The sequence below is a fragment of the Microbacterium sp. AC215 genome (assembly GCF_979258645.1).
The window spans coordinates 1231540-1344852 of record NZ_OZ409869.1; the positions used below are offsets into that span (position 1 = coordinate 1231540).

Annotated in this window: 102 protein-coding genes and 1 riboswitch (1 of these 103 only partly in view); of the genes, 59 read left to right on the plus strand and 43 right to left on the minus strand. The window is 69.3% G+C overall.

The window, feature by feature from the left end; all coding sequences use genetic code 11:
* The 3 genes from ACZZZF_RS06230 to ACZZZF_RS06240 form a co-directional block, all read right to left on the minus strand.
* Nucleotides 1-899: the 5' portion of a CPBP family intramembrane glutamic endopeptidase gene (locus tag ACZZZF_RS06230; protein ID WP_320491283.1), read on the minus strand. It extends 52 nt beyond the left edge of the window; 899 of the gene's 951 nt are visible here — the first part of the coding sequence; the start codon lies at nucleotides 897-899; its stop codon lies beyond the left edge, outside the window.
* 91 nt (nucleotides 900-990) lie between these two features.
* On the minus strand, nucleotides 991-2010 hold the full coding sequence (locus tag ACZZZF_RS06235) for a DUF1648 domain-containing protein (protein WP_463497550.1): 1020 nt from the start codon (nucleotides 2008-2010) through the stop codon (nucleotides 991-993).
* The gene (locus tag ACZZZF_RS06240; RefSeq protein ID WP_463497552.1) at nucleotides 2007-2357 is read right to left on the minus strand and encodes a GntR family transcriptional regulator; all 351 of its coding nucleotides are present in this window, start codon (nucleotides 2355-2357) and stop codon (nucleotides 2007-2009) included. The genes ACZZZF_RS06235 and ACZZZF_RS06240 overlap by 4 nt, the downstream gene beginning before the upstream one ends.
* A gap of 100 nt (nucleotides 2358-2457) precedes the next feature.
* Between ACZZZF_RS06240 and ACZZZF_RS06245 the strand changes: the two genes are divergently transcribed.
* Entirely contained in the window at nucleotides 2458-2928 is a 471-nt protein-coding gene (locus tag ACZZZF_RS06245; protein ID WP_072590964.1) for a PaaI family thioesterase, read from the plus strand.
* Nucleotides 2929-2976: 48 nt separating this feature from the next.
* Nucleotides 2977-4203, plus strand: coding sequence for an APC family permease (locus ACZZZF_RS06250; RefSeq protein ID WP_372984285.1), 1227 nt, complete (start codon nucleotides 2977-2979; stop codon nucleotides 4201-4203).
* Here ACZZZF_RS06250 and ACZZZF_RS06255 read toward each other — a convergent pair whose 3' ends face one another.
* Nucleotides 4204-5007, minus strand: coding sequence for an AraC family transcriptional regulator (locus tag ACZZZF_RS06255; protein WP_072590962.1), 804 nt, complete (start codon nucleotides 5005-5007; stop codon nucleotides 4204-4206).
* A gap of 155 nt (nucleotides 5008-5162) precedes the next feature.
* Here ACZZZF_RS06255 and ACZZZF_RS06260 point away from each other — a divergent pair, with 155 nt between their 5' ends.
* The gene (locus ACZZZF_RS06260; protein ID WP_463497554.1) at nucleotides 5163-5687 is read left to right on the plus strand and encodes a VOC family protein; all 525 of its coding nucleotides are present in this window, start codon (nucleotides 5163-5165) and stop codon (nucleotides 5685-5687) included.
* Here ACZZZF_RS06260 and ACZZZF_RS06265 read toward each other — a convergent pair.
* The 4 genes from ACZZZF_RS06265 to ACZZZF_RS06280 all read right to left on the minus strand — a co-directional run bounded on the left by ACZZZF_RS06265 (nucleotide 5656) and on the right by ACZZZF_RS06280 (nucleotide 9704).
* Complete coding sequence (locus tag ACZZZF_RS06265; protein WP_463497557.1) at nucleotides 5656-6468, minus strand: SGNH/GDSL hydrolase family protein; 813 nt, start codon at nucleotides 6466-6468, stop codon at nucleotides 5656-5658. The two genes, ACZZZF_RS06260 and ACZZZF_RS06265, sit on opposite strands and share 32 nt — an antisense overlap.
* Nucleotides 6469-6521: 53 nt before the next feature.
* A complete protein-coding gene (locus ACZZZF_RS06270; RefSeq protein WP_056277920.1) occupies nucleotides 6522-7772 on the minus strand; it encodes a histidine--tRNA ligase in 1251 nt (416 codons plus the stop codon).
* 65 nt (nucleotides 7773-7837) lie between these two features.
* Nucleotides 7838-8452: a nucleoside triphosphate pyrophosphohydrolase gene (locus ACZZZF_RS06275; protein WP_053099038.1), complete on the minus strand. Its 615-nt coding sequence runs from the start codon at nucleotides 8450-8452 to the stop codon at nucleotides 7838-7840.
* A gap of 85 nt (nucleotides 8453-8537) precedes the next feature.
* Complete coding sequence (locus ACZZZF_RS06280) at nucleotides 8538-9704, minus strand: Na+/H+ antiporter NhaA (protein ID WP_463497560.1); 1167 nt, start codon at nucleotides 9702-9704, stop codon at nucleotides 8538-8540.
* Between the two features lie 86 nt (nucleotides 9705-9790).
* Here ACZZZF_RS06280 and ACZZZF_RS06285 point away from each other — a divergent pair, with 86 nt between their 5' ends.
* The gene (locus ACZZZF_RS06285) at nucleotides 9791-12478 is read left to right on the plus strand and encodes a phosphoenolpyruvate carboxylase (RefSeq protein WP_285363101.1); all 2688 of its coding nucleotides are present in this window, start codon (nucleotides 9791-9793) and stop codon (nucleotides 12476-12478) included.
* Nucleotides 12479-12629: 151 nt separating this feature from the next.
* Nucleotides 12630-14000 carry an NADP-specific glutamate dehydrogenase gene (gene gdhA / locus ACZZZF_RS06290; RefSeq protein ID WP_463497563.1) on the plus strand — a complete coding sequence of 457 codons (1371 nt, stop codon included), beginning with the start codon at nucleotides 12630-12632 and terminating at the stop codon, nucleotides 13998-14000.
* 85 nt (nucleotides 14001-14085) lie between these two features.
* Here gdhA and ACZZZF_RS06295 read toward each other — a convergent pair whose 3' ends face one another.
* The 4 genes from ACZZZF_RS06295 to ACZZZF_RS06310 form a co-directional block, all read right to left on the minus strand.
* On the minus strand, nucleotides 14086-15519 hold the full coding sequence (locus tag ACZZZF_RS06295; protein WP_082297762.1) for an APC family permease: 1434 nt from the start codon (nucleotides 15517-15519) through the stop codon (nucleotides 14086-14088).
* A gap of 157 nt (nucleotides 15520-15676) precedes the next feature.
* A complete protein-coding gene (locus ACZZZF_RS06300; protein ID WP_463499925.1) occupies nucleotides 15677-17134 on the minus strand; it encodes an aminotransferase class III-fold pyridoxal phosphate-dependent enzyme in 1458 nt (485 codons plus the stop codon).
* Nucleotides 17135-17370: 236 nt separating this feature from the next.
* Nucleotides 17371-18741 (minus strand): phosphotransferase, encoded by a 1371-nt coding sequence (locus tag ACZZZF_RS06305; RefSeq protein WP_463497565.1) that lies wholly within the window; start codon nucleotides 18739-18741, stop codon nucleotides 17371-17373.
* Nucleotides 18738-19364: a gamma carbonic anhydrase family protein gene (locus ACZZZF_RS06310; protein ID WP_072590958.1), complete on the minus strand. Its 627-nt coding sequence runs from the start codon at nucleotides 19362-19364 to the stop codon at nucleotides 18738-18740. The genes ACZZZF_RS06305 and ACZZZF_RS06310 overlap by 4 nt, the downstream gene beginning before the upstream one ends.
* A gap of 152 nt (nucleotides 19365-19516) precedes the next feature.
* Between ACZZZF_RS06310 and ACZZZF_RS06315 the strand changes: the two genes are divergently transcribed.
* Entirely contained in the window at nucleotides 19517-20398 is an 882-nt protein-coding gene (locus tag ACZZZF_RS06315; protein ID WP_053095491.1) for an SDR family oxidoreductase, read from the plus strand.
* 25 nt (nucleotides 20399-20423) lie between these two features.
* Here ACZZZF_RS06315 and mfd read toward each other — a convergent pair whose 3' ends face one another.
* A complete protein-coding gene (gene mfd, locus ACZZZF_RS06320; protein ID WP_463497568.1) occupies nucleotides 20424-24002 on the minus strand; it encodes a transcription-repair coupling factor in 3579 nt (1192 codons plus the stop codon).
* A gap of 80 nt (nucleotides 24003-24082) precedes the next feature.
* Here mfd and ACZZZF_RS06325 point away from each other — a divergent pair, with 80 nt between their 5' ends.
* The 7 genes from ACZZZF_RS06325 (at nucleotide 24083) to ACZZZF_RS06355 (ending at nucleotide 29665) form a co-directional block, all read left to right on the plus strand.
* Nucleotides 24083-24646 carry a GNAT family N-acetyltransferase gene (locus ACZZZF_RS06325; RefSeq protein WP_463497571.1) on the plus strand — a complete coding sequence of 188 codons (564 nt, stop codon included), beginning with the start codon at nucleotides 24083-24085 and terminating at the stop codon, nucleotides 24644-24646.
* A gap of 33 nt (nucleotides 24647-24679) precedes the next feature.
* Nucleotides 24680-25543 (plus strand): Fpg/Nei family DNA glycosylase, encoded by an 864-nt coding sequence (locus tag ACZZZF_RS06330; protein WP_056277894.1) that lies wholly within the window; start codon nucleotides 24680-24682, stop codon nucleotides 25541-25543.
* Between the two features lie 54 nt (nucleotides 25544-25597).
* Nucleotides 25598-25743: riboswitch (FMN riboswitch) on the plus strand.
* A gap of 71 nt (nucleotides 25744-25814) precedes the next feature.
* Nucleotides 25815-26849: a bifunctional diaminohydroxyphosphoribosylaminopyrimidine deaminase/5-amino-6-(5-phosphoribosylamino)uracil reductase RibD gene (gene ribD, locus ACZZZF_RS06335; RefSeq protein ID WP_463497574.1), complete on the plus strand. Its 1035-nt coding sequence runs from the start codon at nucleotides 25815-25817 to the stop codon at nucleotides 26847-26849.
* Nucleotides 26849-27478: a riboflavin synthase gene (locus ACZZZF_RS06340; protein ID WP_463497577.1), complete on the plus strand. Its 630-nt coding sequence runs from the start codon at nucleotides 26849-26851 to the stop codon at nucleotides 27476-27478. Before ribD ends, ACZZZF_RS06340 begins: the two co-directional genes overlap by 1 nt.
* Complete coding sequence (locus ACZZZF_RS06345; protein ID WP_053095485.1) at nucleotides 27475-28743, plus strand: bifunctional 3,4-dihydroxy-2-butanone-4-phosphate synthase/GTP cyclohydrolase II; 1269 nt, start codon at nucleotides 27475-27477, stop codon at nucleotides 28741-28743. Before ACZZZF_RS06340 ends, ACZZZF_RS06345 begins: the two co-directional genes overlap by 4 nt.
* Nucleotides 28740-29213 (plus strand): 6,7-dimethyl-8-ribityllumazine synthase, encoded by a 474-nt coding sequence (gene ribH / locus ACZZZF_RS06350; protein WP_053095484.1) that lies wholly within the window; start codon nucleotides 28740-28742, stop codon nucleotides 29211-29213. Before ACZZZF_RS06345 ends, ribH begins: the two co-directional genes overlap by 4 nt.
* Nucleotides 29214-29305: 92 nt before the next feature.
* Nucleotides 29306-29665, plus strand: coding sequence for a Fe-S protein (locus ACZZZF_RS06355; RefSeq protein ID WP_295101330.1), 360 nt, complete (start codon nucleotides 29306-29308; stop codon nucleotides 29663-29665).
* A gap of 173 nt (nucleotides 29666-29838) precedes the next feature.
* On the opposite strand, the gene ACZZZF_RS06360 is transcribed toward ACZZZF_RS06355, so the two are convergent.
* Both ACZZZF_RS06360 and ACZZZF_RS06365 read right to left on the minus strand, forming a co-directional pair.
* The gene (locus tag ACZZZF_RS06360; protein WP_463497581.1) at nucleotides 29839-30657 is read right to left on the minus strand and encodes an endonuclease domain-containing protein; all 819 of its coding nucleotides are present in this window, start codon (nucleotides 30655-30657) and stop codon (nucleotides 29839-29841) included.
* 166 nt (nucleotides 30658-30823) lie between these two features.
* Nucleotides 30824-32011, minus strand: coding sequence for a LacI family DNA-binding transcriptional regulator (locus tag ACZZZF_RS06365; protein ID WP_463497584.1), 1188 nt, complete (start codon nucleotides 32009-32011; stop codon nucleotides 30824-30826).
* Between the two features lie 109 nt (nucleotides 32012-32120).
* Here ACZZZF_RS06365 and ACZZZF_RS06370 point away from each other — a divergent pair, with 109 nt between their 5' ends.
* From ACZZZF_RS06370 to ACZZZF_RS06390, 5 genes are all read left to right on the plus strand, one after another.
* Nucleotides 32121-33038: a carbohydrate ABC transporter permease gene (locus tag ACZZZF_RS06370; RefSeq protein ID WP_056277859.1), complete on the plus strand. Its 918-nt coding sequence runs from the start codon at nucleotides 32121-32123 to the stop codon at nucleotides 33036-33038.
* Nucleotides 33039-33084: 46 nt separating this feature from the next.
* Nucleotides 33085-33930 (plus strand): carbohydrate ABC transporter permease, encoded by an 846-nt coding sequence (locus ACZZZF_RS06375; RefSeq protein ID WP_056277856.1) that lies wholly within the window; start codon nucleotides 33085-33087, stop codon nucleotides 33928-33930.
* A gap of 68 nt (nucleotides 33931-33998) precedes the next feature.
* On the plus strand, nucleotides 33999-35357 hold the full coding sequence (locus ACZZZF_RS06380; protein ID WP_320491256.1) for an ABC transporter substrate-binding protein: 1359 nt from the start codon (nucleotides 33999-34001) through the stop codon (nucleotides 35355-35357).
* A 65-nt stretch (nucleotides 35358-35422) separates the two neighbouring features.
* Nucleotides 35423-37165, plus strand: a complete 1743-nt coding sequence (locus ACZZZF_RS06385; RefSeq protein ID WP_463497586.1) for a glycoside hydrolase family 35 protein — start codon at nucleotides 35423-35425, stop codon at nucleotides 37163-37165.
* 37 nt (nucleotides 37166-37202) lie between these two features.
* The gene (locus ACZZZF_RS06390; RefSeq protein WP_053099033.1) at nucleotides 37203-37568 is read left to right on the plus strand and encodes an HNH endonuclease; all 366 of its coding nucleotides are present in this window, start codon (nucleotides 37203-37205) and stop codon (nucleotides 37566-37568) included.
* Between the two features lie 9 nt (nucleotides 37569-37577).
* Here ACZZZF_RS06390 and ACZZZF_RS06395 read toward each other — a convergent pair whose 3' ends face one another.
* Both ACZZZF_RS06395 and ACZZZF_RS06400 read right to left on the minus strand, forming a co-directional pair.
* Nucleotides 37578-38099 (minus strand): GAF domain-containing protein, encoded by a 522-nt coding sequence (locus tag ACZZZF_RS06395; RefSeq protein WP_072590948.1) that lies wholly within the window; start codon nucleotides 38097-38099, stop codon nucleotides 37578-37580.
* Nucleotides 38096-38593, minus strand: a complete 498-nt coding sequence (locus ACZZZF_RS06400; RefSeq protein WP_463497588.1) for a metallophosphoesterase family protein — start codon at nucleotides 38591-38593, stop codon at nucleotides 38096-38098. The genes ACZZZF_RS06395 and ACZZZF_RS06400 overlap by 4 nt, the downstream gene beginning before the upstream one ends.
* Nucleotides 38594-38740: 147 nt before the next feature.
* Between ACZZZF_RS06400 and ACZZZF_RS06405 the strand changes: the two genes are divergently transcribed.
* Nucleotides 38741-40201 (plus strand): MFS transporter, encoded by a 1461-nt coding sequence (locus tag ACZZZF_RS06405; protein WP_463497590.1) that lies wholly within the window; start codon nucleotides 38741-38743, stop codon nucleotides 40199-40201.
* 62 nt (nucleotides 40202-40263) lie between these two features.
* Here ACZZZF_RS06405 and ACZZZF_RS06410 read toward each other — a convergent pair whose 3' ends face one another.
* A complete protein-coding gene (locus ACZZZF_RS06410) occupies nucleotides 40264-41295 on the minus strand; it encodes a S66 family peptidase (RefSeq protein WP_463497593.1) in 1032 nt (343 codons plus the stop codon).
* A gap of 93 nt (nucleotides 41296-41388) precedes the next feature.
* Between ACZZZF_RS06410 and ACZZZF_RS06415 the strand changes: the two genes are divergently transcribed.
* Both ACZZZF_RS06415 and ACZZZF_RS06420 read left to right on the plus strand, forming a co-directional pair.
* On the plus strand, nucleotides 41389-41595 hold the full coding sequence (locus ACZZZF_RS06415) for a hypothetical protein (protein ID WP_053095473.1): 207 nt from the start codon (nucleotides 41389-41391) through the stop codon (nucleotides 41593-41595).
* 78 nt (nucleotides 41596-41673) lie between these two features.
* The gene (locus ACZZZF_RS06420; RefSeq protein ID WP_056277840.1) at nucleotides 41674-43557 is read left to right on the plus strand and encodes an ABC transporter ATP-binding protein; all 1884 of its coding nucleotides are present in this window, start codon (nucleotides 41674-41676) and stop codon (nucleotides 43555-43557) included.
* 161 nt (nucleotides 43558-43718) lie between these two features.
* Here ACZZZF_RS06420 and ACZZZF_RS06425 read toward each other — a convergent pair whose 3' ends face one another.
* On the minus strand, nucleotides 43719-45581 hold the full coding sequence (locus ACZZZF_RS06425) for a phosphoenolpyruvate carboxykinase (GTP) (RefSeq protein ID WP_053095471.1): 1863 nt from the start codon (nucleotides 45579-45581) through the stop codon (nucleotides 43719-43721).
* Between the two features lie 109 nt (nucleotides 45582-45690).
* Here ACZZZF_RS06425 and ACZZZF_RS06430 point away from each other — a divergent pair, with 109 nt between their 5' ends.
* A complete protein-coding gene (locus ACZZZF_RS06430) occupies nucleotides 45691-47133 on the plus strand; it encodes an XRE family transcriptional regulator (RefSeq protein ID WP_056277833.1) in 1443 nt (480 codons plus the stop codon).
* 19 nt (nucleotides 47134-47152) lie between these two features.
* On the opposite strand, the gene ACZZZF_RS06435 is transcribed toward ACZZZF_RS06430, so the two are convergent.
* Both ACZZZF_RS06435 and ACZZZF_RS06440 read right to left on the minus strand, forming a co-directional pair.
* Nucleotides 47153-48214, minus strand: coding sequence for a winged helix DNA-binding domain-containing protein (locus ACZZZF_RS06435; RefSeq protein ID WP_463497596.1), 1062 nt, complete (start codon nucleotides 48212-48214; stop codon nucleotides 47153-47155).
* Between the two features lie 36 nt (nucleotides 48215-48250).
* Nucleotides 48251-49699, minus strand: coding sequence for a glyceraldehyde-3-phosphate dehydrogenase (locus ACZZZF_RS06440; protein ID WP_463497599.1), 1449 nt, complete (start codon nucleotides 49697-49699; stop codon nucleotides 48251-48253).
* Nucleotides 49700-49903: 204 nt separating this feature from the next.
* Between ACZZZF_RS06440 and ACZZZF_RS06445 the strand changes: the two genes are divergently transcribed.
* Together ACZZZF_RS06445 and ACZZZF_RS06450 are read left to right on the plus strand one after the other, a co-directional pair.
* Nucleotides 49904-50275, plus strand: coding sequence for a DMT family transporter (locus ACZZZF_RS06445; protein ID WP_372984271.1), 372 nt, complete (start codon nucleotides 49904-49906; stop codon nucleotides 50273-50275).
* Nucleotides 50272-50595, plus strand: coding sequence for a DMT family transporter (locus ACZZZF_RS06450; protein WP_372984270.1), 324 nt, complete (start codon nucleotides 50272-50274; stop codon nucleotides 50593-50595). Before ACZZZF_RS06445 ends, ACZZZF_RS06450 begins: the two co-directional genes overlap by 4 nt.
* Before the next feature lie 215 nt (nucleotides 50596-50810).
* Here ACZZZF_RS06450 and ACZZZF_RS06455 read toward each other — a convergent pair whose 3' ends face one another.
* Nucleotides 50811-51476 (minus strand): SDR family oxidoreductase, encoded by a 666-nt coding sequence (locus tag ACZZZF_RS06455; RefSeq protein ID WP_463497602.1) that lies wholly within the window; start codon nucleotides 51474-51476, stop codon nucleotides 50811-50813.
* Nucleotides 51477-51505: 29 nt separating this feature from the next.
* Entirely contained in the window at nucleotides 51506-52054 is a 549-nt protein-coding gene (locus ACZZZF_RS06460; protein WP_463497604.1) for a hypothetical protein, read from the minus strand.
* A gap of 58 nt (nucleotides 52055-52112) precedes the next feature.
* Here ACZZZF_RS06460 and ACZZZF_RS06465 point away from each other — a divergent pair, with 58 nt between their 5' ends.
* Both ACZZZF_RS06465 and ACZZZF_RS06470 read left to right on the plus strand, forming a co-directional pair.
* Nucleotides 52113-52706 carry a TetR/AcrR family transcriptional regulator gene (locus ACZZZF_RS06465; protein WP_222839151.1) on the plus strand — a complete coding sequence of 198 codons (594 nt, stop codon included), beginning with the start codon at nucleotides 52113-52115 and terminating at the stop codon, nucleotides 52704-52706.
* A gap of 152 nt (nucleotides 52707-52858) precedes the next feature.
* Nucleotides 52859-54838: a primary-amine oxidase gene (locus tag ACZZZF_RS06470; RefSeq protein ID WP_463497606.1), complete on the plus strand. Its 1980-nt coding sequence runs from the start codon at nucleotides 52859-52861 to the stop codon at nucleotides 54836-54838.
* Nucleotides 54839-54917: 79 nt separating this feature from the next.
* Here ACZZZF_RS06470 and murQ read toward each other — a convergent pair whose 3' ends face one another.
* Together murQ and ACZZZF_RS06480 are read right to left on the minus strand one after the other, a co-directional pair.
* Entirely contained in the window at nucleotides 54918-55853 is a 936-nt protein-coding gene (gene murQ, locus ACZZZF_RS06475; RefSeq protein WP_463497609.1) for an N-acetylmuramic acid 6-phosphate etherase, read from the minus strand.
* A complete protein-coding gene (locus ACZZZF_RS06480) occupies nucleotides 55843-56793 on the minus strand; it encodes a BadF/BadG/BcrA/BcrD ATPase family protein (RefSeq protein ID WP_463497611.1) in 951 nt (316 codons plus the stop codon). The genes murQ and ACZZZF_RS06480 overlap by 11 nt, the downstream gene beginning before the upstream one ends.
* 79 nt (nucleotides 56794-56872) lie before the next feature.
* Between ACZZZF_RS06480 and ACZZZF_RS06485 the strand changes: the two genes are divergently transcribed.
* Complete coding sequence (locus ACZZZF_RS06485; RefSeq protein WP_187249329.1) at nucleotides 56873-57727, plus strand: MurR/RpiR family transcriptional regulator; 855 nt, start codon at nucleotides 56873-56875, stop codon at nucleotides 57725-57727.
* A 10-nt stretch (nucleotides 57728-57737) separates the two neighbouring features.
* Here the strand turns inward: ACZZZF_RS06485 and ACZZZF_RS06490 are convergent, their stop codons facing one another.
* Nucleotides 57738-58880: a DUF998 domain-containing protein gene (locus ACZZZF_RS06490; RefSeq protein ID WP_394194377.1), complete on the minus strand. Its 1143-nt coding sequence runs from the start codon at nucleotides 58878-58880 to the stop codon at nucleotides 57738-57740.
* Nucleotides 58881-58992: 112 nt separating this feature from the next.
* On the opposite strand from ACZZZF_RS06490, the gene ACZZZF_RS06495 reads away from it, so the two are divergent.
* Nucleotides 58993-59949, plus strand: a complete 957-nt coding sequence (locus ACZZZF_RS06495; protein ID WP_053095460.1) for an AraC-like ligand-binding domain-containing protein — start codon at nucleotides 58993-58995, stop codon at nucleotides 59947-59949.
* A 25-nt stretch (nucleotides 59950-59974) separates the two neighbouring features.
* Here the strand turns inward: ACZZZF_RS06495 and ACZZZF_RS06500 are convergent, their stop codons facing one another.
* Nucleotides 59975-60367 (minus strand): hypothetical protein, encoded by a 393-nt coding sequence (locus ACZZZF_RS06500; protein WP_285363124.1) that lies wholly within the window; start codon nucleotides 60365-60367, stop codon nucleotides 59975-59977.
* Nucleotides 60368-60584: 217 nt separating this feature from the next.
* Here ACZZZF_RS06500 and ACZZZF_RS06505 point away from each other — a divergent pair, with 217 nt between their 5' ends.
* From ACZZZF_RS06505 to ACZZZF_RS06535, 7 genes are all read left to right on the plus strand, one after another.
* A complete protein-coding gene (locus ACZZZF_RS06505; protein WP_463497614.1) occupies nucleotides 60585-61376 on the plus strand; it encodes a MoaF C-terminal domain-containing protein in 792 nt (263 codons plus the stop codon).
* Between the two features lie 31 nt (nucleotides 61377-61407).
* Nucleotides 61408-61797, plus strand: coding sequence for a nuclear transport factor 2 family protein (locus ACZZZF_RS06510; protein WP_072590934.1), 390 nt, complete (start codon nucleotides 61408-61410; stop codon nucleotides 61795-61797).
* Between the two features lie 36 nt (nucleotides 61798-61833).
* Nucleotides 61834-63003, plus strand: a complete 1170-nt coding sequence (locus ACZZZF_RS06515) for an ABC transporter substrate-binding protein (RefSeq protein WP_463497617.1) — start codon at nucleotides 61834-61836, stop codon at nucleotides 63001-63003.
* A gap of 72 nt (nucleotides 63004-63075) precedes the next feature.
* On the plus strand, nucleotides 63076-63936 hold the full coding sequence (locus tag ACZZZF_RS06520) for an ABC transporter permease subunit (RefSeq protein WP_053095455.1): 861 nt from the start codon (nucleotides 63076-63078) through the stop codon (nucleotides 63934-63936).
* The gene (locus ACZZZF_RS06525) at nucleotides 63923-65695 is read left to right on the plus strand and encodes a branched-chain amino acid ABC transporter ATP-binding protein/permease (protein ID WP_463497619.1); all 1773 of its coding nucleotides are present in this window, start codon (nucleotides 63923-63925) and stop codon (nucleotides 65693-65695) included. Before ACZZZF_RS06520 ends, ACZZZF_RS06525 begins: the two co-directional genes overlap by 14 nt.
* On the plus strand, nucleotides 65692-66384 hold the full coding sequence (locus tag ACZZZF_RS06530) for an ABC transporter ATP-binding protein (RefSeq protein ID WP_053095453.1): 693 nt from the start codon (nucleotides 65692-65694) through the stop codon (nucleotides 66382-66384). Before ACZZZF_RS06525 ends, ACZZZF_RS06530 begins: the two co-directional genes overlap by 4 nt.
* A 45-nt stretch (nucleotides 66385-66429) precedes the next feature.
* A complete protein-coding gene (locus ACZZZF_RS06535) occupies nucleotides 66430-67080 on the plus strand; it encodes an HAD-IA family hydrolase (protein ID WP_463497621.1) in 651 nt (216 codons plus the stop codon).
* Between the two features lie 61 nt (nucleotides 67081-67141).
* Here ACZZZF_RS06535 and ACZZZF_RS06540 read toward each other — a convergent pair whose 3' ends face one another.
* The 3 genes from ACZZZF_RS06540 to ACZZZF_RS06550 form a co-directional block, all read right to left on the minus strand.
* Nucleotides 67142-68671, minus strand: coding sequence for an HNH endonuclease signature motif containing protein (locus ACZZZF_RS06540; RefSeq protein WP_463497624.1), 1530 nt, complete (start codon nucleotides 68669-68671; stop codon nucleotides 67142-67144).
* Between the two features lie 295 nt (nucleotides 68672-68966).
* Nucleotides 68967-69782: an SDR family NAD(P)-dependent oxidoreductase gene (locus ACZZZF_RS06545; protein ID WP_463497627.1), complete on the minus strand. Its 816-nt coding sequence runs from the start codon at nucleotides 69780-69782 to the stop codon at nucleotides 68967-68969.
* 72 nt (nucleotides 69783-69854) lie between these two features.
* Nucleotides 69855-70601 carry an SDR family NAD(P)-dependent oxidoreductase gene (locus tag ACZZZF_RS06550; RefSeq protein WP_463497630.1) on the minus strand — a complete coding sequence of 249 codons (747 nt, stop codon included), beginning with the start codon at nucleotides 70599-70601 and terminating at the stop codon, nucleotides 69855-69857.
* Nucleotides 70602-70844: 243 nt separating this feature from the next.
* Here ACZZZF_RS06550 and ACZZZF_RS06555 point away from each other — a divergent pair, with 243 nt between their 5' ends.
* From ACZZZF_RS06555 to ACZZZF_RS06565, 3 genes are read left to right on the plus strand one after another with little or no spacing between them, the layout of a single operon-like run.
* Entirely contained in the window at nucleotides 70845-72302 is a 1458-nt protein-coding gene (locus ACZZZF_RS06555; protein WP_053095448.1) for an APC family permease, read from the plus strand.
* 32 nt (nucleotides 72303-72334) lie between these two features.
* Nucleotides 72335-73174 (plus strand): molybdenum cofactor biosynthesis F family protein, encoded by an 840-nt coding sequence (locus tag ACZZZF_RS06560; RefSeq protein ID WP_463497632.1) that lies wholly within the window; start codon nucleotides 72335-72337, stop codon nucleotides 73172-73174.
* 1 nt (nucleotide 73175) lies between these two features.
* Nucleotides 73176-74819, plus strand: coding sequence for an amidohydrolase (locus ACZZZF_RS06565; RefSeq protein WP_463497634.1), 1644 nt, complete (start codon nucleotides 73176-73178; stop codon nucleotides 74817-74819).
* Nucleotides 74820-74997: 178 nt separating this feature from the next.
* Here ACZZZF_RS06565 and ACZZZF_RS06570 read toward each other — a convergent pair whose 3' ends face one another.
* The 3 genes from ACZZZF_RS06570 to ACZZZF_RS06580 form a co-directional block, all read right to left on the minus strand.
* Complete coding sequence (locus ACZZZF_RS06570) at nucleotides 74998-76461, minus strand: GMC family oxidoreductase (protein WP_463497637.1); 1464 nt, start codon at nucleotides 76459-76461, stop codon at nucleotides 74998-75000.
* A complete protein-coding gene (locus ACZZZF_RS06575) occupies nucleotides 76458-77903 on the minus strand; it encodes an aldehyde dehydrogenase family protein (RefSeq protein WP_463497640.1) in 1446 nt (481 codons plus the stop codon). The genes ACZZZF_RS06570 and ACZZZF_RS06575 overlap by 4 nt, the downstream gene beginning before the upstream one ends.
* A gap of 134 nt (nucleotides 77904-78037) precedes the next feature.
* Nucleotides 78038-78475: an Lrp/AsnC family transcriptional regulator gene (locus ACZZZF_RS06580; RefSeq protein ID WP_187250130.1), complete on the minus strand. Its 438-nt coding sequence runs from the start codon at nucleotides 78473-78475 to the stop codon at nucleotides 78038-78040.
* A gap of 151 nt (nucleotides 78476-78626) precedes the next feature.
* Between ACZZZF_RS06580 and pdhA the strand changes: the two genes are divergently transcribed.
* From pdhA to ACZZZF_RS06600, 4 genes are all read left to right on the plus strand, one after another.
* Nucleotides 78627-79727: a pyruvate dehydrogenase (acetyl-transferring) E1 component subunit alpha gene (pdhA, locus tag ACZZZF_RS06585; RefSeq protein WP_463497643.1), complete on the plus strand. Its 1101-nt coding sequence runs from the start codon at nucleotides 78627-78629 to the stop codon at nucleotides 79725-79727.
* Entirely contained in the window at nucleotides 79724-80752 is a 1029-nt protein-coding gene (locus ACZZZF_RS06590; protein ID WP_363522041.1) for an alpha-ketoacid dehydrogenase subunit beta, read from the plus strand. The genes pdhA and ACZZZF_RS06590 overlap by 4 nt, the downstream gene beginning before the upstream one ends.
* Complete coding sequence (locus tag ACZZZF_RS06595; protein WP_463497646.1) at nucleotides 80749-82149, plus strand: dihydrolipoamide acetyltransferase family protein; 1401 nt, start codon at nucleotides 80749-80751, stop codon at nucleotides 82147-82149. Before ACZZZF_RS06590 ends, ACZZZF_RS06595 begins: the two co-directional genes overlap by 4 nt.
* Nucleotides 82150-82298: 149 nt before the next feature.
* Nucleotides 82299-83618 (plus strand): MFS transporter, encoded by a 1320-nt coding sequence (locus tag ACZZZF_RS06600; RefSeq protein ID WP_056277770.1) that lies wholly within the window; start codon nucleotides 82299-82301, stop codon nucleotides 83616-83618.
* A 53-nt stretch (nucleotides 83619-83671) separates the two neighbouring features.
* On the opposite strand, the gene ACZZZF_RS06605 is transcribed toward ACZZZF_RS06600, so the two are convergent.
* The 4 genes from ACZZZF_RS06605 to dhaK all read right to left on the minus strand — a co-directional run bounded on the left by ACZZZF_RS06605 (nucleotide 83672) and on the right by dhaK (nucleotide 89204).
* Nucleotides 83672-84961 (minus strand): hypothetical protein, encoded by a 1290-nt coding sequence (locus tag ACZZZF_RS06605; protein WP_463497649.1) that lies wholly within the window; start codon nucleotides 84959-84961, stop codon nucleotides 83672-83674.
* 144 nt (nucleotides 84962-85105) lie between these two features.
* The gene (gene ptsP / locus ACZZZF_RS06610) at nucleotides 85106-87571 is read right to left on the minus strand and encodes a phosphoenolpyruvate--protein phosphotransferase (RefSeq protein ID WP_463497652.1); all 2466 of its coding nucleotides are present in this window, start codon (nucleotides 87569-87571) and stop codon (nucleotides 85106-85108) included.
* Nucleotides 87571-88212 (minus strand): dihydroxyacetone kinase subunit DhaL, encoded by a 642-nt coding sequence (gene dhaL, locus ACZZZF_RS06615; protein ID WP_463497655.1) that lies wholly within the window; start codon nucleotides 88210-88212, stop codon nucleotides 87571-87573. Before dhaL ends, ptsP begins: the two co-directional genes overlap by 1 nt.
* Entirely contained in the window at nucleotides 88212-89204 is a 993-nt protein-coding gene (gene dhaK / locus ACZZZF_RS06620) for a dihydroxyacetone kinase subunit DhaK (RefSeq protein WP_463497658.1), read from the minus strand. The genes dhaL and dhaK overlap by 1 nt, the downstream gene beginning before the upstream one ends.
* Nucleotides 89205-89362: 158 nt before the next feature.
* On the opposite strand from dhaK, the gene ACZZZF_RS06625 reads away from it, so the two are divergent.
* Nucleotides 89363-90130 carry an IclR family transcriptional regulator gene (locus ACZZZF_RS06625; protein WP_053099028.1) on the plus strand — a complete coding sequence of 256 codons (768 nt, stop codon included), beginning with the start codon at nucleotides 89363-89365 and terminating at the stop codon, nucleotides 90128-90130.
* Nucleotides 90131-90136: 6 nt separating this feature from the next.
* Here ACZZZF_RS06625 and ACZZZF_RS06630 read toward each other — a convergent pair whose 3' ends face one another.
* The gene (locus ACZZZF_RS06630) at nucleotides 90137-90748 is read right to left on the minus strand and encodes a TetR/AcrR family transcriptional regulator (protein ID WP_053095438.1); all 612 of its coding nucleotides are present in this window, start codon (nucleotides 90746-90748) and stop codon (nucleotides 90137-90139) included.
* 111 nt (nucleotides 90749-90859) lie between these two features.
* Between ACZZZF_RS06630 and ACZZZF_RS06635 the strand changes: the two genes are divergently transcribed.
* From ACZZZF_RS06635 to paaK, 6 genes are read left to right on the plus strand one after another with little or no spacing between them, the layout of a single operon-like run.
* On the plus strand, nucleotides 90860-92047 hold the full coding sequence (locus tag ACZZZF_RS06635) for a thiolase family protein (protein WP_463497659.1): 1188 nt from the start codon (nucleotides 90860-90862) through the stop codon (nucleotides 92045-92047).
* Nucleotides 92044-92772 (plus strand): enoyl-CoA hydratase/isomerase family protein, encoded by a 729-nt coding sequence (locus tag ACZZZF_RS06640; protein ID WP_187250123.1) that lies wholly within the window; start codon nucleotides 92044-92046, stop codon nucleotides 92770-92772. Before ACZZZF_RS06635 ends, ACZZZF_RS06640 begins: the two co-directional genes overlap by 4 nt.
* Complete coding sequence (locus ACZZZF_RS06645) at nucleotides 92769-93635, plus strand: 3-hydroxyacyl-CoA dehydrogenase family protein (protein WP_463497662.1); 867 nt, start codon at nucleotides 92769-92771, stop codon at nucleotides 93633-93635. The genes ACZZZF_RS06640 and ACZZZF_RS06645 overlap by 4 nt, the downstream gene beginning before the upstream one ends.
* Nucleotides 93632-95713: a phenylacetic acid degradation bifunctional protein PaaZ gene (gene paaZ / locus ACZZZF_RS06650; protein ID WP_463499926.1), complete on the plus strand. Its 2082-nt coding sequence runs from the start codon at nucleotides 93632-93634 to the stop codon at nucleotides 95711-95713. The genes ACZZZF_RS06645 and paaZ overlap by 4 nt, the downstream gene beginning before the upstream one ends.
* The gene (gene paaI, locus ACZZZF_RS06655) at nucleotides 95710-96102 is read left to right on the plus strand and encodes a hydroxyphenylacetyl-CoA thioesterase PaaI (RefSeq protein WP_463497664.1); all 393 of its coding nucleotides are present in this window, start codon (nucleotides 95710-95712) and stop codon (nucleotides 96100-96102) included. Before paaZ ends, paaI begins: the two co-directional genes overlap by 4 nt.
* A gap of 44 nt (nucleotides 96103-96146) precedes the next feature.
* Nucleotides 96147-97442, plus strand: coding sequence for a phenylacetate--CoA ligase PaaK (paaK, locus tag ACZZZF_RS06660; RefSeq protein ID WP_463497666.1), 1296 nt, complete (start codon nucleotides 96147-96149; stop codon nucleotides 97440-97442).
* Between the two features lie 24 nt (nucleotides 97443-97466).
* Here the strand turns inward: paaK and ACZZZF_RS06665 are convergent, their stop codons facing one another.
* Entirely contained in the window at nucleotides 97467-99587 is a 2121-nt protein-coding gene (locus ACZZZF_RS06665) for a RecQ family ATP-dependent DNA helicase (protein WP_463497669.1), read from the minus strand.
* A gap of 94 nt (nucleotides 99588-99681) precedes the next feature.
* Between ACZZZF_RS06665 and ACZZZF_RS06670 the strand changes: the two genes are divergently transcribed.
* The 8 genes from ACZZZF_RS06670 (at nucleotide 99682) to ACZZZF_RS06705 (ending at nucleotide 106406) form a co-directional block, all read left to right on the plus strand.
* On the plus strand, nucleotides 99682-100101 hold the full coding sequence (locus tag ACZZZF_RS06670; protein WP_053095430.1) for a hypothetical protein: 420 nt from the start codon (nucleotides 99682-99684) through the stop codon (nucleotides 100099-100101).
* A gap of 122 nt (nucleotides 100102-100223) precedes the next feature.
* Nucleotides 100224-101201, plus strand: a complete 978-nt coding sequence (gene paaA, locus ACZZZF_RS06675; RefSeq protein WP_285363146.1) for a 1,2-phenylacetyl-CoA epoxidase subunit PaaA — start codon at nucleotides 100224-100226, stop codon at nucleotides 101199-101201.
* Nucleotides 101201-101506, plus strand: coding sequence for a 1,2-phenylacetyl-CoA epoxidase subunit PaaB (gene paaB / locus ACZZZF_RS06680; RefSeq protein WP_053095429.1), 306 nt, complete (start codon nucleotides 101201-101203; stop codon nucleotides 101504-101506). Before paaA ends, paaB begins: the two co-directional genes overlap by 1 nt.
* On the plus strand, nucleotides 101503-102345 hold the full coding sequence (paaC, locus tag ACZZZF_RS06685) for a 1,2-phenylacetyl-CoA epoxidase subunit PaaC (protein WP_056277468.1): 843 nt from the start codon (nucleotides 101503-101505) through the stop codon (nucleotides 102343-102345). The genes paaB and paaC overlap by 4 nt, the downstream gene beginning before the upstream one ends.
* A complete protein-coding gene (gene paaD / locus ACZZZF_RS06690; protein ID WP_056277465.1) occupies nucleotides 102339-102845 on the plus strand; it encodes a 1,2-phenylacetyl-CoA epoxidase subunit PaaD in 507 nt (168 codons plus the stop codon). Before paaC ends, paaD begins: the two co-directional genes overlap by 7 nt.
* Nucleotides 102845-104023: a 1,2-phenylacetyl-CoA epoxidase subunit PaaE gene (gene paaE, locus ACZZZF_RS06695; protein WP_320491194.1), complete on the plus strand. Its 1179-nt coding sequence runs from the start codon at nucleotides 102845-102847 to the stop codon at nucleotides 104021-104023. The genes paaD and paaE overlap by 1 nt, the downstream gene beginning before the upstream one ends.
* Nucleotides 104024-104033: 10 nt before the next feature.
* On the plus strand, nucleotides 104034-104804 hold the full coding sequence (locus ACZZZF_RS06700) for an enoyl-CoA hydratase/isomerase family protein (RefSeq protein ID WP_463497672.1): 771 nt from the start codon (nucleotides 104034-104036) through the stop codon (nucleotides 104802-104804).
* Between the two features lie 78 nt (nucleotides 104805-104882).
* On the plus strand, nucleotides 104883-106406 hold the full coding sequence (locus ACZZZF_RS06705) for an ATP-dependent DNA ligase (protein ID WP_463497674.1): 1524 nt from the start codon (nucleotides 104883-104885) through the stop codon (nucleotides 106404-106406).
* Between the two features lie 6 nt (nucleotides 106407-106412).
* Here ACZZZF_RS06705 and ACZZZF_RS06710 read toward each other — a convergent pair whose 3' ends face one another.
* From ACZZZF_RS06710 to ACZZZF_RS06725, 4 genes are read right to left on the minus strand one after another with little or no spacing between them, the layout of a single operon-like run.
* Nucleotides 106413-106922 carry a phosphoribosyltransferase gene (locus ACZZZF_RS06710; RefSeq protein ID WP_053099026.1) on the minus strand — a complete coding sequence of 170 codons (510 nt, stop codon included), beginning with the start codon at nucleotides 106920-106922 and terminating at the stop codon, nucleotides 106413-106415.
* A gap of 48 nt (nucleotides 106923-106970) precedes the next feature.
* On the minus strand, nucleotides 106971-107816 hold the full coding sequence (locus ACZZZF_RS06715) for a transglutaminase family protein (RefSeq protein ID WP_053095423.1): 846 nt from the start codon (nucleotides 107814-107816) through the stop codon (nucleotides 106971-106973).
* Nucleotides 107813-108739: an alpha-E domain-containing protein gene (locus tag ACZZZF_RS06720; RefSeq protein WP_056277450.1), complete on the minus strand. Its 927-nt coding sequence runs from the start codon at nucleotides 108737-108739 to the stop codon at nucleotides 107813-107815. Before ACZZZF_RS06720 ends, ACZZZF_RS06715 begins: the two co-directional genes overlap by 4 nt.
* Entirely contained in the window at nucleotides 108733-110424 is a 1692-nt protein-coding gene (locus ACZZZF_RS06725) for a circularly permuted type 2 ATP-grasp protein (protein ID WP_463497676.1), read from the minus strand. The genes ACZZZF_RS06720 and ACZZZF_RS06725 overlap by 7 nt, the downstream gene beginning before the upstream one ends.
* Nucleotides 110425-110627: 203 nt before the next feature.
* Between ACZZZF_RS06725 and ACZZZF_RS06730 the strand changes: the two genes are divergently transcribed.
* Together ACZZZF_RS06730 and ACZZZF_RS06735 are read left to right on the plus strand one after the other, a co-directional pair.
* Nucleotides 110628-112391 (plus strand): thiamine pyrophosphate-binding protein, encoded by a 1764-nt coding sequence (locus tag ACZZZF_RS06730; protein WP_463497679.1) that lies wholly within the window; start codon nucleotides 110628-110630, stop codon nucleotides 112389-112391.
* A 27-nt stretch (nucleotides 112392-112418) separates the two neighbouring features.
* Nucleotides 112419-113273, plus strand: coding sequence for a PhzF family phenazine biosynthesis protein (locus ACZZZF_RS06735; protein ID WP_463497682.1), 855 nt, complete (start codon nucleotides 112419-112421; stop codon nucleotides 113271-113273).
* Nucleotides 113274-113313: the final 40 nt, after the last annotated feature.

Consider the following 113313-nt stretch of genomic DNA (forward strand, 5'->3'; position numbering starts at 1 on the left):
GGCGCGCCCGCGAGCTCGGGCTGACGACGGAACTGGCCCGTGAGTGCCAATGCGGCGATCACCGCCGCCGCGACGATCCATCCCGCGACGCCGAGAGGTCCGGCGAGTGCGAGATCGGGCTGCGATGCGGCGAAGATGAGGACGAGTCCGGCGGCCGCGTTCAGCGAGCCGTGCGCGAGGACGGCGGGCCAGACCGATGCGGAGCGCAGACGCAGCCAGCCCAGCAGCACACCCCAGGCCATGCAGCCGCCGATCATGAACAGCACGCCGGTGATGTCGGTGCGCCCGAAGTTGTAGCCCAGCAGGATCACCGGGCTGTGCCAGAAGCCCCAGATCGCTCCGCTGATGAGGAGTGCCGGCCACGTGCCGAGCGGTCGCAGGGCCGGGACGAGCCACCCGCGCCAGCCGAGTTCTTCGCCGAACGCCAGCACACTGTTGATCAGGGCGCCGACAGGGATCATCACGATCTGCGAGATCACGATGAGCTCGATCGGGGGCATCGGCGCACCGGCGGGCAGCGACCTCGCGATCTCAGCGGAGAACGCCGAGAACGTCGGGTCGAGCTGCACCCATCCGAAGGCCGCCGCGACCACGATGCCGAGCGCGACGAGAACCGGAGGGACGAGCCAGCCCGCCACCATCAGCCAGACGACCCGCCTGGCCGGGCGCAGGGGCCAGATGCCCAGGAAGCGGAGCCGCTCCCCCGGTGCCGGCACACGCAGGGCGAGGGTGACCACGAGCGCGGCGAGCGCGGGGGTCAGCATCATCACGGGCAGCAGGAACCAGGCGCTGGGCTCGGCGAGGCCGTCGCCCAGCCACAGCGGCAGGGCGACGAGCCAGGCGAGCCCGCACGCGAGCGCGACGAAGAGGACGACGGATGCGGCTCTGATGCGGGTCATGGATTGACTCCCGGTTCGGTGTCGATGTGCTGTTCGGTGTCGATGTGCTGTTCGGTGTCGATGTGCTGTTCGGTGTCGATGTGCGGAGCGATCATCGGGATGCTGCGGAAGCGAGGACGGATGCCGCTGTGGAGGCGTCGTCGACGGTGACGACGAACACGCGACCGTCTGTGCGGGTGATCTCGAGGGCCTCGCCGGTGCGCAGCACGAATCCGCGCCGCCCGTCGGTGCCGATTCGGTAGCCCCAGCCGCCGAACTCGGCGAACGGGTCGACCTGCACAGCGCGAGCGCTGGCGATATCGGCCGCGGCGATCTCGAGACGCGGCCATCCGGCGACTGAGCGCACCCGAAGGCCAGCGGTGCTCGCCCGCACCCGGAACGACAGACCGGTCGCCACGACGATGACGAGGACCACAGTGATGCCCGCCACGATCCACCCGGCGGCGATGCCCCGGGCGAGCAGCAGCACGCTCACGGCGACCGTGAAGAAGACGCTGATCCCGAGGACGACCTGGCCACTGCGGGCCACGTTCACGGTCTTCATCCACACGGCGCGCTCGTGGTCGGCGAGAGGCAGAGGTGCCGCCGGATCCGCGGACGCGACGGACGCGACGGGCACCTTCGGCTGCGCGAACCATCCGATCACCCCGAGGCCGGCGGCGATCGCGACGATGACCGGGACCCAGGGGGCGATGTCGGGCGCCTCGGTCGCATCGGAGAGCCCTCGCTGGGAGCCGGTCGTCGTGATCGCGAGCATGGACATCAGGCCCGCCATCGCGAGGCCGGCCGCTCCGAGCAGACGGGCGGTCGTCGACCACGGCGACTGAGGATGCGGCCCGCCCGAGCCCCGTGGGGGCAGCCTGTGCGAGACCAGGACGATGATCGCGAACATCGCCACGATCCCTCCGCCCAGGCCGATCAGCATGACCAGTGGTGTCCACCGCGGCGCGAAGCCATCGGCCCCGTCGAGGCCCCAGTGGATCGCCGCAGGATCGGGGATGTCGGGCAGCCACGCCAGGACGATGACGGCGGCGAGCACGATCAGAGCGGCGGGGACGATGACCCCGACCCACCAGAAGGCGGTGCGGGCGCGGCGGATCTCGGGGGTCATGCGTCGGTCTCCTTGATGAGCGCGGCCAGTGTCGAGGAAGAGAGTCCTAGGGATGCGGCGCGGGCGACGAGCGCGGCGATGTCCTGTGAGAGCTCGGCGAGCGGAGATGCACCAGCGGACACCACCGCTCCCCTGCCACGGCGCAGATCGATCAGCCCCTCGTCGCGCAGCTGCTGATAGGCACGGAGCACGGTGTGCAGGTTGATCTCGAGCGCCTCGGCGAGTTCACGGGCGGCAGGCAGCCGGTCACCCGGCACGAGACGTCCGGCGAGGACATCGGCGCGAACGGATGCCGCGACCTGATCGAAGAGCGGCCGAGCGCTGTCGGCGTCGATGCGGATCAGCATCCCGTCCTCCAATCTTCTAGTAGTTCTACATAAACTATAACAACTGTCGCAACCCTCCAGCGAGCTTTGTCCGGATCAGGCCGTCGGCCACACTGACCTCATGCGCATCACTCCCCGTCGTCTCGCCACGGGCATGAGCCTGTGGGTCCCCAATCTGTTCAGCGGCATCCGCATCCGCCGCTTCAGCGAGGACTGGACGCACGCCACGGTCGAGCTGCACGTCAACGTGTTCACCCGCAATTACGTGAAGACGGCATTCGGCGGCTCGATGTCCGCGATGACGGACCCGTACTTCTTCATGCTCGTGATGCATCAGCTCGGCCGGGACTATGTCGTCTGGGACACCCGGGGCGAGATCGAGTTCCTCAAGCCCGGGCGCGGGGTGCTGACCGCCGAGTTCGAGGTCAGCCGCGAGCGGGCCGAGGAGATCCGCGAGCGGGCGCACGGCGGTGCGAAGGTGCTCGAGTGGTTCGAGACCGTCATCACCGACCGCGACGGAGACGTCGTCGCCAGAGTCCGCCGACAGGTCTACATCCGCGAGAAGCAGCGCGTCACCGCCGCTCGGAGCTGATGGTGACGGCGATACCGGACGTTCACCCGGACGTGACACGATGACGGGATGCCTCTCGCCCGCCGCCTGACACTGGTCGACGCCGTCGCGATCGGTCTCGGTTCGATGATCGGCGCCGGCGTGTTCTCCGTGTGGGCACCGGCCATGGGAGTCGCCGGAAGCGGCATCCTGATCGCCCTGGCGATCGCCGCGATCGTCGCCTACTGCAACGCGACCGCCTCGGCGCAGCTCGCCGCGGCGCATCCCGTCGCCGGCGGCACCTACGCGTACGCCCGCGCCGAGATCGGCCCGTGGTGGGGCTTCGTCGCCGGATGGAGCTTCGTGATCGGCAAGATCGCCAGCTGCGCGGCGATGGCCATGACCTTCGCCGCCTACGCGGCACCGGAAGGCTGGGAGGTGCCGGTCGCCGTCGCTGCCGTCGTCGCTCTCGCGGCGGTCAACTGCTTCGGCGTGACGCGAACCGCCCTCGTCACGCGCATCCTCGTCGTGTGCTCGCTGCTCGGACTCGCCGTGGTGGTCGCGGTGGGCCTCGGCGGTTCCTCGTCTACCGCCCCGGCTCCCCTTCCGGATGCCTCCGCGTACGGGGTGCTGCAGGGCGCAGGCCTGCTCTTCTTCGCGTTCGCGGGATACGCGCGCATCGCGACGATGGGCGAAGAGGTCGTCGACCCCGCCCGGACGATCCCCCGGGCGATCGCCCTGGCCCTCGGCGGCACGGTCGTCGTCTACACGCTCGTCGCGATCACGGTCGTCGTCGTGCTCGGCGGCGACGCGGTCACGAGCACCACCCCCCTCGCCGATGTCGTCACGGCCTCGGGGTGGACGGCTCTCACTCCTGTCGTCCGCGTGGCCGCGGCCGCCGCCTCGCTCGGAGCTCTGCTCGCCCTCCTGACCGGCATCGGTCGCACCACACTGGCGATGGCCCGCGAAGAGGATCTGCCGCGCTTCCTCGCGAAGGTCGACGAGCGTTGGCACGTACCCCGTCGGGCCGAGATCACGATCGCGGTCATCATCGTGATGATCGTGCTCGTCGCCGATCTGCGCGACGCGATCGGCTTCTCCTCGTTCGGTGTACTGCTGTACTACCTCATCGCCAATGCGGCGGCATTCCGCCAGCGCACTGCGGCTCGCCGCTATCCGCGGGTGCTGCAGGTCGTCGGTGCGCTCGGGTGCCTCGTGCTCGTGAACACGCTGCCGGTGGTGGCTTCGGTGGTGGGTACCGCGGTCGTGCTGGTCGGTGTGCTCTATCGGATGATCCGGCTGCGGCTCGCGCGCTGATCAGGGTGGCGCGGCAGCGCTCCGAACGTCCTGCGCGGAGGACGCCCGGTACGCGCGGGGCGCGATTCCGAGCACGTTCCGGAAGTCGCGGGTGAGATGGGCGTGATCCGCGTACCCCAGGTCGGCGGCGAGATCCGCCAGATCGACCGATGGGTGCAGACGCAGGTGCTCCGCGGCCTCCTGCAGCCTGCGGCGCCGGATCATGGCGGCCGGCGACACTCCGACGTGACGATGGGCGAGGCGCTGCAGCGTGCGCAGCGAGACCGCGAGTCGGGTCGCGGCCTCCTCGACCGAGTCGGCGGCGCCCTCCTCCATGAGCACCTCGACCAGCGCGTTCGCATGCCTCGCACTGTCGTCGAGGGGTCCGACCCGACGAGCGAGCCACTCCGAGAACACCGCGACGGCGCGTTCGCGATGCCCCTCCCCCGACGCCATCGCAGCACTGACCCCGTCCGCGAGCTCGGGAGCGACGACCGGCTGCTCGGAATCGACGAGTGCGGCAGGGTCGTCGATGAGGGCCGCGACAGCTGCGGGTCGCAGCAGGGCGCCCACTGCCCAGCCCGTGCCGGTCAGCTCGCGATGCGAAGCCCGTGTCGTCGCCCCGGACAGACTCACGTCACCGTTCTCGACGACGAGGTTCAGCGCCGGGTAGCCGACGATCTCCTGGCGAGACGATCGAGCGGGCTCGATGCTCCACTCGGGGATCCAGAACCACACCGCGAGGTCCCGCGCGGCGGTCGCAGGCGGCAGACGATGGAAGTCCGGCAGCCGGGCCGGATACAGCACACCGCGGGTCGCACGCATCGCTAACCGCCGGCGAGGATCGCCACGGTGACCCGCATGGCGGACACGGTCGGTCCGAGGTCGTCGACGTCCATGCCTCGACCCTATGACCCCGGCGCACGATCGTGTCGCGCAAGTTCAAGCGCGCGTCTGCGACTGCTCCTTACTGTGGCTGCATGAGCACCGAGAACAGGACCGGCGTGACCGGCGAGCACACGACGGACGGCCGACCGAACAGCGCGACCTCCCTCACTCCCTTCCTCGCGGTCCCCCGGGCGCGGGAGGCGATCGAGTTCTACCGGGACGTCCTCGGCGCTCGCGTCATCGATGTCACGGAGTTCGGCGGTGTCGTCGCCCATGCGGACCTCGACTTCGGGTTCGGCCACCTGCAGCTGGGCGAGCCGAGCCCCGACTATCATCTGGTTTCTGCGCCGTCGGGAGACGACGACTGCTACTCGATGGGACTCTATGTCTCGGACGTCGACGCCGTCGTCGAGCGTGCCGTCGCCGCGGGCGCAACCGTGCGCGAGGCTCCGTCGGCGTTCGTGTCGGGAGACCGATTCGCCAGCATCCGGGATCCGTTCGGCGTGCGATGGTCGGTGATGACCCGGGTCGAAGACCTCTCGGACGAGGAGAGCGCACGGCGGGTCGCCGACTGGGCGGCGTCCTTCAGTGCTGCCCCGTCTGACGGCGCGAGCTGAGCGCGGTCTCGGCAGCCCGACACGCGGCCGGGAGCAGTGCCTCCGCCGTGCGCCGATAGCCGAGCGGACTCGGGTGGAAGCGATCGAGGCTGAACATCGCCTCCGGATCGTCGAAGAACATCGGGCCGACGGCGCGGCGGAGGTCGACGGGGTGCGCGCCCTCGGCACGAGCGGTCTCGGCCTGTACCCTGGCGAGTCGACGGGACATGCTCGACATCAGGCGCCGCAGAGGCTGCGGAACCGGGCGGAGGGCTCCGAGATCGGGACAGGTGCCGACCACGACCTCCGCACCCCGAGCACGCAGCCGTCGGACGGCCTCCCGCAGGTGCTGCGTCGAGACGGCGACGGGGATGCGGTGCGTCACATCGTTGCCCCCGACCACGATCACGGCGACATGCGGGGCGTAGTCCTCGGGCAGCGCGTCGAGCTGGGCGGCGAGGTCGGGCGATTCGGACCCGACGACGGCGGCCGTGCGCAGATGGACCGGTCGTCGCATCCGTCGCGCCAGACCCTTGGCGAGTCGTCCGCCCAGTGTCTCCTTGCGCCGCTCGGCGCCGAGGCCCGCCGCCAGCGAGTCTCCGAGCACGAGCAGATCGATCGGCATGCCGTCGAGCGAACGACGCCAGACGCGGTCGGCGTCGATCGACTCCTCACCGAGCGGCTTGCCGATGCGTCGACGCGCGATCGCGGCCTGTCGGGTGAGGACGACCCGGACTCCGGCGGCGGCCACCGCGGTGGCGACACCCACCGCCGCGACGGCGACGAACGGCGGTCGGCTCATGTCCCGATTCGACCGGAACGGCGTGAACGCCGAGTGAACGGCATCTGCCGAACTCAGGAGAGGGGCTTGAGCTCCAGCTCCGAGGTGCCCGACGAGACGGTCGCGAACTCCGTGTATCCGTCGGCGGCCGAGCGCTCGAGCAGGGCTTTCACGTTCTTCGTGCGCCGTTCCAGCCGCACTCGCGCCCCGGAGCCCACGAGACCCGCCTTGTGCATGACGAGCTCGGCGACCGGCACGTCGGCGTCATGGATGAGCACGACGGCGCGCTCGCCGGCATCCGCGCCCGCCGTCACGAGGTCGACGAGGCGCTCGAAGCCCAGCGAGAACCCGACGGCAGGGACCTGCTGGCCGAGGAAGCGGCCGATCATGCCGTCATAGCGACCGCCGCCGCCGAGCGAGTACGACACCGAAGGGTGGGCCAGCTCGAAGATCGTGCCCGTGTAGTAGCCCATGCCGCGCACGAGGAACGGGTCGAAGACCAGCGGGATGTCGGTCGCGCCTCGGCCGGCGGCGACGGCCTCGCCGATCGCGACGAGGTGTCCGACGATCTCGTCCGGGGCACCGTCGGGAAGCGCCTTGCGGATCTGACGTTCGCCGAAGGGGTTGTACTCCATGGTCTGCGGGCGCAGGAGGAAGGCTTCGAACGCGTCGACGGCCGATGGCGCCGAACCGCGCTCGCGCAGCTCGGCGGCGACGCCGTCGGGCCCGATCTTGTCGAGCTTGTCGATCGTGATGAGGACCCCGGGACGTTCGTCGCCCGTGAAGCCGAAGCTGTCGAGCATCCAGTCCAGCGCACGGCGGTCGTTGATGCGCACGGTGGCGCCCTCGAGACCCAGTGCGTCGACCGCATCGAGCGAGGCGACCATGAGCTCGGCCTCCGCGCGCGACGAGTCGTCGCCGATGATGTCGATGTCGCACTGCACGAACTGGCGGTAGCGCCCCTTCTGCGGTCGCTCAGCACGCCAGACCGGACCGATCTGGATCGCGCGGAACACACCGGGGAGCTGAGCGCGATTGCTCGCGTAGAAGCGCGCGAGCGGAACCGTGAGGTCGTATCGCAGACCGAGGTCGGCCAGGGCGCCCTGGTCGTCGGCGGCGTCGCGGATGGCATCCGCATCGAGGCCGCGGCGCAGCACGTTGTAGGCGAGCTTCTCGTTGTCGCCGCCGATGCCGGCGTGCAGTCGCGAGTACTCCTCGAGCGCCGGTGTCTCGATCTCGTCGAACCCGTGCGAGCGGTAACGATCACGGATCACGGAGAGGACGCGCTCGCGGCGAGCCTTGTCGGCGGGGAGGATGTCGCGCATTCCGCGCGGCGGGTTCACAGTAGCCACGCCTCCATCTTTCCAGGTCTGCGGGCCAGGCCGTGGACTCAGGCTTCGGATTCCGCCTCGCGGACCTCGGCCTCGACCGCTCGGAGCCGTTCGCGCAGCGCTCGTTCGGCATCCCAGCCCTCGGCGCGCGCGACCGCCACGAGGCGGAGAAGTGCGTCGCCGAGCTCTGCTTCCGAGGAGGGCGCCGGTCCAGCCCCGTCCGCGTCGGTCCGGGCGACGACGACGCCGGCCCCCTCGGCTCGACCGGCGACCTTCTGTGCCAGCGCGAGCGCCGGCATACCGCGCGGGATCCCGTCGAGGACGCTGCGTCTCGCGCGTTTCTCCGCCGCCTTCGCGGCGTTCCAGTGCACCAGGACCTCTTCAGGGGTCGTCGCGACCTCGTCCGCGAAGACGTGAGGATGCCGCCGCACCATCTTCTCGGTGAGCGTGGCCGCGACATCGTCGATGTCGAACGGGTCGTCGGGGTCCTGCGCGGCGATCGCGGCGTGGAACAGCACCTGCCAGAGCAGGTCGCCGAGCTCCTCACGCAGGTCGGCCCGTGAGCCGTCCTCGACGGCGTCGATCACCTCGTGCGACTCCTCGATGAGATACGGCACGAGATCACGATGGGTGATCTGCTGCGACCAGACGCAGCGATCCCGGACCTCGCGCATAGTCTCGGCTGCGGCGCGCAGCGGGTCTCGGGCGGGCTCTGCACTCACCGGTCCTCCTTCGAACGCCACTCGGGTCGCCTCGCGGTCACGAGGTCACGGCGCCGCGTCGTCGGTACGTACGGGCGCGGAGTGACACGATCACACCCGAGAGCACGAGAGCCACGAGCGAGCCGACGAGCACACCGAGGATGGCCTGATCGCGGGTGCCGGCGTCGGCCGCGAAGGCGAGGTTGGCGAGCAGAAGCGAGACGGTGAAGCCGATGCCGCCCAGCGCACCGGCGGCGAAGAGGTCGGCGAACGGCAGGGCCGGCGCCGCGCCTCGGGGCCGGATCCGCATCGCGAGCCACCCGAACAGGGAGATGCCGATGATCTTTCCGACGGGCAGCGCCACGACGATCCCCCAGAAGGCGGGAGAGAGCTCCGACGGTGCGAGGGCGGGGATCACCACGAAAGCGGCGACGAACGCGAAGATCGGCAGGATCGCGCCGTTCACGGTCGGTTCGAGCACGTGCCTGGTGCGCGCGGCAGGAACGGGCGACATCACGAGCCCGAGCATCACGCCGGCGATGGTGGCGTGGATGCCCGACGAGGCCACCAGGCCCCAGGCGACGACGCCGACGATGATCATCGCGACGGCCACCGCCGGATGCCCCTTGGCGTGGAGCAGTCTGCTGAGCAGCCAGAACGCGACGACGGCGGCGACGGCGAGCGCGAGGAACAGCCACTGCACGTCGTGCGCGAAGAGGACCGCGATGAAGATGATGCCGATGATGTCGTCGAGGATCGCGAGCGCGAGCAGGAAGACGCGGACGTTCGACGGAAGCCCCCGTCCGAACATCGCGAGCACGCCGAGCGCGAAGGCGATGTCGGTCGCCGTCGGGATGGGCCAGCCCGTGGCGGTCGCGGAGTCGCCCGCGATGAGCAGATAGACAGCGATCGGCACCAGCACACCGCCGGCGGCGGCGATGGCCGGCTGCACGGCCTTGCTGGGCGAATCGAGCTCGCCGTGGGTGAGCTCGTGCCGCAGCTCGATCGCCACCACGAGGAAGAACACGGCGAGAAGCCCGTCGGACACCCAGTGCTCGATCGAGAGATCGAGCACTGTGCCGGGCACGGCGATGTGGAAGTCGAGCACCGCGGCGAGCGCATCATGCGAGGGAAGATTCGCTAGCAGGATGCCGAGCCCTGCCGCGACGAGGAGCAGGACAGCAGGGAACTGCTGGCCACGGAGAGGGTTCGCGGAGATGCGCATCGCCCCCATGGTAGTTGCGAGCGCCCCGCACGTCTCACATCGTCATGCGTTCAGAGCACGACCCCGACCCGGGATACTCTCGAACGGTGACCCCCGAACACGCCTTCCCCGAGCCCACTGACACCTCGGCCATCCGCATCATCGGCCGTTTCGAAGCGGGCCGCGGCATTCCGGATGCCATGCGCACCGATGTCAGAATGCTCGGCGCCCTTCTCGGCCAGGTACTGCGCGAAGCAGGCGGTGACGACCTCTTCGAGGACGTCGAGCGGCTGCGGCTGGCGACGATCCAGGCCTATGACGAAGAGACCTCCGACGCCTTCGATCGGGCGGCCGCGATCGCCGAGTCGTTCAGCATCGCGCGCGCCGACGAGGTCGCACGGGCGTTCACCTGCTACTTCCACCTCGTCAATCTCGCCGAGGAGCACCAGCGCGTGCGGGTGCTCCGTGAGCGCGCCGGCCAGCCGGGGCGCGAGGATGCGGCCGACACCGTCGCCACCGCCTATGCGCGTCTGAAGACGGAGGTCGGTGACGACGAGGCGCTCCGCCGTCTCGAGGGCCTGCGCTTCCACCCGGTGTTCACCGCCCACCCGACCGAGGCACGCCGTCGCGCGGTGTCGTCGAGCATCCGCCGCCTCTCCGAGCTGCTCACCCAGCACGACGCCGCGAGCGAGGGCGGGTCTGAGGAGCACCGCGCGCGCCGGAGGATGCTGGAGGAGATCGACACCCTCTGGCGCACCGCGCCGCTCCGCGCCGAGAAGCCCTCGCCGACCGACGAGGTGCGCACGGTCATGGGCGTGTTCGACGAGACCCTGTTCACCACCGTGCCGCACGTGTACCGGCGCATCGACGACGCACTCCGCGGCGACGACTCCGGCTCGAGCGCTCCGGTCGTGCCCGCGTTCGTGCGCATCGGGTCCTGGGTCGGCGGCGACCGCGACGGCAACCCGTTCGTGACCGCATCCGTCACCCGTGAGGCGTCGCAGATCGCGTCCGACCACGTGCTGCGCGGACTGGAGCGCGCACTCGAGCGCATCGGCCGCGCCCTCACGCTGGACGCCGAGGACACCCCTGCGAGCGCAGGAGTCACGGCTCTGTGGGAGGCCTTCGCCGCCGCTGAGCCGCGCGTCGCCGAGGAGCTGGGCGCCCGCTCCCCCGGTGAGCCGCACCGCCGCGTGCTGCTCGCCCTCGCCCACCGTGTCGCGGCCACCCGCCGCGGCGAGGAGCAGCGCTACTCGCGCCCCGAGGAGCTGCTCGACGACCTGCGCACGGTGCAGTCGTCGCTGGCGGATGCGGGCGCGAAGCGCCATGCGTTCGGCGGCGTGCAGCACCTCATCTGGCAGGTGGAGACCTACGGCTTCCATCTGACCGAGCTCGAGGTGCGTCAGCACTCGCAGGTGCATCGCAAGGCGCTCTCGGAGCTCTCCAGCGGCGACGCGATCAGCGCGCAGACCGAGGAGGTGCTCGAGGTCTTCCGCGTGATCGCCGAGATCCAGCGCGACCGCGGCCTGCGGGCTGCCGGCCGCTATGTCGTGTCGTTCACTCAGTCGGCGCCCGACCTCGCGAACGTGTATGCGCTCGCGAGGCACGCGCTGGGCGACGACGCCCCCGTGCTCGACGTCGTTCCCCTGTTCGAGACCTTCGCCGACCTGCAGGCGGCGCCCGCCATCCTCGCGGAGGCCGTGACGTTCCCGGAGTTCCAGGAACGCCTCGCCGCGACGGGCAACCGGCTCGAGGTCATGCTCGGCTACTCCGACTCGTCGAAGGACGTCGGCCCGGTCGCCGCGAACCTCGCCCTGTACGAGGCGCAGGAGAAGATCGCGCAGTGGGCCAAAGACTCCGACATCGAACTGACCCTGTTCCATGGTCGCGGCGGTGCTCTGGGCCGAGGCGGCGGACCCGCCAATTCGGCCATCCTCGCTCAGCCGCCGCACTCGGTCGACGGTCGCTTCAAGCTCACCGAGCAGGGCGAGGTCATCTTCGCGCGCTACGGCGAGCCGGCCATCGCGATGCGCCACATCGATCAGGTCGCCGCGGCGACGCTGCTCGCCTCGTCGCCGTCCGTCGAGAAGCACACGAGCGACGCCGCCGCACGCTTCGCCGACATCGCCGCCGTCATGGACACCTCGTCGCGCGAGCGTTTCTTCTCGCTCGTCAAGGCGGAGGGTTTCGCCCCCTGGTTCGCCACGGTCACCCCTCTCGAGGAGATCGGCCTGCTCGCCCTGGGCTCCCGTCCGGCTCGACGCGGGCTGTCGGTCGAGTCGCTGGAAGACCTGCGCGCGATCCCGTGGGTCTTCGCCTGGACCCAGGCCCGCATCAACCTCGCCGGCTGGTTCGGACTCGGAACCGCTCTCGCCGCCGTCGGCGACGAGGCCCGTCTCGCCGAGGCCTATCGCGACTGGCCGCTGCTGCGCACCATGATCGACAACGTCGCCATGAGCCTCGCGAAGACCGATGAGCGCATCGCCCGCCAGTACCTCGCCCTCGGCGATCGGGACGATCTCGCGCAGCTCGTGCTCGACGAGCTGTCGCTGACGCGCGAGTGGGTCATCCGTCTCACCGGCGGCGTGGGCCTGCTCGAGAACAAGCCGATCCTGCAGCGCGCCGTGCAGCTGCGCACTCCGTACGTCGACGCCCTGTCGCTGCTGCAGCTGCGCGCCCTCCGCGCACTGCGCGACCCGGCCGAGGCGACCGGGTCGGGTGCCGACGACGAGCAGCGGCGACTGCTGCTGCTCTCGGTGAGCGGCGTCGCGGCGGGCCTGCAGAACACCGGGTGACCCCCGCGTCGTCGTCCCCGATCAAGCGCATGCCGGTGTGAAGGTGCTCACCTCGACGTGCCCGCTAGAGTGAAAACTTCGCCGTATCCGGCGCACCCTCACGCGACACGATCGCACGCAGCACCATCCCCCGATCAGAAAGCTCTTTCGCGTGACCTCTCCGTCTTCCGTCGACTTCCATCCGCTCGCCGACGACGTGCAGCCCGTCTTCGACACGGTGCTCGCCCGCAGCCCGCACGAGCCCGAGTTCCAGCAGGCCGTGCACGAGGTGCTGAACTCGATCGCACCGGTGCTCGCGCGCAACCCGCAGTACGTCTACGGCGGCATCCTCGAGCGTCTCGTGGAGCCGGAGCGGCAGATCCTGTTCCGCGTGCCGTGGGTCGACGATGCCGGTCGTCTGCAGGTCAACCGCGGCTACCGCATCCAGTTCTCCTCGGTGCTCGGACCGTACAAGGGCGGCCTGCGCTTCCACCCGTCGGTCAACCTGTCGATCATCAAGTTCCTCGGGTTCGAGCAGATCTTCAAGAACGCACTGACCGGCCAGGGCATCGGCGGCGGCAAGGGCGGATCCGACTTCGACCCGCACGGGAGGTCGGATGCCGAGATCATGCGCTTCTGCCAGTCGTTCATGAACGAGCTCTACCGTCACCTCGGCGAGCACACCGACGTCCCCGCCGGCGACATCGGCGTCGGCGGTCGCGAGATCGGCTACCTGTTCGGCCAGTACCGCAAGATCACCAACCGCCACGAGTCCGGCATGTTCACCGGCAAGGGCACCGGCTGGGGTGGCGCAGAGGTGCGCACCGAGGCGACCGGCTACGGCGCGGTGTTCTTCGCACAGGAGATGCTCGGCGTGCACAGCGACTCGCTCGACGGCAAGCGCGTCGGCGTCTCGGGCTCGGGCAACGTCGCGATCTACGCGATCCAGAAGGCATCCCAGCTCGGCGCGACCGCCGTCACGGCATCCGACTCGTCGGGGTACGTCGTCGACGACGCCGGCATCGACGTCGACCTGCTGCGCCAGATCAAGGAGGTCGAGCGCGCGCGCATCGTCGAGTACGCCCACCGTCGCCCCGGCGCCCGATTCATCGAGGGCGGCAGCGTCTGGGAGGTCCCGGTCGACATCGCCGTGCCGTCGGCGACCCAGAACGAACTCGACCTCCACGCCGCCGAGACACTGATCGCCAACGGCGTGCGAGCGGTCTCGGAGGGCGCGAACATGCCCTGCGTCCCCGCTGCCGTCGATGCGTTCCAGAGCGCCGGAGTCCTCTTCGCGCCGGGCAAGGCCGCGAACGCGGGAGGCGTCGCCACCTCCGCTCTCGAGATGAGCCAGAACGCGTCTCGCCAGCGGTGGAGCTTCGACGCGAGCGAGAACAAGCTGCGCGAGATCATGGCGGACATCCACCACGCCGCGTTCGACGCCGCGGAGCGCTACGACGTGGCCGGCGACTATGTCGCCGGGGCGAACATCGCGGGCTTCGAGCGCGTTGCGGGCGCGATGCTCGCGCAGGGCGTGATCTGACCGGAGTCGCACCCACTGCGCACGACACAAGAGCCGCCTCCCTCCCGGGCAGGCGGCTCTTGCGCGTTCTCGACGCCTGAGGTGCTCAGTTCTCGTCGACCGGCACCTTCACAACCTTGTTGAACCCGGTCACCGCCTGGTTCTCATCGAACGCGACCACCTTCTTGCGGAACCCCTTCGTGATCACGGCGAGGTAGATCAGGCCGAGAGCGGTCCAGATGAGTCCCCCTGTCAGGGCGTCGGAGTGCAGGTTCACCCACAGCAGACCCGTGAGGAGCATGCCGATGCCCGGCATCACGATGTACGAGAAGATGTCGCGCGGTGTGTGGCGCCGCCCCTTGCGCACGGCGAACCAGGCGATCACCGAGATGTTGACGAAGGTGAACGCGATCAGGGCGCCGTAGTTGATCCACGCCGCGATCAGCTCGAGGGTGAACGGGATCGCGAGCAGCGAGATCGCGCCGACCAGCACGATGTTGAAGGTGGGCGTGTGGGTGCGCGGGTTGATGTAGCCGAAGGCCTTCTGCGGAAGGACGTTGTTGCGACCCATCACGAGCAGCATCCGCGAGACGGATGCGTGCGAGGCGAGACCCGAGGCGAGCGTGGCGCAGAAGCCGGCGGCGGTCAGCACGGCCATGAGCACGTTGCCCCCGACGAGGTTTCCGATGATCGGCAGCGTCGAATCCTCGACGTACTGCATGTCGCCGCCGGGTGCGAACTCGTTCCAGTCGGGGAAGCGCAGCTGCGTGACGTACGCGGCGACGAGGAAGATCGCGCCGCCGAGCAGCACGGTCAGCAGGATCGCCTTGGGCATCGTCTTCGGATCCTTCGCCTCCTCGGCGTACATCGTCACGGCGTCGAACCCGATGAACGAGAAGCAGACGATCGTCGCGCCCATGAGCACCGCGCCGATCGTCGCACCGTCGTGGATGAAGGGCGCGGCCGATGCGATCGTGCCCGCTCCTTCGCCGCGCATCAGCTGCGCGACGACCATGACGACGAACACGACCATCACGACGATCGAGAACACGAGCAGGATCATGTTCATGTTCGAGGTGCCGCGCATCGTCATGTAGATGATGCTCGTGACGAGGATGCAGTACAGCACGACCCAGATCCAGCCGGGGATGTCGGGGAAGAGCGCTTCGAGGTAGCTGCGGATGATGAGGCAGTTGACCATCGGGAGCAGCACATAGTCGATGAGCGAGGTCCAGCCGACCATGAACCCGAGGTTCGGGTGGATCGACTCGCGGACGTACGTGTACGCAGACCCGGCGCTCGGGATGGCGCGGGAGATCTTGCCGTAGCTGATGGCGGTGAACACCATCACGACGAGGGCGACGAGGTAGGCCGCGGGGACGACGTTGTCGGTGTCGCGAGCCACCATGCCGAACGTGTCGAAGACGACGGTCGGTGTCATATAGCCGAGTCCGAGACCGACGATCGCCCAGAGGCCGAGATTGCGGCGGAGGGTTCCTCCGCCCTGCGCGAGCGGCTTCGTCTTGATGGGCGTGACCATGAGTACTCCTTCGGGAACAGCGCATGGGCCGGACTTCGGGCGGTCCGACACTGACGCTCAGTATGTACCCCGGAGATTCGTCAGCGGAAGAGCGGATCTGATTCGAAATACGCATTTAACATGCCGAGAACCGACTCGATTCGAAGACCCCGCTCGATCACCAGCCCTCGGTGAGCACGCGGTCGAGCATCGCGACGACATGGTCGGCGCTCTCGACCGACAGACAGAGCGGGGGTTTGATCTTCAGCACGTTCGAGCGCTCCGAGGTGGTGAGCACGATCACGCCGAGCTCGCGAAGCCTCTCGCAGATCGCGGCCGCCTCGGCCGCCGCCGGGTGCAGGGTCTCGGGGTCGCGCACGAGCTCGACCCCGAGATACAGCCCCTGCCCGTGCACAGGCCCGACGATCGGATGCCGTAGCGCGAGTCCACGGAGCGACTCCGCCAGATGCCGACCGACGTCGAGCGCATTGCGCTGCAGGTCGTCCTCGACCATGGCATCGAGGACCGCGAGGCCGACGCTGCTGCTGAGCGTGCTGCCACCGCCCGAGGAGAAGAACTGGCCCTGCTCGCTCAGCGCGTCGGCGATCCTCTTCGAGGTGATCACGCCGCCGATCGGGAAGCCGTTGCCCATCGGCTTCGCGATCGTGACGATGTCGGGGATCACTCCGGACTGCTCGAATCCCCAGAACGTGGATCCCATGCGCCCGAAGCCCACCTGCACCTCGTCGGCGATGCACAGGCCACCGTGTGAACGTACGAGGTCGTACGCAGCGGTCAGATATCCGTCGGGAAGGACCACCCCGCCCGCGTTGCCGAGCACGGACTCGCACACGAACCCGGCCGGATCCCGGCCCTCGACGCTGAGTCGGTCGAGGTCGGCGGCGAGGTCGGCGAGGTACCGGTCCGCCGAGTCCTGGCCGCGGTGCGTGCCGCGGAACGAGTTGGGCACATCGGCGACGTGCACCCAGTCGGGACGCGTCGCGAGCGCATCAGGATTGTCATAGGCGCTGGTGGTGACCGCATCGCTCGCCATCGTCCACCCGTGATAGGCCTCTCGCAGCGCGACGACGGTTTGTCGGCCGGTGGCCGCCTGCGCGAGACGGATGCCGAGGTCCACCGCCTCCGATCCGCTGTTCACGAGCAGTACGGTGTCGAGGCCGCTCCCCTCGGGCATCAGCGCGATGAGTCGCTCGCTGTACTCGGCGAGGCCGCGGAACAGGAACCTGGAGTTCGTGGCGAGCGTCTTCAGCTGGCGGTTCGCCGCCGCCGCGACTCGCGGGTGGCCGTGGCCGAGCCCGGCGACGTTGTTCACCATGTCGATGTAGCTGCGACCGGTCGTGTCGACGAGGTGGTGCCGCCAGCCTCGCTCGATCTGCGGCGGGTGCTCGTAATAGCGCTCCTGTGCGGCCGCGAAGATGCGCTCGCGGCGCTCGAGCTCCTGACCGGCCTCGTCGCGCTGCGCGGCGGACCGGAGGCCCAGCAGCGGAGCGGGGTCCGCGGTGAAGCGACGCCAGGCCACGACGCGTTCCGGGGTGACGAGCCGCGCGGCGATCGGCGGATTCGGCAGCGGGGAGCGGAGCGGCGGAGCATCCCCTCGCGTCAGCCCGATGACCATCGTGCGGTTCTCGAAGGATGCGGCGAGCCTGCCGATGCTCTCGCCCCTCTCGACTCTCCCGCTGCGATTCGGCTCGATGTCGGTGCCACGGAGCGCGAGCCTCCACCCGCCGTCGAGCTCGATGTGCACCCCGTCGTCGGTGATCTTCAGCTCCCCCGCGGTCGGCGCGACCAGTCGCGACGACGGACCGGGGGCGACATGCACCTCCGTCTCCACCGGCCAGGTGGCGGCCGCGCTCACGGCGTCGACGGTCGTCCGGGTGAGCCGGAAGACGCCGTAGGGAACCACGGCAGCGCGAGCACCCGCCGCGTGGGCCTCGGCCACGAGAATCGCCTCGGCATCCGGATGCGACCAGCGCCCTGCATCGAGCCCCTCGGCTTCGATGCCCGGATCGACCAGGAGGACTCGGCCCTCGAGATCGGGAAGCAGCATCGACAGTTCCCGGCGGGAAGCGTCGGGTACGTCGGGAGCGTCAGGCACGTCGGGAGCGTCCCCGGAGTCCCTGCATCCGGAGTCCCCGCATCAGGAGTCCCCGCATCAGGAGTCTCATCCGGAGTCCCAGCATCCGACATCTCGAACTCCGGAGACGCGAACCCGAGCCGCGCGAGCACGTGCTCGGACATCTCGGCGAGCGGAACGGCGGTCGCCGCGTCGAAGATGGCCTGCTCCCCCTCGATCCTCTCGCGGGCGTAGTCGTTGTCCCCGTCGATCGCGAGCTGACGCCAGCCGCTCGCGACGAGCAGCGCTGCTCTCAGCACGACGAGGGGCCACACCGCGACCGCCTCGTCGCGAGTGAGCGGGGCATCGGCGTGGAACGCCGCGACGGTGTCGAGTGCGCGAAGCGGGCGCTCCGGCTCATGGTGCAGCATCGACGAGACGCAGACAGCCAGTTCCGCGACGCGCCAACCGAGACCCAGGTCTCCCAGATCGAGCACCGTGTGCGGATGCAGCCGCGAGTCAGCACCGCGCATTCCGGTGACGTTGTCGTCGGTCAGGTCGCCATGGATCGGCTGCACAGGCAGGCCGGCAGCGACGGTCGAGACAGCGGCGTGAGCCTCATCGGCTGCCGTGCGCACGCGCACGCGCAGTTCGGCCTCGGTCACTGCCGGGGCCAGCGCGATGATCTGCTCGTACGCGACGCGCATGTCCCACATCTGCTCACGGTCGAGCCCCGGATGCACGAGACCTGCGAGCGCGTTCACGGATGCCGCAGCCAGCGTGCCGAACTCCCCCAGGACGACGGGAGCGAGATAGCCCGCGTCGACCATCGGCTCGCCCTCGGCGAACTCGCTGCGCCGCACCGCGAATCCTCGCCAGCGCTGGGTGAGCTCACCGTCGAGCCCGGGGAGCACGGTGGGAACACGAACGCCGGCTGCGCGGTAGGCGTCGAGCGCCGCATGCTGCGCGGCTCTCGCGTCGTCGCCGAACACCGGGTTGTCGACGCGCAGCACGCTGCGTGATCCGTCCGGCTCGATCAGGACGAAGTTCCGGTCCTGGTTGCTACCGAGCTCGCTCGCCTGGGCGTCGACCCCGTAGCAGTCGCGAGCGATCAGCGCGGCGTCCTCCGTGCTGATGTCCGGTCGGACGAGCCCTGCCCCGTCACTCACCCTCGGCCCGCCGCGTGGCCGTCGGCATCGAGACGCACGTCGTCGGCATGCCGGGCCAGGGAACTGCCGTACCGCTCGGTCAGCTGAACCATCAGGTCGGGGGTGTCGCGGTCCACGCCGAAGACGTGCCCCGGGAAGTCGAGCTCGGGCTGGGCCGCGGAGATCTCCTCCTCGCGGTCGGGAGAGAGGAGCTGGACGGGATCCCCGACCGCGACCCAGCCGATCGGCACGACGGTGCCGGACGGCAGCACCGCCCGCCGGTGCACGATGGCGTTCACGCGCACCTCGCACCGGTCCCCGACCAGCGCGCCGTTGAAGATCCGGGCGCCCGACGCGAGGAAGACCTCTTCGCCGACGGTCGCACCCGCGATGCTCGCGAGGGTTCCGACGAGCGTGTGCGAGCCGATGTGCACGGCGTTCGCGGCCGTCGCCCTGATGAGCGCGTTCTCCATCACGATCACGTGCTCGCCGAGCGTGATGGGCCCGCCCTCGGCGGTGATCACGGCGCCGTGCAGCACTTGGCAGTCCGGTCCGATCGTCACGTCTCCGGAGATCACGGCGGTGGGAGCGACGACGGCGGTGTCATGGATCCGGGGCCGAGCCCCGAGGTGCTCGTACAACATGACGCCAGCGTAGTGGTGCAGCGCACGGGACGAGAAGGCCGACGGCGGCGTCCTGCTACGCTGACGCCCATGCAATGCAGGTGACTCGATCTCTCCCCCGCCTCCGGCCGCCCCTCGGCATGCCGCGGCATCCTCGATCGAAAGGCATCCTCATGCACTCCGCCGACCTTCCCCTGCTCGGACGCACCGCGCTCGTGACCGGCGTCTCGCGCAGGCGCGGCATCGGATTCGCGACCGCCACGACGCTCGCCTCCCTCGGCGCGAACGTGTTCGTCCATCACTTCCGCCCGCATGATCTCGACCACCCCTGGGGCGGCGACGATCTCGACGCCGTCCGCACCGGCATCCGGGACTCTCTCGCATCCGGAGCGGTGATGGGCGACGCCGAGGCGGATCTCCGTGACCCCGACAGCATCGAACCGCTGCTCGATGCGGCGTCCTCGCTGTCAGGACGGCTCGACATCGTCGTCTGCAATCAGGCGATGAGCGGAGGCGACGGGACGATCTTCGACATGACCGCCGACCGGCTGGACGCGCACTGGCAGGCGAACGCGCGCGCATCGCTGCTGCTCACCGCGGGCCTGGCGCGTCGAGTCCGGGTCGAGCTCGGCGGCGCGGACACCCCCGTCGCCCGCCCGGGCGACAGCATCCCCTCACTCGGCCCGTTCGAGAAGCCGACGGCGCACGTCATCTGGATGACCTCCGGTCAGGGCCACGGAGCGATGCGCGGAGAGATCTCCTATGCGACGAGCAAGGCCGCGCTCGCGGGCATCACGCGGTCGACGGCGGCGGAGCTGCTCGACGTCGGGATCGTGCTGAACACCGTCAACCCGGGCCCCGTGAACACGGGCTACCTCGATGCGGACACCACGGATCGCGATCTCTCCGGCGTCGACGAATGGATCGCCGGCACGCCGTTCGGCCGAGTCGGTCGACCGGACGACCCGGCGCGGCTGATCGGCTGGCTGTGCACCGACGCCGGCTCCTGGGTGGTGGGTCAGGTGCTGACCACGGACGGCGGGTTCTCGCTGTGACGCACGCGAGGTCGCTGCGCCGCGCCTAGGCGTCGACGGTCTTCTCGGCCGAGACGGGCTCGGGGAAGATCGCGGTGAACAGCTGCCCGACCCACTCGAGCAGCTCGGCCGCCTGCAGCGGTTCGAGGCCGACTCCCACGGCGGCCGGCACGGTGGGCATGGGCACGACGAGGGCCTCACCCCCGGCGACCAGCTTCGCCTTGGGATACAGCCGCTGCAGACGCACCTTGATCGAGTCCTCGAGCCGCGCCGGCGCGATGCGCAGGTTCGATCCCATGACCACCACGTCGGAGAGTCCTGCTCTGGCCGCGCGCCGACGCAGACGTGCGACGGCGATCAGACCCTCGACCTCGTCGGGCGGGGTGCCGTAGCGGTCGGTGAGCTCGTCGATGACGAGGTCGATCGCGTCGTCCTTCGCCGTGGCCGCCGAGGCGGCGGAGAGCTTCTGGTAAGCCTCGAGACGGAGTCGCTCGCTGTCGATGTAGTGCTCCGGAATGCGCGCGTCCAGAGGCAGCTCGAGTCGCAGCTCCTGTCCCGACTCGACATCCTCGCCCCGGAACGTCGCGACGGCCTCGCCGATCATCCGAAGATAGAGATCGAATCCGACGCCGGCGATATGCCCGGCCTGCTCGCCGCCGAGCAGGTTGCCCGCGCCGCGCAGTTCGAGGTCCTTGAGCGCGACCTGCATGCCGGAGCCGAGGTCGTTGTTCACGGCGATCGTCTGGAGTCGGTCAGCCGCCGTCTCGCTCAGCGGCTTCATCTCGTCGTAGAGGAAGTAGGCGTACGCACGCTCGCGACCTCGCCCGACACGTCCGCGCAGCTGATGCAGCTGGCTGAGTCCGTACTTGTCGGCGCGGTCGATGATGATCGTGTTCGCGTTCGAGATGTCGAGGCCGGTCTCGATGATCGTCGTCGAGACGAGCACATCGAACTTGCGCTCCCAGAAGTCGTCGACGACCTGCTCGAGCGCGTGCTCGCCCATCTGACCGTGTGCGACCGCGATGCGCGACTCGGGCACGAGCTCGGCGAGCTGTGCCGCGACCCGCTGGATCGACTGCACACGGTTGTGCACGAAGAACACCTGTCCCTCGCGCAGGATCTCGCGCCGGATCGCCGCCGCGATCTGCTTGTCGCTGCGGGGGCCGACGAACGAGAGGATCGGATGCCGGTCCTCCGGCGGGGTGGCGAGCGTCGACATCTCGCGGATGCCGGTGACCGCCATCTCGAGCGTGCGCGGGATCGGCGTCGCACTCATCGCGAGGATGTCGACGTTGGTCTTCATCTTCTTGAGGGTGTCCTTGTGCTCGACGCCGAAGCGCTGCTCCTCGTCGATGATCATCAGACCGAGGTCCTTGAACATGACCTGGTCGGTGAGGATGCGATGCGTGCCGATCACCATGTCGACCGTGCCGTCGAGCAGGCCGTCGAGCGTGAGACGAGCCTCCTTGTCAGTCTGGAAGCGGGACAGCGGCCGCACCTTGACCGGGAATCCGGCGAAGCGCTCGGTGAAGGTCTCGAGATGCTGCTTCACGAGAAGCGTGGTCGGCACCAGCATCGCGACCTGTTTGCCGTCCTGGATCGCCTTGAACGCCGCACGCACGGCGACCTCGGTCTTGCCGAACCCGACATCGCCCGAGAGCAGGCGGTCCATCGGGATCGGCCGCTCCATGTCGGCCTTGATCTCGTCGATGGTCTGCAGCTGATCGAGGGTCTCCGCGAACGGGAACGCCTCTTCGAGCTCGCGCTGCCAGGGCGTGTCCGGACCGAAGGCATGCCCCTTGGCGCTCATCCGCGCCGAATACAGCTTGACGAGCTCGACGGCGATGTCGCGCACGGCCTTGCGCGCCTTGCCCTTCGCCTGCGACCAGTCGCTGCCGCCCATCTTCGAGAGCGTGGGGCCCTCGCCGCCGACGTACTTCGAGAGCAGGTCGAGCTGGTCGGTCGGCACGTAGAGCTTGTCGCCCGGGTAGCCGCGCTTCGACGGCGCGTACTCGAGCACGAGGTAGTCGCGCACCGACTTGGTCGCATTGCGGCCCCCCGTGGAGACCTCGCGCTGCGTCATCTCGACGAAGCGGCCGATGCCGTGGGTGTTGTGCACGACGAAGTCGCCCTGTTTGAGCTGCAACGGGTCGACGACGTTCTTGCGGCGCGAGGCGAGCTTCTTGACGACCCGCTGGTCGCCGCCGATGGTGCGGCCGTAGAACTCGTTGTCGGTGAGGACGGCGAGCTTCGCCTCGCCGATCTGGAAGCCGGCCTCGACGGATCCTGTGACGAGCGTCGCGACGCCGGTGTCGGGCGCCTCGATGAGCTCGGAGACGATGCGCGCGGCGATGCCGCGGTCGGAGAGCACGTCGCGGGCGCGGTCGACGAGTCCGGCACCGGCGGCGATGACCACCACGCGCCACCCCTCGGCCACCTTGGCGTCGACGAACGAGATCGCGCCGTCGACGTTGCCGTGGAACGACGGGATGACCTGGGCGTCGATGGTCTCGGCATCCTCGCCGCCCATCGCGAACGGGCTCAGCCGCCACCACACGCCGCCACGGTCGCGGACGACCTCGCGCAGTCGGGCGATGGTGAGGAAGTCGCCGGCGCCGAGGTCGATGGGAGCCGATGCGCCGGACGTCGCCGCGCTCCAGGCCGCATCGAGGAACTCGCGGTTCGTCTCGCCCAGCGTGATGGCCCGCGCGCTGGAGCGCTCGGGATCGACGACCGCGGTCGCGCTGCCCTCGGGCAGATACTCGGCCAGGGACTTGAGCGGACCGGACACCGCCGGGAGCAGCGACTCCATTCCCTCGACCGGAATGCCCTCTGCCATCTTCTCGAGCATGCCGGCGATCGCCGGGAAGCCGCCGATCAGCGCCCGCGCACGATCGCGCACATCGGGGGTCAGCAGCAGCTCGCGGCTCGGAGGCAGATCGACGCCGTCGACGTCGCCCGGAAGCGAGCGCTGGTCGGCGACGGAGAACGCGCGGATCTGGTCGACCTCATCGCCGAAGAACTCGACGCGGAAGGGGTGTTCCGAGATCGCGGGGAAGACGTCGAGGATGCCGCCGCGCACGGCGAACTCGCCGCGACGCGACACCATGTCGACGCGCGAGTAGGCGCGCTCGACCAGCTGCTCGACGACGCGGTCGAGCTCATGACCGCGCGTGCCGGCGCGCAGCTCGAGCGGAGCGATCTCGCCGAGGTTGCCGGCGATGGGCTGGAGCGCTGCTCGTACCGACGCGACGACGACGAGGGGGTGGTCACCCGACCACTCGGCGACGCGACGGAGGGTCTGCAGTCGCTGACCGACGGTGTCGGGGCTGGGACTCAGTCGCTCATGCGGCAGTGTCTCCCACGCGGGGAAGGTCACGACCTCGGCGTCGGGGATGTAGGCGCCGAGCGCCGCGGCGAGGCTCTCGGCGCGCCGCCCCGTGGGGACGACGGTCAGCAGCGCTGCGGGATGACCTGCGGCGCGGCGCTTCTCGAGCAGGCCGGCGAGCGCCGGCGCGTCGAGGCCGTCGACGAGGCCGAGATCGGCATCGGTCTGCGCCCAGCCGAGGGCGTCACGAAAAAGAGACGCCTCTTCCAAGGCGCGCAGAATCCCCGGAACAGTCACCGGACAAGCCTAGTCGCGGCCGCCGACACCGGGACCGGGAGCCGCGCGCACACGCGTTCTCCGACCCGTAGGATTCCGGGATGGAACCGGTCACCCTCACCACGGACCGCCTCACGCTGCATGTGCCGGACGAGTCGGACATCGACGCGATCGTCGCAGCCTGCCAGGATCCGGAGATCCCGCGGTGGACGACCGTGCCGAGCCCCTACACGCGAGAGCACGCCGCGGACTATGTGCGCCTGATCGGCGAGTGGTGGGCCGACGGGAGCCAGACGATCTGGTGCGCGTATCGCGACGAGGAGCTCGTCGCCTCGATCGGGTTGCACCACATCACGCCGCACCACACCGGCGGGCACGCGGAGCTCGGATACTGGGTCACCTCTGCCGCGCGCGGCAACGGCTACCTCGTCGAGGCCGCGCGCGCCGTCGTCGACTGGGGCTTCGACGAGCTCGGTCTCGCACGGCTGGGCTGGCGGGCGGTCGCGGGCAACATCGCGTCGGCACGGTCGGCGAGGGCGCTCGGGTTCCGCTACGAAGGATTCGCACGCCAGGCGCTCACGAGCGAGCGCGGCCGCGACGACGGCTGGTTCGGCGGACTCCTCGCATCCGACGACCGCACACCGGTCGACTGGCCGGTGCTCTAGTCGCGTGTCCGACCCCGATGGCAGGATGAACGCATGCCGGAGATGCCGGAAGTACAGGGCCTGACCACATTCCTCACCCAGCGCGCGGTGGGGCGGACGATCGTGCGAACCAGCGTGGGCGCGATCGCCGCGCTCAAGACATACGACCCGCCGAACTCCGCACTGCACGGTCAGCAGATCACTGCGGCCTCTCGACGGGGAAAGTTCGTCGTGCTCTCGTGCGGCGACGACCTGCATCTCGTCTTCCACCTGGCCAAGGCGGGCTGGCTGCGCTGGTACGAGACGCTGCCCACGACGCCGATCAAACCCGGCAAGTCGCCCATCGCCGTCCGTGTCGGCCTCGACGACGAGAGCGGATTCGACCTCACCGAGGCCGGCACCAAGAAGTCGCTCGCCGTGTATGTCGTGCGCGACCCGCAGGACGTCCCGGGGATCGCCCGGCTCGGGCCCGACCCTCTCGACGAGTCGTTCACCCGGGAGGTCTTCGGCGGTCTGCTCCAGGGGCGGCGCACGCAGATCAAGGGCCTGCTCCGCGATCAGGGCGTGATCGCCGGAATCGGGAATGCCTACTCCGACGAGATCCTGCACGCCGCGCGGATGTCGCCGTACGCGATCGCCGACAAGCTCGACGACGACGAGGTCGATCGCCTGTATGCCGCCATGCAGACGACTCTCGCGGATGCGGTCGCCGAGGCCTCGGGCAAGCCGCCGGCCGACCTCAAAGACGCCAAGCGCCGTGGGATGCAGGTGCATGCTCGTCGTGGCGAGGCCTGCCCCGTGTGCGGCGACACGGTGCGCAGCGTCTTCTTCGCAGATCGCTCGATGGAGTACTGCCCGACGTGCCAGACCGGTGGCAAACCGCTCGCCGATCGCCGGTTGTCACGGCTGCTCAAGTAGCACTTCGACGCGGAATGAAATGCATCCGGATGTGTTGAGTACACTCAGAGCATCAACGTGCTCCGGGGTCGGTGAGAATCCGAACCGGCGGTGACAGTCCGCGAGCGTCTCGGTTCTCCGAGATGCCGATCCGGTGGAATTCCGGGACCGACGGTGGTGCGAGGCCCAGCCTCGCTAGTCCGGAAGGGAGGCAGCACGGTGCGCCGCCGCGCGCGCGTTCTGCCGACGTCTCCCTCGAGGAGATCCCCCGGAGCCTCAGAGAGGACCACGGATGGCAGTGAACGAGGCGGAACGCCGGGCGATGACCCGTGCGCTCGAGCTCGCGACGCTCGGCCCTCGCGGAGTGAACCCGCAGGTCGGCGCCGTCATCCTCTCCCCCGACGGCGAGATCATCGCCGAAGGCTGGCACCACGGCGCCGGAACGCCCCACGCCGAGGTCGATGCCCTCTCGCGACTCTCCGCCGGCGCCGCCGAGGGGGCGACCGCTGTCGTCACCCTCGAACCGTGCAACCACACCGGTCGCACCGGCCCCTGCGCCGTCGCGCTGATCGAGGCCGGCGTCTCGCGTGTCGTCTACGCCCTCGATGATCCGGGAGCCGTCTCGGGCGGCGGGGCCGACCGCCTCCGCTCGGCGGGCGTCAGCGTCGATGCGGGCGAACAGAGCGATGTCGCACACCGCATCATCGACGGCTGGCTCACCGCTCAGCGCCTCGGCCGCCCCCACGTCACCGTGAAGTGGGCGCAGTCCCTCGACGGCCGCGCGGCGGCATCCGACGGCAGCAGCCAGTGGATCACCGGACCTGAAGCCCGCGCAGACGTCCATCGACGTCGCGCTGCGGCCGATGCGATCGTCGTCGGCACAGGCACTCTGCTCTCCGACGATCCCTCGCTGACGGCTCGCGACGGCGAGGCGCTCCATGAACACCAGCCCGTCCCGGTCGTGATCGGCTCGCGCATCACCCCCGACGATGCGGCGATCCGCCGGCATCCGCAGACTCCGCTCTTCTACAACACCCATGATCTGCATGCCGTGCTCGCCGACCTGCACGCTCGCGGCATCCAGAGCGTGTTCATCGAGGGGGGCCCGACGCTCGCGAGCGCCTTCGTCGCCGCGGGGCTCGCCGATCGCGTGCTCGTCTACATCGCGCCGGTGCTGCTCGGCGGCGACCGGCTGGCACTGACCGACATCGGCGTCGGATCCATCGACGCCGCCCGACGACTGACGATCGACCAGTGGCAGCCCCTCGGGTCCGACCTGCTCGCGATCGCTCATCCCGCGCTCACCACCGAAGAAGGAGCCGCCTGATGTTCACCGGAATCATCGAGGAGATCGGCGAGATCACCGCGATCGCGCCCGCCGGAGACGGCTGGCGGCTGACGGTTCGCGCCCCCAAGGCGGTCTCCGACGCCGTGCACGGCGAGTCCATCGCGGTCTCGGGAGTCTGCCTCACCGTCGTCGACTCGACCGGCGACACCTTCGACGCCGACGTCATGAGGCAGACCCTCGACGTGGCCGCTCTGGGCGGCGCATCCGTCGGCACCCGCGTGAACATCGAGAAGGCGATGCCGGTCGGCGCGCGGCTCGGCGGTCACATCGTGCAGGGACATGTCGACGGCGTCGGCGATGTCCTCGAGGTGCGACCCGGCGAGCAGTGGAGCGTGCTGCGCATCTCGCTGCCCGACGACCTCGCGCCGCTCGTGGTCGACAAGGGCTCCATCTCGGTCGACGGCACCTCCCTCACCGTGAGCGCGGTCAGCGCTGTCGACGCGGACGCTCACTGGTTCGAGATCTCGCTCATCCCCGAGACTCTCGCCGCCACCACCCTCGGCTCCCGCGCGGTCGGCGACCGCGTCAACCTCGAGACCGACATCCTCGCCCGTCACGTCGAGCGCCTGCTGGCGTTCCGGGCAGCACCGGAAGGAGGCTTGCGATGAGCCTTTCCACCATCACCGAAGCCCTCGAGGCCCTTCGCGCGGGGCGCCCCGTGCTCGTCGCAGACGACGAGAACCGCGAGAACGAGGGCGACGTCATCATGTCGGCCGAGCTCGCCACGCCCGAATGGGTGGCATGGACGGTCCGCTGGTCGTCGGGGTTCATCTGCGCGCCGATGCCCGCCGACCTCGCCGACAACCTCAACCTGCAGCCCATGGTGGCCGCCTCCGAGGACGCCCGTTCGACCGCCTACACCGTGAGCGTCGACGCGGCCGAAGGCGTGACCACCGGAATCAGCGCGCACGACCGCGCGCACACGCTGAACGTCCTGGCGAATCCCGATTCGACCGCGACGAGCATCATCCGCCCCGGTCACGTCCTGCCGCTGCGCGCCGTCGACGGCGGAGTGCGCGAGCGCAGCGGCCACACCGAGGCCGCGGTCGATCTGATGAAGCTCGCGGGGCTCCGGCCCGTGGGCGCGATCGCCGAGGTCGTGGCAGAGGACGGCAGCATGATGCGACTGCCCGGACTCATCGAGCTGGGTGCACGCGACGGAGTGCCGGTCATCACGATCGAGCAGCTCATCGCCCACCTCAACGAGGTCGACCCCACCGGCTGGTCGCCCGAACGCGCCAGTCGCCGTGTCAGCCTGCGGGCCGACGCGACCGTGCCGACCACGCACGGGACCTTCCGGTTCCTCGCCTATAAGGACCGGGTGACCGGCACCGATCACATCGCCGTCGTGTCGGGCGAGCCCGGCGAGACCGCCCTCGTGCGCGTGCACTCCGAGTGCCTGACCGGAGAGGCCTTCGGGTCGCTCAAATGCGAATGCGGCCCGCAGCTCGACGCCGCCCTCGACGCGATCGAGCAGGACGGCGGCATCGTCATCTACATGCGCGGCCATGAAGGTCGCGGAATCGGCCTGATCAACAAGCTCCGTGCTTACAGCCTGCAGGAGGAGGGGCTCGACACGGTCGATGCGAATCTCGCACTCGGGCTTCCCGCGGATGCACGGGACTACGCGGCTGCGGCCGGCATCCTCGCCGATCTCGGCGTCTCGAAGGTTCGCCTGTTGACCAACAACACGGACAAGGTGAATCAGCTGCGCACCCTCGGACTCGATGTCGTCGAGCAGGTGCCGCTGATCGTCGGCGTCGGACCGAACAACCATCAATACCTTGAGACCAAGCGTGACCGCATGGGTCACATCATCGGTGAGGCGGAGCTCGCAGAAGCTCTCGCCGACGGACGGAAGGACGACGCATGAGCGGCGCAGGAGCACCCAAGACCGAGAAGATCGACGGACGAGGCCTGAAGGTCGTCATCGTCGCCGGCACCTGGCACGACGTCATCACGAACGGCCTCATCGCCGGCGCCCAGCGTGTGCTCGATGACGCGGACGCCGACTACCGCCTCGTGCGCGTGCCGGGGTCGTTCGAACTCGCCCTCGCCGCCCAAGCCGCCTTCGCGGGTGGAGCGGATGCCGTCGTCGCACTCGGCGTGATCATCCGCGGGGGCACCCCGCACTTCGAGTACGTCTCGGCAGCCACGACCGACGGACTGACGCGGGTCTCGCTCGACGCGGGCAAGCCCGTCGGATTCGGCGTGCTGACGCTCGACGACGAGAAGCAGGGTCTCGACCGCGCCGGGCTCGAGGGCTCGAAGGAGGACAAGGGCGCGGAGGCTGCGGATGCCGCGCTGCGCACGGCGCTCCTGGTGCGCTCGCTGCGCGGCTGAGGCCGGCGTTCGCGTGGCTGAGGTCAGCCTGGCCCGGTAGGTCAGCCTGCCCTTGGTGGCGCGCGCGTCCCGCGTGCTCGTACCGTGAGGGCATGGAGACTCTGCGCCACGTCGTTCTGTTCGTCCATCTCATCGGCTTCGCCGTGCTGTTCGGCGCCTGGGCGGTGCAGGCGTTCGGCGGCAAGCGCGAGTTCACGCGCCTGATGAGCATCGGCATGACCATCGCAGCGATCGCGGGTCTCGCCCTCGCCGCTCCGTGGGGTCTGCCGGAGGGCGTCGAGATGAACTACGCCAAGATCGGCACGAAGCTCGTGGTGCTGCTCGCGATCGGTGCGCTCCTCGGCATCGGCACGTCGAAGCAGCGCAAGTCCGGCAGCGTGCCGCCCGCGATGTTCTGGCTCGTCGGCATCCTGACCGCCCTCAACGCGGGCATCGCCGCCATCTGGCGCTGACTCTCCTTCCCTTCCGCCGGATCAGCGGATTCTGACCTCGGACGCATCGATCTCGCGCCGGCGCCCTCGATCGGGAGGAGATCTGCGCACGGGAGGGCGGTGCGAATCCTGCGAACCTCCGAATCGACGATCTCCTCCGTATCGCCGCCACACCGGCGACCGAGAGAGCCGGCTCACCCACGACGGTGGAGGCCCTGAGCGACGGCCCGAAGGATCACGTCCTGCACTTCGGCCCACCGGTTCATGACCTGGTCGTACCCCACCCTGATGACGTGGTACCCCAGGAGCATCACCCGCGCGTCGTGATCGATGTCGCGAGTTCGCTGCATCCCGACGTGGTGGCCGCCATCGATCTGCAGCACAAGGCACTCCCCGATGAGGAGATCGACGCGATGCCCGGCGATCCAGATCTGGCGCCGCAGGGGCAGGTCGAGCCACCGGAGCCGCGGCACGACGACCGATTCGAGGCCGGAATCCGAGAACGGCGTCGCCTCGTCGATCAGAGCGCGACCGGATTCCGTCAGCGGGAGACGTCGAAGCATGTCGAGATCGACGAGTCCACGATGCAACGCGGAATTCCAGATCGACAGAGCGGCGTCCCTTGGCTGACACCGCGCCACGATGGCGAGGACGTTCTCGATCGGATCCTCGAGGGTTCCAGGGACTCGTGGCACTGCCGGTTTCTCCCAGTGCACATGTCCTGAAACGGCGATGTGTCCGGCGTGCGGTGGTGCCGCGACGTGGGGATCGGCGAGGCCGACATCCCACAGCCCTCTTCTCGTCGCCTGAGTGACGCAGGTGAGTATGACGCCGTCCCGCGCGGCCGCGATGAGCAGCGGGTCGGCATCGCGCGCCGCGACCCAGCCCTTGCGAACTCGGATCAGCTCGCCACGGTCGACGGCGACGCCGATCGCATGCCGTGAGACGCCGGTGACGAGCAGATCGCGCACCCGCGCGGCGCCTCGCGCGGCATCCACCATCGGTTTCTTCATCCTCTCCAGAGTGGATGAAAGGCGCACTCTCACCTCGAGAATGACTGCCCTGAGCCGCGAGTCGGGGAAAGACTCGCGCGTCCGCCATCCGTGCAGAAGCCCCGCGTCCTCATCGCGTGCGTCGATTCGGAGGAGATCTGCACAGGGGAGGTCGATGTGCGTCGTGTCACCCTCCGAATCGAGGATCCCCTCCCCATCGTCGAGGAGCTGGGGAGAGGGGGAGCTGGGCCGAGGTGGGAAGCTGGGCCGAGCGGGGCGAGCTGGGCCGAGGAGGCGCGCCGAAGTGAGGGAGGGCGCGCGAGAGGATGCCGGAGTCAGCGCGCGGCGCGCGGCGGGGCCGAGCTCTCGCGCACGATGAGCTCGGTGCCGACGAGCGGCGTCTGACTGCGCTCTCCCCATCGAGCTCGGCGAGGAGGGCGTCGACCGCGAGAGCGCCGACCTTCTCGGGATGCTGCTGCACCGTGGTCAGCGGCGGCCACAGTTGGGCGGCATCCGGCAGGCCGTCGAACCCGACCACGCTGACGTCGCCGGGAATGTCTCGACCGGCCTCGCGGAATGCCCGCACGACGCCGATCGCCATCTGGTCGTTCGCCGCGAACACGGCGGTGACGCCGTCGTCGTCACGCAGGCGGAGCCCGGCGCGATAGCCGGATTCGGCTGACCAGTCGCCCTGCAGCGGCTCGGGTGCCTCGATGCCGCGCTCCATGAGAGTCGAGCGCCAGGATTCACGTCGACGCTCTGCGGAATAGGACTTCGCCGGTCCTGCGACGTGCCAGACGGTCTCATGGCCGAGGTCGAGCAGGTGCTCGGTCGCGAGGCGCGCACCCTGAGCCTGATCCGTGTCGACGAACGGGTGAGTCGTGCCACGGTTCGAGTCGACGAGCACGACGGGCAGACCGTCGGGGATCTCGACCTCGGCCTCGTCGAGCTGATGCGCCTCGATCACGATGATGATCCCGTCGACGGCGTGCTCCTCCAGGCGGCGGAAGGCTCCCGCGACGGTGTCGCGGGCACTCGACTCGACGGGGATGAGGGTGAGGGCGTATCCCATCTGCGAGGCGCGCACCGCGATCGCATCGAGTGTGCGCTGGTTGCCGTACGAGCTGAAGGAGAACATGATGACGCCGATCGCCCGGAATCGGCCGGATCGCAGCGCACGAGCCGCGCTGTTGGGCCGGTAGCCGAGCCGCTGCATGGCGTCTTCGACGCGCTCCCTGGTGGCGGCGCCGACGTAGCCGCGCGCGTTCACGACGCGCGACACGGTCTGTCCGGAGACGCCGGCCTCGCGGGCCACGTCCTCCATGGAGGGGTCTCGCCGCCGCTGCGGCGGCTCTGCCGACTGTACCGAGGTCACGAGCACTCATCCATTCATGTGTTGACGTTGACACACTAGCAGTGCATCGAATATGTTGACGTTGACACACGGCGCCGTGAGCGCCCGATCTCTAAGAAGGTTCTCGTCAATGACGACTCAAGATTCCGCAGCCCTGGCGGACCACGGCATCCGCCGGCGCGAGAAGCGCGACTGGAAGGGATGGGCCTTCGTCGGCCCGTTCATGGTCGTCTTCGCCCTGGTCTTCCTGACCCCGCTCGCCTACGCGCTCTACCTCAGCTTCTTCCAGGAGAAGCTGATCGGCGGCACGGCGTTCGTCGGGTTCGACAACTACGTCCGCGCGCTCACCGACCCGCAGTTCTGGGAGGCGTTCGGCCGCGTGGTGCTGTTCCTCGTGGTGCAGGTGCCGATCATGCTCGTCCTGGCGCTGGCCGCGGCGCTCGCCCTCGACAGCGCACGCCTGCGCGGCGCATCGTTCTTCCGCATCCTGATCTTCCTGCCGTACGCGGTGCCCGCGGTCGTCGCGGTGCTCATGTGGGGGTACATCTACGGCGACCAGTTCGGTCTGACGTCGAACTTCAACGACTTCCTCGGCAGCGACCTCATCACGCCCTTCGCCCGGGAGTGGATCCTGGTCTCGATCGGCAACATCGTGACCTGGCAGTTCGTCGGCTACAACATGCTGATCTTCTACTCGTCGCTGAAGACCATCCCCACCGACATGTACGAGGCGGCGTCGCTCGACGGCGCGGGTGCCTGGCGCACGATCTTCTCGATCAAGATCCCCTCGGTGCGCGGTGCTCTCGTGATCGCCACGATCTTCTCGATCATCGGCAGCTTCCAGCTCTTCAACGAACCCAACATCCTGCGGCCCCTGGCTCCGAACGTGATCACGACGTACTTCACCCCCAACATGTACGCGTACAACCTCTCGTTCGCCGGACAGCAGTTCAACTACGCCGCGACGATCGCCATCATCATGGGCGTCATCACCGCAGTGATCGCCTACGTCGTGCAGCTGCGCGGCTCGAAGTCGGAGGTGCGCTGACATGGCACTCCCCCTCGCCCGTCCCTCGCAGAAGCGCCACGATCTGATGAATCCGCGCAAGTCGAAGATCCTGCTGATCGTGATGGTGATGTATGCCCTGTACACACTGGTGCCGCTCGTCTGGCTGCTGTTCAGCTCGACCAAGACGCAGTCCGGGCTGTTCAGCTCGTTCGGGCTCTGGTTCTCCGACGACTTCGCATTCGTCGACAACCTGGTGGCGACCTTCTCGTATCAGGACGGCATCTTCCTGCGCTGGCTCGGCAACACGCTGCTCTACGTCGTGGTCGGCGCCGGAGGCGCGACGCTGCTCGCCACCATGGCCGGCTACGGCCTGGCGAAGTACCGCTTCCCCGGCCGCCGCGCGGTGTTCGCCGTCGTGCTCGGCGCGGTCGCCGTGCCGGGCACCGCCCTCGCCGTGCCGACCTTCCTGCTCTTCAGCGAGCTCGGGCTCACGAACACCCCGTGGGCGGTGATCATCCCCTCGCTGATCAGCCCGTTCGGTCTGTACCTGATCTGGGTGTTCGCGTCGGAGTCCGTGCCGACCGAGCTGCTGGAAGCGGCCCGCATCGACGGCGCCGGAGAGTTCCGCACCTTCTTCACGATCTCGATGCGACTGCTCGCACCGGGCATCGTGACGGTGACCCTGTTCACCGTGGTCGCGACGTGGAACAACTACTTCCTGCCGCTGATCATGCTCTCCGACCCGGCCTGGTACCCGCTCACCGTCGGCCTGAACCAGTGGAGCGCTCAGGCGATCGGCGCCGGATCTCAGCCGATCTACAACCTCGTGATCATGGGCTCCCTCCTCACCATCATCCCGATCGTCATCGCCTTCCTGCTGCTGCAGAGGTTCTGGCAGTCAGGTCTCACCGCCGGAAGCGTCAAGCAGTAGCCTCCGGCACCCTCCGCACCGCCCCTTGTCGGTCCGACGCTGGACCGCACCCCCGAAAGGACACAGCAATGAAGCACCTTCCCTCACCCGCCGCACGGCGCACCCTCACGGTGCTCGCGGCCGGAACCGTGGCAGCGCTGGCGCTGGCCGGCTGCAGCACCGGCGACTCCGGCTCCGGCGGCAGCGCTGCCGGCGACGGCTCGTTCGACTCCGTCGAGGCCGCTCTCGAGAAGGGCGGCGAGATCACGTACTGGTCGTGGACCCCCTCCGCCGAGGCTCAGGTCGAGGCGTTCGAGAAGGAGTACCCGAACGTCAAGGTGAACGTGGTCAACGCGGGCACCAACAACGAGGAGTACACCAAGCTGCAGAACGCCATCAAGGCGGGCTCCGGCGCCCCCGACGTCGTGCAGATGGAGTACTACGCCTTCCCGCAGTTCGCGCTGACGGATGCCTTCGTCGACCTCTCGCAGTACGGCTTCGCCGACTTCGAGGACGACTACACCGCCTCGACCTGGAACTCCGTCACCGACGGCGACGCGATCTACGGCCTCCCGCAGGACTCCGGCCCCATGGCGCTCTTCTACAACAAGGCCGTGTTCGACGCCGCCGGCGTCACCGTACCCACCACGTGGGACGAGTACTACGAGGCGGCGAAGGCGATCCACGCCGCGAACCCCGACGCCTACATCACGAACGACACCGGCGACGCCGGCTTCGCGACCTCGATGATCTGGCAGGCCGGCGGCAAGCCGTTCGAGACGTCGGGCACCGACGTCACGATCGACCTGCAGGACGACGGATCGAAGAAGTGGACCGAGAACTGGAACCGCCTCGTCGAGGAGGACCTGCTCGCGCCCTACGGCAGCTGGAGCGACGAGTGGTTCCGCGCTCTCGGCGACGGCAGCCTCGCGACCCTCGTGATCGGCGCCTGGATGCCGGGCAACCTGATCACGGGCGCCCCCGACGGTGCCGGTGACTGGCGCGTCGCTCCGATGCCGACCTACGACGGCACCCCGGCGACCGCGGAGAACGGCGGCGGCGGCCAGGCCGTGACCACGCAGAGCAAGAACCCGGCACTCGCCGCCGGATTCCTGTGGTGGCTGAACAACTCGGAGGAGAGCATCTCGACGTTCCTCGAGTCCGGCGGATTCCCGTCGACGACCGCCGAGCTGTCGAGCGAGGAGTTCCTCGCCGACGCGCCCGAGTACTTCGGCGGCCAGAAGATCAACGAGGTCCTCGCCGCAGCGGCCGACGACGTGGTCGAGGGCTGGAGCTACCTGCCCTACCAGGTCTACGGCAACAGCATCTTCGGAGACACCGTGGGCCAGTCGTACCAGAACGGCACCGACCTGAACGAGGGCCTCATGACCTGGCAGGACGCGCTGGTCGAGTACGGCAACTCGCAGGGCTTCGCCGTCAACAAGTAATCGCACGTCCGGGCCGGACGGGGACTCGCTCTCCGTCCGGCCCTCCCCATCGAAAGCACCTCATCGTGACCTCCTTCTCCATCGGCGAGACAGACTTCCTCCGCGCCGGGCTCCCCCACCAGGTGATCTCCGGTGCCATCCACTACTTCCGGGTGCACCCCGACCAGTGGCAGGACCGCATCCGCAAGGCCCGTCTGATGGGACTCAACACGATCGAGACCTACGTCGCATGGAACGCTCACGAGCCTCGGCGCGGCGAGTGGGATGCCACGGGCTGGAACGACCTGGGCCGGTTCCTCGACCTGATCCAGGCGGAGGGCATGGATGCGATCGTGCGGCCCGGCCCCTACATCTGCGCCGAGTGGCACAACGGCGGGCTGCCGAACTGGCTCACCGCGGGCGAGCGCGAGCTGCGCTCCTCCGAGCCGACGTTCCTCGCCGATGTCAGCGACTACCTCCGCCGGGTCTACGACATCGTCGCGCCCCGGCAGATCGACCGTGGCGGCTCGGTCGTGCTCGTGCAGATCGAGAACGAGTACGGCGCGTACGGCTCGGACAAGGACTACCTCGAGGCGCTCGTCGCCCTCACCCGAGAAGCCGGTATCACCGTGCCCCTCACCACGGTCGACCAGCCGACCGATCGGATGCTGGCAGACGGCAGCCTCCCCGAGCTGCACAAGACCGGATCCTTCGGATCGCGCAGCGCCGAGCGCCTCGCCACCCTGCGCTCCCACCAGCCCACCGGCCCCCTGATGTGCTCCGAGTTCTGGGACGGCTGGTTCGACTGGTGGGGCGGCGTGCATCACACGACCGACGTGGACACCGCCGCCGCCGATCTCGACGAGCTGCTGGCCGCGGGGGCCTCGGTGAACATCTACATGTTCCACGGCGGCACGAACTTCGGTCTCACGAACGGTGCCAACCACAAGGGCCGCTACCTGCCGATCGTCACGTCATATGACTACGACGCGCCTCTCGACGAGGCCGGCAACCCGACCGCGAAGTTCTTCGCCTTCCGCGACGTCATCGCGAAGTACGCGCCCGTCCCCGACGAGCTGCCCGCCGCGGCCACCGCGGCACCGGTCTTCTCCGTGCCGCTGAAGCCGGCGGGATCATGGACGGATGCCGCGGCATCGACGCCCGCATCCGCAGTTCCGCGGACATTCGACGAGCTGGAGCACCTGAGCGCTCTGATCCGGTACGACGTCGAGCTTCCCGAAGGGCGCGGCGGTCAGCTCGTGCTCGACGAGGTGCGCGACCTCGCCTGGGTGAGCGTCGACGGCCAGCCCGTCGGCACGCTCTCCCGCACCCGTCACGACCGTTCCCTGCGGATTCCCGCGGGACGGACGCTCAGCGTCCTCGTCGAGGAGGGCGGCCGCGTGAACTACGACCACCGACTCGGCGAGCAGAAGGGTCTGATCGGCGCTCCTGCCCTCGACGGCACGCCGCTGACCGGCTGGCACTCGACGGCGCTGGACGTCGCAGGGATCGCGGCGGAGATCGGCTTCAGCGGCGGGAACACGTCGAGCGGCCCGGGAAGCGCACCCTCTGCGTGGGTCGCAGACTTCGCGCTCGACTCCGCCGCCGACCTGTTCCTCGACACCGTTGCCTGGAGCAAGGGCTATGCGTTCGTCAACGGGTTCTTCCTCGGACGGTACTGGCGCAACGGGCCGCAGCGCACCCTCTTCGTGCCGGCCCCGGCGACGCGAGCGGGAGACAACCGGCTCATCGTGCTCGAGTTGGAGCAGCTGCTCGCGCCCACGGCCGACTTCGTGCCGGCGCTCGCTCTCGGCGACACCGAGGAATAGATCACAGGCACGGGCATCCGCCCAGTACCGTGTGTCTGTGCCGCGCCGAAGATTCTCCACCCCCACGCCCGCTGCGCGCGCCCGTCATGCGAAGCGGCGCCGGGGCCGGGTGGCCAGAGCGGACAACGACCTCACCGCCGAGCAGTGGGCCTCGCTGCAGGAGGCCTGGGGCGGATGTGCATACTGCGGAGCGGGCGACATCGCGCTCCAACGCGACTGCGTGATGCCGATCTCCCGCGGCGGTCGCTACACCGTCGAGAACGTGGTGCCCGCGTGCGGGTCCTGCAACGCGAGCAAGCGCAACGACGAGGTCACGTCGTGGCTCCGACGCAAGCGACTCGACGAGCGCGCTTTCCTCAGCCGGTATGACGCCATTCTCCGCGACCTGCGCCCGACCGACTGATCGAGCCCGTCACCCGCTGCGGCGGGACTTCCAGACGGCCGCGGTGAGGTGCGCGGCGTCGGCCCGGGTGATGCTCTGCCAGTTGCGACCGCCCCGCGCGAACGACTCGTGCACGCCGGACGGCACCGCGGCCGGCTCCACCGGACGATCGAGCCAGTCGCACGCGCGCACGTGCACGAGGTCGACTGCACGGGCTTCGCCCGACGCGTCGTAGCGCCAGGGCCCGGCGATCCGGCCGAGCCACAGCAGTCCGTCGACGTCGCGCGTCCAGACGAACGACCCCTCGGAAACCGAGGAGAACCTCTCGAGCCTGCGCGCCGCCCGCTCACCGAAGGCGGCATCGACTGCGGCGAGCGCGTCGGCCGGCGACTCCGGGATGCGGTCGAGGCGACCTCCCACTCCGCAGACCCCGATCCGCAGCGCGCGCTCGACCGCGAGCCCCTCGCGCACCCCGTCGTCGCGCGATCGCATCGGGGCGCGGTACGCCGCGGGAACCTCGATGTCGTTACCCGCGCGAGGTGCGGTGGTCATGCGAGCGGCACCAGCGTGGCGTCGACCCGTGCGCCGTCGATCGCCACCGACATCATCGTGCAGACGGGCTGCCTGCGGCGGTCGGTCGGCGACCCCGGGTTCAGCAGGCGCATCCCGGATGGGGCGACGGTGTCCCACGGGATGTGGGAGTGGCCGAACACGAGCAGGTCGACGCCCGGGAACGCCGCATCCATCCGCTCCTCGCGCCGCTGCTTCGGTCCGGTCTCGTGCACCACGGCGACCTCGACGTCCTCGACCGTCAGCCGTGCGATCTCGGGCAGTCGCTCTCGCAGCGCGGGGCCGTCGTTGTTCCCGTGGACGCCGACGAGCAGCCGCGACCGGGACTCGATCAGATCCAGCGTCGCGAGGTCGATCCAGTCCCCCGCGTGCACGACGATGTCGGCGTCGGCGACCGCTCGCAGCACCGCGTCGGGCAGTCGCTTGGCACGGGCGGGCACATGCGTATCGGCGATCAGCAGCAGTCTCGTCGTCACGGTTCTCCGTCTCGGGTGGGCACGGGCATCCGCCTCCGACTCTACGCACGCGGTCCAGCGGGATGTCATACGCACCCAGCAAACGTTCAGGAAGGCGTAGGATCTCTCGGTGCCTTGGTATACCGGGCCATGGATCTAAGGAGCTGTATGAGTACGTCCACCGCCCCCGCGAACCCGCGTTCGCGTGTCATCACGGCGAGCCTGGTCGGCACCACGATCGAGTTCTACGACTTCTACGCCTATGCGACAGCGGCCGTGCTCGTGTTCCCCGTGCTGTTCTTCCCCACCGGCAACGACACCACGTCGCTGCTGTCATCGTTCGCCGTGTTCGGCGCCGCCATGGTCGCCCGCCCCATCGGCGCGGTCGTCTTCGGCCACTTCGGCGACAAGTTCGGACGCAAGGCGACTCTCGTCGCCTCGCTGCTCACGATGGGCATCGCGACCTTCATCATCGGCCTTCTTCCCACGTTCCAGCAGATCGGCTGGTGGGCGGCACTGCTGCTGCTGATCCTGCGCCTCGCTCAGGGCTTCGCCCTCGGCGGCGAGTGGTCGGGTGCCGCGCTGGTCGCCACCGAGAACGCTCCGGCCGGCAAGCGCGCCTGGTACGGCACGTTCCCGCAGCTGGGCGCGCCGCTCGGCTTCATCATCGCCAACTTCCTCTTCCTCGGCATCAACTGGCTGCTTCCCCACGTCGACAACCCCGCACTGAAGTCCGAGGCCTTCCTGTCGTGGGGCTGGCGCATCCCGTTCCTCTTCTCGGCCGTCATGGTCATCATCGGCCTGTGGGTGCGTCTGAAGCTCGTCGAGTCCGACACCTTCAAGAAGGCCGAGAAGAAGGGCGCGATCCGCAAGCTGCCCCTCGCGACCGTGTTCCGCCACCACTGGAAGCAGCTGATCCTCGGCACGTTCATCATGCTGGCGACGTACGTGCTGTTCTACCTGATGACCAACTTCACCCTCGCGTACGGCACCAAGCCGGCCACGCTCGAGACGGCGTCCGCCGCCGCTCAGGCCGCTGCCGAGGCGACGGGCAAGGACTTCGACGCGTCGGCCTTCGCCGCGCAGTTCTATCCGGGACTCGGGTTCGCCTACACGGACTTCGTGCTCATGCAGATCGTCGGCGTCGTGTTCTTCGGCATCTTCACCCTGCTCTCCGGTCCCATCGCCGACACGATCGGGCGTCGCAAGCTGCTGCTGTGGGTCACCGGGCTCATCATCGTGTTCGGCTTCACGTTCAATGCGTTCCTGCTCCCCGCGATGGACCCGAAGTTCACGGGCGCCCTCGCGCAGGCGTTCCTCGTGTTCGGGTTCATGCTCATGGGCGCGACGTTCGGTCCGATGGGAGCGCTGCTGCCCGAGCTCTTCCCGACGAACGTCCGCTACACGGGATCCGCGATCTCCTACAACGTCTCGTCGATCCTCGGCGCAGCCGTCGCTCCGCTCATCGCGCTCTGGCTCTGGGAGCTCGGCGACGGCGCTCCGTGGCTGGTGGGACTGTACCTGTCGGCGATGGGCGTGCTGACCTTCATCGCGCTCCTGCTGTCGAAGGAGACCAAGGACAACGACTACGAATCGGATCTCGGAGTCGCGGCCGCCGTCGAACTCTGACGCGCTCGTCCACACGAAGGGCGGCATCTCCTCGGGAGGTGCCGCCCTTCGTCGTCCGGCGGTCAGTAGGCGGCATGGACGGTGCGCGTCGAGCCGTCGAGCACCATCGTCCCGCCGAACGGGACGATCCACTGCGGCCGCGTGTGGCCGAAAGGCACCCCGACGCAGACCACCGCGTCGGGGTTGTACCGCGAGACCGTCTCGATCACCGCATCCCGTTGCGCGGCACGCAGCGCGTCGGCCTCGGTGGGCGAGGGGAGGAACTCGAAATCGCTCACGGGCGGACGCGCGACGACCACTCCCGCGACCACATCGAGGATGCCGCGCTCACCCAGCCCGCGCAGCCATCGCGCCACCCAGCTCGCCGGCGGACGTTCCTCGCTGGTCTCGAGCAGCAGGATCCCGCCGCGCAGGTCGTACGCCGAGGGCAGCCTGTCGGCCAGCGCGAGCTGATCGACGACCTCGAGGCAGCCGCCCCAGGTGCGACCTTCGACGCGGACAGCCGGACCCGACCAGGTCCAGTCCTCGGTCGCGACCCGATCGCCGTATTCGCTGAGAGCGCGCGGGTCCGTCCAGCGCCTCCCCACGTCCTCCGACTCTCCGGGCTCCGTGATCTCGACCGTGCCGCCGTCGAGCAGCGCCGCGCGCAGCGACCGCAGATGCACGTCGTCGACAGCAGGCCCCGGACCGAGATGCACGGCCGTGGATCCGCCGTAGTAGCCGCGGATCCCGAGGCTCCACAGCCAGTTGAGGATGTTGGTGTTGTCGCTGTAGCCGAGGAACGGCTTCGGGTCGGCCTGGGCGAGCGCGGCGTCGAGGTGCGGCACCACCAGGATCTGGTCGTCCCCGCCGATCGTCGCCAGGATCGCCCGGATGCTCGGGTCGGCGAAGGCCGCGTTCACATCGGCGGCCCGGGCTTCAGGACTCGCATCGAGCTGCCGCGTGGTCGGATACTCGACCGGGATCAGTCCGGTCAGCGGCTCGAGTCGGCTGAGCGCCTGCTCGTGGAGCTCGGGCGCGACCGCGGGCGCGGCGAAGGCGGGCGACAGGACGGCGACGCGGTCGCCGGGCACGGGTTTCGATGCGGACAGCATCGGCCCAGTCTCGCATCCTGAGCACGGAGATGAACGTCAATGCATGTTGACAAGGGGTCGATCGTCAACAAGTATTGACGCAGGAGGTTCCCCATGACCATGAAGACCGCCATCGCACAGGATGACGCGGGCGAGCCGCTCTCGGAGCTCCACCGCCTCGCCGCTCTGCGCAGCGAGCTGGCCAGGGCCGAGGAGACACAGGTGCGACGGGCGCGCAATCTCGGCTATTCCTGGCAGGCGATCGCGAGCTCCCTCGGCGTCTCGAAGCAGGCGGCGCACCGCCGTTTCGGCAGGCACTGACACTCATACAGCCCATCCACAGGATCCGCCCGCACACGAAGTACGGTCGAACTACCCCCTTTCAGAACGAGGTCCCGCATGTCCAGCACGGCGACATCACGCCGACGCGGACGCGGCGCGCACTACGACGGCCCGCGCGCCACTTTCCGCCAGCTCCTCCCCTTCCTCTTCGAGCACAGGCGCACGCTCATCGTCGTCGCTGTGCTCAGCGTCTTCGGGGCGGCCACCTCGCTCGCGCAACCGCTGCTGGTCGGGCAGCTCATCGAAGCCGTGCAGTCCGACCAGGGCCTCGGGATCCTGGTGTGGGTCCTCGTCGGTCTCGTGATCGTGTCGTCGATCATCTCCGGCTACCAGCACTATCTGCTGCAGCGCACCGGCACCGCGGTCGTGTACTCGAGCCGTCGCAAGCTGATCTCGCGCATCCTTCACCTGCCCATCAGCGAGTTCGACGCCCGCCGGACCGGAGACCTCGTCTCGCGCGTGGGCACCGACACGACACTGCTCTACGCCGTGCTCACCCAGGGACTGGCGGATGCCGTCGGCAGCGCGATCCTCTTCCTCGGCGCGCTGATCGCCATGCTCGTGATCGACCCGGTCCTGCTGCTGCTCATCGTCGTCGTGATCGGAGCCTCGGTCGTCGTCGTCACGGCGCTCAGCGGCCGCATCCGCACCGCGTCCACCGCTCAGCAGGAGAAGGTCGGCGAACTCGCCTCCGGGGTCGAGCGCGCCGTCGGCTCGATCCGCACCGTGCGCGCCTCGGGAGCCACCGAGCGCGAGACCGAGACCGTGTCGGCGCTCGCCTCGGAGGCCTACGGCATCGGGGTGCGGATCGCCAAGATCTCGTCGCTCGTGGTCCCCATCGCCGGAGTCGCACTGCAGGTGTCGCTCCTGGTGGTGCTGGGCGTCGGCGGCTTCCGGGTCGCGGCCGGCACGATCACGATCGCCTCGCTGATCACGTTCATCCTGTTCCTGTTCATGCTCGTGATGCCGCTCGCCACCACCTTCGGGGCGATCACCTCGGTGAACCAGGCACTCGGCGCCCTCGGCCGCATCCAGGAGGTGCTGAACCTGCCGACGGAGACCCAGCACGACGCCGAGATCGCCGCGTCCGTCCCCCGTGATGCGGCAGACCCCCTCGCTCCGGCGATCGAGTTCCGTGACGTGCGCTTCCGCTATCCCGAGAACGTGGTCGCCGCTCGCCTCGCCGCCGCGAAGGAGGCGCAGACGCTTCTGGCCGACGCGCACCTCGAACCGACCGACGACTCGGCCGCCGTGGCGGAGCGCGAGGTGCTGCGCGGCGTCTCGTTCGCGGTGCCCCGAGGTGCGCGCGTCGCGCTCGTCGGGCCCAGCGGTGCCGGCAAGAGCACGATCCTCTCGCTCGTGGAGCGCTTCTACGACCCGACGGGCGGTTCGATCCGCCTCTACGGCCACGACTCGCGCACCTACCCGCGCGACGAGCTGCGCGCGCAGTTCGGCTACGTCGAGCAGGACGCCCCCACCCTCGCCGGCACGCTCGGCGACAACCTGCGTCTCGCCTCGCCGGATGCCTCGGATGCGGCCTGCGAACAGGTGCTGCGCGCGGTGAACCTGGGCGACGTGCTCGATCGCGATCCGCTGCGTCTCGATGCCCCCGTCGGCGAAGACGGCGTGATGCTCTCAGGAGGAGAACGCCAGCGTCTCGCGATCGCCCGCGCGCTGCTCACCGACGCACCGATCCTGCTGCTCGACGAGTCGACCTCGTCGCTCGACGGCGTGAACGAGCAGCGCATGCGCGAGGCCATCGACGCGGTCTCGACCGATCGCACCCTCATCGTGATCGCTCATCGACTGTCGACCGTCGTCGACAGCGATCTCATCGTCGTGCTGCAGGACGGCGCAGTGGTCGGTCAGGGCACTCACGCCGAGCTGATCGAATCGACGCCGCTCTATCGCGACCTGGCTCGGCACCAGCTGCTCGCCTGAGCGTCGCGGCAGGGGCGCACGCGGTCAGCGCGGGAGAAGTACGCGAAGGCGGGATGCCGGAGACCACTCAGCCATGGGTTCGTCTCTGACGTCCCGCCTTCGCGGGTCTGGGGCCACGGGGGCCGTGGAGCGCCGGCTCCCCCGAACCGGCGCCCGGTCTGTCACGCCTTGTCGAGGCGGTAGCGCAGCGAGGCGAGCTCGGCCCGGAGGGCGGCGGGGACCTTGTCGCCGAAGGTGTCGTAGAACTCCTCGGTGAGGTCGGCCTCGGTCTTCCAGGCGTCGGTGTCGATCGAGAAGAGCTCCTCGAGGTCGGCCTCGGGCACGTCGATGCCGTCGAGATTGAGGTCCTCGATCAGCGGCAGGCGACCGATCGGGCTGTCGACCGTCGAGACCTCGCCGGAGACGCGACGGATGATCCAGTCGACGACTCGCGAGTTGTCGCCGAATCCGGGCCACAGGAAGCGGCCGTCCGCGCCACGACGGAACCAGTTCACCTGGAAGATGCGCGGTGCGCGGTCGAACCGGAGACCACGGCCGACCTTCAGCCAGTGACCGAAGTAGTCGGCCATGTTGTAGCCGCAGAACGGGAGCATGGCGAACGGATCGCGACGCAGCTCGCCGACCTTGCCCTCCGCAGCCGCGGTGCGCTCGGACGAGATGTTGGAGCCGAGGAACACGCCGTGGGTCCAGTCGGTGGCCTCGACGACGAGCGGCACATTGGTCGCCCGACGTCCGCCGAAGAGGATCACGTCGAGCGGCACCGCCTCCTCCCAGTCCTCCGAGATCTGCGGGCACTGCGCGGCCGAGACCGTGAAGCGCGAGTTCGGGTGCGCGGCGGGGCGGCCGGAGTCCGGCGTCCAGTCGTTGCCCTCCCAGTCCGTGAGGTGGGCGGGCGCCTGATCGGTCAGACCCTCCCACCAGACGTCTCCGTCGGGGCGGAGTGCGACGTTCGTGAAGATCGTGTTGCCCCAGAGGGTCTCGACCGCCGTGACATTCGTCGACTCGCCCGTGCCCGGCGCGACGCCGAAGAACCCGGCTTCCGGGTTGATCGCCCAGAGGCGGCCGTCTTCACCGGGGCGGATCCACGCGATGTCGTCGCCGAGCGTCTCGACGCGCCATCCCGGGATGGTCGGGCGCAGCATCGCGAGGTTCGTCTTGCCGCACGCGGAGGGGAACGCCGCAGCCACGTGGTACGCCTTGCCCGTAGGATCGATCACCCGGATGAGCAGCATGTGCTCGGCGAGCCAGCCCTCGTCGCGGGCGATGACCGAGGCGATGCGCAGGGCGAAGCACTTCTTCGCGAGGATCGCGTTGCCGCCGTAGCCCGAGCCGAAGGAGTAGACCTCGAGCGTCTCGGGGAAGTGCACGATGTACTTGTCGTCGTTGCAGGGCCACTCGACGTCGGGCTCTCCCGCAGCGAGCGGCGCGCCGACGGAGTGCACGGTCTTGACCCACGGAGCGCCGTCGGCGATCTGGCGGGTGACCGCATCGCCGACGCGCGTCATGATGCCGATCGACGCGACGGCGTAGGCGCTGTCGGTGACCTGGACGCCGATGTGCGAGAGCGGTCCCCCGACGGGCCCCATCGAGAAGGGCACGACGAACATCGTGCGGCCTCGCATGGATCCCTCGAAGATCTCGGTCATCTTCTCGCGCATCTGCGCAGGAGGAGCCCAGTTGTTGGTCGGGCCGGCATCCTCTTCGCTCTCGGACGAGATGTAGGTGCGGCCCTCCGTGCGTGCGACGTCGCTGGGGTGCGAGCGGGCGAGGTACGAGCCGGGACGCCACTCGGGGTTCAGCTTGATCAGCTTGCCCTCGTCGACGAGCCCGCGCAGCAGCCAGTCGTTCTCGGCACGCGAGCCGTCGACCCAGTGGATCGAGGCCGGCTGCGTGAGCGCCGCGATCTCATCGACCCAGGCGGCGAGCTCTGCCATCGCAGGGGTGTCATACGTCGGAGCCGTCCCGAAGGTGCGCACAGGTGCGACAGATGATGCTCGGGGGGTGAAGACTTCGGCGATCGCCATGACTACTCCTTTGAAGTGAGGGGCGTTTGTTCCATCTTCTTCCGGTTCGTGCACGACTTTCTGCCATTCCGGGCGATAAGAATCACGCTTCTTTCGCTAGTATCAAGGAATGGCTCCTTCCGGCATCCACCTCGCGACTCTCGGCCACCGCATCAGGCACCACCGCCTCGAGAAGGGCTTCACGCTCGATGAGCTGGGCGCACTCGTCGGCGTCGCCGGTTCGCAGCTGAGCCTGATCGAGAACGGCAAGCGCGAACCGAAGCTCTCGCTGCTGCAGGCCATCGCGCTGGCGACGGGCACCGAGGTCACCGACCTCATCTCGGGCGAGCCGCCGAACCGTCGCGCCGCTCTCGAGATCGAACTCGAACGCGCCCAGGAGAGCCCGGTGTTCCGGCAGCTCGGCATCGCCCCCGTGCGCGTCACGAAGGGGATGAGCGACGAGACGATCGAGTCGCTTCTGGGCCTTCATCGCGAACTCCAGCGACGCGAACGAGAGGCGATCGCCACGCCCGAAGAAGCCAGACGAGCGAACACCGAGCTGCGTCTGCGGATGCGCGAGCAGAACAACTACCTCGCGGACATCGAGAGACTCGCCGAGAAGCAGCTGCGGTCCGCCGGGCACGTACAGGGCGCGCTGACGCACCGCACCGTGAGCATCATGGCCGACAAGCTCGGATTCGAACTGATCTACGTCAACGATCTGCCGCACTCGACCCGCTCGGTCACCGACCTCGAGAACGGGCGCATCTACCTGCCGCCCGCATCGATCCCCGGGGGTCACGGCCTGCGGTCCATGGCACTGCAGGCGATGGCGCACCGACTGCTCGGCCACACCCCGCCCACCGACTACGCCGACTTCCTGCAGCAGCGGCTCGAGATCAACTACTTCGCCGCCGCGTGCCTGATGCCCGAGACGGCGTCCGTCGCCTTCCTGCAGCAGGCGAAGAAGGATCGCAACCTCGCGGTCGAAGACTTCCGCGACGCATTCGGCGTGACCCACGAAGCGGCCGGGATGCGCATGACGAACCTCCTCACCCAGCACCTGGGCATGTCACTGCACTTCCTCCGTGTCGACGCCACCGGTGCGATCACGAGGGTCTACGAGAACGACGACCTCCCCCTGCCGATGGACGTCACGGGCGCTGTCGAGGGCCAGCGGGTGTGCCGGAAGTTCCAGGCGCGCGCGGCGTTCACGCAGCAGAACCGCACGAACGAACACCACCAGTACACCGACACACCCTCCGGCACCTTCTGGTGCTCGACGCAGACCGGCGCCTCGACCGACGGCGAGTTCTCGATCACGGTGGGCGTTCCCTTCGACGACGCGCGCTGGTGGCGTGGGCGCGAGACCGCCGACCGCGCGGTCTCGACCTGCCCGGATGAGGCGTGCTGCCGCCGCCCCTCGGCCGACCTCACCGAACGGTGGAACGGGAAGGCCTGGCCGAGCGCCCGCGTGCACACCCACATGTTCTCGCCGCTCCCCCGTGGCGCGTTCCCCGGCGTCGATGACAACGAGGTCTACAACTTCCTCGGACGTCACGCGAGCGAGTGATCCGCGCCGACTCGGCGACTCAGCCGTCGAGGAAGCGCGTGAACCGAGCGAGGGCCGCCCGCACCGCCTCGTCGTCGACCGGCCGCGAATCCGGCACTGAGTCGAAGAGCTCCGGCGGAGACCCGAGCGAGGCGCTCGCGTGCGTCCAGCATCCGATCACCCGGCCGTCGGCGACGAGCGTCGCCCGCACCATGCCGTTCTTGCCCGGCCCGACGAGAGCGAGATGCTCAGGGGCGCAGACGTCCGTGCGGTCGGCGTAGGAGATGTAGTACTCGTCGAAGGCTCCGAGCGCCAGCACCGCCGGGGCACTCGATGACCGCCGCGGACGAGCGACGCCGATGAACATACCCTCGTCGACCTCGGCCACGCGCGCCGCCGCGCGATCTCGCGCCTCGCGCGCCTGCCCCAGCGTGAGGCCGGACCACCAGGCGAAGTCCGCGACGCCGGCCGGACCGTGCCCGTCGATGTAGCGCACGAAGAGCTCGGCGAGCGGATCGTCGGGCGCCGCATGCTCGCTGATGTGCTGCTCGACGAGCACGAAGCGCTGCTCCCGGCTCACACCATCGCGCGCGACGACCGGACCCTGGCAGATCAGCCCGTCGAGCGTGAGCTCGCTCAGCAGATGGATGCCGCGCTGCCCGGCGGGATCGATGCCGATACCGGCGAACACCTCGAACATCTCGGCCCGCGTGAGTCCTCCGTCGCGCAGACGCGGCACCGCCGCCGCCACGACCGCGGCGACCATCGACGCATCGATCCCGAGATCGCGACGCCTGCCCGCCGCCTGCTGACGCTGCCGCGCGGCGGTCACCGAGAGCACCCAACGCAGGTCACGCGCCGGGATGATGTGCAGCGTGCCGCGCATGGTCCACGCGCGCACCAGGTCGCCCCGGGCGAAGGCCCGGTCGACCGCGCGGAGCGGCGGCTCGCCACGGGTGCGCGAAGCCAGGACCCACCGTCCGGCGGTGAAGTCCTGGCTCTGCACCGCGAGCATGTGCGACGCGGCATCCGTCACCGTGCGCGCCGGAGCGCTGAGACGATGCGAGCGGAGCCGCTCGGCGCGCAGAGTCGCGGTCTTCATGCCCTCATCATGCCGGGCACGACCGACATCGCGCACTCACCCGTGCAGCGTCACCTCGCGACGTTCCGGCAGCACGATGGGGTGCGAGCCCGCCATGACCTCGAGCACGCGGATCACCTGGCAGGAGTAGCCGTACTCGTTGTCGTACCAGACGTACAGCACGACGTCGCGGTCGTCCGCGATGGTCGCGAGACCGTCGACGATGCCCGCGCGATGCGAGCCGACGAAGTCCGTCGAGACGACCTCGGGGCTCTCGACGTAGTCGATCTGCTGACGCAGCTTCGAGTGCAGCGAGACGCGACGCAGGTAGTCGTTCAGCTCGTCCTTGACCGCGGGGCGCTCGAGGCCGAGGTGCAGCACGGCCAGCGAGACGTCGGGGGTCGGCACGCGGATCGCAGAGCCGGTGAGCTTGCCCTCGAGCTCGGGCAGCGCTCGCGCGACGGCCTTGGCCGCCCCCGTCTCGGTGATCACCATGTTGAGCACGGCCGAGCGGCCGCGACGATCGCCGCTGTGGAAGTTGTCGATCAGGTTCTGGTCGTTGGTGAACGAGTGCACGGTCTCGACGTGCCCGCGCACGATCCCGTAGGCCTCATCGATCGCCTTGAGCACGGGGGTGATGGCGTTCGTCGTGCAGGAGGCGGCGGTGATGATGCGGTCGTCCGCCTCGATCGTGTCATCGTTGATCCCGTGCACGATGTTCTTCAGCGCGCCCTTGCCGGGTGCGGTGAGCAGCACGCGAGCGACGCCGGTCGATTCCAGGTGCCGGCTGAGTCCTGCGTCGTCGCGCCAGCGTCCCGTGTTGTCGACGACGATCGCGTCGTGGATGTCGTACGCCGTGTAATCGATCGTCGAGGGGTCGTCGGAATAGATCACCTGGATGCGGGTGCCGTTCGCGATGATCTGGTCGGCGTCCTCATCGACCGTCACGGAGCCTGCGAAGCGGCCGTGCACCGAGTCGCGCAGCAGCAGCGACGCGCGCTTCACGAGGTCGTTCTCGGATCCTCGACGCACCACGATCGCGCGCAGTCGCAGACCGCTGCCACCCCCGTTGTGCGCGACGAGGATGCGGGCGAGCAGCCGCCCGATGCGACCGAAGCCGTACAGCACGACGTCGGTGGGCGCTGCCGCGACCGCACCCATCGCCGGCGCGAGCACCTCGGCCAGGTACGCGTCGAGGGGCAGGTCACTGTCGGCGTGGCCCGCGGCGAGGCGCGCGAGGTCGAGCGACGACGCACCGGGTGCGAGTTCGTGTACCGCCTCGAGCACCCCGAGGGTCTCGTCGAGCGGGAGCTGTTCATGCCCGAGCTGCGCCACCCTGTCGTGCACCTCGACGATGCCGGTGGCCGAGAGGCCGAGAAGTCGGTGGCCGTGGAGGGAGGTGACCACGTCGCGTTCGCGCTTGAGAGCGCCGATGAGCGGGATCATCCGCTCGGCCAGCTCTTCTCTCGCCGTCCAGTCGTCGTAGGGTGCGGCGGTTACGTTCATCTGCGTCCTTGCATGTGTGAGCGCGCCGAGGTCGCCGGCGCGCGAGATTGCCGGGTGAGCTTCGGGGGATGCGTCCAGGGTACGCGCCGCGCGGCAGGGTTCTGAAATCGCGGCCTGTCGCCCGTCGTTCACCCACACGACAGGGAATCCTGCGACCATCCGACGCGTTGTCCCCCGGGCACGCCCCGCGTCGAAAGGCTCCATATGACCGCCCCCTCCCGCCCGTCGGCGTGGCCACCGCTGCTGATCGCGATCGTCCTCGAGGTGTCGGCCACCCTGTCGCTGCGGGCCGCCGAGGGTTTCACCCATCCGCTGTGGCTGATCCCCGTCGTGATCGGCTACACCGGCTCGCTCTGGCTGCTGTCGATCGTGCTGGATCGAGGGATGCCCGTGGGTGTGGCCTACGGCATCTGGGCCGCGATCGGCGTCGTCCTCACCGCGATCATGGGCACGGTGCTCTTCGGCGAGCTTCTCGGGACGGTGCAGATCATCGGGATCGGCGCGATCGTGCTCGGTGTGCTGCTCGTCGAGCTCGGATCCCACTCACGCGAGACACCGGTCGAGGTGGCGTCGTGACCTGGGCGCTCCTCGCCCTCGCGATCGCGAGCGAGGTCACCGCGACCCTCAGTCTGCGCGCGTCTGAAGGCCTCCGACGCCGAGGGTGGATCCCCGTGATCGTCGTCGGCTATCTCGCCGCGTTCACACTGCTCGGCACGATCCTCGCCATGGGCATGCCGGTGGGCGTCGCCTACGGAGTATGGTCAGCGGCCGGCGTCGCGATCACGGCGATCCTGGGCCGAGTGATCTTCAAGGATCACTTCTCAGTCATGATGGCGATCGGCGTCGCACTGATCGCCCTGGGCGTCGTGCTGATCGAGTTCGGCGGAGCGCACTGACGCTTCCCGCCTGCGGCGCTGTGCATCCAGACGGCGGTCGATGATCGAGTACCACGTCACGAACACCGCGGTGATTCCGAGAAAGATGCCCAGCACCGCAGCCATCAACAGCCCGCTCGCGGTGCCATCGGCGGGAACAGCGAGGACGTCTGTTGCGAATTCTGCAGCCGTGGGCAGCGACCCGTCCATGGTGCGAGGCTAACGGAGAGGGGGATTCAGTAGCGAGCCGAGAACGCACCGTCGCTCTTGAGCAACTGACCCGAGACCCAGCGCCCTTCATCCGAGACCAGGAACTCTACGAGCGCCGCAACGTCTTCGGGCCGTCCGAGCCGCGCTTGCGGCGTCGCCTCAGTGAGCGCGACTCGCGTGTCGTCATCCATCCAGCCGGTGTCGATCGGGCCGGGGTTGAGGACGTTCGCTGAAATCCCTCGCGTCCCTAGCTCCCGCGCGGCTGAGATAACGAGCCGATCGAGAGCGCCCTTCGACGACCCGTACGGGAGGTTGCTCGTAACGTGATCACTGGTAAATGCGACGATCGCTCCACCGTGCTGGCCAGCCTGCCGAGCAAACGCGGCGATCAACAGAAGACTAGCTCGAGCGTTGACAGCGAGGCGGAGGTCAAAGCTCTCGGCAGTGGTGTCGAGCACACCGGACTGCACGTCATGAGCATGGCTCAGGATCAGCGCGGAGATAGTGCCGCGGGTGCGGTTCACCTCCGCAATGAGCGCCTCGGGACCCTCGCGAGTCGAAAGGTCAGCGGCGACGTCCGCATCGGTGAGATCGCTCGTGACCACCGTCCAGCCGGCATTCCAGAGGCGAGGCACGATACCGGCGGCGATGCTGTTCGCGCGCGCCGCGCCGGCAACGAGTGCGAGAGGCATCCGGCCACGCTACCGGAACCGAGCCGACCTCAGAACCCCACGCACATCACGGTGACTCCCGCCGCCATCGCCCACGACTCCACCGCGAGCAGGCGGGCGGTCCGCCCCTGATGCACGGGCACGAGCACCCACTCGGAGACGACCGTCCAGAGCACCACGCCGATGACTCCGGCTATCACGAGCACCGAGAGGAGTCCGTCGAGCCCATGCCCGCCGTGGCCGCCTGACTCGACCACCGACTGCGTCGCCCCACGCCCGTCACCCGCCGACAGGCTCTCGAACGAGCAGATCGCCATGACGAGCGACACCAGTGCGCGGTGGCAGCAGGTGGCGGCCGCGGGCGTTCCGCGCACGCCCGCCGTGCCGAGCATCGCGGAGACGAGGAGCACGAGTGCGGTCACCAGGCCGATCAGCGGATCGCCACCGCTCACCGCGATCACGATCATCGCCGCTGCCATGATCAGGGCGCTCTGCCTCCCCTGCCACGGCACAGCCCGCCAGACGGCGATGCACGCAGCGGCGGAGACGACGGCGGCGAGCGCCATCAGCCACGGTGCTGCGGGGAGGAGGTGATCCACACACGCATCATATTGATCAATCGCTCAAAATAGCGAGACCCGTGACTCATGCACCAGGATGGAGCATGTGCCCCGCGTCGTAGACCACGATGAGCGCCGCCGGCAGATCGCCGAGGCGCTGCTCGCCGTCGCCGCTCGCGACGGACATGAAGCGGTGTCGTCTCGCGCGGTCGCCAAAGAGCTCGGTGTCGCCACCGGCTCTCTCTGGCACTACTTCGACGGATTCGACGACGTCGTGCGTGCAGCCGCTGTGGAGATCACCCGACGCACCGACGAGCGCATCCGGTCGGTGACGACCGGGCTCCGCGGGCTGAGCAGACTCGACGCCCTCATGCGGGAGGTCCTCCCCGTCGACGCGGAGACGCGCACGGAAGCGTATGTCGTCGTCGGATTCTGGGGGCGCCTCGCGACCCTCGCCTCCGACCCGGACGCGGGGTCCCCCACTCGCGCGACCTGGCAGAACGGCATCAGCGAAGCCATCGACGAAGCGGTCGCCGACGGCGAGCTGTCCCCCACCACACCGAAGCACGCGGTGATGTCGCTGCTCCGTTCGATCACCTACGGACAGCAGGTGCTGGAGGTCACCGAGCCCCGTGGCGCGGACGCTCACCTCGCGGTGCTCGACAGCATCCTCGCGCCCTGGCGCGCCTGAGTCACTGCCACACCCCGCCCGCTCGCGACACCTGCCAGCCGCGCACGCTCACTCGGCCTGCTGACGATGTGCTCTTGTGCGCCCCGCCGCGCCGTCGTACCATCGACCCAATCCGTTTATTGAGCGAACGCTCGAAATAGTGAGGTACGCCGATGTCCCACCCCCAGCCCGTCACCATCGACAGGATCGCCGCGCCGCACCCGCTCGACCCCCTCACCGGCGAGGAGATCGCGGCGGCCCGAGCCGTGCTCGAGTCCGCCGGACTGCTCGGCGAGACCGTCCGCGTGCCGATGCTGCTGCCCGATGAGTCCACCAAGGAGGAGCTCGCCGCATGGAGGCCGGGCGCCCCCATCGATCGCCGCATCGACGCGACCCTGCTCGACACCGCGACCGGCGTCGCGAGCGAAGTCGTCGTCTCGATCACCCGCGGCGAGGTGCTGCGCGCCGAGCGGGTCCCCAACGATGCGCCACCCTACGGCCAGCCCCAGTACCTCTTCGAGGAGTACGAGCGCGCTGAGGCGATCGCGAAGGCGTCACCAGAATGGCAGGCGGCGATGACGCGCCGAGGGCTCGCCGCGCACATGGCTCTCGCGTTCTGCGGACCGCTCGCACCCGGGTACACCGGCCGCGCCGATGAGGTGGGCCGCCGGGTCATCCGCTCTCTCACCTTCCTCAAATACGACGAGCACGACTCCCCCTGGGCGCATCCCGTCGAAGGGCTGGTCGTGCACATCGACCTCACGACGAACAGCGTGATCCGCATCGACGACGAGGGCGACGTGCCGGTGCCGGCGGGCCACGGAAACTACTACCCCGAGGTGCAGGGCGCCGCGCGCACCTCGCTCAAGCCGATCGAGATCACGCAGCCGGAAGGCCCCAGCTTCGCCGTCAGCGGCTCGCTCGTCGAGTGGGAGAACTGGTCGATGCGGGTGAGCTTCAACGCTCGCGAGGGTCTCGTGCTGCACGACGTCAGGTTCGACGGACGGTCGGTTCTCAGTCGGGCGAGCGTGCCCGAGATGGTCGTGCCCTACGGCGACACCGCACCCGGGCGCTTCTGGATCAGCTACTTCGACGCCGGCGAGTACCTTCTCGGCAAGAACGCGAACCACCTCGAGCTCGGCTGCGACTGCCTGGGGGTGATCCGCTACCTCGACGGCTATGTCGCCGACGACCACGGCCATCCGGTGCGCATCCCGAACGTGGTGTGCATGCACGAGGAGGACTACGGCATCCTCTGGAAGCACACCGACCTCGCCGGCCGCTCGGACGTGCGCCGCTCGCGCCGCTTCGTGGTGTCGTACTTCTCGACGATCGGCAACTACGACTACGGGTTCTACTGGCACTTCTCCCTCGACGGCTCGATCGAGGTCGTCGCCAAGGCCACCGGGATCGTGTTCGCCGGCGCCGGCGAACCGGGGGTGCGGCAGAAGCACGCCACCGAGCTCGCGCCGGGCGTCTTCGCGCCGGTGCACCAGCACCTGTTCTGCGCACGGCTCGATGTCGCCGTCGACGGCGAGGAGAACCGTCTGGTCGAGATCGACGCGCAGCGCATCCCGATGGGGCCGGACAACCCGTTCGGCAATGCCTTCACGTGGTCGGAGACTCCGTTGCTCTCTGAGGGCGGGGCGCAGCGGGAGGCGGACACCTCGGTCGCGCGCGCGTGGGAGGTGCAGAGCACCACTCGGACGAATCACGTCGGCCGCCCCACGGCCTATCACCTGATCCCGGAGCCCACCGCTCTGCTGATGGCCGACCCCGCGTCATCCGTCGCCGCGCGTGCGGCGTTCGCGACCAAGCATCTCTGGGCCACCCGCCATGAACACGGGCAGATCTGGCCGGCCGGCCGGTATCCGAACGCGCACCAGGGAGGCTCCGGCCTGCCGGAGTACTCGGCGGGCGACCGTTCGCTCGACGGCGAGGACATCGTGCTGTGGCACACTTTCGGACTCACGCACTTCCCGCGCCCCGAGGACTGGCCGATCATGCCGGTCGACTATGCCGGATTCTGGTTCAAGCCGAACGGCTTCCTCGATCAGAACCCCGCCATGGACGTTCCTGAGTCGTCTCAGGCGCACGTCACCGAGGACGCCGGATGCTGCGGAGGTGGCGAGGGCTGCACCTGCTCCCATTGAGCCGCGGCGTCGGCCTCGGCGGTCGACACGGCGTCGTCATCGGGAACGCCCTGGCGGAAGCACGCGGCGAAGGTACCCCTCACGACAGTGCGGCGATCGCGATACGGAGGATGCCGTCGGCGCTGTCGAGCGCGTGGGCCGAGGCCTCTGCGGACGCCCCCGTGGCGACCATCAGGATCGCGAGCTTGACCGATCCCCCCGCCGCATCCAGGGCGGCGGAAGCCTGGTCGACCTCTGCGCCGGTGAGCTCCGTCACGGTGCGGATCGAGCGCGCGCGCAGCTTCTCGTTCGTCGCCTGAAGATCGACCATCACGCCGTGATAGGTCTTGCCGAGCTTGATCATCGACAGCGTGGTGAGCATGTTCACGACGAGCTTCTGGGCTGTTCCCGACTTCAGACGCGTCGATCCCGAGATGAACTCGGGCCCCGTGACCACCTCGATCGCGATCTCGGCGACCGCACCGATCTCGGATGCCGGATTCGAGGCGATCGCCACGGTGAGCGCGCCGACTCCCCGAGCGAACTCCAGACCGCCGACGACGTACGGGGTGCGACCCGACGCCGAGATCCCGACGACGGCGTCGCGCTCGGTGAGGCCGAGCTCGCGCAGCGAGGCCGCTGCCGCCGCGTCGTCGTCCTCGGCATTCTCGACCGCCGACCGGATGGCCGTCTCGCCTCCGGCGATCAGCCCCACCACCATCGAGGGGTCGGTGCCGAAGGTCGGCGGGCATTCGCTCGCGTCGAGAACTCCGACGCGGCCTGCGGTGCCCGCCCCGAGGTAGATGAGTCGTCCGCCGGCGCGGAAGCGGGCGGTGATGCCGTCGACCGCCGCGGCGATCTCCGCACTCCGCTCGCCGACGGCCGCCGGCACACGATGATCTTCCGCGTTCATGCGCCGCACGAGCTCATCGGTGTCGAGCAGATCGAGGTCGCCGCGATCGGTCGTCGACGCCTCGGTGCCGAGCGTCGAGAGGACGTCGAGGAGCGCGGTCAGTCTGGCGTGTTCATTCGGCACGATGCACGAACCTTTCGTGGGGAAGATCGGTGCGCTCCGCGAGCAGGAGCGCACCGTCGAGGGCGTCACCGGAGGAGACGACGACCGTGCGGTCAGCGGCGCGGAGCGCCTGGGCGAGCGACGAGCGGAACCAGACGTGGTCGGTGAGCCCTCCGTGCAGGGCGACCTCGCGACTGCTCGAGGACGCCGCGATCGCCGACGCGACGAGCAGGCGGATGCCCTCGGCGGCGATGTCCGCGGAGACGGCGTCGCCGCTCTGCGCCGCTTCGAGGAGCAGCGGCGCCAGAGTCGCGAGGCGGCGAGGCACCGGCCCGTCCATGGAGATCCAGGCGGGAACCGCGGTGGGCTCGCCGATCGTCGCCGCAACCGCATCGGTGAGCACGGTCTCGACCGCGAGCCCGACCGAGGCGCGCAGGACGGCACGCAGCGCCTCGCGCCCGAACCAGGATCCGCTGCCGAGGTCTCCCAGCTCGGGCCCCCACCCGTCGACCAGCGTCGCCACCTCGCCGTCGATGCCGAGGGCCGCAGCGCCCGTTCCGGCGATCAGCAGTACGCCCGCACCGCCCCCGAGCGCTCCGGCATGAGCGGACACCACGTCGGAGGTCACCGCGACGGGCACGTGAAAGGCATCGGCGAGGACGGCGGCGAGCTCTGATGCGGCCTCGGGGGCGGCCCAGGCTCCGGCCGCACCCACCGAGACCACGGAGATCTGTGCATCGAGATGATCTCTCATCGGCAGAATCGCGGCGAGAGCTGCGTCGACGCCGCCTGCGGCCGCGAGCCCGGGAGCCCCGATCCCGTCGTACACGGGACGCCGGGGCACTCGACGCTCATCGGCGGCAGAGACGACGCCAGAGTCGACACCGGATGATTCGGCGATCACGGCCCGGCAGCGCGACTTGCCGAGGTCGACGGCGACGAGAGCATGCGAAGAGGGCATGGAAATAGTCTACGCAAGAGCATCCGATCATGAAAGAATTGTTCACACGCCCGAAATCCGCCTCTGACGCAGGAGAGCCATGAGCATCCAGACGACGATCGCCTCGGCCGCCGAGAAGCTGCCGCCGTCGCTGGCCCGCATCGCTCGGACGATCGCCGACGATCCCACCATCGTCGTCGACAGCACGATCACCGAGATCGCGGCGAGGTGCGACACGTCGGTCGCCTCGGTCGTCCGCTTCTGCCGCACCATCGGCGTGAACGGCTACGCCGCGCTGCGGATGGCGCTGGCCACAGAGCTCGGTCGCGAATCCGTGCAGTTCCCCGCGGCATCCGGTTTCGGATCCGAGATCTCCGCGGCCGACACCCTGCGGGAGGCGACCGCGAAGGTCGCCGCACTCGAGCTGCTGGCCATCGAGGAGACCGTCGCGAACCTCGACTACGACGAGCTCGCGGCCGCGGTCGAGGCGATCGACGACGCCGACCGCGTCCTGCTCTTCGGGATCGGCGCGAGCGGACAGGCGGCTGCGGATCTCGGCCGCAAGCTGCTCCGCATCGGACATGCGGCGATCGTCCTGACGGACGCGCACGAGGCGAGCGCCGCCGCATCGCTCGGAGCGAGGAAGACCGTGGCGATCGGGTTCTCCCACTCGGGAACGACCCGCGAGACCGTGCACTTCCTCCAGACGGCACGGGCTGCATCCGGCACCACGATCGGCGTCACGGGTGGGCCGGCCTCGCCGCTCGCCGAGAACTGCGACCACGCCCTGCTCACGCGGGCGCGTGAGCCTCGCCTCCGCGCGGGCGCGATGGTGAGCCGCATCGCGCAGCTCGCACTGGTGGACTGCCTGTTCGTCGGCGTCGCCCAGCGCCGGCACGCGCACACCATCCATGCGCTGCAGCGCACGGCGGATGCCACGCAGCCGCTGCGCTGAGGACCGACGCTCAGGCCGGGGTCGGACCGGGCCGCTGCCCCGCGTGCACGGACCCGGCGGGGTGCGCTGATGCGGCGGGGTGCACCGATCCTGCGGTCCGGAGGAACACGATGATCCAGCTGAAGATCAGCACCGCCGCGATCAGCTCGACCGCCGTGAGGTTGTAGTAGCCGACGGCGAAGAACACGCCGAGCAGCACGATCACGAGCACGTAGATCCACCCGAGCACCACGAACACCCGTGGGATCGTGCGCACGAACCAGGGCAGCCCGACGACGATCACGGCGAACGCGACGGTCATCCCGGTGGCGACCGTGTTGTGCACGAGGAAGAACTCGTCAACCGGGAAGATCCCGACGCACGCGAGGAAGATCCCGATCAGGATCAGCCCGCCTCGCACCACGCGCCGTCCGCGACGATCGACGTGGTCGTCGACGGGCAGCCCCGCCGTGGCATAGCGGGCGATCGTCGTCACCAGGACCCCGGCGATGATCAACGTCGCGTTGAACGCCAGAGACGCGCTGTTGCTGCTCATCCCCAGCGCCGACAGGTTGTCCTGCCACCAGTGCACATCGCTGGAGGCGAGCATCGCCGCGAAGGCGCCCACCACGAGGAAGACCGCCAGGACGAGGGAGAGCACCATCGGCGTGAGCGCCACCGCGCTCAGGAACGTCACATAGGCGGTGAGAGCGAACGCGACGGCCACCAGGATCGCCCCGGGGAAGGCGAACACCGGGGCGTCGGTGAAGCTGCGATCGAGCAGTTCGGCGATTCCGAGCCATCCGAGGTACGCGATCGCGGCGTGCGCGAAGGCGATGGCGGCCAGGTCGTACCAGCGCAGCCGATCCCCGGGGACGCTGAATCCATCGCGGGTGCCGTCCGGCGCGACCGCCGCCGGTCGCACGACGAGACGCCCGAGCGCGAACGCCAGGACGGCGGTGATCGCGCCGCCGTAGGCGGCGAACGCGCCGATCGAGCCGGTGCCGCTGATCGCCATCTCCTGACCCCAGAAGACCGGCCACCCGATGGCGAAGCCGAGCACGAAGAACACCGCCCCGACTATGAGCGCGGTGGCCTCGAAGACCGCATCCGCTGTGTCGGGTCCGCGCAGCTGACGCAGGACCTGCATGACCTTCTCGCCGAGATATCGCATCACTGGCCTCCGCCCACATCATAGAAGCCTCGCCCTCCGGACCGCGCCGGTGATAGCATCACGGCACGGATCGTATACAACGTCGTCGTTCCACCACCCGAGGTGATCAGTCATGAACGGTGCACTCGCCGCCCCCGCCGAATCGGTGTCGACGCTCGTCGCGCGCAACATCAGCGAGTTCCGGGCCGCCGTCTCGGAGTCCTTCGTGCCGCTCCAGGTGTCGACGGCCGGGCCCGACCACTTCCGCGGGATCATCCGCGGCGCCTCAGTCGACGAGGTGCACGTCAACGAGGTGCGCGCCACCTCGCACGTCGTCGAGCGGACACCCGAGCTCATCGCACGCAGCGACCGGTCGTACTTCAAGCTGAGCCTCATGCTCGCCGGCACCGGGATGCTGATCCAGGACGACCGGGAGGCCGTGCTCCAAGCCGGCGATCTCGCCGTCTACGACACCGACCGCCCGTACTCGCTGGTCTTCGACGACGACTTCCGCACGATGGTCGTGATGTTCCCCAAGCACCTGATCAGCCTGCCCTCCGACATGATCGGCCAGCTCACCGCGGTGCGCATCTCGGGTCAGGGTGGCCTCGGCGGAATGGTCGTGCCGTATCTGACGCAGCTCGCCGGCAACCTCGACCAGCTCGCCGGCACGACAGGGGCACGACTGGCGCACAGCGCGCTCGACCTCGTCACGACGGTGTTCACCCGCGAGCTGGGCCTCGACGAGGTGTCGGCCGACCCTCATCGCGCGCTCGTGCAGCGCATCCGCTCGTACATCGACCGCAACCTCGCCTCGACGGATCTCGGACCCGCGACCATCGCATCGGCGCACTTCATCTCGACCCGTCACCTGCACGGCCTGTTCCAGGAGCAGGGCGTGACGGTGTCGACCTGGATCCGCACCCGCCGCCTCGAGCAGTGCCGTCGCGATCTGCTCGACCCGATGCTCGCCGACCGGCCCGTCGCCGCGATCGCGGCCCGATGGGGCTTCGTGGATGCGGCGCACTTCAGCCGCGCGTTCAAGTCGGCGTTCGGCATCTCCCCCAGCGAGTACCGCGCGGCGCACTGAGCGCAGCGCAGCGGGAGAACGTCCGTCAGGGGACGTAGACCGGCGGCGCGAACATCGTGCCGCCGTACAGCATCTGCACGGCGACGAAGCCCGGCAGCGACACGGCGGCCACGAGCGCGAGCGCCAGCATCGCACTGAGAAGCACCCGGCGGCGTCCTCCGTCCCGGACGGCGAAGAAGGCGCCGATCGCGATCAGGGCGTGGAGCACCAGCACGGGCACGAGGCCGATGGTGAACCCCCAGCCCTCCATCGTCGACCCTGCGGAGACGGCCTTCGACTGCTCGCTGAACTCCTCCTCGTACGACATCCCGCACCAGACCCACGCGACGGCGAAGAACAGGAGAGCGAAGAAGACGGATGCCGTCCAGGCGACCGCCTTCACCGCCGGCGAGAGGGCGGCCCGGGGTTCTGTTCGCATGACTCATCCTGACACCCGCCCGGAGCCCGCCGCTGACGCCACGGCGGATTCCCAGGCCCGTCCTTGCTCTGCAGGGCACGCCGGTTGACTGTCGGCGCGCGATGGCGACGCTTCTCTTGAGCGGATGCCAGGGCGAGCCGGAGCATGAGGCAAGCACACCGCGAGGATGCGGTGCCCGGAGCGAGGACGCTCCGCCGCATGCGACGTCAGGACTCCCATGACCGCTCCCGTCACGACCGATCCCGCACTCGACGAATGGCGCACGTACGACGAGTTCGCCGCCGGGATCGACACCTTCCGACTGCCGAACGCCTCGCTGTCGGGCACCGCGCTGACGCTCACGCTCGACGATGGCTCCGCACTGGCGCTGACGTTCGATGCGGTCGCTGTCACCTGGTCAGGACTCGGCGGGTCGGGCACCGACCCGTACGACGCCGTCGCGGTGCGCGACGACGTCGTCTTCGTGAACATCCCGCTCGAGAGCCGTGAACGCGAAGCGATCACCGTCGTCTATTCGACCTCCACCCACCGGGCCACCGTCGTGCGTTCACGCATCGCCGCCGAGGCTGTCGAGGGCACACCACAGGTCGGTCAGGACTTCTGGGCGGCGACGACCGATGCCGGTCCCACGACGGGCGAGGTGCCGGGGCCGAGCCGAGACCTCATCGGCAAGCGCAACATCTATCGGTACAGCCCTCACCACCTCTACGAGCACGTCTACATCTCGAGCCGGCGCTACGCCTGGCAGTGCCTCGAGGGCGTGCAGCGGGGCCACGGCGACATGGACCTGTCGACCGTCTGGAAGTTCGCCGACGGCCTCTACCTCTTCTGCTTCCGGGAGTTCCGCATCGCGGTCGCGAGCGTCTGGCTGCACGACCTCGGCTACCAGCTCATGACGACGGGGATCTTCCTCGGCCTCACCGGCGACGGCGCCGCGGAGCACTCCCGCGGCGGCGGTCACATCTATCCGCTCGGGTCCGTCGACTACCCCGACGCCCAGCCCGTCTGACCCCGCGACGAGATCCAGGAGAGGACCTCCCATGAGCAACGCCGACATCATCGCAGCGCACTACGCGGCCAGCGACCGCGGCGACCTCGACGGCATGCTGGCGCCGCTCGCCGACGACGTGAGCTGGACCGAGGCCGCCGGTTTCCCGTACGCCGGCACGTACATCGGGCCGGATGCGGTCGCGGCAGGCGTCTTCCAGCGCATCCAGGACGAGTGGGACGACTACACGGTCGCGATCGACGAGGTCATCGACGGCGGGGACGTGGTCGTCGGCATCGGCACCTACTCGGGCACGTACCGCGCGACCGGCCGATTCTTCGCGGCACGTGTCGCGCATGTCTGGCGCCTGGCCGATCACCGGGTCGTCGCGTTCGAGCAGTTCACCGACACCGAACTGGTCAACCGCGCGCTGCGCGACTGACCGCAGCACCACAAGCACACGAGAGGCAGGAATCACATGAACAAGCGAGTATCCGGCACTGCGGCGCTCATCGCCGTGGCAGCCCTCACCCTGGCCGGTTGCGCCGGCGGAGAAGGCAGCGGAGGTGGCGACGGCGCCCCGATCGTCGTCGGCTCCGTGAACACGATCAGCGGTCCGGCGACGTTCCCCGAGGCGTCGCAGGCGGCGGCAGCGGTGTTCGACGCCTTCAACGAGGCCGGAGGCCTCGACGGACGCACCATCGAGTACAAGACCCTCGACGACAAGGGCGACCCGGCCACAGCCACCGCGTCAGCCCGAGAGCTCGTCGGCAGCGACGGGGCCGTCGCGCTGGTCGGATCAGCGAGCCTGATCGAGTGCGAGATCAACGCGAAGTACTACGAGCAGGAGGAGATCCTCTCGCTGCCCGGCATCGGAGTCGATACCGGCTGCTTCGCGAGCGACAACATCTCCCCCGCCAACGTCGGTCCGTTCAACGACATGACCCTCACGCTGCAGTACGGCTCGGAGGTGCTCGGACTCGACGACATCTGCATCCTGCTGGAGATCGCAGGATCCACCCGACCCACCTACCAGGCGGCGATCGACAAGTGGACCGAGATCACGGGCAAGGAGCCGAAGTACGTCGACGACACCGTGCCGTACGGCGCCTCGGACTACACGCCCTACATCGTGAAGGCCCGCGAACAGGGCTGTAAGGCGCTCGCGATCAACCCCGTCGAGCCCGACGCGATCGGCCAGGTCAAGGCCGCGAACGCGCAGGGCTGGGACGACGTGACCTGGCTCTATCTGACGAGCGTCTACAGCGAGAACTTCGCGGATGCGATCGATGACGCCGGGGCCGGCATCTACGTGCCCGCCGAGTTCTACCCGTTCACGGACGACGACGAGATCAACACCGACTGGCGGGAGCTGATGGAGGCCAACGACATCCCCCTCACCTCATTCAGCCAGGGCGGATACCTCGCCGCGACCTACTTCATCGAGGTGCTCGAGGGCATGGACGGCGACATCACCCGCGAGACGGTCACCGAGGCGCTGCGCGGAATGGATCCCATCGAGAACCCCATGGTCGGAACGCCCTACGCCTTCGGCACGCAGAACACCGCGGGATGGCCGATCATCCTCGAATCCGGCACGAACGCCTGGGAGAAGGTCGCCGACGACTGGCTCCGCATCGGCGAGTAGCCGCCCTTCACCTGCCGCCGAGCGCATTCTCGGCGGCAGGTCCTCTCCCCCTCACACCAGAAAGGACGCCTCATGCTGCAAGGCGCCATCGCCGGTCTCGCCGCCGGCGGTCTCTATGCGGTCCTCGGAGTGTGCCTGACCCTGATGTCGCGCCTCGTGCGGGTCGTCAACTTCGCCCAGGCCGCGACCGGGATGTTCGGTGCCTTCAGCGCCGTGTGGTTCGTCAGCGAACTGGGGGTACCGATCTGGCTCGGCTCCGTGCTCGGCGTCGTCGTCGGCGGGGCGCTCTCCGCCACCATCGGGTGGATCGCCGCGACCTGGCTCTCCGAGGCCTCCACCACCACTCGCTCGGCGATGACCGTCGGTCCGCTTCTCCTGCTCATCTCGATGTCGTTCATCCTGTTCGGCAACAAACCGCAGCCGTTCACCCCGATCATCGCGGGCCCCGCCTTCTCGTTCGGGGGCGTGGTGATCAGTCAGGTCACCGTCGCCACCGTCGCCATGGCGGTCGTCACGGCGGTCGTGGTGCGGATCGTGCTGCGCCGGACGAGAGTGGGCACGCAGCTGCGCGCGCTCTCCGAGCGCCCCACCACCGCCGAGCTGCTCGGCATCCGTTCCCGTCCGCTCTCCATCGCGGTGTGGTTCGTGACCGGTGTGATCAGCGCGATCGCCATCATGATCGTGGCGCCGTCGCAGTCGAACGACGCGACCAGCCTCGCGATGCTCATCGTCCCCGCCGCAGCCGCTGCGCTGCTCGGCGGCTTCCGCCGTCTCGACCTCGCCGTCGTCGGCGGAGTCGTGCTGGGCGTTCTGGGAGGGCTCGTCGCGCAGATCGACGAGGTCGCGCTCGTGCGCAACTTCCTCCCGTTCCTGTTCATCGTCGTCCTGCTCCTGTGGACGCAGCGCAAGGAGGTGTGGGATGCCGCTCGCTGACCGTCCCTGGTTCCGTCTGTCCTGGCCCCTCGCCGTCGCCGCCGCGGCGGTCGGACTGGGTGCCATCCTGAGCGCGGCGCTTCCGGGGTACTTCGTGTTCCTCGCGATCAGCGCAGTCGTCGCGGCCATCGCGATCCTGGGACTGGGCATCGTCACGGGCTCCGCCGGCATGATCGCGCTGTGCCAACTCACGTTCGCCGCCGTGGGCGCCTGGATCGTCTCGCTGCTCAACGTCATGCAGGCGCCGGGCGGCTTCGTCGTCTGGCTCCTCCTCGGCGGCATTGCCGCCGGTCTTGTGGGCATCCTCGTCGGGCTCCCCGCGCTGCGGCTGCGCGGCGTGAATCTCGCGGTCGTCACCCTCGGCTTCGCTGCCGCGGCGGATGTCACCCTCGTGCAGATCCAGTTCCCCGGGTCCGCCGACGGCACGGCTGTCGAGCGCCCGACGCTGTTCTCGAACGATCGCGAATTCTTCTTCCTCTCGGTCGTGGTGCTCGCCATCTGCGCGCTGGGAGTCTTCTTCCTGCAGCGCGGACGGTGGGGCTCGAGCTGGAAGGCGGTCGCCTTCTCGGAACGCGGCACCGCGGCTGCCGGGCAGAGCGTGCAGAGCGCCAAGCTCACCGCGTTCGCCGTCTCGGCCGCACTGGGAGGCATCGCCGGAGGACTCCTCGCCGGCCAGGTGCAGCTTCCGTTCGCATCGAGCTTCACCCCGCTTCAGTCGCTGGCGCTCTACGTCCTCGCCGTCATGTCGGGGGCCCATCTGATCGACATGGCGATCCTCGGCGGCATCCTCTGGGTGCTCGTGCCCGAGCTGCTGAAGCGCTGGGGCGTGCCGCAGGACTGGGCGTTCGTGGTCTTCGGCGTACTCGGCGTGCAGGCGCTCACCAGCGGGACCAACCTCGGTCAGGGCATCCGCAATCTCATCTGGAAGCGCGCGGATCGCAGGACCGCCTCGGCGAAGCTGACCGCGCTGCCTCCCGATGCGGATGCCGAGGATCGGGCGATCACGACAACGACCACCGCGACGGTCGATGAGCGCGCGCTCGATGGTGCACCCGTGCTCACTGTCGACGGACTCACGGTGCAGTTCGGTGCTCTCACAGCGTTGGACGATGTGTCGTTCCAGGTGCCGGCGGCGTCGATCATGGGCCTGATCGGTCCGAACGGGGCAGGCAAGTCGACGTTCGTGGATGCGATCAGCGGGTTCCTGCCGAAGCACGGCGGTCGAGTACTGCTCGGAGATCGCGATCTCGCCGGCCTGTCTCCGACGCGTCGCGCCCGGCTCGGGCTGCGCAGGACCTTCCAGCAGGACAGGGTCCCGCCGTCGCTCACGGTCGGCGCGTACGTGAGGTTCGTCGCTCGACGTCGACTCGCCGCATCCGACATCGATGAGGTTCTCGAGTTCTTCGGATGCCCGCCGGCCGGTGCGCGCCTGTCGAGCGTCGACGTCGGCACCCGGCGACTCGTCGAGGTCGCGGCGAACGTGATCTCTCGTCCGCGGCTGCTGATCCTCGACGAGCCCGCGGCCGGCCTGTCGCACGATGAGCACCTGGCTCTCGCCGCGCGTCTGCGCGAGCTGCCGGCCCGGTTCGGCGTGGCATTGATCATCATCGAGCACGACCTCGATCTCGTGCGCTCGGTGTGCCCGACGCTGACTGTGCTCGACTTCGGTCGAGTGCTCGCGAGCGGTCCGCAGGCCGAGGTGCTCGCGAACCCGGAGGTCGTGAAGGCGTACATGGGAGAGACGGAGCTGCTGAAGTGAGCGAACTGGTGCTGGACGGGGTGACGGTCAGCCGGGGCGCGGGGCCGGTGATCTCGGATGTGTCGCTGACCGTGCGCGGTGGCGAGGTGCTGGCGCTCGTCGGACCGAACGGGGCCGGCAAGACCAGTCTGATCGAATCGGTGTCGGGGGTCACCCCGCACTCCGCGGGATCGATGATGCTCGACGGCGAGCCGCTCGACAAGCTGTCCCGGGTGTCGAGAGCGCGGCGCGGCATCGTGCACATCGAGCAGGGGCGAGCGGTGTTCCCATCGCTGACCGTGCGCGAGAACATCTCGCTCACCGCGCGGACGCCTGCGGAACAGGATGCGGCGCTCGCGCAGTTCCCTGAGCTCGAGAAGCGCATCGACTCCCCCACCGCGCTGCTGTCGGGTGGCGAGCAGCAGATGGTGGTGCTGGCACGTGCCTTCGCCGCGAAGCCGCGGATCCTGTTGATCGATGAGATGTCGCTCGGTCTCGCGCCTGTCGTGTTCATGCGGCTCATGCCGATCGTGAAGTCGATCGCCGAGTCGGGCGTCGGGGTGCTGCTCGTGGAGCAGTTCACGCAGCTCGCGCTGGGCCTGGCTCGCGAGGCCGTGGTGGTGGCCGGTGGGCGCGTCTCCTTTCAGGGCACCGCCGAGGCGTTGAAGGAGGATTCGCAGCTGCTGCACCGCGCGTACCTCGGTGGGTAGCGCCGTCGGGTCGGGCTTCAGATGCTGCGGCAGTAGCCTGAGGGGATGACCGAGACCATCAGCGCCCGCGCCGTCCTGCTCGACATGGACGGCACTCTCGTCGATTCGACGGCTGTCGTGGAACGGCTCTGGCTGGCGTGGGCCGAGCCCCACGGAATCGCTCCCGAGACTGTCTTGAGCGTCGTGCACGGCCGGCAGGGGCACCAGAGCATGGCCATCATGCTGCCGGAGCGCGACCACGAGATCAACATCCGCGAGAACGCGGTGATGCTCGCGAACGAGAGCAAGGATGTCGATGGCGTCATCCCGATCGAGGGTGCGGATGCCCTGCTCGCCGCACTGCTCCCCTACCCCCACGCGATCGTCACCTCGGCCGACGTGACGCTGATGAACGCGCGGATGGGCCAGGCCGGCCTGACCGTGCCCGCACTGACGGTCACGGCCGAGAACGTGTCGGCCTCCAAGCCCGACCCCGAGGGCTTCCTGCTGGGTGCGGAGATGCTCGGCGTCGACCCCGCCGACTGCGTGGTGTTCGAGGACTCGGGCGCCGGCATCCAGGCCGCGCATGCTGCGGGGATGCGGGTCATCGGCGTGGGCGCGCACGCGACGTCTCATCAGCCGACCTTCCATGTCGATGACCTCACCCAGGTGGCCGTCATTCCGACGGCGGACGGTTTCGAGCTCGCGATTCGCTGATGCGCTGATGCGGTGCTGCGCTGGTGTGGTGCTGCGGTCGCATCGGTGACGCTCACCCGCGTCATCCGGTGCGGGTGAGCGGCGCGGGGAGTGTGAGTCGCGCCACGCTGAGCCTCGGTGTGCGCCATCGTTCGTCGGGATCCCACCATCTCGGTCCTCGTACCTGCGGGACCCCGTCGTCCATGCGGATCTCCCACCCCGAGGTCCCGAGGGATCGGTGGTGCCACCAGCACAACGGCACCCCGTTATCGGTATGAGTCGGACCACCCCGCGCATGCTCGACGACATGGTGGATCTCGCACCAGGATGCGGGAACGTGACATCCGGGGATGAGGCATTCTTTGTCGCGGGCGATGATCGCCCGGCGTTGGTGCACGGTGAAGATCCGGTCTGTGGTCGTGATCCCGATGATCCTGCCCTCATCGACCAGCACCCGTTGAATCGTCCCCGCGCATCCGACGTGCGCGGCGACGGAGACCGGGACGTGGGCACCGGATCCGGGGATCGTCGCCCACCCACCGTTGCCGCCCATTCCGCCCACGAGATCCTTCGCGTCGACGTTCACGACCAGGACCGGTGCGGAACCGCCGAGGGTGGGCATGTCGTTGTGTCGCGCGGCGATGGCGAACACCATCGCGAGGGCGTCGTGACGCTTCTGCGACGCGGAGCGGTCATCGAGCACACACCGCGGATCCGAGTTGAACGGATCCGTATCGTCACCGTCTGCACCAGCACCAGCACCCGCACCAGCACCAGCACCAGCACCAGCACCAGCATCCGCATCCGCACACGCGCCCTCGCTCGGGGCGAAGTGCACTCCGGGCATGGGCGGGCCGTCACCTTTGGGGTTGAGGATCGCGTCCAGGATCAGCTGCAACTGCGCCGCGACCTCTGGGGTCAGATACCCGCGGATCGCGTGCACGCCGTCCGTGAGACGACCGATCGTGATGCCCCGCCGGCGCCGGGAGTCCTCATCCTTGGGTTCCTCCCCATCGGGGTCGAACATCGACGCGAGATCCTCGGCAAGAGCTTTCAAGTCCTGCGGGGTCGGCGCCGGACCCGGCTCATCAGCCTCCAGGCCCTCATCATCAGCGTCGACCACGACGCCGTGGCCGCGAGCACACCCCGCCAACGCGACATCCGCCGCCAACCGCTGATCCACCGTCAGCCGATCCCACACCTTCTCGATCGGCCCCGTCGCCGCAAGAAACCCGGCCACACCGACCACCCCATCCAGCAACGCGAGACGCAACTCCGACCACCGGGCCGGCATCCTCTCCCCCGCCAGACTCACCGGACGCCGCACCAGATCGACGACCCTGTCGACCCGGGACGCGCCCCGCACATCCACCGACACCGTCCGCTGCAACAACTCATTCAGGCCCCGACACCCCGCCGAATGCGGAAAGTCGGCGGCGTCGCCCGTCGCGATCGTCTCGACAATCACGGCCTCCGCGCGGCGGAAGACAGCACCCGCACCCTGCAGAACAGTCACCCGATCCGCATCCGACAACCCCGCCAGCGCGTCATCGGACAGCACCGTGTCGAGGTCGGCGATCACCCGATCCAGAAGCTCCGCAGTGCTGTTCATACCCCCAGTCAACCCCGGGCCACCGACATCCGAGACCCGAAACCACCAAGAATTACCCCAGATCAGATCCGTATTCCAATCTCCCGGAATGGCACAGCGAGAGCGCCCAGATCGCGCGAGAGATGCAGGGGAAACCCCCATGAGGCGCGACCGACAGGAGGAAGCGGGGAAGAGGCGAAAGACGGGATACGTGAGAACGGAGAACACAGCGGCGTCATCGGAGCGCGAACGACCGAACCGGGAACGAGAGCACCCACGCCGGGGACGACCGACCATGCACCCGAGCGACCGCCTCCTACATCCCCGCCCGGTCGAAGGCGATCGTCGGCACATCAACGACGTGTGACCCGCCATCCGCCACGATCACGGCACCGGTGACGTACGACGACTCCCCCGATCCCAGGAACCGCACGACCGACGCGATCTCCGCCGGCCGAGCCGGGCGCCGCAGCGGCACATCCGCCGTGACGGTCGCATACGCCTCTTCCCGCGAGCCCAGCCCGGCATGGGTGGCGAACTCGTCCATCTCGTCGTCGGCCATCGGCGTCTGCACCCAGCCGGGGCACACCGCGTTGACGCGCACACCCTGCCTTCCGTAGTCGCGGGCGAGGGTCCGCGTCAGCCCGATCAGCGCGTGCTTGCCCACGGTGTATCCCGCCACCGAGGGACCCGCGAAGAGACCTGCGAGAGACGACACGATCACGATCTGTCCTTTCGCCTCGATCAGCGCAGGCAACGCCTCTCGCGCCATGACGAACGCCGTGGTGAGGTTCGCCCGGATCGCCGCATCCCAGCTGTCGTCGTCGGTGTCGGCGACCGGCGAGAAGCCGTGTCCGCCGGCATTCGCCACCAGCACGTCGAGGCGCCCGAACGTCGCGAGCACCTCCGCCACCGCTGCCTGCGCCGATGCGGTGTCCGCGGCATCCGCGATGATCGGATGCGCGCCGACGGTGTCGGCCACGGCGCGCAGCGGCTCGGGCCGACGCCCCACGACCACGACGTGCGCACCTTCAGCGGCATACCGTTCGGCGATCGCCGCCCCGATGCCGGTACCTCCGCCGGTGATCACGATGACCCGCCCGGAGACCGTCGATCCCACTGCACTACCCATGTTCGCTCCTGTTCTCGCCGCGCTCACGCGCTCTCGCCGCGCTCGTGCGCGGGTCCGTCGTCCCCGTGACCATCAGGCCGGGAATCCTGATCGGGCCGAGTACCCGAAATCACTGAGGATGGTCGTGCCGTTGATCGCTCTGCTGCGCGGCGACACCAGATACAGCACGTGTGAAGCGACGTCCTCGGGCGACTGCACCTCGAAAGTCGGGGAGACGAACGCGTGCTCCCCGAGGTCTCCACGGCTCATCGGGGTGTCGACGATCGACGGCGCCACCGTGTTCACCCGGACATCAGTGCCGGCGAGATCCACCGACAACGATCGACCCAGCTGCACGAGCGCGGCCTTCGATGCGCAATAGGGCGCCATGCCGGGCGACGACACGAACGCCGAGTCGCTCGCGAGCAGCACGACGGATGCCGAAGGCGACGCCCGCAACGCGGGAAGGACCTGCGCGAGAACCAGGAACGCCCCCGTGACATTGACCGCGAACACGGCGTTCCAGTCGTGAAGCGAGATCTGCTCGATCGTCGATCCGACCGGACCCGAGATCCCCGCGCAGCACACGACCGCATCCACCCCGCCGAGCTCCTCGACGGACGTGGAGACCGCCAGCGCGACCTGTGTCTCGTCGGTGACATCGACCACCCGGACCACAGCGTCACCGCATCCGCGTGCCGTCTCTGCGAGCGCAACGGCATCCCGATCGAGGAGCGCCACGCGCACCCCCTCCGCGGCGAGCGCGCGGGCGGTCGCGCGGCCGATACCGCTCGCGGCGCCGGTGATCAGCGCGGTCGTGCCCGTCAGCTGCAGGTCCATGATCTCCTCGAGACATCGCCGCGGCGCCGGCGGCGCTCCGCGAGGACGGCGGTGTCATCACCGTCATCCTGCTCCGCCGGATCCGGGCCGGGAACACGACCAGGACGGCTGTGCGCGCTGGCACCATCGTCCTTCGCTCAGGGTCAACCGCCGCGCTCCCGGCACGAGCAGACTCGCTGTATCGACGACCCCCTCGTCGTCGATGCCGTGCCGACACGGCCGTCACCGAGCAAAGGAGCCGACGTGGCAGACCCGATATCTGCGTCCACGACGCAGCAGGACCACACCTCTCTTCGACCCGGCGCGCTGGGCGTCGCCGGGATCGTCTTCCTCGTGCTCGCCGCCGTCGCACCACTGACCGGCATCGTCGTGGTCGCCTCGCTGGCGATCGCCCTCGGAAACGGCGGCGGCACGCCGATGGCCTTCTTCATCGTGGCCGCGATCCTGCTGCTTTTCGCCGTGGGATACGCGCAGATGTCGAAGCAGCTGGTCAACGCCGGCGGCTTCTACGCCTTCGTCGTGAAGGGCCTCGGTCGCACGGGCGGTCTGGTCGCCGGCCTCATCGCCACGCTCGGCTACAACTTCTTCGTCGTCGGCACGATCGGCACCAGCGGCTTCTTCATGCAGAACATCATCCGCGACCTCACCGGCCTCGACGTGCACTGGCTCATCTGGGGTCTGCTGTCGATCGTCGTGTGCTTCGTGCTCGCACGGGTCGGGGTGGACTTCTCGTCGAAGATCCTCGGTGTGTGCCTCGTGCTCGAGGTGCTGATGCTCGTGGTGTTCGACGTGTCGGTGCTCGTGCAGACCGGATACGACGTGGCCGCGTTCAGCCCGGAAGCCGTGTTCTCGGGGTCGCTGCCGATCGGCCTCCTCCTGGCCGCGACGGGCTTCCTCGGCTTCGAGGCGACCGCCCTGTTCAGCGAAGAGGCGAAGCAGCCGCTGCGCACGATCCCGCGGGCGACGTACACCTCGATCATCGCGATCGGCGTGATCCTCGGCGTCACCACCTGGGCGGTGGTGAGCGCGACCGGCGTCGCGCAGGCGCAGGCAACCGCTCTCGAGCACCTGCCGACGGGCGACCTGATCTTCATGCTGTCGCAGCAGTACCTCGGGGGCCCGCTGACGACCGTGATGATGATCCTGCTGCTGGTCAGTCTGTTCGCGGCGATGCTCGCGTTCCACAACTCCGCGACGCGCTATCTCTACTCCCTCGGGCGCTCGCGGATCCTGCCGCACGCTCTGGCCCGCACGCGCCGCAACGGCGCCCCGCAGCTGGCCGGGATCGTGCAGGCATCGTTCGCGGCGATCGTGGCGATCATCTTCGCGATCGCCGGTGCCGACCCCATCCTCACGCTCGTGCCGGCGATGCTCGGCTTCGGCACCCTGAGCGTGCTGATCCTGCAGGGGCTCGCCGCGATCTCGATCGTCGTGTACTTCCGCCGTGCCGGCGATCCGCGATGGTGGAGCACGTTCATCGCTCCGGGGATCGGATTCCTCGGCATCGCCGCGATCTCGGTGCTGGCGATCGTGAACTTCAACATCGTCGCCGGATCCGAGGAGCTCGCCATCCGTCTCATGCCGCTGCTGCTCGTGGTGGCGCTGATCGGCGGCATCGTCTACGGCGCGTATCTCAAGCGCTCCCGGCCCGCCGTGTACGAGGGCCTCGCATCCGACCTCGAGCGTTTCAGCGACCGCTGACACTCCCGCAACCCACTCACCTGAGGAGAGACATGACGACCTTGAACCCCGCAGACACCTCCACCTGGCTCCCGCTCGAGGGCCTGGCTCCCGGCTTCGACGCGAACAAGGCTCCGCACACGACCGCGTTGAGCGGTCGGGAGATCACCGTCGTGGACGCCCGGGGAACCCGCATCTCGCATCGGTTCGCCGACACCACGGTCGCGTGGGACTACCAGCCCGGTGCCGACGACACGACAGCACCCGCCTCCGACACCGACGACTACGAGGCGTTCGAGGTCGACGACGACCTGTACTTCGTGCAGTTCCATCACGACTACCTGCCGAACGAAGCAGTGTCTCTGATCGTCGACCTGCGCCACGGCCGCGTCCTCGCCGTCATCTCGGTGATCCTGCCCGCGCCCGAGCAGGGACGCACTCGCGTGCAGCACGTCTTCGCGCCGAGCATCATCGACGGAGCGACCGTGACGGGCGCAGAGCCGGCGCCGACGACGACGCTCATCGGTCGCCGGGTCGAGTGGATCTACAGCGAGGAGCACGCCTACGAGCACGTGTACCTCTCGGAGCGCTGGTACTCATGGCAGTGCCTCGCCGGCCCCGAGCGCGGCCTCGCAGACACCGACGAGAACAGCGTGTGGGAGGTGCGCCCCGGGATCTACGTCTTCGCGTGGCGCGAGAAGGTCATCCCCTGCGCATCGGTCACGATCGCCGACCATCGGGACGTGAACGCGATCCGCTCGCACGGGGTTCTCTTCGGGCTCGACGAGTCGGGCGAGGTGCCCACGCACTTCACGTTCGGCGCTCACGGCCGACTGCTCTCGACGACCCATCACGCGAACGGCCTCGAGCCGGCGCTCTTCGGAACCCTCTGAGATGACGACGGCCGAGCTCATCGTGACGGGCTCGGTGATCCGCACGGCGGATCACCGAGCACCGATCGTCGAGGCATTCGCGGTGCGCGACGGGCGGATCCTCGACGTCGGCACGCGGGCCGAGATGGACGCGCACCGCGGCCCGGACACGAGGATGCTGGATGTCGGCGATGCCGCGGTCTACCCCGGCTTCGTCGACGTGCACAACCACCACGCTCTCGCCGGGCGCACCGAGCTGTTCGAGCTCTCGCTGCCGCCCTCGCTGGGCCTCGACGACATCCTCGACCTCGTGCGCGAGAAGGCCAGCGCGCTGCCGCCCGACGCGTGGATCGTGGGCGGCCCGGTGTCGACAACTCTGCTGCCCGGCCTCGCGAACAGCGCGATCAGGCAGCGTCTCGATGAGGCGGCCGGCGGTCGCCCCGTCGTCCTGGTCGAGGACTCGAGGCACAACAGGTGGGCGAGCACGCGGGCGCTGCAGCTCGCCGGGATCACCGCCGACAGCATCCCCTCCGGCGGAGTCACCGTGCTCGATCCCGATGACGGCACGCCGACCGGGGTGCTGTTCGAGTCAGCGGGAATCCCGGTGCAGGAGGCCTACGATCGCAGCGGTGGGCTGACGGGCGAGCAGCACGTGGCCGCGTCGCGCCGCGGCGTCGAGATCCTCAACTCCTACGGCATCACGACCTTCCAGGACGCCGGAGTGTCGACCGACATCCTCGCCGCCCTCGCGACCCTCGACCGGTCGCACGAGCTCACGGCCTGGGTCGTCTCGTCGCTGCTGATCAACGATGAGATCTTCGGGTTCGATCCGATCGGCGCCCCACTCATCGACCTCGGTGAGCAGTTCCGCACCCCGCACCACCGGCCCGACTTCGTGAAGATCTTCCTCGACGGAGTACCACCCGCGCGCACGGCGTCGTTCCTCGAGCCGTATATCGCGGATGCCGTGCACGGTGCGCACTTCCACGGCGAGACGACGATGGACTTCGACGAGCTGCACACCTGGCTGCGGTCGGTGGCCGAACGCGGACTCGGTGCCAAGGTGCACTGCACGGGAGACGGATCGGCGCGTCTCGTGCTCGATGTCGCCGAGCGCATCCGGTCCGACGGCTTCACCACCCCGATCCAGATCGCGCACGGCCAGTTCCTCGCCGACGACGACATCCCGCGCTTGCGAGCGCTCGACGTCTCGGCCGACATCTCGCCGTTCATCTGGTTCCCGGGCGTGATCCCGCAGGCGTTGGCCGAGGTCCTCGGCGACCGCGCCGAGCATTCGCAGCCCAACCGTGCCCTGCTCGACGCCGGCGCGCTCGTCGCCGGCGGCTCGGACTGGCCGGTGAGCGAATCGCCGAACACGCTCGAGGGGCTGCAGGGTCTCGTCACGCGCGCCGATCCTCTCGGCCGAGCGCCCGGCGTCCTCTGGCCCGAGCAGGCGATCACGGCGGAGGAGGCCCTGCAGGTCTTCACGATCAATGCCGCGACCGCGATGGGCCTCGGCGCGGAGACCGGATCGATCACGCCAGGCAAATCCGCGGACTTCGTCGTGCTCGCGCGGGATGCGATCGCCGGCCCGGCCGACGAGATCGTGCACACTCCCGTGCGGTGGACGTGGTTCGCCGGTCGCGAGGTGTACTCCGCGGGCTGATCAGGTCGCATGCCGTGCGCGTCATTTCCCTGCGGGGTCGATGACGCACCGCTCAGCAGCGATTCGGATGCGTTGGTGACCCCGCATGCGGGACGACACGCAGGACCTCGCACGCCGGATGAGACGCTGATGCCCCCTTCCACCTACTCGGCAGGAGGGGGCATCGCGAGCGTCGACGTCAGCGTCCGAGCAGGAACCTCGCCCCCAGCTCGCCGATCATCGCCGCGGGGGCGTTGGTGTTGCCCGTCGGAACGGTGGGGATCACCGACGCGTCGATCACGCTCAGCCCCTCGAGACCGCGCACCCGCAGCAGCGGGTCGACCACCGCCTCGGCATCCGATCCCATCCGGCAGGTGCCGACCTGATGGTGGTAGGTGATGGCCGTGCGGCGCACCCAGTCGTCGATCCCGTCGTCCGACACGTCGGGGCCGGGGTACACCTCGGTCGCTCCCCATTCCTCGGCGAGCGCCGGCTGCGCGCCGATCCGGCGGCACTGACGAACCGATGCCGCGAGCGCTGCCACGTCCCTGTCGTCTTCGAGCGCGGCGAGGTCGATCAGAGGCGGGTCCGCGAGATCCGGACCGGACAGGGTGAGCCCACCGCGGCTGTACGGCGTCACGAGACCGGCCATGAGGGTGAATCCGTCATCCCCTCGAGGTTCGAGCTCGCCCCACATCGGCACCGAGAAGTGGATGGGCTGAGTGTCGGGCTCGGCGAGGTCGTCGCGGCTGCGCCAGAACAGGTGCGACTGCGTGACCGAGACGCCCGGCTGCGGCGGTCCGACCGGCCTCTCGGTCGTGAAGATGACCGGTGAGAGCAGATGGTCGTGCAGGTTCTTGCCGACGCCCGGTGCATCCAGCACGACGGGGATGCCGAGCGCGGCGAGCTCGTCGGCGGGGCCGATGCCCGAGCGCAGGAGGATCACGGGTGATCCGATCGCACCGGCCGACAGCACGACCTCGTCGGCGAAGACCTCCTCGGAGTCGGCGCCCGAGCCGAGTCGGACTCCGACGGCGCGGCCCTCCTCGACGATCACCGAATGCACCTCGCGCTCGGTGAGGATCGTGAGCCTGTCGACGACCGGCTGCGCGTAGGCCATCCACGTGTTCACCCGCCGGCCGTCGCGGATCGTCGCCTGCTGCTGCGAGACGCCGTCGAGGGTGCCGCCGTTGTAGTCCGGGTTGCGGGGCAGCCCCTCTTCGACGGCTGCGTCGATGATCGAGGCCTGGATCGGCGAGAGCTCGTAGTCGTCGGTGATGGGCAGCACATCGTGCTCGAGCGCGGCGAAGACGGGTTCGACCGTGTTCCAGCCCCACCCCGTCGCGCCCGCGCGTTCCCAGGCGTCGTAGTCGGAGGCGGCGCCGCGCACCCAGATCATGGCGTTGAGCGCATGCGAGCCTCCGGTGACCTTCCCGCGCGGCAGGTGCAGTCGGCGTCCGCCGGCGTGCTTCTGCGGAACGGTGAAGAAGTCCCAGTCGTCGGCGGAGTGCCACAGCTCCCCCGCCCTCGACGGGTCGTGGATCGCCGGATTCGAGTCGTATCCTCCGGCTTCGATCAGCGTCACCTCGACGCCGGCGTCCACCAGGCGTCGCGCGACGATCGCGCCCGAGGTCCCGGCCCCGACGACGATCGCGGTCCTCATGCCTGCGCCTTGCGGCCCGGCCCCGACACGACCTGCGTCACGGCGACGGACTTGAGCCCCTCGACACCGAACTCCAGGCCGTAGCCCGAGCTCTTCACGCCGCCGAACGGCACCATCGGGTGCAGCCCGCCGTGCGAGTTGATCCACACCGTGCCGGACTCCATGCGCGTCGCGGCCTCGCGGGCGGCGTCCGGATCGCTCGACCACACCGATGCGCCGAGACCGACGTCGACCGAGTTGGCGAACGCGAACGCCTCGTCGACGTCGCTGTACCGGATCACCGGCAGCGCCGGGCCGAACTGCTCCTCCTGCACGAGGGCCGCGTCGTTGTCGATGTCGGCGACGATCGTGGGGCGATAGAAGAGCTCGCCGAGCTCAGGAGCCGCCTCGCCGCCCGTGACGACACGGGCGCCGCGTCCCTTCGCCTCGTCGACCAGGCGCGACACGATGTCGAACTGGGCGCGATTCTGCAGCGGACCCAGCACGTTGTCCTCGTCGAGCCCGTTGCCCATCGGGACGGATGCCGCGATCTCGGCGAGCGCGGTGACGACCTCGTCGTAGACGGAGTCGTGCACGTAGAGGCGCTTCATCGCGGCGCAGGTCTGACCGGTGTTGATGAAGGCGCCCCAGAAGAGGTCCTGCGCGATCGCCGACACATCGGTGCCCGGCAGCACGATGCCGGCGTCGTTCCCACCGAGCTCGAGGGTGAGGCGGGCGAGGTTGCCGGCCGAGCTCTCGATGATGCGTCGCCCGGTGGCGGTGGATCCGGTGAACATGATCTTGTCGATGTCGGGGTGCGAGGCGAGGCGCGCACCCACCTCGCGATCGCCGGAGACACCGATCAGAACGTCGGCGGGCAGCACGTCGTTCATCACCGCCAGCATCGCGAGGACGCTCAGGGGCGTGTACTCGCTCGGCTTCGCGACGACGGTGTTACCCATCCGCAGCGACGGACCGATCTGCCAGATCGTGATCATGAGCGGCCAGTTCCACGGACCGATCGCGCCGACCACTCCGGCGGCCTTGTAGACGAGCTCGGCGTGCAGGGTCTCGTCGTCGACGAGCACCTGCGACTCGAGCGGGACCGACGCATTGGTGCGCAGCCAGGCCGAGCACGCACCCAGTTCGAAGCGCGCGTTGGGGCCGTTCAACGGCTTCCCCTGCTCGCGCGAGAGCAGGTGCGCGAGCGCCTCGGCGTTCGCGTCGATCGCATCGGCCGCAGCGATCAGCAGCTCGCTGCGCTTCGCGTGGCCGAGGGACTCCCAGCCGGGCTGAGCGGCTCGCGCTCGCGCGATCGCATCGTCGAGGTCGCTGACCGAGTGCTCGGGCGCACGACCCATGACCTCGCGTGTGGCGGCATCCGGGATGTCTCGCCCCGCGCCCTCCGGCGCCTGGATGCGGTCGAGCAGCGCGGCGGCTGCGGATGCGGCGGATTCGGACATCGGGACTCTCCTTCGAGCGGGACGCATGCCAAGGATCTGGCGGGTCGTCTCATTGTCGAACGCGATGCGACAGCCCACTTGTCGCGGAGCGCGCCGCAGATGTCCGAGTGCGAAGGGATGACCTCCCCACCCGCTCAGATCAGGGTGAAGTCCTCGAAGATGAGGGTCGTGCGTGTGGAGCGGATCGAGGGGATCGCCTGGATGTCCTCCAAGACGATGCGGCGGAGGTCGCGCGCGTCGCTCGCCCGCACGAGCAGGATGACGTCGAAGTCACCGCCGACGAGCGCCATGTGCTCGATCTCGGGAATCATCCGCAGCCTGGCGCTGACCTCCTGCCAGGTGGCCTGCTCGATGGCGAGTGTCACGTAGGCGCTCGCATGGTGGCCGAGCAGCACGGGGTCGGTGCGCACCGAGTAGCCGGTGATGATGCCCGCATCGGTCAGCCGCTTGATCCGTGCGTGAGCGCCCGCTCTCGAGATGTGCACGGCCTCGGCGATGGCGGTCATCGACGCCCGGGCGTCGATGCGCAGCTGCTCGAGAATCGCGTGATCGGTGTCGTCCAGCGTGATCATGGAACCCCTTCGTCCTCTGCCTGAATTCTGACATTTCGTCACGGAGGTGAGCAAGTAGATCGCATTCGTCCACGATGCGCCGAATGTTCTTGGACGTCTGTCGCGAGGAGAGCATGCTGGCGTCATCGAGTTCGGCAAGGAGGGCGAACGGATGGAACACGCACACCTGCTCCCGCGCGACACGGCGGTGCAGCTCATCGACGCAGAGGGGCGTGTCTTCGACGACCCGCACTTCCCGCTGCCGGATACGGACACCCTGCTCGCCGCCTATCGCGGTCTCGTCGAGGGGCGCCGCATCAACGATCAGGCCAGCGCTCTCGTCCGGCAGGGCCGCCTCGCCGTCTACCCGTCGTCGCACGGTCAGGAGGCCTGCCAGATCGGAGCGGCCCTCGCCCTCGACGCCGGCGACTGGCTCTTCCCCACGTATCGGGACTCGGTCGCGGTGATCGCCCGGGGTGTCGCACCGGCCGAGGCGATGGTGCTGCTGAAGGGCGACTGGCATTCGGGTTACGACGTGCGAGCGCACCACGTCGCGCCTCAGGCCACTCCGCTCGCCACACAGCTGCTGCACGCGGTCGGCTTCGCGTATGCCGCGAAGAAGCGCGGAGAGCAGACGGCCGTCCTGGCACTGTGCGGCGACGGTGCGACCAGTGAGGGCGACTTCCACGAGGCGCTGAACTTCGCCGCCGTCTTCCGTGTGCCGGTCGTCTTCCTCGTGCAGAACAACGAGTTCGCGATCTCGGTGCCGCTCAGCCGCCAGACCGCCGCGCCGTCGCTGGCCCACAAGGCGATCGGATACGGGATGCCGGGGCAGCGCGTCGACGGCAACGACGTCGCCGCCGTGCTGGCCGTTCTCGGCGAGGCCATCACCCATGCCCGCTCGGGCGACGGGCCGACGCTCATCGAGGCGCACACCTATCGGATGCAGGCGCACACGAACGCCGACGACGACACGCGCTATCGCGAGCGCGCCGAGGTCCAGGCATGGGTCGAGCGCGACCCGCTGACGCGACTGCGAGCACACCTGACGAGCGCCGGCGTCCTCACGGCCGACCGTGAAGCCGAGTACGCGGCGGAGGCCGAGAAGACCGCCGCGGCGATGCGAGAGGCGCTCAACGTCGATGCCGAGATCGATCCCGAGGATCTGTTCCGCTTCGTCACAGAGACCCGCTCTCCGCAGCGCGAGGAGCAGTGGCAGATGCTGAGGGACGAGATCGCACGCAACCACGCAGCAGCCGGAGGTGCACGATGACCATCGCCCACGACGACATCCGGGTCGACACCGGCGCACTGTCCGTGTCGACCATGAGCATGGCCGCCGCGCTGAACCTCGCCCTCGCGGATGCGATCGAGAGCGATCCCGAGGTCGTCGTCTTCGGCGAGGACGTCGGAGCGCTCGGCGGCGTGTTCCGCATCACCGACGGACTCACGGCGCGGTTCGGCGAGGACCGCTGCTTCGACACCCCGCTCGCCGAATCCGGCATCGTCGGTACAGCCGTCGGCATGGCCATGAACGGCATGCGCCCCGTCGTCGAGCTGCAGTTCGACGCCTTCGCACTGCCGGCGTTCGAGCAGATCGTCAGTCACGTCGCGAAGCTCGGCAACCGGACGCGCGGTGCGGTGCGGATGCCGCTCGTGATCCGCATCCCCTTCGGCGGCGGCATCGGCGGGGTCGAGCACCACTGCGACTCCTCCGAGGCGTACTACGCGCACACCCCGGGCCTCACCGTCGTGAGCCCGTCGACTCCCCAGGACGCCTATTCGCTGCTCCGGGCGGCGATCGCCTCGCCCGACCCGGTGATCTTCCTCGAGCCGAAGAAGCTGTACTGGACGAAGGGAGAGGTCGACACCTCGGCGACGGCGGACATCGGCTCCGCCCGCATCGCCCGCGAGGGCACCGACGTCACCCTGCTCGCCTACGGCGCCTCGGTGCCGCTCGCGCTCGAGGCCGCCGATGTGGCGGCATCCGAGGGGCGCAGCGTGCAGGTCGTCGACATCCGTTCGCTGTCCCCGTTCGACGACGCCACGGTCACAGCCGCCGTGCGCGCGACCGGACGAGCGGTCGTGATCGCCGAGGCTCCCGGATTCGCCAGCGTGGCCTCCGAGATCCAGGCGCGCGTCTTCGAGCGCTGCTTCGAGTACCTCGAGGCTCCGGTGCGCCGCGTCACCGGATTCGACACCCCCTACGCCCCGCCCAAGCTCGAGCACTGGTACCTGCCCGACGTCGACCGCGTGCTGGACGCCATCGACTCGCTGCACTGGGAGGACGAGTCATGACGGCGCTGACCACCCACGTCTTCCGGCTGCCGGACCTCGGCGAGGGACTCACCGAGGCCGGACTCGTGCAGTGGCTCGTCTGCGTCGGCGACACGATCGTCACCGACCAGGCGATCGCCGAGGTCGAGACGGCGAAGAGCGTGGTCGAGCTGCCCTCGCCCTTCGCCGGCGTCGTCACCGCCCTGCACGGAGAACCGGGCGAGACCATCGACGTCGGAGCGCCGGTGCTCGAGGTCGCCGACGGCGCTTCTTCTTCTGCGGATTCTTCCTCGGCGGACGCTCCGGACACCCATGCGGGAGGCGATCTCCGTGCGGATGCCGGCGATCCGGAGCAGGAGGCGTACCGCGAAGAGGAGCGCGCAGGGTCCGGCAACGTCCTGATCGGCTATGGGACCTCGGAGCGCGGCGCGACCGGCCGACGGCGCCCGAAGGCGACGGCGGCATCCGAGATGCCACGCGAGAAGCCGGACGCGAATGCTTCGGAACGGCGGCCCGTGGCCGTCCGCTCTCCCCTGGTGCGACGACTCGCCCGCGACCTCGGACTCGACGTCCACGCCATCACCCCGACCGGCCATGACGGCGCCGTCACGCGCGCCGACGTGCTGGCGGCCGCTGTCGACGACGCCGTCGACGGGGCAGCGGCGCAGCATCGCCGCGATGATCACCAGCCGCAGTCCGCGAACGCCGAACGTCTCGACGGCCTCGCCGTCGTCTCCCGTGAGCGGATGTCCCCGCTGCGCAAGGCGGTCAGCGGACGACTGACCCGCAGCCGCTCCGAGATCCCCGAGGCCACGGTCTGGGTCGACGTGGATGCCACCGAGCTCTGGAATCTGCGCTCCGAGATGGTTCCGGCCGGCGGCAGGGCCCCGTCGATCACTGCCCTCGTGGCACGCTTCGTCGTGCTCGCGCTCGCGGAGCATCCGGTGCTCGCCTCCCGCCTGAGCGACGACGGGTCGGAGATCATCTCCTTCGACGGCCTCAACCTCGGCGTCGCCGCCGACACCGAGCGCGGCCTCCTGGTGCCCGTCATCCCGCGGGCGCACGAGCTCACCGTCGAACAGCTCGATGTCGCGCTGCGCGAGCTGTCGGCGACGGCGCGTTCGGGGGCGATGCCTCCGGAGCGGCTGCGGGGGTCGACGTTCACCCTCAACAACTACGGCGGGCTCGGGGTCGACGGCTCGGCCGCGATCATCAACCACCCCGACGTCGCGATCCTCGGCATCGGTCGCATCATCGAGCGCCCGTGGGTGATCGACGGTCAGATCGTCGCCCGCCGCGTCGCTCAACTGTCACTGGTGTTCGATCACCGCGTGTGCGACGGCGGGTATGCGGCGAGCTTCCTCCGCCGCGTCACGGAGCTCATCGAGCATCCGCTGCGCGCGTTCGGCAACGTGTGAGGACGTCTGAGTCGCGCGGTCGCAGATGTGGGGCTTGGGTCGCCCGGCCACCGTGCGCTACTCTCGTCAATTACTGACCGATCATTCGGTAAGTAGCTCGGGGTGACGCAGCGTCGCTCCTCCGCACCCGCAGAACAATGGAGTTCTTCATGACGTCAGCAGTATCCGCGCGCACCTCGACGGCGCGAATGCCCGCCGAGGAGCGGCGAGTCCTCGCCAGCACCCTGGTCGGCACCTCGATCGAGTGGTACGACTTCTTCATCTACGCGCAAGCAGCCGGCCTCGTGCTCGCGCCGCTTTTCCTCGCCCCGATCGCTGAGGAGAACAAGGGATTCGCGCAGATCCTCTCCTTCGCCACGATCGGGATCTCCTTCCTCTTCCGCCCCTTGGGAGCCATCGTCGCCGGGCACCTGGGCGACAAGCTGGGCCGCAAGAAGATGCTCGTCTTCACGCTCGTGATGATGGGACTCTCCACCTCGCTGATCGGCGTGCTGCCGACGTACGCCGCGATCGGCGTCGCCGCTCCGATCCTTCTCATCGTGCTCCGCATCCTGCAGGGGTTCTCGGCGGGCGGCGAGTGGGGCGGAGCGGCACTGATGGCCGTCGAGCACGCCCCCACGGCCCGCCGGGGGCTCTTCGGCGCCTTCCCGCAGATCGGCGTCCCGATCGGCATGATCCTCGCCACAGCCACGCTCTGGGTGCTGACGAGCTCGATGTCCCCCGAGGCGTTCCTCGAGTGGGGCTGGCGGATCCCGTTCCTGATGTCGATCGTGCTGATCGCCGTCGGCTACGTGATCAGGCGCGCCGTCGACGAGAGCCCCGTCTTCGAGGATCTCCGTCGTCGTCGTCAGGAGGCCTCCGCGCCGCTGGGTCGCCTGTTCCGCAAGAACACCAAGCAGGTCGTGCTCACTGCACTGATCTTCATCGGCAACAACGCCGCCGGGTACCTGCTCATCGCGTTCTTCGCGACCTACGCCGTCACCGCCCTCGGCATGGAGCGTCCTCCCGTGCTGCTGGCGACGACGCTCGCGTCGTTCGGCTGGCTCATCTTCACGCTCTGGGGCGGCCACCTCTCCGATCGTCTCGGACGCGTCCGCACCTTCCAGATCGGATACATCGCGCTCGCGCTGTGGGCGGTGCCGATGTGGTTCCTGATCGACACGGCGAACATCTTCTGGTACTTCGTGGCGCTGTTCGTGATGACGTTCGCGCTCGGGCTCTCGTACGGCCCGCAGGCGGCTCTCTATGCCGAGATGTTCCCGGCCAACGTCCGCTACTCGGGCGTCTCGATCGGATACGCGCTGGGTGCCATCCTCGGCGGGGCGTTCGCACCGATGATCGCGGAGGCTCTGATGAACCAGTTCCAGGCGGCCTGGACGATCGGCGTCTACATCGCCATCACGGCGGTGATCTCCCTCATCGCCGTGTCGATGGTGAAGGAGACCAAGGGCGTGGATCTGCACGCCTGATCATCGTCTTCCCGGCATGCTGCGGGCCGGTCGGTCATCCGACCGGCCCGTCGTCAGCCGAAGACCAGCGGCGTGCGTGCCGTCGCGTCCTCGACCGTGATGCCGACGATCGTCGCCCCCTCCTCGAGCACCTCGCGATCGGCTTGGAAACGGAAGACCTGCCCGTCGCGCGTCGTGACGGCGTAGAAGTGATCGCTCGACGACACGACCTCGACCACGGTGCCTCCGGGGTAAGCAGCCATCGCATCCGCGACGGGGGCGCCGAGGCGGATATCACCTCGCGACGGCAGCGCGGCTCCGTCACCGACGGTGTCGCCGAGGCTGCGGTCGCTCCCGACGGTGATCGACCAGACGGCATCGCCGGCCTCGACGGGGCGCACCAGGATCGTCCCCGCCTCCGCGGGGGCGATGAGGGTCCACGGGCCGCCGTCGTACTCGGGTTCGACGACCTGCGCGTCCTCGCCGGCGGCGGCGACCGCGGACTCGACCGAGTCGCCGAGTCGGAGCGGACCCACGCCGCCGACTCCGACCTGCCAGTCACTCCACGCGGTTCCGGGATCGCCGGACGGGTCTGTCTCGGCGACGGGCGGGTTCTCGGTGAGCTCCTCGACCAGCCCGGACCGTGCCTCCTCGGCGCGTTCTCGAAGCAGCAGCGCCGCCGCCTCGGCGTCGAAGTCGCGATCGCCGCTGAAAGGCTGCCACAGCTGCACGATCACGTTCCCGGTCGAGGCGAACGCGCTGAACGACCGCCAGTCCAGCGCCGCATCGATCAGCGAGCCCGCGAAGGCCCGGGTGTTCTCGGACGCTTCGGGGATCACGGCATCGAAGGAGACGGTTCCCTCTTTGACGAACTCGGCGCACTGCTCGGCCGCCTGGAGCAGCTGGTCCATGCGGCCCTCGGCGTGAGCCTCGTCGGCGAACTGCATGATCGTCATCCGGCCGAACCCGTTCGTGGGATCCGTCGGCACCTGCCACTCGATCGTCCTCGCCCCGACGCTGCCGAGTGACTGCTCGGCGTAGAGAGCGTCACAGATCGGCGGATCCGCAGGGAGGCTTCCGCCGTCCGATATCTGTTCGAGGACCGGCGACGGATCGCCGACGTCCGTGGCGTCCGGAACGATCCCCACGATCTCCTCGGGGGCGAGCGCGAATGCGTCGAGCTCGTCGCCGACGAACACGATCGGTCCGGCATACGGCTCGGGCGCGTCGGTCGTCCGGGACGGCGATGGCGACGGAGGCGATGACGTCTGGGGACTCGGGGCGCAGGCGCTCACGGCGGCCACGGCACCGATCCCGATCAAGGCGAGCGTCACTCGCGCTCGACCCGTGATGAAGACAGCCATTGAATCCTCCGACCTCGTCATTCGCCGATGCAGACGTCCCCTCCTGGAGCCTAGGCGCGCTGGGACGACCTCGACCAGGAGCCCGTGCATGTCGAGATCAGAATGATGCCGGAAAGCGCATATGTCGTCGACGGGACGACCGCGTCACTCTCCGTTGAGTACGGCGGCTGCGGCGGCGCGGGCATCGACAGCCGTCGCTGCCCTCAGGACCGCTTCCGCAGCGGCATCGCACTGTTCGCCCGTGACGCCCGCGAGCGCCGCCGCGACTCGACCCAGCGCACGGGGTGTCATCGACAGCGACGTGACGCCGAGCCCCACGAGCACGGCGGCCAGAGCGGGATCGGCAGCGGCCTCGCCGCATACCCCCACCGGCAGGCCCCACCGGCGTCCGGCCGCACCCGCCTGCCCGATCAGTCGCAGCACGGCCGGCTGCCACGGATCGTTCAGATCGCCCAGCTCTCCGAGCAGTCGATCAGCCGCGAGCGCGTACTGGGCGAGGTCGTTGGTCCCGATGCTCACGAAGTCGACGACCTCGAGCATCTCCGACGCGAGGAGCGCGGCGGAGGGCGTCTCGATCATCACCCCCACAGTCTCCAGACCGGCTTCTCGCGCACGCTCCGCGAAGTCCCGTGCCTCATCGACCGTGGCCACCATCGGAGCCATCACCTCGACGAGTGCCGACTCCGCCCCCGCGGCGAGCGCCAGTGCCCTGAGCTGATCGTCCAGCAGCTTCGGAGCCCGTCGCGCGATCCGGAGTCCCCGCACGCCGAGAGCGGGATTGTCCTCCGCGTCGGAGTTCGCGAACGGCAACGGTTTGTCACTGCCGGCATCGAGCGTGCGCACCACGACCCTCTGCCCCGGAAACGCGGCGAGGACACCTCGGTAGGCGTCGACCTGCTCGTCGATCGTCGGTGCGTCGGCGCGGTCGAGGAAGCAGAACTCGGTGCGGAAGAGACCGACGCCCTGGGCCTTCGAGGCAGCGGCCACGACGGCCTCGGCCGCTCCCCCGACATTGGCGAGGAGCGGGATGCGCCTTCCGTCGGCGAGCACCCCCTCGCCGTCGAACGGCACCACGAGCGACGCGGCCTTCGCCTCGGTGACGCGAGAGGCGCTCGGGTCGACCTCGACCGTGCCCCGATCGCCGTCGACGAGCACGACCGCACCGCGCGGGATCCCGGTCGCGCCGATGACTCCGACCACTGCGGGGATTCCGAGCGACCGGGCGATGATCGCCGTATGCGAGGTGGGGCCGCCCTGCTGGGTCACGAGCGCGACGCAGTTGCCGCCTTCCAAGGCTGCCGTGTCCGCGGGGGCGAGATCCGACGCGACCAGCACGAAAGGCTCCTCACGCTCGGGAACGCCCGGCATCTCGACCTCGAGGATCTCCGCGATCATCCGATCACGGACGTCGCGGATGTCGGCCGCTCGCTCGGCCATCCGCCCACCGAGAGCCGCGAGTCCTTTCTCGTGCGCCGCCGATGTCTCCCAGATCGCCCGCGCGGCCGTTCGACCCCGCGACCGCACGAGGTCCGCCGCCTCGGCCACCAGTTCGGGGTCGGAGGCCAGCAGACGCGACGCGTCGAGGATCGCCCGAGCCTCGCCGGTCGCCGCCCTCGTGCGCGCCCGCAGCTGGTCTGCCACCGCCACTGCGGCCCACTCGATCGCAGATGCCTCGGCCTCCCGATCACCAGGCGCGACGACGGTGCTCTCCTCCGGCTCACGCACGGGCGCGGCGAGGAGCACGGCCTCGGCGGCGACCCTGCCCGAGCTCACGCCGCGACCACGCAGCACGTCGCCTGCCCGGACGGGAGGGGACTCGAGGGCTGCCTCTGCAGCGTGCGCCCCGACCGACCCCGAGGCGACGGCGTCGACGTCCGTGCCTTCACCGAATCCGTCGTCGAAAAGGGCCACCAGTCGGTCGAGCGCCCCCTCGGCGTCGCGCCCGAGTGCCGACAGCTCGATCCGGTCGCCCTGCCTGGCACCGAGGATCAGCAGTCGTGACAGGCTCGCACCCGACGCCTCAGTCCCGTCGGGCAGTCGACGCAGTCGCACATCGATGCCCGCCGATGCCTCGGCGATCAGAGCCGCCGGTCGCGCGTGGATACCGAGCGGATTGCGCACGACCACCGTCCGCGTCACGGCACCCGACCGGTCGGTCGATGCGGACTCGATCGGAGCGGCTTCCGTCGACGGGTCCTCGAGCTGGCTGCTCTTGGCGGCGAGCGCGATCGACGCCTCCCCCGCGACGACGTCCAGCGATGCGCCGGCAGCGGCCGACACGACGGCCGCCAGCAGCCCTTCCACGAACGGCGCGGGGGCGAGGCGCACCGGCACATCGCTCGTCCGCAGCTCCAGCGCGAGCTCGGCGCTCAGCACTGCGGAGCCGAGATCCATCAGCACGAGGACACCGTCGCAGTCGGCGGCCAGCTCGTCGATCGCCGCGGCGACAGCGACGGCATCGGTGCCGAGGACGGGTGCGCCGTCGGCATCCGTTCCGGCGCCTGCGGCGACTCTCACTCGCGCTCCCCCGCCCTGCACCATCTGCAGGGCGAGCTCCAGCGCCGCCTCCCCGAGTCGAGCACTGTGGGAGACGGCGACGATGCCGATCATCAGGAGGATTCCGCGGTCGCCTGGGCGAGGGACTCGAACAGCAGTGTCGTCGACGCCGCACCGGGGTCGAGATGGCCGGCACTGCGTTCCCCGAGATAGCTCGCACGTCCCTTCCGGGCGACGAGCGGTTCGGTGGCATCCCGACCGGACGCGGCAGCCTCTGCGGCCGCCGCCGTCGCGGCAGACAGGTCTCCCCCTCCGGAGATCGCGGCGTCGAACGCGTCCACCGCGGGCGCCATGGCGTCGAACATGGTCTTGTCGCCGGCTTCGGCCTTGCCGCGAGCGACGATGCCATCGAGTCCGGCACGCAGCGAGCCGCCGAGTCCGGCGCCATCGAGCTCGGTCACGGGCCCTGCAGCCATCCCCATCCGCAGGAACAGCGTGCCGTAGAGCGGCCCGCTGGCGCCTCCGACCGAGCTCACGAGAGTCATGCCGACGGTCTTGAGCAGCTCGTCGACCGTGTCGGGCACACCCGAGTCGAGCTTCGCCACGACCGCATCCATGCCACGGGCCATGTTCGCGCCGTGGTCGGCGTCGCCGATCGCCGAGTCGAGCTCGGTGAGCCACTCGCGCTTCTCGGCGATGACGTCGCGGAACCGCCGGATCCATTCGGCCAGGGCCGCAGTGTCGATCGCCGCCATCATGCCCCCCATCGCAGTCCGGGGGTGTTGACGGGCGCGTCCCACAGCCTGAGCAGCTCGTCGTCGGCCTTCAGCACCGTGAGCGAGCAGCCGGCCATGTCGAGCGAGGTGATGTAGTCGCCGACCAGGTTGCGCGCGATCTGCACTCCCGCCTGCTCGAGCAGCGCGGCCACCTCGCCGTACATCAGATACAGCTCGATCAACGGGGATCCGCCCATGCCGTTGAGCATCACGATGGCGGGACCTGAGACGTCGAGATCGGCGAGGATCGGCTCCACGAGCTGCCGGGCGATCTCGGATGCCGGCGCCAGTGGCTCCCGGTGCCGACCGGGCTCGCCATGGATGCCGATCCCGATCTCCATCTGGTCCTCGGGCAGATCGAACGTCGGCTTGCCCGCTGCGGGAACCGTGCAGCTGGTGAGCGCCATGCCCATCGACCGCCCCTGTCCGTTGATGCGCTTCGCGAGGGCGACGACGGCGTCGAGATCCTGCCCCTCCTCAGCCGCGGCGCCGACCAGCTTCTCGAGCAGCACCGTGAGTCCGACGCCACGACGCCCTGCCGTGTAGAGCGAGTCCTGCACGGCGACATCGTCATCGACGATCACGGTGCCGACCTCGATGCCCTCCATCGAGGCGAGTTCCGCCGCCATCTCGAAGTTGAGCACGTCTCCCGTGTAGTTCTTCACGATGTGCAGCACACCGGCCCCGCGATCGACGGCCTTCGTGGCGGCCTGCACTCGATCGGGGGTGGGCGAGGTGAAGACCTCGCCGGCGACGGCGGCGTCGAGCATGCCGAGGCCCACGTATCCCCCATGCAGCGGTTCGTGGCCGGACCCTCCACCCGAGACGATCGCGACCTTCCCCTCCGCCTTCGGCGTCGAGCGGGTGATCACGTGCGTCTCGAGGTCGACCGAGAGCTCCGGATGCGCGAGTGCGACGCCGCGCAGCGACTCGACCAGCACATCGGCGGGGTTGTTGACGAGCTTCTTCATCGTTCGATCTCCTTTGATCTCTACGGCGGCGCTCTTTCGCCATATTGGAAAGTTATTCGTCAATGTCGAATATGCTCGGGCGCAGTCGAGTTGTCAAGATCGACCTGACGACCGATGCGACCGCCCGGCTCGACGACGATCCGGAGAGAGGAGCCGCGATGATCCAAGCCATCGATCGCGCAGCGAAAGTGCTCGAGCTGCTGCAGGGTGCGCGCCATCTCGGCATCACGGATCTCGCGCTCGCCCTGAGCCTTCCCCCGTCGACCGTGCACGGGATCGTCAAGTCCCTGCGCGAGCACGGACTCGTCGCGAAGGAGCGCGGCGGGCAGCGCTACATGCTCGGTCCCACCCTGCTGCGGCTGAGCAACGTCTACCTCGACACCCTCGACGTCCGGGCCAGAGCCATGCGGTGGACGCAGGAGCTCGCACGCCGCACGAACCTGCCGGTGCGCCTCGGGGCGCCGCACTTCCACGAGGTGCTCGTGATCCACCACGACCTGCGTCCGGACGACAGCCAGCAGATGCTCGAGACCGGCGTGGCGATCCCCGCGCATGCCTCCGCGATGGGAAAGGTCCTGCTGGCGCACGACCTCGGCTTCCAGCGCACCGTCTTCGAGCGGCCGCTGCACAGCCTCACCGGGGACACGATCACCGACGTCGCCCGACTGCTGCTCGACCTGCCGGCCATCGCCGAGCGGGGCAGCGCCTCGGAGACCGATGAGGCCGTGCTCGGAGAGTCGTCCGTCGCCGCGCCGGTCGCCGACGCGTCGAACGACATCGTCGCCGCGGTCGCCGTCGTGATGCCCACATCGCAGGCGCCCGCCTCGGACGCGGTGCTCAACGCGCTGCGCGAGACGGCGCGCAACATCTCCCGCGAGCTCGGAGCGACCAGCTGGCCTCCCCGCGTGGCGCCGGCCGACGACTGAGCCCGCTCAGCGGGACTGCAGCCCGTCGAGGCTCACCCGCAGGATGTCCTCCCCCAGCTCGTCGGGATCGACGGGACCCCCGGGTCGATACCACTCGACGACCGAGTTGATCATTCCGAAGATGAGCCTGGTGGCGACCGCCGCATCGACGTCGTCACGGATCAGCCCCTCGGTCTGCGCTTCCGACACGATCGCGGTCACGCGCTGGTCGAACGCACGTCTGCGCACCAGCGCGGAGGTCTCGACATCGCCGTTCCCCCGCACGCGCAGCAGCAGCGTCACCGAGGGGAGCTTCTCGGTGAGCACCCGCACCGCGCCGCGGATGATCGCCCGCAGCCGGTCGGAGGCCAGCGAGTGCTGCGCGGTCGCATCATCGACGACGGCCTCGAGCGCATCGAGCGCATCGTTCAGCGCGAGCTCGAGGATCGCCGACTTCGATTCGAAGTGATGGTAGAGCGCCGACTTCGTCAGCCCCAGCGTCGCGCTGAGGTCGGCCACGCTCGTCGCGTCGTAGCCGTGCTCGTTGAAGACCTTGACGGCGACCGCGAGCACCTGCTCGCGGTCATAACCTGGCCGGCCGCGCTTGGGGGCCGGCGCCTGGATTCCGGGCTCTGCCATGGGCCCAGTCTGTCAGTCCGGATGAGTTGCCATTCGCGGAAGGATCTGAGATCGTATTCCTGACCGATCGGTCTGAAATTATCGCCAGCGTGGGCGTTCGAGAGGATGACGATGTCCGAGGCCTATCTCGTCGACGGGGTCCGCACCCCCGTCGGTCGCTACGGAGGCGCACTCGCCGGCATCCGTCCGGACGATCTGGCGGCCCTCGTCGTCGCCGCCACAGTCTCGCGAGCCACCATCCCCGCGGACGACATCGACGAGGTGATCCTCGGCGCCGCGAATCAGGCGGGCGAGGACAACCGCAACGTCGCACGGATGGCGGTGCTGCTCGCGGGCCTCCCCGATTCGATCCCCGGATTGACCGTCAACCGCCTCTGCGCCTCGGGGATGTCAGCCATCGCACTCGCCGCGAACGCCGTGCGCGCAGGGGACGCCGACCTCATCGTCGCCGGTGGCGTCGAGTCCATGACACGCGCGCCCTGGGTGCAGGCGAAGCCCGAGCGGGCATGGGCCAAGCCCGGCGCGGCCTTCGACACGTCGATCGGCTGGCGCTTCACGAACCCGCGGCTGAGCGCCCGCGACAAGGCCACGTTCTCGATGCCCGAGACCGCCGAAGAGGTCGCACGCATCGACGGGATCACCAGAGCGGATGCCGACGCCTTCGCGCTTCTGAGCCATCAGCGCGCCATCTCGGCGATCGACGGGGGACGCCTCGCCCCGGAGATCGTGGGCGTCGAGACGGGCCGCGGACTCGTCGACACCGACGAAGGCCCGCGCAGGGACAGCACGCTCGACGCGCTGGCCGCACTCCGTCCGGTCGTCGCAGGCGGCCAGGTCGTCACGGCGGGCAACTCCAGTTCCTTGAACGACGGAGCCTCGGCGATCATCGTGGCGAGCGCCGAAGCGGTCGAGCGACATGGCCTTCGTCCGCGCGCACGGATCGTCGCCTCGGCGACCGCCGCGCTCGCTCCCGAGATCATGGGCCTGGGTCCCGTGCCGGCAACACAGAAGGCACTCGCGAAGGCGGGCCTGCAGGTCGGCGACCTCGGTGCCGTCGAGCTCAACGAGGCCTTCGCCTCGCAGTCCCTCGCCTGCATCCGCCGCCTCGGACTCGACCCGTCGATCGTCAACGCCGACGGCGGAGCCATCGCACTCGGCCATCCCCTCGGCTCCAGCGGATCCCGCCTGATCGTCACACTGCTCGGCCGACTCGAGCGCGAGAACGCGCGCTACGGTCTGGCCACGATGTGCGTCGGCGTGGGTCAGGGCACCGCGATGATCGTGGAGCGTCTGACATGACTCTGCGCATCGAGGAGCATCGAGACCGGGTGATCGCCACGCTCGACCGGCCCGAGAAGCGCAACGCCATCGACCAGGCGACGATCGACGCGCTGCACGACCTCTGCGCGCTGCTCGAGCGGACGCCGCGCACGCTGATCATCACCGGCACCGACGGCGTCTTCGCGGCGGGCGCCGACATCGCCCAGCTGCGCGATCGCACCGCCGACGACGCCCGGCGCGCCATCAATGCGACCGCATTCATCCGCGTCCACGATCTCCCGATGCCGGTGATCGCCGCACTCGACGGATACGCGCTCGGGGGCGGAGCCGAACTCGCCTACGCCGCCGACATCCGCATCGCGACGCCGTCCCTCCGCATCGGCAACCCCGAGACCGGGCTCGGCATCATCGCCGCAGCCGGCGCGACCTGGCGCCTGCCCGAGATCGTCGGAGACGCGAGGGCGAGCGAGCTGCTCCTCACCGGCCGAGCTCTGGATGCCGAAGAGGCGCTGAGGTGGGGACTCGTGTCGTCGCTCCATCCGGCCGACGAGCTGCTCGCGGCCGCACACCGGATCGTCGATCGCATCGCGGCGAACGATCCCCTCGCGACGCAGCACACCAAACGCGCTCTGCGCACTCCGCGAGCAGGCCACCCGGCGATCGAGGTCGAACTGCAGGCCGAGCTGTTCGAGTCGCCCGAGAAGATCCGCCGCATGACCGACTTCCTGGAGAAGAGACGATGAGCGACATCGGCAGCGCCCCGAATCGGGTCGGCGTGCTCGGAGGCGGCCGCATGGGAGCCGGCATCGCACATGCGTTCCTGCTCGCCGGATCTCACGTCAGCGTGATCGAGCGCGATGCGGCGAGCGCCGACGCGGCGCTGACCCGCATCGGCGACAGCATTCGCAGATCCGTCGACCGCGACCCCTCGCTCGACGAGACCGAATTGACCGGGCGCATCACGACCGGCGTCGATCCCGGAGCCTTCGCCGCGGTCGACCTCGCGATAGAGGCGGTTCCCGAAGACCGCGCCCTCAAGGAGGACGCGCTGTCCCGGGCCGACGCCGTGCTGCCCCCGACGGCGGTTCTCGCGAGCAACACCTCGTCGATCTCGATCGACGATCTCGCTGCGGGCCGCAGACATCCGGAGCGATTCCTCGGCCTGCACTTCTTCAATCCGGTGCCCGCCTCGGCCCTGGTCGAGGTCGTGCGCGGCGCAGCGACCGACCGGGCGGTCGTCGAGAGCGCCACCGCCTGGGTGGCCGCCCTCGGCAAGACGCCGATCGTCGTCAGCGACTCCCCGGGCTTCGCGTCGTCGCGGCTGGGCGTGATGCTGGGCCTGGAGGCGATCCGGATGCTCGAGGAGGGCGTCGCCTCGGCCGCCGACATCGATGCCGCGATGACGCTGGGGTATCGGCATCCGATGGGTCCGCTGCGCACCACCGACATCGTCGGGCTCGATGTGCGCCTCGGCATCGCCGAAGAGCTGGAGCGCACGCTCGGCGAGCGATTCGCTGCACCGGAACTGCTGCGCCGCATGGTCGCCGAGGGAAAGCTGGGCCGCAAGAGCGGCGAAGGATTCTACGCATGGAACGAGGAGAGATGACCGAGTATCTGCCGAGCTATGTCCAGGGCGAGTGGTGGACGCCGTCGTCACCCACGCGATCCACAGAGGTCCGCGATGCGTCCACCGGCGACGTCGTCGCCGTCGTGTCGTCCGCGGGCCTCGACCTGGCCGGGGCACTGGAGTACGCCCGCTCCGTCGGGCAGAAGAGCCTCGGTGCGCTCACGTTCCACCAGCGGGCCGTGCTGCTGAAGCAGTTCGCCCTCGCTCTCACCGAGCGCAAGGACGAGCTGTATGCGCTGTCCGCCCGTACCGGCGCCACGAAGGCCGACTCGTGGGTCGACATCGACGGCGGCATCGGCGTGCTCTTCTCGTACTCGGGCAAGGGCCGCCGCGAGCTGCCGAACAGCCGCGTGCATGTCGACGGCCCCGTGGAGCCGCTGTCGAAGGACGGGTCGTTCCTGGGTCGTCATGTCTACACGACGCTCCCCGGGGTCGCTGTGCAGATCAACGCGTTCAACTTCCCGGTGTGGGGTTCGCTCGAGAAGTTCGCACCCGCGTTCCTCGCCGGCATGCCGACGCTCGTGAAGCCCGCGACGCCCACGGGCTACGTCGCCGAGGCGATGGTGCGCATCCTCGTCGAATCGGGACTGCTGCCCGACGGATCGCTGCAGCTCGTCAGCGGCAGCGTGCCTGACCTGTTCGAGAACCTGCGGCTCGGCGACATCGTCGGGTTCACCGGCAGCGCGTCGACCGCGGAGAGCCTCAAAGCCCACGCCGCAGTGCAGACCGGCGGTGTGCGGTTCACCGCCGAGACCGACTCGATCAACGCCTCGGTGCTCGGCACCGACGCGATCGAGGGAACCCCGGAGTTCGACGCCTACGTGCGCCAGCTCGTCACCGAGATGACGAGCAAGGCCGGCCAGAAGTGCACGGCCATCCGGCGAGCGATCGTGCCGGCGGGCTCGGCCGACGCGATCATCGGCGCCGTGCAGGCGCGCCTCGCCGAGAAGACCGTGCTGGGCGACCCCCGCGCCGAGGGCGTCACCATGGGCCCTCTGGCCTCGACGGGGCAGCGCGATGAGGTGCTGCGCCAGGTGGATCGCCTGCAGGCGGCGGGCGGGCAGGTCGTCGTCGGGACGACGGATGCTCCCGAGGTCCGCCGCGCAGACGGCAGCACCGGCACCGCACCCGACGGAGCCTTCGTGTCGCCGCTGCTGCTGCGCTTCGAGGACTCGCAGTCCGACGCGGCGCACTCGATCGAGGCCTTCGGCCCCGTGTCGTCGCTGCTCACGTACGACACCATCGCCGAGGCCGCAGCGCTCGTCGCCCGAGGTGGCGGCTCGCTGGTCACCAGCATCGCCACGCATGACCCGGCGCAGGCCGTGGAGCTCGCCACGCGCATCGCACCGTTCAACGGCCGGATGCTGCTGCTCGACCGCGACGATGCACGATCGTCGACCGGGCACGGATCGCCCCTGCCCAACCTCGTGCACGGCGGCCCCGGTCGAGCCGGCGGCGGTGAGGAGCTCGGCGGCATCCGCGCGGTGCTGCATCACATGCAGCGCACGGCGGTGCAGGGTTCACCCGAGATGCTGACTGCCTTGACGGGTGTCTGGCACGCGGGGGCGGCCGCGCGCAGCGACGGTCGGCATCCGTTCCGCAAGTCGCTCGCGGAACTCCGCATCGGCGACCAGATCGTCTCCGCCTCGCGCGAGGTGACCCTCGCCGACATCGAGACGTTCGCGCACTTCACGGGCGACACGTTCTACGCCCACATGGACGAGGCATCCGCCGCCGCGAACCCGTTCTTCCCCGGACGGGTCGCGCACGGCTACCTGCTCGTCTCGTGGGCCGCCGGTCTCTTCGTCGATCCGGAGCCCGGACCCGTGCTCGCGAACTACGGTCTGGAGAATCTGCGATTCATCACGCCGGTCTCCCCCGGCGACACGATCCGCGTCGAGCTGACCGCGAAGCAGATCACGCCGCGCGAGACGGACGAGTACGGAGAGGTGCGCTGGGACGCGGTGATCCGCAATCAGAGCGACGAGCTCGTCGCCACCTACGACGTGCTCACGCTGGTGAACAAGCAGCCGACACCCGAGGTCGTCGCCGCATGAGAGATATGATGCAGCGCGATGCCGCATCGCAGATGCTCGGCATGACCGTCGAGGAGGACGCCCCCGGAGAGGCCGTCGTCTCGATGACCGTGCGCGACGACATGCTGAACGGGTTCGCCATCACGCATGGCGGACTGGTGTTCACCCTCGCCGACACCGCCTTCGCGATCGCCTGCAACGAGGACGATCGCGTCACGGTCGCGGGTGGTGCCGACATCACCTTCCTGAAATCCACGACCGCCGGCCAGAGACTGACAGCGCGCGCGGTGCGCCGTGTCGTCAGCGGACGCAACGGCCTGTACGACGTGACGGTGACCGACGAATCGGGCGATGTCGTCGCCGAGGTCCGCGGCCGCTCGCTCACGACGAACCGCTCGCACCCCGCCTGAGCGCACGCACGCTCACTGCTCTGTCCCCGACGAAGGAGTCGACGATGACCGCAACACATGCCGAGATCGGTGCCGAGGCCGAGCTTCATTCGCCTGAACGACTGGCGCGGCTGCAGCTGCAGCGCCTGCAGTGGACCGTCCGGCATGCCTACGAGAACGTGCCGACCTACCGCCGCAAGTTCGACGAGCACGGCGTGCACCCCGACGACGTGCGCACCCTCGACGACGTGCGGCGTCTGCCGTTCACCACCAAGGCCGACCTGCGCGAGAGCTATCCGTTCGGCATGTTCGCCGTGCCGATGGCCGATGTGCGACGCGTCCACGCGTCGTCGGGCACGACGGGGCGGCCGACGGTGGTCGGCTACACCGAAGGAGACCTCGACCGGTGGAGCGACCTGGTGGCGCGGTCGCTGCACTCCGCGGGCATCCGCGCGGGGATGAAGGTGCACAACGCCTACGGCTACGGGCTCTTCACCGGCGGACTCGGCGCGCATGCCGGGATCGAGCGTCTCGGAGCGACCGTGATCCCGGTGTCGGGAGGGCAGACCGCCCGGCAGGTGCAGCTGATCACGGATTTCGAACCGGATGCCATCCTCTGCACGCCGAGTTATCTGCTCACGATCGCTGACGCGATGGAAGCCTCGGGCATCGATCCGACGACCACGTCGCTGCGCGTCGCGGTGCTCGGCGCCGAGCCGTGGACGAACGAGATGCGTCGTGAGATCGAGCGGCGACTGAACATCGATGCCGTCGACATCTACGGGCTCAGCGAGGTGATGGGGCCGGGGGTCGCGAGCGAGAGCGTGCTCACGAAGGACGGCCCGCACATCTGGGAGGACCATTTCCTGCCCGAGATCATCGACGGAGAGACCGGGGAACGGCTGCCGGAAGATGCGCTCGGCGAGCTCGTCTTCACGTCGCTGACCAAAGAGGCTTTTCCTGTGATCCGGTATCGCACGCGCGATCTGACGCGCCTGCTGCCGGGAACCACCTTTCCGGCGCTTCGGCGCATGGAGAAGATCACCGGCCGCAACGACGACATGATCATCCTGCGCGGCGTGAACCTCTTCCCCACCCAGATCGAGGAGCTGGTGATGGGCATCGAGACGCTCACCCCGCACTTCGTGCTCGAGCTGCACCACGTCGGGCAGCTCGACACGATGACCGTGCGCATCGAGCGACACCCGTCGCTGAGTGCCGAGGACTGCGATGCCGCCGCTGCGGTGCTCACCCACCGCATCAAGATGCACATCGGCACCAGCGTCGACGTGACGGTCGAGGAGCCGGGCACGCTGCCCCGGAGCGAGGGCAAATACCAGCGGGTCTACGACCTGCGGTAGGGCTCGAGCCGGGTGTCCCCGCCCTCAGCCGCGCAGCGCGAGCACGAACGGGAGCACGCCGCTCGCCCCCGCCTGGCGCAGCGTGCGCGCGGCGACGGTGAGCGTCCAGCGGCTGTCGGCGAGATCGTCGACGAGCAGCACGGGACCGGCAGGCACGTCGAGGCCCTGCGCGCTGAATCTGTCCCACAGACCTGCCAGCCGGAACACGCTGTTGCCACCGGGTTGGCCCGTCGGCCCGCCGTTCACGAGGTCGAGTGCTCCGAGATACGGCAGGCGGCCGATCTCGGCGAGCCCGCGGGCGAGCGAGTCGACGAGCAGCGGATGCGATCGCGACGGCATGGCGACGACCGCGACGGGGCGCTCGGTCCACCCCCAGTCGGCGAGCACGCGCACGCAGCCGCCGAGGACCTGGGGCGTCACCACCGCGTCAGGGGCTCCCGCCGCGAAGAGCTCGCGCAGCGTGCCGCCCCAGCCGAGGTCGGTGAGACGGGCGAGTGCGCGCCCTTCTCCGGCCTGCTCCCCCGCGGGGATGCGCCCCTTCACCGGCACGTCGAGCTTGTCGGCTCCGGTCGGCCAGGCGCGGCGAGGCTCGACCGGGACACCGACGCGATCGAGCGATTCCGCGGCCTGCGTCGTCGCCGATTCGCCGATCTCGCTCGGGAACCAGATGCCGGCGCAGTTGTCGCATCTCCCGCAGGGCGCAGCCGTGTCGTCGTCGAGTGAGCGCTGGAGGAATTCCATGCGGCATCCGTCGGTCTGCTCGTAGTCGATCATGTGCTGCTGCTCGGCGCGACGCTCGGCCGCGATGCGCTCATAGCGCTCGGCGTCGTAGGCCCACGGCTGCCCCGTCGCGACCCACCCGCCCTGCACCCGGCGCACCGCGCCGTCGACGTCGAGAACCTTGAGCAGCAGTTCGAGCGGAGTACGCCGGATGTCGACCATCGCCTCGAGCGCGGGCGTCGAGATGGGCTGATCGCCGAGGGCGGCGATCACCCGCTCGGCGCGCTCCCGATCCGGCATCGACGCGGTCGCGAAGTAGTGCCAGATGTCGCGGTCTTCGACGCCGGGCAGCAGGAGCACGTCGGCGCTCTCGCTCGCACGACCGGCACGGCCGACCTGCTGGTAGTACGCGACCGGCGACGACGGCGCGCCGAGGTGCAGCACGAAACCGAGGTCCGGCTTGTCGAAGCCCATCCCGAGCGCGCTCGTGGCGACGAGGGCCTTGACCTCGTTGCGCTTCAGCATCCCTTCCGACTCGGTGCGCTCGTCGGTGTCGGTCTGTCCGGTGTACGCGCGCACGTCGTGCCCGTGATCGCGCAGCAGCCGGGCGGTGTCGACCGCGGCCGCGACCGTCAGGGTGTAGATGATGCCCGAACCGGGCAGGTCGTCGATATGACTGAGCAGCCACGCGAGCCGGCTGGCGGAGTCGCGCAGACGCAGGACGCCGAGACGCAGCGAGGTGCGCGCGAGCGGGCCGCGGATCGTGAGCACCTCGGAGCCGGCGGCATCCCACGCCCCTCCCGTGCCGAGCTGCTCGGCGACGTCGGCCACGACCCTGCTGTTCGCGGTCGCCGTCGTCGCGAGCACGGGCACCTCGGGCGGCATCTGCTCGATGAGGTCCCGCAGCCGCCGGTAATCGGGGCGGAAGTCGTGCCCCCAGTCGCTGATGCAGTGCGCCTCGTCGACCACCAGCATGCCGATCCGTCGAACCAGCGCCGGCAGCTGCTGCTCGCGGAACGCGGGATTGTTGAGTCGTTCGGGAGAGACGAGCAGCACATCTACCTCGTCTCGGTCGAGCTGCTCCATGACCTCCGACCACTCGTGCGCATTGGTCGAGTTGATCGCCACCGCTCGAACGCCTGCCCGCTCGGCCGCGGCGATCTGATCGCGCATCAGCGCGAGAAGCGGCGAGACGAGGACGGTCGGCCCTGCCCCCTGGCGGCGCAGCAGCAGCGTCGCGACGAAGTACACAGCCGACTTGCCCCACCCTGTGCGCTGCACGACGAGCGCGCGGCGGCGCCCCTCGACCAGAGCCTCGATCGCCTCGTACTGACCGTCGTGGAAGTCGGCGTCCGTGCGGCCGACCAGCTCGCGCAGAGCCGAGAGCGCAGCGGTGCGGGTGTCGACAGAGGCGGGAGAAGTCATGTCTCCACTCTGCCCGATGCCTCCGACACCCGGTGCGCCACCATCCACAGGCGGATTCGAGCCGAGCCTCGGTGACGTCGTCTAGCGTGGGACGATGATCACCCGAGAACTGGCCGTATCCCTGCGCGACGCCGGACTCGTGTGGCATCCCGCCGAGGGCGACCGCTTTCAGCTCGATCTTCCGAACGATGTCGAGCTCGAGGCCGAAGCCGATGTCTTCACGGTCAGCGAGATGACGATCGAGGCCCGCCAGACCCCGAGCGGCACGGACCTCGCCTTCAACGGCACGACGGAGTGGGCGCTCGACGCCGTGACCCTCGCGGACGCGGTGTGGCTCCCCCGCGAGGATCAGCTGCGTGAGCTGCTGCGCGGCACCTTCCGGGCGCTGAGCCGCCTCTCCGACACCTTCGTGGTCGAGGTCGAGATCGCCGGCGAGACCCTGCGTTTCGAGCATCCGGATCCCTCCGAGGCGTACGGCAGAGCCCTCCTCGACCTCGTCTCCCGCTCGCGCTGAGCGACTCTCCGAGCATCTCGCCGAGCACCGCATCGGGGGTCTTCCTTGCGCCGCGACGACCTCCGTGTCAGAATTACCTAACGACCGGTCAGTAAAGCGGATCGGAAACCGAGGAGTCGATGATGACCAGCCCCGCAGATCTCTCCCTCGTCGACGGAGAGCTGTCCGACGACGAGCGCCTGTTCGACGAGCTCATCGCGAACGAGCAGCGCATCGAGCCTCGCGACTGGATGCCCGATGCCTATCGCAAGACGCTGATCCGTCAGATCTCGCAGCACGCGCACTCCGAGATCATCGGCATGCAGCCGGAGGGCAACTGGATCACCCGGGCGCCGAGCCTCAAGCGCAAGGCGATCCTGATGGCCAAGGTCCAGGACGAGGCGGGGCACGGACTCTATCTCTACTCCGCCGCACAGACGCTCGGCATCACGCGCGACGAGATGATGGATCAGCTCATCAGCGGCAAGGCCAAGTACTCGTCGATCTTCAACTACCCGACGCCCACCTGGGCCGACATGGGGGCGATCGGGTGGCTCGTCGACGGAGCCGCCATCTGCAACCAGGTGCCGCTGTGCCGCGCCTCCTACGGGCCCTACGGCCGCGCGATGGTGCGCGTCTGCAAGGAGGAGTCGTTCCATCAGCGCCAGGGATTCGAGATCCTGCTGTCGCTGATGCAGGGAACCGACGAGCAGAAGAAGATGGCGCAGGATGCCGTGAACCGCTGGTACTGGCCGAGCCTGGCGATGTTCGGTCCGCCCGACGACCAGTCCCCCAACTCCGCGCAGTCGATGAAGTGGAAGATCAAGCGCTTCACGAACGACGAGCTTCGTCAGCGCTTCGTCAGCATGCTCGTGCCCCAGGCCGAGATCCTCGGCGTGACCCTGCCCGACCCTGATCTGCGCTTCGACGACGAGACCGGCCAGTACGTGATCGGCGAGATCGACTGGGACGAGTTCTTCGAGGTGCTGCGCGGCAACGGCCCGTGCAATGCCGAGCGTCTCGAACGCCGCCGCACGGCCCATGAGGACGGCGCGTGGGTGCGCGAGGCTGCGGCCGAGTACGCCCGCAAGCAGGCGCTGAAGACGAAGGCGGTGGCGTGATGGCGACGCCCGGTGCCGACGACCGCGAGCCCTGGCCTCTCTGGGAGGTCTTCGTCCGCGCGAACCGCGGCCTGAGCCACGTCCACGTCGGGTCGCTGCACGCCCCGGATGCCGATATGGCCATCCGCAACGCCCGCGATCTCTACACGCGACGCGGCGAGGGCGTGTCGATCTGGGCGGTGCCCGCCGAGGCGATCACGACCAGCGACCCCGACGCGAAGGGCGCCTACTTCGAGAGCCCCGCCGGCAAGAACTATCGGCACGCCGTGTACTACACGGCGTCCGAGGGGGTGCCGCACCTGTGAGCCACATCCAGGGCGATATCCACGGCGACCCGCACGGGGACGTCTCGGTCGACGAGCTGCGGCTCGGTGACGAGCTCACCGGAACCGGCTCCGCGGCGGCATCCGCCGACATCGCCGAGTACGCGCTCTGGCTCGGCGACGACGCGCTGATCCTGTCGCAGCAGCTCGGTGAGTGGATCTCCCGCGCGCCCGAACTCGAAGAGGACGTCGCCCTCGGCAACATCGCGCTCGACCTGCTCGGGCATGCCCGCTCGTTCCTGCACTTCGCGGGGTCTTTCGACGGACGCTCCGAAGACGATCTCGCGTACTTCCGCGACGAGCCGGAGTTCCGCTGCGCCTGGATCGTCCAGCAGCCCAACGGCGACTTCGCGCAGACCATCGCCCGCCAGTTCGTCGTGTCGACCTACATGTTCGAGCTGTACTCGGCCCTGCGGGCGAGCAGCGACCCGACCCTCGCGGCGATCGCCGAGAAGTCCCTCAAAGAGGTCGACTACCACCGAGACCACGCGGTGCAATGGGTGCTGCGGCTCGCCGGCGGCACCGACGAATCCCGGCGGCGGATGATCCGCGCGCTGGGCGACGTCTGGCCGTATGCCGACGAGCTCTTCCGCGACGAGCCCCTGATCGACCGCCTCGGGGACGCCGCGGCGCGTCCGTCGACGCTGCGAGCGGGCTTCGACGCCGTCGTCGCCGCCGTCTTCGCCGAGGCCGAGCTGACGCTTCCCGCCGTCGCGGCATCCTCGGCCGGAGGACGGCGAGGAGCGCACGCGAGTCCGTTCGGCCATGTCCTCGCGGAGATGCAGGTCCTGGCGCGACGGCATCCGGGAGCATCATGGTGACCGGCACGCTGCAGACCGCGCCCCGGTCGACCGCGTGGCGGATCGCCGCGGCCGTGGCCGACCCCGAGGTGCCCGTGCTGACGATCGAGGACCTCGGCGTGCTGCGCGCGGTCACCGTCGACGGCGACGTGGTGCGCGTCGACATCACCCCGACCTACAGCGGGTGCCCGGCGATGGACACGATCCGCGACGACGTCATCCTCGCCCTGACCGCCGCGGGATACTCACGGGTCGAGGTCCGGCTCGTGCTCTCCCCTGCATGGACGACGGACTGGATGTCGGATGCCGGCAGGCAGAAGCTCGCCGAGTACGGCATCGCGCCTCCGACCGGGCGCTCGGCGATCTCGTCCGGCCCGATCCGCCTCGCGATCAGCGTGCGGTGCCCTCGGTGCGGCTCGCTGGACACCCGCGAGGTCTCGCGCTTCGGTTCGACCTCGTGCAAGGCGCTGTTCGAATGCCGCGCCTGCCTCGAACCCTTCGACCACTTCAAGGTGCACTGATGTCGCTGTTCGCCCTCTCCGGTCCCGCGCCCGCGCCGTCGCCTCGTCGAGCCGCCGCGCCGACGAAGAAGCGCGCGCGCTTCCACACCCTCGCCGTCGAGGAGGTGCGGCCGCTGACCGACGACTCGGTCGAGGTGACCTTCTCGGTTCCCGCCGACCTCGCCGACGACTACGACCACCTGCCCGGCCAGTATGTCGCCCTGCGCACGTCGCTCGACGGCACGGAGGTGCGCCGGTCGTACTCGCTGTGCCGCGCACCCGAGCACCGCACGGCAGAGCAGATCTCCGCCGGTGTCCCGACCCGGCTCAGCGTCGCCGTGAAGCGCGACGAGGGCGGGCTCTTCTCGACCTGGGCGCAGACGGGCCTTCACCCCGGTTTCGAGATCGACGTGATGAGTCCGCAGGGCACGTTCACGTCCGGGCTCGACGATCTCGATCAGCGTCACGTCGTGGGCATCGCTGCCGGTTCCGGCATCACGCCGCTGATGGCTCTCGCCCACACCGTGCTGACGCGCTCAGACACCTCCCGATTCACCCTGCTCTACACGAACCGCTCGACGCTCGACGTGATGTTCCTCGAGGATCTCGCCGACCTCAAGGATCGCTACCCGACGCGCCTGACGCTGCACCATGTGCTGTCCCGCGAGCAGCGCACGGCCCCCGTGCTCTCCGGACGCATCGACGAGGAGAAGCTGCGCACCATCCTGCGGGCGCTCATCGATCCGACCGACGTCGACGAATGGTTCCTGTGCGGACCGCTCTCGCTGGTCGACCTGTGCCGAGAGGTGCTCGCCGACGTCGGCGTGCCGCGTGAGCACATCCGCTTCGAGCTCTTCACGACGGGTGACGAGCCGGCGCGCGCTGCCCGCCCTGTCGAGGTGCGCGCGGGCGAGAAGACGATCCGCATCGAGGTGAATCTCGACGGCGTCTCGTCGACCGTCGAGAGTCCGGTCGACGCGCACGAGTCCGTGCTCAATGCCGCTCTGCGGGTGCGACCCGATGCGCCGTTCGCGTGTGCGGGCGGCGTCTGCGGAACCTGCCGTGCGAGGGTCATCGAGGGCAGCGTGACGATGACGGAGAACTACGCGCTGGAGCCCGACGAGCTCGAGCGCGGCTACGTCCTCACCTGCCAATCCCACCCCACGAGCGACCGCATCGTGGTCGACTACGACGTCTGAGGAGCATCGGATGATCGATCTGACCGTCACCGACGACGTCGCCACCGTCGTCCTGAATGCGCCGACGAAGCGGAATTCGCTCGACGAGCAGGCGCTCCGCGATCTCGGCCGCGCCTACGACGAGGCGGATGCCGCGGGAGTGCGCGCGCTGGTGCTGCGGGGCGAGGGCCGGGCCTTCTGCGCCGGTCGCGACATCTCGGGCGTCGACCCCCGTGACGACGACGTGATCGGGTATCTCGGCGGGCTCGTGACCCCGCTGCTGCAGCGGATGGCACGGTTCCCCGCCCCGACCTTCGCGGTGGCGCACGGCGCCTGTCTCGGCGTCGGCCTCGGACTCCTCATCGCCACCGACGTCGTGTACGTCGCAGAGTCGGCCAAGATCGGGTCACCGTTCGCCGCGCTCGGTGCCACTCTCGACTCTGGCGGCCACGCCCTCTTCGTCGAACGTCTCGGGGCGCACCGGGCACTCGACCTCATCTACACCGGTCGGCTGATGAGCGGCACCGAGGCCGTGTCATCGGGGCTCTTCTCCCGGGTGCTGCCCGACGACGAGGTCGTGCAGGCGACGACGGATGCCGCGGCGACCGCTGCGCGTGGCGCCACCGCCGCCTTCCTGGCGAGCAAGCAGCTGGTCGCCAGGATCCGCGACGAGCGCCTGGCGCTGTGGGAGTCGATCGATCTCGAGAACGCCGCCCAGGCCGCCCTGTGCGACACCGACGACTACCGCGAGGGGTTCGCGGCGTTCCAGGAGAAACGCACGCCGGAGTTCCGCGGCCGCTGAGTCGCATCCGCTTACTGCGGCAGGACGGACGGACGCAAGGCCGTCGCCGATGTCGGATGCGGATGCGAGACTGCCTGCATGTTGCTCTCGGAGCTCGTCTCCACCGCCAAAGAGGTCACCGCCACCGCATCGCGCCTGGCGAAGATCGACGCCGTGTCCCGGCTGCTCGCACGCGCTGACGCTGCCGACGTGCCCGCCCTCGTCGGGCTGCTGCTCGCGACGCCGCGACAGGGACGGCTGGGTGTCGGCTGGCGCGGAGTGGCGGCGCTCGACGTGCAGCACGCTGCCGAGCCCTCGCTGTCGATCCGTGATGTCGATGACGCGTTCGAGGCCTTGACCGGCTCGTCCGGGTCGGGGTCGGCCGCGGCGCGTTCCGCGATCCTCTCGGCTCTCGCGTCGCGAGCGACGGCTCCCGAATGGGACTTCCTGTCGCGGGCCATGCTCGGCGAGCTGCGCACGGGCGCGCTCGGCGGCGTCCTGCTCGATGCCATCGCCCGTGCCGCGGGTCGCCCGGCGGCATCGGTGCGACGAGCAGCGATGCTCTCCGGCGACCTGGGCGAGACCGCCGTGCTCGCACTCACCGGCACGGAGGACGAACTCGATGCGGTCGGGCTGGTGGTCGGTCGCCCCGTGCTGCCGATGCTCGCATCGACCGCGGCCACCCCGACCGCCGCGCTCGACATCACCGGCACCGCGTCCGTCGAGTACAAGCTCGATGGCGCGCGCATCCAGGTGCATCGCCAGGGAGACGATGTGAGCGTCTACACCCGCAGCCTCGCCGACATCACCCACCGGGTGCCGGAGATCGTCGAGATCGTGCGCGCGCTCCCCGCACACGATCTGATCCTCGACGGTGAGACGCTGTCACTCGACGAAGACGGCGGCCCTCGGCCGTTCCAGCAGACGATGTCGCGGTTCGGGGCAGACGTCTCGCGCGAGCTCGTGCTGCGGCCCTGGTTCTTCGACATCCTGCACGTCGACGGACGCGACCTGCTCGACGAGCCCCTGTCCACCCGCCTGACCGAACTCGAGAGGGTCGTCGGCGAATGGCGTATGCCGGGCATCGTCACCGACGACGCCGAAGCGGCCGAGCAGCTGTCGCGCGAGGCTCTCGCCGCGGGCCACGAGGGGGTGCTCGTCAAAGGGATCGATGCGCCCTATTCGGCGGGACGCCGCGGCAAGTCCTGGGTCAAGGTCAAGCCCGTGCTCACGTACGACCTGGTCGTGCTCGCCGCCGAATGGGGGTCGGGTCGGCGCCAGGGGCTCCTGTCGAACCTGCACCTCGGCGCACTCGACCCGACCGGCGAGTTCGGCGAGCCCGGCGGTCTCGTCATGGTCGGCAAGACGTTCAAGGGGCTCACCGACGAGCTCCTGCGCTGGCAGACGGAGAACTTCCCGCCGCTCGAGACGAGGCGCACGCAGGGCGCGGTGTTCCTGAGACCGGAGTTCGTGGTCGAGATCGCGATCGACGGCGTGCAGCGCTCGCCGCGATACCCCGGAGGCATCGCGTTGAGGTTCGCGAGGGTCAAGGGCTATCGACCCGACAAGAACCCCGCCGACGCCGACACGATCCAGACCCTGCGGGCGCTGCTGCGCGGGTGACTCTCGTCAGGCCGACGGAGCGAGACCGAGGTCCTCTTCGCGCACCGTGCCCTGGAACGACCAGGGGAAGTTGATCCACAGGTCGGTGTCCTTCCAGGCGTAGTCCGGCTGGATGATCGTCGACGGCTTGGTGTAGATCGTGACCGAGCGCACGTCGGCACCCTTGTCCTTCAGCAACTGCACGGCGAGGGCGAGCGTACGACCCGAATCCGCGACGTCGTCGACCAGCAGCACGCGTCGACCGTCGAGATACGCCATGTCGAGTTCGGGCGGCAGCACCTCCGGCGCGTCGAGCACCGTGCCGATGCCGGTGTAGAACTCGACGTTGATCGCACCGCAGTTCTTCGCTCCGAGACCGTAGGCGATGGCACCGGCAGGCAGCAGACCGCCCCGCGCGATGGCCACCACCACCTCGGGCATGAAGCCGCTGTCCAGGATCCGGCGCGCGAGGTCTCGCGTCGCGGATCCGAAGCCGTCCCAGGTGAGCGTCTCGCGCTCGATCGATGCATCCGTCATCGTCTCATTCTCCTGCACCGCCACTCGAGCTCCCGCCACGCCGTCGCCTCAGCCGAGGCGCGTGACCTCGACCGAGACGAACAGCTCGGAGGCGCTGGGTCCCGCGTACACCCCGCGCAGCGGTGCGACATCGGCGTAGTCCCGACCGTGGCCGACATAGACGTGCGATTCGCCGATGTCGACGAGGTTGGTGGGGTCGTATCCGCGCCACTCGCCGGAGTACCACTCGACCCAGGCGTGCGACTCCCCCGTCACAGCCTGTCCGATCGCGGCCGTCGGATCGGGATGCAGATACCCCGACACGTAGCGCGCCGGGATCCCCGCGGCGCGCAGCACGCCCAGCGCCACATGAGCGATGTCCTGGCAGACGCCGGACCGGGTGGGCCACGCGTCGCGAGCGGTCGAGCTCACGCCGGTGACGCCGCTGCGATACTCCATGGCCTCCCCGACGGTGCGGCAGATCTCGCGGGCCGTCTCGTCGACGCCACCACCCTCCGCTTCGATGTGCAGGGCGAGGTCGCGCATCTCGTCATCGGGAGCGGTGGCAGGGGTCTGCGCCACGCATTCCGCGAGTTCGAGCGATTGGGGTATCCGGGCTGCCAGCTCGTCCCAGTCGATGTCCGCCTCTCCCGTCGGCAGCGGCCTCACATCCACCACGCTCGTCGCGGTGACCGAGAGCATCTGATGCGGGGTCAGCAGCTCGAACGTCGAGACCCGGGTGTCCCAGTAGTCGGTGTACGAGTGCTGGGTCGCGGTCGGCGATATGTCGAGCGTCGCCTGCAGCACGAACTGTCCGTCCCGGGAGTGCGGCAGCATCCGCGCCTCGTTGTACGACGCCGTCGCCGGCTGCTCGTAGCGGAAGCCGGTGCGGTGAACGATCTTGAGCCGACTCACAGCGCCTCTCCGATCCACACCGGCATCGCGATCGAGGGGAAGTACCGCTCCCTGATCGCGTCACTCGCCACCGACATCCCCACCTGGACCTCCTCCATGCTCTCCGACAGCCGATGCACGGTGTCGCCGATCGGTCGGTACTCGAGCTCCGACCGCATGCGTCCCAAGACGCGGTGCGCCCGATCGGGCACGCCGAACGCACCCGCCGGATCGATACCGCGCAGACACTCCTCGGCCTGGAGGATGCTCGAGAGCACCGATCGGGGGAACAGCCGGTCGATCAGGAGGAACTCCACGGCGGACGCTCCCGTGGGCACCGCCCGGTGGCTGCGCAGATGGGCTTCGTATGCCCCGCAGCTGCGCAGCAGCGTCGTCCAGCTCGGCCCCCCTGCGTCGGTCAGCGACCGCGTCGCCAGCAGCCGCGCCGTCATGTCCGCGCGCTCGATCGAGCGGCCGAGCACGAAGAAGTGCCAGGCCTCATCCCGGCTCGTCGAGGAGTCGACGACCCCGAAGGCCAGCGCCGACCGATCACGCACCCAGCGGAAGAACGGGTGCGTCTTGTCCGAGGCGATCCGCCGCGGCATCCGTGCGTTCGACTCGTTCAGCGTCTCCCAGAGGTCCGTCGAGATGATCTCGCGCGCTCGACGCGCGTTCTCCCGCGCCGCCGCGATCGAATGGGCGATCGACGCGGAGTGCTCACGATCCAGCGCGAGCAGCCGCACGACGTCGTCCCGGCTCAGCACGGTGCCGGCATCCGCCGTCGTCCCCATCACCGACAGGAGCGCCCGACATGCGGTGTCCTCCTCGACCCACGGATCCTCGAGCAGCAGCTGCAGGTGCACATCGAGGATGCGGGCGGTGCCGTCGGCGCGCTCGACGTAGCGGCCGATCCAGAACAGCGCCTCGGCGATGCGACTCAGCATCCTGCGCCTCCCTGCTGCTGCTGCTGCTGCTGTTGCTGCTGTTGCTGCTGTTGGTGACGCAGGTCCAGGTCCTCGTCCTGCGGAGACGAGAGGAAGGGCGGATGCGGTTCCTCACGCGCCGGAGCGACCACGGCGATCGCCCCGGTCGCCAGCGACACCTCGTCTGCGGCGGCGTCCTGGTCGCCGTCCAGAGTCGACGTCGGCCCGGTGAAGAGCGACGGATCCAGCACCCAGGTGTCCTTCGACCCTCCGCCCTGGCTCGAGTTCACGACGAGCTGCCCCTCGGGCAGAGCGACGCGGGTGAGACCGCCGGGCAGCACCCAGATGTCGTGCCCGTCGTTCACGGCGAAGGGTCGCAGATCGACGTGTCTCGGGCGGAATCCGTCCTCCACGAGCGTCGGGATGGTCGAGAGCTGCACGACCGGCTGGGCGATCCAGCCTCGGGGATCCGCCCGCAGCGACCGACGCAGCTCGTCCAGCGTCTCGCGCGACGCGTCGGGACCGACGACCAGCCCCTTCCCGCCGGATCCGTCGACGGGCTTCACCACCAGCTCGTCGAGCCTGTCGAGCACCTCCTCCAGCGCGTCCGGCTCCTCGAGCCGCCAGGTGTCGACGTTCGGGATCACCGGCTCCTCTCCCAGGTAGTAGCGGATCAGATCGGGGACGTACGTGTACACGAGCTTGTCGTCGGCCACGCCGTTGCCGACGGCGTTCGCGAGCGTCACGGTGCCGAGGCGCGCCGCGAGCATCAGCCCCGGTGCGCCCAGCACCGAGTCCGGACGGAACTGCTGCGGGTCGAGGAACTCGTCATCGACCCTGCGGTAGATCACGTCCACCCGCGTCGGCCCCGAGGTCGTGTGCATCCACACCCGACCGCCCGAGCAGAAGAGATCGCGTCCTTCGACGAGCTCGATGCCCATCATGCGAGCGAGCAGGGTGTGCTCGTAGTACGCCGAGTTGTGCACCCCGGGGGTCAGCACGACGACGGTCGGATCATCGACGCCGTCCGGCGCCGCCGCACGCAGCGCCTGGAGCAGCCGGCCCGGGTAGTCGACGACGGGACGCACGCGCAGGCTGGTGAACAGCTCGGGGAGCGTCTGCGCCATCACCCGGCGATTCGCGAGCACGTAGCTGACGCCGCTCGGCACGCGCACGTTGTCCTCGAGCACGCGCCAGGCTCCGAGCTCGTCGCGGATGACGTCGATCCCCGCGACATGGATGCGCACGCCGTTCGCTCCGACGATGCCGGCCGCCTGACGGTGGAAGTGCGCGGAGGAGCTGATCAGCGACGAGGGGATCACGCCGTCCTGCACCGCATGCTGCCGGCCGTAGACGTCGGCGAGGAAGGCCTCGAGCGCACGCACCCGCTGCTTCACCCCCGACTCGACATAGCGCCAGTCGTCGGCGGCGACCACGCGAGGCACCACGTCGAGCGGGAACGGACGCTCCTCCCCGGCGAAGTCGAACGTCACGCCCTGCGCGAGGTACGAGCTGGCGAGCGCGTCGGTCCGTGCTCTCAGCTCGGCGTCGTCCATGCTCGCGAGCGCGGGATACATGTCCTGATAGGGCAGGCGCACTCCCCCACCACCGGGCTGCGCATCGGCAGGGAACATCTCGTCCCACGGCGCGGCCCCCGCTCGCTGCGGCGACCGGCGCGAGGTGTATCCGTCGAACAGTGACTCCATGGCCGCATGTTTCCGTGTCGCGGTTTCGGCGGTGTTACGCGCGCAAGTCGACGCCGCGTCGGCACGGGCGCGATAGGATCGACGCGTCCGGCGCTCTCCGACGCCGGTGCCTGAAAAGAGGCACGAAGCTCCCCACGATGACGCGGGGGCGAGACACATACGGAATACGAACGTTCTCCGTCCCTGTCTCGAAAGGCTTTCGCATGCCCTCCGTCTCCGCGCACGTCGCACTCACTCTCGCCCAGCACATCGACGCCGTCTTCGGTGTGATGGGCAACGGCAACGCCTACTTCCTCGACGCGATCGAGACCCAGACGGATGCCGTCTTCACGGCCGTCCGTCATGAGCAGGGCGCAGTGGTCGCCGCCGATGCGCACTTCCGCGCGTCCGGCAGAATCGCCGCGGGCACCTCGACCTACGGCGCCGGTTTCACGAACACCCTCACAGCACTCGCCGAGGCCGTGCAGGCGCATGTCCCCCTCGTGCTGGTGGTGGGCGATGAGCCGACGTCCGGTCCTCGTCCGTGGGACGTCGACCAGATCGCCCTGGCCTCGGCGGTCGGTGCCCGCACCTATACGGTCGGGCACGCGGATGCCGCAGCGACCACCGTCATCGCGATCGAGCACGCACTGACCTACCGCGTGCCCGTCGTGCTGGCGATCCCCTACGACGTGGCCTCACGCGAGGCCGGCCCGGTGCCCGACGCTCCACTGCCCCGCATTCCCGCGCCGCTCGCGCCGCGCGGCGAGTTCGCCGAGGGCACGCTCGACGAGATCGCCCAGGCGCTTCACGGAGCATCGCGCCCCTTCCTGCTGGCGGGTCGCGGCGCCTGGCTCGCGGGGGCCGGTGCGGCGCTCGGCGAGCTGGCGACCCTCACCGGCGCTCTGACGGCCTCCTCGGCGCTGGGGCGCGGTGTCTTCCCCGACACCCGGTTCGACCTCGGCGTCACGGGAGGATTCGGGGCCGACGGCGCCATGGAACTCGTGCGCACCGCCGATGTCGCCGTGGTGTTCGGCGCCTCGCTGAACCAGTTCACGATGCGATTCGGCGAACTCTTCGCACCGGGCACCAGGGTCTTCCAGATCGACATCGCGCCCGCAGCCACGCACCCGCACGTCGGCGGCTTCGTGCGTACGGATGCTCGCGTGGCGGCCGAGGAGCTCGTCGCCCGGGTCGGCTCGCTCGGCTCCGGCGCCGCCCCTGAGAGCGGTTCTGCCGAGCACGGCCTCGGAGCGGAGACACACCGCACCGAGACTCCGACTGTCCAGCACGGCGAGTCGCACCCGGCATCCGACGCTGTGCCCGCACAGCCGTGGCGCGAGACGGTCGACGTCGAGGCCGCACGCGCGTACGACGAGGGCGACGAGCTCGCTCCCGACGGACGCCTCGACCCCCGCTCCGCCGCGCGTCGCATCGCCGAGCTCCTGCCCCCCGATCGCGTCGTCGTCTCCGACGGCGGCCACTTCATCGGCTGGGCGAACATGTACTGGCCGGTCGAGGCCCCCGACCGCATGATGATGGTCGGCACCGCCTTCCAGTCGATCGGGCAGGGCTGGCCGAGTGTCGTCGGCGCAGCCCTCGCCCGCCGCGAGTCGACCGTCGTACTGACGTCGGGCGACGGCGGCGGACTCATGGCGATCGCCGACCTCGAGTCGGCAGTGCGCGCGGCAGCGGGTCGAGGCATCGCCGTGATCTGGAACGACGCCGCCTACGGTGCCGAGGTCAACCTCTACGGGCTCAAGGGGCTCGCCGAGGGCCCGATGCGCATCCCCGAGGTCGACTTCGCGGCGTTCGGCGCCGCGGTGGGCGCGGAGGGCGTCGTCGTGAAGACGCTCGCAGACCTCGATCGACTCGCCACATGGACGCAGGAGGATGCTGCGACGCGGCGGTTCCTGCTGCTCGACCTGCGCATCTCGGGTGACGTGATCGCGCCGTACCAGCAGGAGATCATCCGCGTGAATTCCTGACCTCGCCGAGTCGCTAGGCTCCTCGTCATGACCGAGAATTCCGGAGTCCTGCGATACAGCGCATTCGCCGCGACGCCCGACGGCGGCAACCCCGCGGGAGTCGTACTCGATGGCTCAGATCTGAGCGACGCGCAGATGCAGCGGATCGCCGTGGATGTCGGATTCTCCGAGACCGCCTTCCTCGTCGCACGCACCGACGGCGACGGTGTGCCGCGCTACCGGGCGCGTTACTGGTCACCGGCGGCTGAGGTGCCGTTCTGCGGACACGCGACCGTCGCGACGGCGGTCGCCCTCGCTGAACGCGACGGGCCGGGCGATGTCGTGTTCGACACGAACGCGGGCGCTGTGACGCTGCGCTCGACGGTGGATCGGGATGGCGCGGTGACCGTGTCGTTCACGAGCGTCGAGCCGCAGGTGCGCGATCTCGACTCCGACGTGCTCGACCGGTTCCTCACGCTGCTCGGACTCACCCCGGCGGATCTCGATGAGCGCTTCCCCGCCAAGGAATCGTTCGCCGGCAACTGGCATCCGATCGTCGTGCTCCGTGATCGGGAGCTGTTCGATCAGTTCCGCTTCTCGCCCGCCGAGGTCGCCGCACTCATGCGCGAGCAGGGGTGGTTCGGCACCTCGACAGTGCTGCACGCGGCGAGCACCGCCGACTTCGATGCCCGCAACCTCTTCCCGGTGGGACGGATCACCGAGGACCCGGCGACGGGCTCGGCGGCTGCATCGGTCGGGGCGTATCTGCGCGACCTCGGACACCCGGCGACGACCGTCCGCATCCATCAGGGCGCTCACGTGCGTCGTCCGAGCCTCTTGACCGTGACGATCCCGCCGACCGGCGGCATCGAGGTCTCCGGCGGGGCGTCTCTCCTGACCTGAGCCCGTCCCTGACCTGAGCCCGTCGACGCACCCGCTGCGT

Coding starts and splice junctions, on each gene's coding strand:
- ACZZZF_RS06235 (WP_463497550.1), bottom strand. CDS start 2,010: ATGACCCCCGAGATCCGCCGCGCCCGCACCGCCTTCTGGTGGGTCGGG.
- ACZZZF_RS06240 (WP_463497552.1), bottom strand. CDS start 2,357: ATGCTGATCCGCATCGACGCCGACAGCGCTCGGCCGCTCTTCGATCAG.
- ACZZZF_RS06245 (WP_072590964.1), top strand. CDS start 2,458: ATGCGCATCACTCCCCGTCGTCTCGCCACGGGCATGAGCCTGTGGGTC.
- ACZZZF_RS06250 (WP_372984285.1), top strand. CDS start 2,977: ATGCCTCTCGCCCGCCGCCTGACACTGGTCGACGCCGTCGCGATCGGT.
- ACZZZF_RS06255 (WP_072590962.1), bottom strand. CDS start 5,007: ATGCGTGCGACCCGCGGTGTGCTGTATCCGGCCCGGCTGCCGGACTTC.
- ACZZZF_RS06260 (WP_463497554.1), top strand. CDS start 5,163: ATGAGCACCGAGAACAGGACCGGCGTGACCGGCGAGCACACGACGGAC.
- ACZZZF_RS06265 (WP_463497557.1), bottom strand. CDS start 6,468: ATGAGCCGACCGCCGTTCGTCGCCGTCGCGGCGGTGGGTGTCGCCACC.
- ACZZZF_RS06270 (WP_056277920.1), bottom strand. CDS start 7,772: ATGCGCGACATCCTCCCCGCCGACAAGGCTCGCCGCGAGCGCGTCCTC.
- ACZZZF_RS06275 (WP_053099038.1), bottom strand. CDS start 8,452: ATGCGCGAGGTCCGGGATCGCTGCGTCTGGTCGCAGCAGATCACCCAT.
- ACZZZF_RS06280 (WP_463497560.1), bottom strand. CDS start 9,704: ATGCGCATCTCCGCGAACCCTCTCCGTGGCCAGCAGTTCCCTGCTGTC.
- ACZZZF_RS06295 (WP_082297762.1), bottom strand. CDS start 15,519: ATGGTCACGCCCATCAAGACGAAGCCGCTCGCGCAGGGCGGAGGAACC.
- ACZZZF_RS06300 (WP_463499925.1), bottom strand. CDS start 17,134: ATGGTCATCGGGCTGACGCGAGGGGATGCTCCGCCGCTCCGCTCCCCG.
- ACZZZF_RS06310 (WP_072590958.1), bottom strand. CDS start 19,364: ATGTTGTACGAGCACCTCGGGGCTCGGCCCCGGATCCATGACACCGCC.
- ACZZZF_RS06315 (WP_053095491.1), top strand. CDS start 19,517: ATGCACTCCGCCGACCTTCCCCTGCTCGGACGCACCGCGCTCGTGACC.
- ACZZZF_RS06325 (WP_463497571.1), top strand. CDS start 24,083: ATGGAACCGGTCACCCTCACCACGGACCGCCTCACGCTGCATGTGCCG.
- ACZZZF_RS06330 (WP_056277894.1), top strand. CDS start 24,680: ATGCCGGAGATGCCGGAAGTACAGGGCCTGACCACATTCCTCACCCAG.
- ribD (WP_463497574.1), top strand. CDS start 25,815: ATGGCAGTGAACGAGGCGGAACGCCGGGCGATGACCCGTGCGCTCGAG.
- ACZZZF_RS06340 (WP_463497577.1), top strand. CDS start 26,849: ATGTTCACCGGAATCATCGAGGAGATCGGCGAGATCACCGCGATCGCG.
- ACZZZF_RS06345 (WP_053095485.1), top strand. CDS start 27,475: ATGAGCCTTTCCACCATCACCGAAGCCCTCGAGGCCCTTCGCGCGGGG.
- ribH (WP_053095484.1), top strand. CDS start 28,740: ATGAGCGGCGCAGGAGCACCCAAGACCGAGAAGATCGACGGACGAGGC.
- ACZZZF_RS06355 (WP_295101330.1), top strand. CDS start 29,306: ATGGAGACTCTGCGCCACGTCGTTCTGTTCGTCCATCTCATCGGCTTC.
- ACZZZF_RS06360 (WP_463497581.1), bottom strand. CDS start 30,657: ATGAAGAAACCGATGGTGGATGCCGCGCGAGGCGCCGCGCGGGTGCGC.
- ACZZZF_RS06370 (WP_056277859.1), top strand. CDS start 32,121: ATGACGACTCAAGATTCCGCAGCCCTGGCGGACCACGGCATCCGCCGG.
- ACZZZF_RS06375 (WP_056277856.1), top strand. CDS start 33,085: ATGAATCCGCGCAAGTCGAAGATCCTGCTGATCGTGATGGTGATGTAT.
- ACZZZF_RS06380 (WP_320491256.1), top strand. CDS start 33,999: ATGAAGCACCTTCCCTCACCCGCCGCACGGCGCACCCTCACGGTGCTC.
- ACZZZF_RS06395 (WP_072590948.1), bottom strand. CDS start 38,099: ATGACCACCGCACCTCGCGCGGGTAACGACATCGAGGTTCCCGCGGCG.
- ACZZZF_RS06405 (WP_463497590.1), top strand. CDS start 38,741: ATGAGTACGTCCACCGCCCCCGCGAACCCGCGTTCGCGTGTCATCACG.
- ACZZZF_RS06410 (WP_463497593.1), bottom strand. CDS start 41,295: ATGCTGTCCGCATCGAAACCCGTGCCCGGCGACCGCGTCGCCGTCCTG.
- ACZZZF_RS06415 (WP_053095473.1), top strand. CDS start 41,389: ATGACCATGAAGACCGCCATCGCACAGGATGACGCGGGCGAGCCGCTC.
- ACZZZF_RS06420 (WP_056277840.1), top strand. CDS start 41,674: ATGTCCAGCACGGCGACATCACGCCGACGCGGACGCGGCGCGCACTAC.
- ACZZZF_RS06425 (WP_053095471.1), bottom strand. CDS start 45,581: ATGGCGATCGCCGAAGTCTTCACCCCCCGAGCATCATCTGTCGCACCT.
- ACZZZF_RS06430 (WP_056277833.1), top strand. CDS start 45,691: ATGGCTCCTTCCGGCATCCACCTCGCGACTCTCGGCCACCGCATCAGG.
- ACZZZF_RS06435 (WP_463497596.1), bottom strand. CDS start 48,214: ATGAAGACCGCGACTCTGCGCGCCGAGCGGCTCCGCTCGCATCGTCTC.
- ACZZZF_RS06440 (WP_463497599.1), bottom strand. CDS start 49,699: ATGAACGTAACCGCCGCACCCTACGACGACTGGACGGCGAGAGAAGAG.
- ACZZZF_RS06445 (WP_372984271.1), top strand. CDS start 49,904: ATGACCGCCCCCTCCCGCCCGTCGGCGTGGCCACCGCTGCTGATCGCG.
- ACZZZF_RS06455 (WP_463497602.1), bottom strand. CDS start 51,476: ATGCCTCTCGCACTCGTTGCCGGCGCGGCGCGCGCGAACAGCATCGCC.
- ACZZZF_RS06465 (WP_222839151.1), top strand. CDS start 52,113: ATGGAGCATGTGCCCCGCGTCGTAGACCACGATGAGCGCCGCCGGCAG.
- ACZZZF_RS06470 (WP_463497606.1), top strand. CDS start 52,859: ATGTCCCACCCCCAGCCCGTCACCATCGACAGGATCGCCGCGCCGCAC.
- ACZZZF_RS06480 (WP_463497611.1), bottom strand. CDS start 56,793: ATGCCCTCTTCGCATGCTCTCGTCGCCGTCGACCTCGGCAAGTCGCGC.
- ACZZZF_RS06485 (WP_187249329.1), top strand. CDS start 56,873: ATGAGCATCCAGACGACGATCGCCTCGGCCGCCGAGAAGCTGCCGCCG.
- ACZZZF_RS06490 (WP_394194377.1), bottom strand. CDS start 58,880: ATGCGATATCTCGGCGAGAAGGTCATGCAGGTCCTGCGTCAGCTGCGC.
- ACZZZF_RS06495 (WP_053095460.1), top strand. CDS start 58,993: ATGAACGGTGCACTCGCCGCCCCCGCCGAATCGGTGTCGACGCTCGTC.
- ACZZZF_RS06500 (WP_285363124.1), bottom strand. CDS start 60,367: ATGCGAACAGAACCCCGGGCCGCCCTCTCGCCGGCGGTGAAGGCGGTC.
- ACZZZF_RS06505 (WP_463497614.1), top strand. CDS start 60,585: ATGACCGCTCCCGTCACGACCGATCCCGCACTCGACGAATGGCGCACG.
- ACZZZF_RS06510 (WP_072590934.1), top strand. CDS start 61,408: ATGAGCAACGCCGACATCATCGCAGCGCACTACGCGGCCAGCGACCGC.
- ACZZZF_RS06515 (WP_463497617.1), top strand. CDS start 61,834: ATGAACAAGCGAGTATCCGGCACTGCGGCGCTCATCGCCGTGGCAGCC.
- ACZZZF_RS06520 (WP_053095455.1), top strand. CDS start 63,076: ATGCTGCAAGGCGCCATCGCCGGTCTCGCCGCCGGCGGTCTCTATGCG.
- ACZZZF_RS06525 (WP_463497619.1), top strand. CDS start 63,923: ATGCCGCTCGCTGACCGTCCCTGGTTCCGTCTGTCCTGGCCCCTCGCC.
- ACZZZF_RS06535 (WP_463497621.1), top strand. CDS start 66,430: ATGACCGAGACCATCAGCGCCCGCGCCGTCCTGCTCGACATGGACGGC.
- ACZZZF_RS06540 (WP_463497624.1), bottom strand. CDS start 68,671: ATGAACAGCACTGCGGAGCTTCTGGATCGGGTGATCGCCGACCTCGAC.
- ACZZZF_RS06545 (WP_463497627.1), bottom strand. CDS start 69,782: ATGGGTAGTGCAGTGGGATCGACGGTCTCCGGGCGGGTCATCGTGATC.
- ACZZZF_RS06550 (WP_463497630.1), bottom strand. CDS start 70,601: ATGGACCTGCAGCTGACGGGCACGACCGCGCTGATCACCGGCGCCGCG.
- ACZZZF_RS06560 (WP_463497632.1), top strand. CDS start 72,335: ATGACGACCTTGAACCCCGCAGACACCTCCACCTGGCTCCCGCTCGAG.
- ACZZZF_RS06565 (WP_463497634.1), top strand. CDS start 73,176: ATGACGACGGCCGAGCTCATCGTGACGGGCTCGGTGATCCGCACGGCG.
- ACZZZF_RS06570 (WP_463497637.1), bottom strand. CDS start 76,461: ATGAGGACCGCGATCGTCGTCGGGGCCGGGACCTCGGGCGCGATCGTC.
- ACZZZF_RS06575 (WP_463497640.1), bottom strand. CDS start 77,903: ATGTCCGAATCCGCCGCATCCGCAGCCGCCGCGCTGCTCGACCGCATC.
- ACZZZF_RS06580 (WP_187250130.1), bottom strand. CDS start 78,475: ATGATCACGCTGGACGACACCGATCACGCGATTCTCGAGCAGCTGCGC.
- pdhA (WP_463497643.1), top strand. CDS start 78,627: ATGGAACACGCACACCTGCTCCCGCGCGACACGGCGGTGCAGCTCATC.
- ACZZZF_RS06590 (WP_363522041.1), top strand. CDS start 79,724: ATGACCATCGCCCACGACGACATCCGGGTCGACACCGGCGCACTGTCC.
- ACZZZF_RS06595 (WP_463497646.1), top strand. CDS start 80,749: ATGACGGCGCTGACCACCCACGTCTTCCGGCTGCCGGACCTCGGCGAG.
- ACZZZF_RS06600 (WP_056277770.1), top strand. CDS start 82,299: ATGACGTCAGCAGTATCCGCGCGCACCTCGACGGCGCGAATGCCCGCC.
- ACZZZF_RS06605 (WP_463497649.1), bottom strand. CDS start 84,961: ATGGCTGTCTTCATCACGGGTCGAGCGCGAGTGACGCTCGCCTTGATC.
- ptsP (WP_463497652.1), bottom strand. CDS start 87,571: ATGATCGGCATCGTCGCCGTCTCCCACAGTGCTCGACTCGGGGAGGCG.
- dhaL (WP_463497655.1), bottom strand. CDS start 88,212: ATGGCGGCGATCGACACTGCGGCCCTGGCCGAATGGATCCGGCGGTTC.
- dhaK (WP_463497658.1), bottom strand. CDS start 89,204: ATGAAGAAGCTCGTCAACAACCCCGCCGATGTGCTGGTCGAGTCGCTG.
- ACZZZF_RS06625 (WP_053099028.1), top strand. CDS start 89,363: ATGATCCAAGCCATCGATCGCGCAGCGAAAGTGCTCGAGCTGCTGCAG.
- ACZZZF_RS06630 (WP_053095438.1), bottom strand. CDS start 90,748: ATGGCAGAGCCCGGAATCCAGGCGCCGGCCCCCAAGCGCGGCCGGCCA.
- ACZZZF_RS06635 (WP_463497659.1), top strand. CDS start 90,860: ATGTCCGAGGCCTATCTCGTCGACGGGGTCCGCACCCCCGTCGGTCGC.
- ACZZZF_RS06640 (WP_187250123.1), top strand. CDS start 92,044: ATGACTCTGCGCATCGAGGAGCATCGAGACCGGGTGATCGCCACGCTC.
- ACZZZF_RS06645 (WP_463497662.1), top strand. CDS start 92,769: ATGAGCGACATCGGCAGCGCCCCGAATCGGGTCGGCGTGCTCGGAGGC.
- paaZ (WP_463499926.1), top strand. CDS start 93,632: ATGACCGAGTATCTGCCGAGCTATGTCCAGGGCGAGTGGTGGACGCCG.
- paaI (WP_463497664.1), top strand. CDS start 95,710: ATGAGAGATATGATGCAGCGCGATGCCGCATCGCAGATGCTCGGCATG.
- paaK (WP_463497666.1), top strand. CDS start 96,147: ATGACCGCAACACATGCCGAGATCGGTGCCGAGGCCGAGCTTCATTCG.
- ACZZZF_RS06665 (WP_463497669.1), bottom strand. CDS start 99,587: ATGACTTCTCCCGCCTCTGTCGACACCCGCACCGCTGCGCTCTCGGCT.
- ACZZZF_RS06670 (WP_053095430.1), top strand. CDS start 99,682: ATGATCACCCGAGAACTGGCCGTATCCCTGCGCGACGCCGGACTCGTG.
- paaA (WP_285363146.1), top strand. CDS start 100,224: ATGACCAGCCCCGCAGATCTCTCCCTCGTCGACGGAGAGCTGTCCGAC.
- paaB (WP_053095429.1), top strand. CDS start 101,201: ATGGCGACGCCCGGTGCCGACGACCGCGAGCCCTGGCCTCTCTGGGAG.
- paaD (WP_056277465.1), top strand. CDS start 102,339: ATGGTGACCGGCACGCTGCAGACCGCGCCCCGGTCGACCGCGTGGCGG.
- paaE (WP_320491194.1), top strand. CDS start 102,845: ATGTCGCTGTTCGCCCTCTCCGGTCCCGCGCCCGCGCCGTCGCCTCGT.
- ACZZZF_RS06700 (WP_463497672.1), top strand. CDS start 104,034: ATGATCGATCTGACCGTCACCGACGACGTCGCCACCGTCGTCCTGAAT.
- ACZZZF_RS06705 (WP_463497674.1), top strand. CDS start 104,883: ATGTTGCTCTCGGAGCTCGTCTCCACCGCCAAAGAGGTCACCGCCACC.
- ACZZZF_RS06710 (WP_053099026.1), bottom strand. CDS start 106,922: ATGACGGATGCATCGATCGAGCGCGAGACGCTCACCTGGGACGGCTTC.
- ACZZZF_RS06720 (WP_056277450.1), bottom strand. CDS start 108,739: ATGCTGAGTCGCATCGCCGAGGCGCTGTTCTGGATCGGCCGCTACGTC.
- ACZZZF_RS06725 (WP_463497676.1), bottom strand. CDS start 110,424: ATGGAGTCACTGTTCGACGGATACACCTCGCGCCGGTCGCCGCAGCGA.
- ACZZZF_RS06730 (WP_463497679.1), top strand. CDS start 110,628: ATGCCCTCCGTCTCCGCGCACGTCGCACTCACTCTCGCCCAGCACATC.
- ACZZZF_RS06735 (WP_463497682.1), top strand. CDS start 112,419: ATGACCGAGAATTCCGGAGTCCTGCGATACAGCGCATTCGCCGCGACG.